Annotated in this window: 81 protein-coding genes and 3 pseudogenes (1 of these 84 only partly in view); 23 read left to right on the top strand and 61 right to left on the bottom strand. The window is 51.0% G+C overall.

Annotated elements, in window-relative coordinates; genetic code table 11:
* Both B9T62_RS06460 and B9T62_RS06455 read right to left on the bottom strand, forming a co-directional pair.
* Positions 1 to 430: the 5' portion of a hypothetical protein gene (locus B9T62_RS06460; protein ID WP_087914516.1), read on the bottom strand. Its footprint begins 620 nt before the window's first position; only the first 430 of its 1,050 coding nucleotides appear in the window; its start codon is at positions 428 to 430; the stop codon falls past the left edge of the window.
* On the bottom strand, positions 427 to 2,265 hold the full coding sequence (locus B9T62_RS06455; protein ID WP_087914515.1) for an HSP90 family protein: 1,839 nt from the start codon (positions 2,263 to 2,265) through the stop codon (positions 427 to 429). Before B9T62_RS06455 ends, B9T62_RS06460 begins: the two co-directional genes overlap by 4 nt.
* Before the next feature lie 271 nt (positions 2,266 to 2,536).
* Here B9T62_RS06455 and B9T62_RS06450 point away from each other — a divergent pair, with 271 nt between their 5' ends.
* A complete protein-coding gene (locus B9T62_RS06450) occupies positions 2,537 to 4,102 on the top strand; it encodes a serine hydrolase domain-containing protein (RefSeq protein WP_245864365.1) in 1,566 nt (521 codons plus the stop codon).
* A 529-nt stretch (positions 4,103 to 4,631) separates the two neighbouring features.
* On the opposite strand, the gene B9T62_RS06445 is transcribed toward B9T62_RS06450, so the two are convergent.
* A complete protein-coding gene (locus B9T62_RS06445) occupies positions 4,632 to 8,228 on the bottom strand; it encodes a M14 family metallopeptidase (RefSeq protein WP_087914514.1) in 3,597 nt (1,198 codons plus the stop codon).
* Between the two features lie 449 nt (positions 8,229 to 8,677).
* Between B9T62_RS06445 and B9T62_RS06440 the strand changes: the two genes are divergently transcribed.
* Positions 8,678 to 10,609, top strand: coding sequence for an LTA synthase family protein (locus tag B9T62_RS06440; RefSeq protein ID WP_087914513.1), 1,932 nt, complete (start codon positions 8,678 to 8,680; stop codon positions 10,607 to 10,609).
* Positions 10,610 to 11,045: 436 nt separating this feature from the next.
* On the opposite strand, the gene lspA is transcribed toward B9T62_RS06440, so the two are convergent.
* Entirely contained in the window at positions 11,046 to 11,531 is a 486-nt protein-coding gene (lspA, locus tag B9T62_RS06435; protein ID WP_087914512.1) for a signal peptidase II, read from the bottom strand.
* A gap of 172 nt (positions 11,532 to 11,703) precedes the next feature.
* On the opposite strand from lspA, the pseudogene B9T62_RS41680 reads away from it, so the two are divergent.
* Positions 11,704 to 11,838, top strand: a pseudogene (locus B9T62_RS41680) (IS1380 family transposase); the annotation flags it as partial.
* A gap of 336 nt (positions 11,839 to 12,174) precedes the next feature.
* Here the strand turns inward: B9T62_RS41680 and B9T62_RS06425 are convergent.
* Positions 12,175 to 12,381: a hypothetical protein gene (locus B9T62_RS06425; protein ID WP_087914510.1), complete on the bottom strand. Its 207-nt coding sequence runs from the start codon at positions 12,379 to 12,381 to the stop codon at positions 12,175 to 12,177.
* Positions 12,382 to 12,394: 13 nt separating this feature from the next.
* Complete coding sequence (gene clpP, locus B9T62_RS06420; RefSeq protein ID WP_087914509.1) at positions 12,395 to 12,976, bottom strand: ATP-dependent Clp endopeptidase proteolytic subunit ClpP; 582 nt, start codon at positions 12,974 to 12,976, stop codon at positions 12,395 to 12,397.
* Between the two features lie 273 nt (positions 12,977 to 13,249).
* Here clpP and B9T62_RS06415 point away from each other — a divergent pair, with 273 nt between their 5' ends.
* Together B9T62_RS06415 and B9T62_RS06410 are read left to right on the top strand one after the other, a co-directional pair.
* On the top strand, positions 13,250 to 14,002 hold the full coding sequence (locus B9T62_RS06415) for an RNA polymerase sigma factor (protein WP_157685476.1): 753 nt from the start codon (positions 13,250 to 13,252) through the stop codon (positions 14,000 to 14,002).
* Between the two features lie 50 nt (positions 14,003 to 14,052).
* Positions 14,053 to 14,946 (top strand): NAD-dependent epimerase/dehydratase family protein, encoded by an 894-nt coding sequence (locus tag B9T62_RS06410; protein ID WP_087914507.1) that lies wholly within the window; start codon positions 14,053 to 14,055, stop codon positions 14,944 to 14,946.
* Here B9T62_RS06410 and B9T62_RS06405 read toward each other — a convergent pair.
* Positions 14,926 to 16,911, bottom strand: a complete 1,986-nt coding sequence (locus B9T62_RS06405) for a methyl-accepting chemotaxis protein (RefSeq protein WP_169834338.1) — start codon at positions 16,909 to 16,911, stop codon at positions 14,926 to 14,928. The two genes, B9T62_RS06410 and B9T62_RS06405, sit on opposite strands and share 21 nt — an antisense overlap.
* A gap of 822 nt (positions 16,912 to 17,733) precedes the next feature.
* Between B9T62_RS06405 and B9T62_RS06400 the strand changes: the two genes are divergently transcribed.
* Together B9T62_RS06400 and B9T62_RS06395 are read left to right on the top strand one after the other, a co-directional pair.
* On the top strand, positions 17,734 to 18,528 hold the full coding sequence (locus B9T62_RS06400) for a hypothetical protein (protein WP_157685475.1): 795 nt from the start codon (positions 17,734 to 17,736) through the stop codon (positions 18,526 to 18,528).
* A 16-nt stretch (positions 18,529 to 18,544) separates the two neighbouring features.
* Positions 18,545 to 19,024: a GNAT family N-acetyltransferase gene (locus B9T62_RS06395; RefSeq protein WP_087914504.1), complete on the top strand. Its 480-nt coding sequence runs from the start codon at positions 18,545 to 18,547 to the stop codon at positions 19,022 to 19,024.
* A gap of 989 nt (positions 19,025 to 20,013) precedes the next feature.
* Here B9T62_RS06395 and B9T62_RS06385 read toward each other — a convergent pair.
* From B9T62_RS06385 to B9T62_RS06370, 4 genes are all read right to left on the bottom strand, one after another.
* Entirely contained in the window at positions 20,014 to 20,880 is an 867-nt protein-coding gene (locus B9T62_RS06385; RefSeq protein ID WP_087914502.1) for an SDR family oxidoreductase, read from the bottom strand.
* Positions 20,877 to 21,386 (bottom strand): hypothetical protein, encoded by a 510-nt coding sequence (locus B9T62_RS06380; protein ID WP_211296417.1) that lies wholly within the window; start codon positions 21,384 to 21,386, stop codon positions 20,877 to 20,879. Before B9T62_RS06380 ends, B9T62_RS06385 begins: the two co-directional genes overlap by 4 nt.
* Positions 21,387 to 21,494: 108 nt before the next feature.
* Positions 21,495 to 22,061, bottom strand: a complete 567-nt coding sequence (locus B9T62_RS06375) for a MarR family winged helix-turn-helix transcriptional regulator (protein ID WP_087914501.1) — start codon at positions 22,059 to 22,061, stop codon at positions 21,495 to 21,497.
* A gap of 342 nt (positions 22,062 to 22,403) precedes the next feature.
* On the bottom strand, positions 22,404 to 26,645 hold the full coding sequence (locus B9T62_RS06370) for a choice-of-anchor I family protein (protein WP_281257696.1): 4,242 nt from the start codon (positions 26,643 to 26,645) through the stop codon (positions 22,404 to 22,406).
* A gap of 182 nt (positions 26,646 to 26,827) precedes the next feature.
* On the opposite strand from B9T62_RS06370, the gene B9T62_RS06365 reads away from it, so the two are divergent.
* Positions 26,828 to 27,814 carry a zinc dependent phospholipase C family protein gene (locus B9T62_RS06365; protein WP_087914499.1) on the top strand — a complete coding sequence of 329 codons (987 nt, stop codon included), beginning with the start codon at positions 26,828 to 26,830 and terminating at the stop codon, positions 27,812 to 27,814.
* 1,131 nt (positions 27,815 to 28,945) lie between these two features.
* Here the strand turns inward: B9T62_RS06365 and tnpB are convergent.
* A complete protein-coding gene (tnpB, locus tag B9T62_RS06355; RefSeq protein WP_087914497.1) occupies positions 28,946 to 30,049 on the bottom strand; it encodes an IS200/IS605 family element RNA-guided endonuclease TnpB in 1,104 nt (367 codons plus the stop codon).
* A 429-nt stretch (positions 30,050 to 30,478) separates the two neighbouring features.
* Here tnpB and B9T62_RS06350 point away from each other — a divergent pair, with 429 nt between their 5' ends.
* A complete protein-coding gene (locus tag B9T62_RS06350) occupies positions 30,479 to 31,636 on the top strand; it encodes a glycosyltransferase family 4 protein (RefSeq protein ID WP_087914496.1) in 1,158 nt (385 codons plus the stop codon).
* Between the two features lie 105 nt (positions 31,637 to 31,741).
* On the opposite strand, the gene licT is transcribed toward B9T62_RS06350, so the two are convergent.
* The 5 genes from licT to B9T62_RS06325 all read right to left on the bottom strand — a co-directional run bounded on the left by licT (position 31,742) and on the right by B9T62_RS06325 (position 37,808).
* Entirely contained in the window at positions 31,742 to 32,578 is an 837-nt protein-coding gene (gene licT / locus B9T62_RS06345; RefSeq protein WP_087914495.1) for a BglG family transcription antiterminator LicT, read from the bottom strand.
* 15 nt (positions 32,579 to 32,593) lie between these two features.
* On the bottom strand, positions 32,594 to 34,048 hold the full coding sequence (locus tag B9T62_RS06340) for a glycoside hydrolase family 1 protein (protein ID WP_087914494.1): 1,455 nt from the start codon (positions 34,046 to 34,048) through the stop codon (positions 32,594 to 32,596).
* Positions 34,049 to 34,090: 42 nt separating this feature from the next.
* Positions 34,091 to 35,992 carry a beta-glucoside-specific PTS transporter subunit IIABC gene (locus tag B9T62_RS06335; RefSeq protein WP_157685474.1) on the bottom strand — a complete coding sequence of 634 codons (1,902 nt, stop codon included), beginning with the start codon at positions 35,990 to 35,992 and terminating at the stop codon, positions 34,091 to 34,093.
* Between the two features lie 249 nt (positions 35,993 to 36,241).
* A complete protein-coding gene (locus tag B9T62_RS06330; protein WP_087914492.1) occupies positions 36,242 to 36,901 on the bottom strand; it encodes a serine/threonine-protein kinase in 660 nt (219 codons plus the stop codon).
* Positions 36,902 to 37,244: 343 nt separating this feature from the next.
* Positions 37,245 to 37,808: a GNAT family N-acetyltransferase gene (locus B9T62_RS06325; RefSeq protein ID WP_087914491.1), complete on the bottom strand. Its 564-nt coding sequence runs from the start codon at positions 37,806 to 37,808 to the stop codon at positions 37,245 to 37,247.
* Between the two features lie 51 nt (positions 37,809 to 37,859).
* Between B9T62_RS06325 and B9T62_RS06320 the strand changes: the two genes are divergently transcribed.
* Positions 37,860 to 38,543, top strand: coding sequence for a Crp/Fnr family transcriptional regulator (locus tag B9T62_RS06320; protein ID WP_087914490.1), 684 nt, complete (start codon positions 37,860 to 37,862; stop codon positions 38,541 to 38,543).
* Positions 38,544 to 38,728: 185 nt separating this feature from the next.
* Positions 38,729 to 39,583 carry a DNA alkylation repair protein gene (locus B9T62_RS06315; protein WP_245864364.1) on the top strand — a complete coding sequence of 285 codons (855 nt, stop codon included), beginning with the start codon at positions 38,729 to 38,731 and terminating at the stop codon, positions 39,581 to 39,583.
* Between the two features lie 757 nt (positions 39,584 to 40,340).
* Here the strand turns inward: B9T62_RS06315 and B9T62_RS06310 are convergent.
* The 6 genes and pseudogenes from B9T62_RS06310 to B9T62_RS06285 form a co-directional block, all read right to left on the bottom strand.
* A pseudogene (locus B9T62_RS06310) lies at positions 40,341 to 41,695 on the bottom strand (glycoside hydrolase family 28 protein).
* Positions 41,696 to 42,131: 436 nt separating this feature from the next.
* Positions 42,132 to 44,477: an ABC transporter permease gene (locus tag B9T62_RS06305; RefSeq protein WP_087914489.1), complete on the bottom strand. Its 2,346-nt coding sequence runs from the start codon at positions 44,475 to 44,477 to the stop codon at positions 42,132 to 42,134.
* 2 nt (positions 44,478 to 44,479) lie between these two features.
* A complete protein-coding gene (locus B9T62_RS06300) occupies positions 44,480 to 45,253 on the bottom strand; it encodes an ABC transporter ATP-binding protein (protein ID WP_087920151.1) in 774 nt (257 codons plus the stop codon).
* A 171-nt stretch (positions 45,254 to 45,424) separates the two neighbouring features.
* Positions 45,425 to 46,693: a HAMP domain-containing sensor histidine kinase gene (locus B9T62_RS06295; protein ID WP_087914488.1), complete on the bottom strand. Its 1,269-nt coding sequence runs from the start codon at positions 46,691 to 46,693 to the stop codon at positions 45,425 to 45,427.
* A gap of 3 nt (positions 46,694 to 46,696) precedes the next feature.
* Positions 46,697 to 47,386, bottom strand: coding sequence for a response regulator transcription factor (locus B9T62_RS06290; protein WP_087914487.1), 690 nt, complete (start codon positions 47,384 to 47,386; stop codon positions 46,697 to 46,699).
* 147 nt (positions 47,387 to 47,533) lie between these two features.
* Positions 47,534 to 47,728 (bottom strand): hypothetical protein, encoded by a 195-nt coding sequence (locus B9T62_RS06285; protein ID WP_087914486.1) that lies wholly within the window; start codon positions 47,726 to 47,728, stop codon positions 47,534 to 47,536.
* A gap of 176 nt (positions 47,729 to 47,904) precedes the next feature.
* Here B9T62_RS06285 and B9T62_RS06280 point away from each other — a divergent pair, with 176 nt between their 5' ends.
* Both B9T62_RS06280 and B9T62_RS06275 read left to right on the top strand, forming a co-directional pair.
* Positions 47,905 to 48,255, top strand: a complete 351-nt coding sequence (locus tag B9T62_RS06280; protein WP_342746157.1) for a PadR family transcriptional regulator — start codon at positions 47,905 to 47,907, stop codon at positions 48,253 to 48,255.
* Entirely contained in the window at positions 48,242 to 48,793 is a 552-nt protein-coding gene (locus B9T62_RS06275; protein ID WP_087914485.1) for a DUF2812 domain-containing protein, read from the top strand. The genes B9T62_RS06280 and B9T62_RS06275 overlap by 14 nt, the downstream gene beginning before the upstream one ends.
* Here the strand turns inward: B9T62_RS06275 and B9T62_RS06270 are convergent.
* The 8 genes from B9T62_RS06270 to B9T62_RS06235 form a co-directional block, all read right to left on the bottom strand.
* Complete coding sequence (locus tag B9T62_RS06270; protein ID WP_087914484.1) at positions 48,790 to 49,530, bottom strand: SDR family oxidoreductase; 741 nt, start codon at positions 49,528 to 49,530, stop codon at positions 48,790 to 48,792. The genes B9T62_RS06275 and B9T62_RS06270 overlap by 4 nt on opposite strands.
* A gap of 648 nt (positions 49,531 to 50,178) precedes the next feature.
* Positions 50,179 to 52,137 carry an ATP-dependent DNA helicase gene (locus tag B9T62_RS06265; RefSeq protein WP_245864363.1) on the bottom strand — a complete coding sequence of 653 codons (1,959 nt, stop codon included), beginning with the start codon at positions 52,135 to 52,137 and terminating at the stop codon, positions 50,179 to 50,181.
* Positions 52,138 to 52,520: 383 nt separating this feature from the next.
* Positions 52,521 to 53,744, bottom strand: coding sequence for an MFS transporter (locus B9T62_RS06260; protein ID WP_157685473.1), 1,224 nt, complete (start codon positions 53,742 to 53,744; stop codon positions 52,521 to 52,523).
* Between the two features lie 138 nt (positions 53,745 to 53,882).
* The gene (locus tag B9T62_RS06255; RefSeq protein WP_281257694.1) at positions 53,883 to 54,983 is read right to left on the bottom strand and encodes a glycoside hydrolase family 88/105 protein; all 1,101 of its coding nucleotides are present in this window, start codon (positions 54,981 to 54,983) and stop codon (positions 53,883 to 53,885) included.
* 50 nt (positions 54,984 to 55,033) lie between these two features.
* Positions 55,034 to 55,909 (bottom strand): carbohydrate ABC transporter permease, encoded by an 876-nt coding sequence (locus B9T62_RS06250; protein ID WP_087914480.1) that lies wholly within the window; start codon positions 55,907 to 55,909, stop codon positions 55,034 to 55,036.
* Positions 55,910 to 55,931: 22 nt separating this feature from the next.
* Positions 55,932 to 56,900 (bottom strand): ABC transporter permease, encoded by a 969-nt coding sequence (locus tag B9T62_RS06245; protein ID WP_087914479.1) that lies wholly within the window; start codon positions 56,898 to 56,900, stop codon positions 55,932 to 55,934.
* Between the two features lie 132 nt (positions 56,901 to 57,032).
* Positions 57,033 to 58,592, bottom strand: a complete 1,560-nt coding sequence (locus tag B9T62_RS06240) for an extracellular solute-binding protein (protein ID WP_087914478.1) — start codon at positions 58,590 to 58,592, stop codon at positions 57,033 to 57,035.
* 475 nt (positions 58,593 to 59,067) lie between these two features.
* Positions 59,068 to 60,588: an extracellular solute-binding protein gene (locus tag B9T62_RS06235; protein ID WP_245864362.1), complete on the bottom strand. Its 1,521-nt coding sequence runs from the start codon at positions 60,586 to 60,588 to the stop codon at positions 59,068 to 59,070.
* 171 nt (positions 60,589 to 60,759) lie between these two features.
* On the opposite strand from B9T62_RS06235, the gene B9T62_RS06230 reads away from it, so the two are divergent.
* Positions 60,760 to 63,111, top strand: a complete 2,352-nt coding sequence (locus B9T62_RS06230; RefSeq protein ID WP_087914476.1) for an AraC family transcriptional regulator — start codon at positions 60,760 to 60,762, stop codon at positions 63,109 to 63,111.
* A 520-nt stretch (positions 63,112 to 63,631) separates the two neighbouring features.
* On the opposite strand, the gene B9T62_RS06225 is transcribed toward B9T62_RS06230, so the two are convergent.
* From B9T62_RS06225 to B9T62_RS06210, 4 genes are all read right to left on the bottom strand, one after another.
* Positions 63,632 to 66,970, bottom strand: a complete 3,339-nt coding sequence (locus B9T62_RS06225; RefSeq protein ID WP_087914475.1) for a GH36-type glycosyl hydrolase domain-containing protein — start codon at positions 66,968 to 66,970, stop codon at positions 63,632 to 63,634.
* A 40-nt stretch (positions 66,971 to 67,010) separates the two neighbouring features.
* A complete protein-coding gene (gene bglX, locus B9T62_RS06220; protein ID WP_087920149.1) occupies positions 67,011 to 69,140 on the bottom strand; it encodes a beta-glucosidase BglX in 2,130 nt (709 codons plus the stop codon).
* 67 nt (positions 69,141 to 69,207) lie between these two features.
* Positions 69,208 to 70,080 carry a carbohydrate ABC transporter permease gene (locus tag B9T62_RS06215; RefSeq protein ID WP_087914474.1) on the bottom strand — a complete coding sequence of 291 codons (873 nt, stop codon included), beginning with the start codon at positions 70,078 to 70,080 and terminating at the stop codon, positions 69,208 to 69,210.
* A gap of 16 nt (positions 70,081 to 70,096) precedes the next feature.
* Positions 70,097 to 71,047: an ABC transporter permease gene (locus B9T62_RS06210; RefSeq protein WP_087914473.1), complete on the bottom strand. Its 951-nt coding sequence runs from the start codon at positions 71,045 to 71,047 to the stop codon at positions 70,097 to 70,099.
* 141 nt (positions 71,048 to 71,188) lie between these two features.
* Here B9T62_RS06210 and B9T62_RS06205 point away from each other — a divergent pair, with 141 nt between their 5' ends.
* The 3 genes from B9T62_RS06205 to B9T62_RS06195 all read left to right on the top strand — a co-directional run bounded on the left by B9T62_RS06205 (position 71,189) and on the right by B9T62_RS06195 (position 76,409).
* Positions 71,189 to 73,000 (top strand): sensor histidine kinase, encoded by a 1,812-nt coding sequence (locus B9T62_RS06205; protein ID WP_245864361.1) that lies wholly within the window; start codon positions 71,189 to 71,191, stop codon positions 72,998 to 73,000.
* 4 nt (positions 73,001 to 73,004) lie between these two features.
* Complete coding sequence (locus B9T62_RS06200; RefSeq protein WP_087914472.1) at positions 73,005 to 74,633, top strand: response regulator; 1,629 nt, start codon at positions 73,005 to 73,007, stop codon at positions 74,631 to 74,633.
* Between the two features lie 87 nt (positions 74,634 to 74,720).
* Positions 74,721 to 76,409 (top strand): type 2 periplasmic-binding domain-containing protein, encoded by a 1,689-nt coding sequence (locus B9T62_RS06195; RefSeq protein ID WP_087914471.1) that lies wholly within the window; start codon positions 74,721 to 74,723, stop codon positions 76,407 to 76,409.
* Between the two features lie 584 nt (positions 76,410 to 76,993).
* Here the strand turns inward: B9T62_RS06195 and B9T62_RS06190 are convergent.
* On the bottom strand, positions 76,994 to 78,832 hold the full coding sequence (locus tag B9T62_RS06190; RefSeq protein WP_087914470.1) for a UbiD family decarboxylase: 1,839 nt from the start codon (positions 78,830 to 78,832) through the stop codon (positions 76,994 to 76,996).
* A gap of 291 nt (positions 78,833 to 79,123) precedes the next feature.
* Between B9T62_RS06190 and B9T62_RS06185 the strand changes: the two genes are divergently transcribed.
* Both B9T62_RS06185 and B9T62_RS06180 read left to right on the top strand, forming a co-directional pair.
* A complete protein-coding gene (locus tag B9T62_RS06185) occupies positions 79,124 to 79,954 on the top strand; it encodes a YihY/virulence factor BrkB family protein (RefSeq protein ID WP_087914469.1) in 831 nt (276 codons plus the stop codon).
* A gap of 84 nt (positions 79,955 to 80,038) precedes the next feature.
* Positions 80,039 to 80,974 (top strand): aldo/keto reductase, encoded by a 936-nt coding sequence (locus tag B9T62_RS06180; RefSeq protein ID WP_087914468.1) that lies wholly within the window; start codon positions 80,039 to 80,041, stop codon positions 80,972 to 80,974.
* A 1,398-nt stretch (positions 80,975 to 82,372) separates the two neighbouring features.
* Here B9T62_RS06180 and B9T62_RS06175 read toward each other — a convergent pair.
* From B9T62_RS06175 to B9T62_RS06125, 9 genes are all read right to left on the bottom strand, one after another.
* A complete protein-coding gene (locus B9T62_RS06175) occupies positions 82,373 to 83,794 on the bottom strand; it encodes an FAD/NAD(P)-binding protein (RefSeq protein ID WP_087914467.1) in 1,422 nt (473 codons plus the stop codon).
* 264 nt (positions 83,795 to 84,058) lie between these two features.
* Positions 84,059 to 84,430 (bottom strand): hypothetical protein, encoded by a 372-nt coding sequence (locus tag B9T62_RS06170; RefSeq protein ID WP_087914466.1) that lies wholly within the window; start codon positions 84,428 to 84,430, stop codon positions 84,059 to 84,061.
* A gap of 168 nt (positions 84,431 to 84,598) precedes the next feature.
* Positions 84,599 to 86,011 (bottom strand): glucuronate isomerase, encoded by a 1,413-nt coding sequence (gene uxaC / locus B9T62_RS06165; protein WP_087920147.1) that lies wholly within the window; start codon positions 86,009 to 86,011, stop codon positions 84,599 to 84,601.
* Positions 86,011 to 86,871: an SDR family oxidoreductase gene (locus B9T62_RS06160; RefSeq protein ID WP_087914465.1), complete on the bottom strand. Its 861-nt coding sequence runs from the start codon at positions 86,869 to 86,871 to the stop codon at positions 86,011 to 86,013. The genes uxaC and B9T62_RS06160 overlap by 1 nt, the downstream gene beginning before the upstream one ends.
* Positions 86,872 to 86,888: 17 nt before the next feature.
* Entirely contained in the window at positions 86,889 to 87,941 is a 1,053-nt protein-coding gene (uxuA, locus tag B9T62_RS06155) for a mannonate dehydratase (RefSeq protein ID WP_087914464.1), read from the bottom strand.
* 146 nt (positions 87,942 to 88,087) lie between these two features.
* On the bottom strand, positions 88,088 to 88,801 hold the full coding sequence (locus tag B9T62_RS06150; protein WP_087914463.1) for a GntR family transcriptional regulator: 714 nt from the start codon (positions 88,799 to 88,801) through the stop codon (positions 88,088 to 88,090).
* A 1,133-nt stretch (positions 88,802 to 89,934) separates the two neighbouring features.
* Positions 89,935 to 90,375 (bottom strand): hypothetical protein, encoded by a 441-nt coding sequence (locus tag B9T62_RS39895; protein ID WP_169834337.1) that lies wholly within the window; start codon positions 90,373 to 90,375, stop codon positions 89,935 to 89,937.
* An 861-nt stretch (positions 90,376 to 91,236) separates the two neighbouring features.
* Positions 91,237 to 91,674 (bottom strand): hypothetical protein, encoded by a 438-nt coding sequence (locus tag B9T62_RS06135; RefSeq protein ID WP_087914460.1) that lies wholly within the window; start codon positions 91,672 to 91,674, stop codon positions 91,237 to 91,239.
* A 532-nt stretch (positions 91,675 to 92,206) separates the two neighbouring features.
* Entirely contained in the window at positions 92,207 to 92,665 is a 459-nt protein-coding gene (locus B9T62_RS06125) for a hypothetical protein (RefSeq protein WP_157685471.1), read from the bottom strand.
* A 441-nt stretch (positions 92,666 to 93,106) separates the two neighbouring features.
* Between B9T62_RS06125 and B9T62_RS41675 the strand changes: the two are divergent.
* A pseudogene (locus B9T62_RS41675) lies at positions 93,107 to 93,387 on the top strand (alpha-amylase family glycosyl hydrolase); the annotation flags it as partial.
* Between the two features lie 660 nt (positions 93,388 to 94,047).
* Here B9T62_RS41675 and B9T62_RS06115 read toward each other — a convergent pair.
* The 7 genes from B9T62_RS06115 to B9T62_RS38740 all read right to left on the bottom strand — a co-directional run bounded on the left by B9T62_RS06115 (position 94,048) and on the right by B9T62_RS38740 (position 102,078).
* Positions 94,048 to 95,361 (bottom strand): amidase, encoded by a 1,314-nt coding sequence (locus B9T62_RS06115; protein ID WP_087914457.1) that lies wholly within the window; start codon positions 95,359 to 95,361, stop codon positions 94,048 to 94,050.
* Positions 95,362 to 95,920: 559 nt separating this feature from the next.
* Entirely contained in the window at positions 95,921 to 97,699 is a 1,779-nt protein-coding gene (gene dhaK / locus B9T62_RS06110; protein ID WP_087914456.1) for a dihydroxyacetone kinase subunit DhaK, read from the bottom strand.
* On the bottom strand, positions 97,700 to 98,839 hold the full coding sequence (locus tag B9T62_RS06105; RefSeq protein WP_087914455.1) for a glycerol dehydrogenase: 1,140 nt from the start codon (positions 98,837 to 98,839) through the stop codon (positions 97,700 to 97,702). It abuts the gene before it with no gap.
* Between the two features lie 271 nt (positions 98,840 to 99,110).
* On the bottom strand, positions 99,111 to 99,497 hold the full coding sequence (locus B9T62_RS06100) for a VOC family protein (protein ID WP_087914454.1): 387 nt from the start codon (positions 99,495 to 99,497) through the stop codon (positions 99,111 to 99,113).
* 6 nt (positions 99,498 to 99,503) lie between these two features.
* A complete protein-coding gene (locus tag B9T62_RS06095) occupies positions 99,504 to 100,181 on the bottom strand; it encodes a hypothetical protein (RefSeq protein WP_087914453.1) in 678 nt (225 codons plus the stop codon).
* Between the two features lie 45 nt (positions 100,182 to 100,226).
* Positions 100,227 to 101,138, bottom strand: coding sequence for a GNAT family N-acetyltransferase (locus tag B9T62_RS06090; protein WP_087914452.1), 912 nt, complete (start codon positions 101,136 to 101,138; stop codon positions 100,227 to 100,229).
* 766 nt (positions 101,139 to 101,904) lie between these two features.
* Complete coding sequence (locus B9T62_RS38740; protein WP_157685469.1) at positions 101,905 to 102,078, bottom strand: hypothetical protein; 174 nt, start codon at positions 102,076 to 102,078, stop codon at positions 101,905 to 101,907.
* A 153-nt stretch (positions 102,079 to 102,231) separates the two neighbouring features.
* On the opposite strand from B9T62_RS38740, the gene B9T62_RS06080 reads away from it, so the two are divergent.
* A complete protein-coding gene (locus B9T62_RS06080; RefSeq protein WP_087914450.1) occupies positions 102,232 to 103,320 on the top strand; it encodes a low temperature requirement protein A in 1,089 nt (362 codons plus the stop codon).
* A gap of 79 nt (positions 103,321 to 103,399) precedes the next feature.
* Here the strand turns inward: B9T62_RS06080 and B9T62_RS06075 are convergent, their stop codons facing one another.
* The 6 genes from B9T62_RS06075 to B9T62_RS06055 are packed head-to-tail and all read right to left on the bottom strand — an operon-like array spanning position 103,400 to position 110,340.
* Positions 103,400 to 104,830, bottom strand: coding sequence for an alpha-L-fucosidase (locus tag B9T62_RS06075; RefSeq protein WP_087914449.1), 1,431 nt, complete (start codon positions 104,828 to 104,830; stop codon positions 103,400 to 103,402).
* Between the two features lie 28 nt (positions 104,831 to 104,858).
* Positions 104,859 to 105,014 (bottom strand): DUF6903 family protein, encoded by a 156-nt coding sequence (locus B9T62_RS39890; protein ID WP_169834294.1) that lies wholly within the window; start codon positions 105,012 to 105,014, stop codon positions 104,859 to 104,861.
* A 21-nt stretch (positions 105,015 to 105,035) separates the two neighbouring features.
* Positions 105,036 to 107,198 (bottom strand): 1,3-beta-galactosyl-N-acetylhexosamine phosphorylase, encoded by a 2,163-nt coding sequence (gnpA, locus tag B9T62_RS06070; RefSeq protein ID WP_087914448.1) that lies wholly within the window; start codon positions 107,196 to 107,198, stop codon positions 105,036 to 105,038.
* Between the two features lie 12 nt (positions 107,199 to 107,210).
* Positions 107,211 to 108,074, bottom strand: a complete 864-nt coding sequence (locus B9T62_RS06065; RefSeq protein WP_087914447.1) for a carbohydrate ABC transporter permease — start codon at positions 108,072 to 108,074, stop codon at positions 107,211 to 107,213.
* A gap of 21 nt (positions 108,075 to 108,095) precedes the next feature.
* Positions 108,096 to 108,986 (bottom strand): carbohydrate ABC transporter permease, encoded by an 891-nt coding sequence (locus B9T62_RS06060; protein ID WP_087914446.1) that lies wholly within the window; start codon positions 108,984 to 108,986, stop codon positions 108,096 to 108,098.
* 28 nt (positions 108,987 to 109,014) lie between these two features.
* Positions 109,015 to 110,340 (bottom strand): carbohydrate ABC transporter substrate-binding protein, encoded by a 1,326-nt coding sequence (locus B9T62_RS06055; RefSeq protein ID WP_087914445.1) that lies wholly within the window; start codon positions 110,338 to 110,340, stop codon positions 109,015 to 109,017.
* Positions 110,341 to 110,538: 198 nt separating this feature from the next.
* On the opposite strand from B9T62_RS06055, the gene B9T62_RS06050 reads away from it, so the two are divergent.
* The gene (locus B9T62_RS06050) at positions 110,539 to 111,402 is read left to right on the top strand and encodes an AraC family transcriptional regulator (RefSeq protein WP_087914444.1); all 864 of its coding nucleotides are present in this window, start codon (positions 110,539 to 110,541) and stop codon (positions 111,400 to 111,402) included.
* A 51-nt stretch (positions 111,403 to 111,453) separates the two neighbouring features.
* Here the strand turns inward: B9T62_RS06050 and B9T62_RS06045 are convergent, their stop codons facing one another.
* From B9T62_RS06045 to B9T62_RS06035, 3 genes are all read right to left on the bottom strand, one after another.
* The gene (locus B9T62_RS06045; protein WP_087914443.1) at positions 111,454 to 112,347 is read right to left on the bottom strand and encodes an AraC family transcriptional regulator; all 894 of its coding nucleotides are present in this window, start codon (positions 112,345 to 112,347) and stop codon (positions 111,454 to 111,456) included.
* A gap of 303 nt (positions 112,348 to 112,650) precedes the next feature.
* Entirely contained in the window at positions 112,651 to 113,538 is an 888-nt protein-coding gene (locus B9T62_RS06040; RefSeq protein WP_087914442.1) for a DUF1963 domain-containing protein, read from the bottom strand.
* A gap of 199 nt (positions 113,539 to 113,737) precedes the next feature.
* Complete coding sequence (locus B9T62_RS06035) at positions 113,738 to 114,298, bottom strand: NAD(P)H oxidoreductase (protein WP_087914441.1); 561 nt, start codon at positions 114,296 to 114,298, stop codon at positions 113,738 to 113,740.
* Between the two features lie 138 nt (positions 114,299 to 114,436).
* Here B9T62_RS06035 and B9T62_RS06030 point away from each other — a divergent pair, with 138 nt between their 5' ends.
* Entirely contained in the window at positions 114,437 to 114,841 is a 405-nt protein-coding gene (locus B9T62_RS06030) for a winged helix-turn-helix transcriptional regulator (RefSeq protein ID WP_087914440.1), read from the top strand.
* The last annotated feature ends 502 nt before the right edge of the window (positions 114,842 to 115,343 follow it).

The following is a 115,343-nucleotide window of genomic DNA, read 5'->3' as shown; positions in this document are numbered from 1 at the left end:
ATTCCTCCAATTCCCCGTACTGGCCATGCACCAAGCTTTTATAATAGTAATAAGTGCGCTCGTTATAGCCAAACTCCAGATACCGTTTCTTGAGATCCTCCAGCAGATTATCGATCTGCTCCCTAGGCACCTCCGGGAAACAGGCCACTTTATCCGCAATCCACTTGTAGGACCACAGCAGCGTGAAATCATCGAAGCGCTCCGGCTCCTTGTCAAACTGCCCCAGCTGCCAGGAGAAGGCCACAATCACCTTCATCGGATATCCGTTAAAAATTCCCGATTCAACAATCTCGGACCGCGCCTCATAACCGGCATCGATGTCACCTAGACTATCCGCTGCACGAACCGCCTCCTCCAGCACAGCCAGCTTGGCCCGTCCCTCCGGCAGCTCATAGGCCCGCTCCATCAACTCTTCATAATCCACACTCATTGTTCTGATCCTCCGCTCTGATTATTATTGCTAAGACCCCAGTCAATAAAACGCACAATACTCTGATTCATCAGCCCCAGCTCCTGCCGGCTCATCGGGTAATGGCCCATCATCAGCGCGTTGACATAGAGCATCTCTACTGCCTGCTGCAGCATCGCTTGATTGCCTGCATTGAACACACGCGAAACCAGCGGATTATCCAGATTAAAATACAGTGTGGAATACGCCGCATTCCTATAGGTGGTACCCAGACTGCCTAAGACGGAACCGAGCACATCCGTGCTTACCTCTTTGGCCGCCTCCAGGGAACGGAAATCTGCGGATTCCTTGGAAAGCGTATAGAGTGCCGGCAGCTCCTCAGGTCTGAAATGCTTCAGCTGCACCTGGCAGCGGAAACGCTGCAGGGCTGCATCTGCGATCGCAGTCGCTTCATAATATTGTCTACGCTCCTCCGGGGAGAGGTCCGTGAAGGACAGCGAAACATCCTCCGGCAGCAGCCGTTCTGTATCAGCGTCTGTGACCACCTGTGGAAGCAGGGCCAGCAGCTCGGCATCATAGATGTAGCCCCCGTTCACAACCAGCAGGGACTGCGCCGCTGCCACATGAGTAATCTGGCGGTATTCGTCCAGCGTGAGCGTATAATAGATTTTTTGGCCTTCACGCAGCAGTTCTCCCAGCTCTTTCTGCCCATATGTGCTCTCAAAAGGCAGCCAACGGTGAATAATACCCAGGAAATGCGTATCCTCGGCTGCCAGCGCCTTCATCGAAAGGGCATGCTGTCCAATAATCAGCTTCAGCCGGTCGGGATCATATTCAGCCATACGCATCAGCTCGCTGCGGATAGCATCACCAAGCTCCGTGCGGACCTCCTCCAGCCGTTCATTCTCATAGAAATGCTCACGCGAAGCCGTGGGCTGCAGTTCATCCGTCCAGACCAGGCATTTCACGAAAAAAGCCCAATCCGGCAAAATATTCTCCGCCTTCTCCGAGACCAGCATGTGCTTCAGATAGACGCGATGCGTTTTTTTGGCGTTCAGATTGACGGCCTGCGGTAGAATGTAGGCGATCCCTCCGGTCCGCCCGGAAGCGGTGGTCAGCGGGATGTAATCACGAAACTTCTCGCCCAGCAGTTGCTCTCCCCATTGCAGCACCTCTGCACGTTCTCCCCTGGCCAGCTCCGGATGAGCTATCCAGATCGGCTGTGCGGGATTGATCAGCGTGTCGGCAAGCTCCGTCTGCAGTCGTATAGGGTAAGGCAGCAGCGCTCCATAATAATACAGCCATTTCTTCAGATTCTCTGCTTCAAAATAGGGCTCGGACCCCGGCTTGCAGCGCAAAAAGACCTTGGTGCCCGGCGAGAGTGAAATATCCAGTTTCCTGATGCTGTATGTACCGTCCGGCTTGCCCCTCCACTCTAAGGAAGGTCCTCCTGACGCCGATTGGGTCAGCATAACAATCTCATCGCTGACCATGAAACAAGAGAGCAGCCCGATGCCAAAGCGGCCGATAAATGAGGTCTCACGGGTCAGAAAGTCCTGCCCGCCGCCCTTGGAGGATTGCCCGATCATCGCCAGGAATTGATGGACCTCCTCTTCCTGGAGCCCCACCCCATTGTCCTCAATGATTAAGGTGATATGGTCTTCGGAGCCTGTCAGCTCAGCGGTTATCCGCCCTTCGAACTGAGAGTCCAGCGCTTTGCGGGCCGTTATAGCGTCTACTGCATTCTGCATCAGCTCGCGCAAATAGACTTTGGGATTGCTGTACAAATGGTTGGAGAGAATGTTGATCATTCCACTTAGATTAACCTGAAATCGATAATTATCCTGTGTATTCATCCCAAATCTCCGTTTCTTCAGTATGATTTGGGTAACTAGGCAGGTTTGCCTGTTAACCCACTATATATATAACCCGATTTGCCACATTCTTCCTCTCCAACCGCAAATTTTATCACAACCATTCTCAGCTTCGCTCCAACCTTACAGTGCTTTAAGGAAAATGTAAGACAACTTAAAGCTTCAGGTAAGGCAATTCGATAGGCCGGAGGTCCGCTTTGCTCTATGCTGGGATCACGTAAACAAGATACCTGCATAGAAGGAGTCAAGTACAATGAATAAGTTGAACCAAAAGGGTGTTATCTTCAGCAAAACCTGGTGCAGGATGATAGCCGGGAGCCTGGTTGCGTGTATGCTGCTGGCGGGAAATGGAGCATCGGCGGCAGGCGGGGGACCAACTGCGGGAGCTGAGGACAGACAAGCCAGTGACTTCAAACAGCTGCTGGACCGCAAAGTACCGGAATGGCAGGATACCTATGGTGTGCCGGGTGTTGCCATCGGCATTATCGACGACGGGGAGATTGCGTACACGCTTAACTACGGGTATGCCGATTCCAAGAATAAGCAGGCACTTGACGAGACCACCCGTTTCCAGGCAGGTTCCATCTCCAAAAGCCTGACCGCCTGGGGAATCCTCCAGCTGTCTGCCAAAGGACTGGTATCGCTCGATGAGCCTGTGCAGACCTACCTGAGCCGTTTCAAGCTGCCCGACTCGGGCTTTGACCTGAACGGCGTTACCCTGCGGCGGCTGCTCAGCCACACCGCAGGTCTGCCTGCCCATAAGGGTTATTTGGGCACTTCGCCAGGCAGCCCGCTGACTACACTGGAGGCATCCTTGTCAGGCGAGGGCTGGTCCAATGAGCCGCTGCAGGTGACGGCAGAGCCGGGCACAGCCGCTGCTTACTCCGGCGCAGGGTATACCCTGCTTCAACTGGTCATTGAAGAGGTAACTGACACCTCCTTTGCCGACTATATGGACAATGAGGTGCTTCAGCCGCTGGGGATGGGCCTCAGCACCTTCCATCAAGACCCGCAGGCTCCGGGAATGTCGAAGGCTTACGGCTATTTCGGCCAGGAGCTGCCGCTGTTCCAGTTCACCGAACAGGCTGCGGCTGGCTTGACCACTACAGCCACAGATCTAATGAAGCTGATGCTGGCCAGCATGGACAGCAAGCAGGATACGTTCAAAGGCAAAGGGGTTATCCCGCCTGCCCTAGTGGAGAAGATGCAGCAGCCGGTGCTTGCGGAGAACGGGCTGGGCGTATTCGCCAGAGGCCTCTCCGACGGGCGCACGCTGATCTACCATCCCGGAGACAACCGGGGCTGGCATGCGCTCTATGCCTTCATCCAAGGCAGCCGCGATGGAATGGTGGTTCTGACCAACAGCGAGAACGGCATCGATCTGCGGCAGGACCTCTATCATGCCTGGATCGAGTACCAGACCAGTGAAATGCCAGAGAGTACTCAGGCCCTGCTGGCAGGAAGACACACCAACGCTTTGCTGGCCTGGGGCATTGGCGGTCTGCTTGCCGTGTACGTACTGTTCTTTGCCTTCAGGGTCGCCAGAGGACGTCGCGTCTTCATCACAGCCCAGACCCGGCGTCGTTATGCCTTGCTCGGCTTCAGGCTGGTGCTGCTCACCGTAATTGGCATGGCGCTGTTCTGCGCCTCTTACCTGTGGAGCGTTCTTGGCCTGCAGTCTGGCCTGAAGTACAGCGTGCTGCTGCTGTTCGCCTGGATTGCCGTGCTGCTGGTTACGGGCTTCTTCCCGCGGGCAGCGAAGCCGCGCAGAGGGGAGCCGGCAGCGGAAGATGCCGGCTCCGGTGTAAACTCACTATAAGTAGAAGCTGCAGCACTGATATCACCTGAACTGGAGAAACCTATAGTTTCTTCTATAGAACATGAACTTAAGAATATACATCAGGAGTTGGCAGAAAGTCTTACAATAGGCTTTCTGCCGATTTCGCCAGCTTAGGTACCAGCGAATTAGGTGACAGCGAGGATTTAGAAGGTTACCTCGAACCTTTGGAATAATTAGATGCGAAACTGCAACTAATTTCAGCTGAAACTCCTGTCAGGAGGCGAATAAGTGCAAATCTGCAACTAATTTCGAGCAAATCAAGCCTACTACGCTCAAACGCAGGAATTAAGTGCCTTTTTGCAACTATTTCCTCCAAAATAGAAATAATCGGCTAATTAGATGCATATTCGCAACTAAATTGGTGGATGCATTTAAGCCCTTCCAGAGGAGCGGAGTCTTTGATGCTCTTATCATATGGAGGCGTAAGTAGTAACCTATCTTCACGCAAAAATGCCCCGCGGCCGTTCCCTGCCCGGGGCATTCTCGCTAATCCTTTGAAGCATAGCTTCTAGTATTTAAGATTAAGCAGCTTGCTGATAATTACCGCCGCTTGGGCACGGTTGGCAATGCCTTTAGGTCCGAAGGTGTCCACAGTCATCCCTGTGATGACACCTTCCTGGGCCAGCAGCGCTACCGCTTCCTTGCCGTAGGAAGCGATGCTGCCCTTATCCTTGAAGCCAGCCAGCGCCTTATCTGCATCCGCTACCGATTTGCCGCTGAACTTCTTCAGCGCATTGGCAGCGATAATCGCCATCTCTTCACGGGTAATCGCCCGCGCCGGCTCAAATCTACCGCCGCCTACTCCATTGATCAGGCCGTTGCTTACTCCTGAAGCAATGTAGCTGTAGGCCCAATTCGAAGCCTTCACATCGGAGAAAGCCGCTGCCGCATTCTCATCCAGCAGTCCATAAGCACGCACGATCATCGTGATGAACTCGGCACGTGTGACTTCCTTAAGCGGTGCGAAGCTGTTCTCGCTCACACCGTTCAGGATACCTTTGCTGCTCAGCTCCTTAATGGCAGCAGCTGCCCATGATACCCGGCCCAGATCATTGAAGCTGACCGGTGCCGTGGATGGCGCAGGGGTTGCTGTTGGTGCAGGCGTGGCTTCAGTTGCAGGTGTAGCCGTAGCCGTTGGTGCAGGTGTCGCTGTTGGTGTTGTAGGTACCGATGGATATTGTGAACCTGAAGTCGGCTCTGGCATAAGCACGCCAGCGTCCATGCCATCCGCTTCAGTCGCAGCCGGTGCAGCCGCATAAATCGCATTCGCCAGCAGTCTGAACTGGTTCTGCGGATGATATTTGTTAAGCAGATCATTGGCGAACAGCGTTACATGAACCTGATCTGTCTGATAGTTCAGTGCCAGCACCTGATCCTTGGCCGCGCTGCTGTTCGGCCACCAGCCTGCCTTGAAGAAATCATCGCCTGTTCCGTATTTGGCCAGAATTTCTGCGCCTTCAGGAACAGCGGTGATATAAGCTGCCGAAACGGTGTAGAGGTATTCCGACTCATCATACGGAGCTGTAATCAGGCTGTCCTGTGAGAGAGCCGCCTTGAACAGTCCCTCATGGGCATCCGTTTTGCCAGCAGAGTTGACCGGATTGGCGAAGTCCAGCCCAGGCAGCAGCTTCAGTCCCTTGACCGTGTTCAGCATCGTTCTGCCATAGCCGATAAACGGCTTGCCGGAAGCAATCAGGCCTGTGCCTGTATTCACCAGCACATCTGCCGTGGCCGGGTCTGAAGTCTGCACCTTGAAGCCCAGATCAGCCACGATAAAGGACGCTGCTCCGGTGATGCCGACTGTAGGAGTCTTCAGCAGCTTGCCAGTTCTATCGCCGCCGTAGAAAGGCACCACATCCAGCAAATATTTAGAGGCTACGGTCAGCAGATTTGATCTGGAAACCAGGAAGCTGCCTTTTTCATATCCATATCCGTCATTCGAGAGCAGGGTTACCGCTTTTTTGGCTGCAACCAGTTCATTAACGGCCTTGATCGCATCGTTGTTGCTGTTACGAATAACATAATTCTGCGAGAAGGCGTAGTTATCCAGGTTCGTAACTGGAACGGTTACGCTGGTTACAGGTGTTGTAACCCCTGAGAAGGCACCGGCCTTACGGCTGATATAACGGTCGAACCCGCGCATATCTGCGAAGTTCTGTACGGTATCAGAATACATTTCTTCGAAATCAGAGACGTTCAGGCCATCGTAGAGCACCAGATTTGCGTATCCGCGTTTGGCCTGATGCATGTTGACGATATAGGTTCCGGCCGGGTAGGTAACGGAATCCACAACAACCGGAGTCGTGGTCTGCTCTACCTTCACTCCGTTGCGGAGCAGGTATTGAACCATTGTATAGGTTTCCAGTTGGTTCTTCTGCAGATCCTTGGATACCGGAAGCACATAATATTCAGGGAAGAAATTAGTCTGTCCCTCGCGCGGACGTCCGATCTCTTCATTCTTGCCATTGATCAGATACTTGTCTACCGGTGCGCCAATATCTGTATTGTTGAGCCCGCGTTCGAACACTTCCAGCTGGTTCAGGAACAGCTTCTCTTTGTTGTCGATCACGTAACTGGTAGCTCCCAGCGTTGCATAATAGAAGGCGTCCAGTGAATCTTCATTCAACTCAGGAACTTCAAGTGTATGGCCCAGTGCACCCTGATGCATCGCATATACCGCGGTATAGGCCGGTGAAGCATCGTCCCAGCCCGTAGCATAAGTTCCGGAAGGAGAGACATAGTTCGGATCTGCTTTTAACTTCTCACTTTCCAGATAAGGGATATGATAGGAATCATATTTGGTATTGGCGATTCCCGCTTGTCCCATGGCCGTTGCCTGCTCCAACATACTGTCAAGCATCAGATCATATTCAACGTTGGGATCATGCGGCGGTGTGCACGGCTCAATCAGGAAGCCATTTACGAACCCGTGCATATCCAGGAAGGACAACGGTGTCCATTTGGCAATTTGGGCAGTTACAGCCTGCGTCTCAGGCTGGGTCTGATAGGAATTATCACGGTTCGGATCAAGCAGCGTCGAGGTAGCGCGTGTGTTCAGCGCACGTCCGTCCGGGTTCTCTACATAATCCAGCAGGAAAATAACATTATCCAGCGCCGCATCAATATCCAGGTCTAAGGTAATTGGATTCTTATCCTTGTCTACCGTGTCATAGCTGACCACCTTCTGGGTCATCAGGGTGTCCAGAAATTTAACGATCACATCCACGCCATTCGCTTCATCAGCATGAATGTTGTTCAGCCAGATCGGCACTTTATAGTCCTTCAATTCTCCGCTGATAATCTTCTCCTGCAATGCTGCCGGATCATTCATCATCAGCGGCATGGTTTCATTCAGGTATTGATCCACTGAAGCCTTGTCTTTGGCTACGATCGAGAAATGGATCGCACGGCCTTGTTTGGACGTTCCGATCTGCTGATATTCCACATACCGGCCATATTTATTGTTGCTGTCAGCCGTAATGCGGTCAATAGCCGGCTTAATCTCATCATACGTATGGTAGGTATCGTATGGGTTCAGCTTAACCTGCTGCTTAGCAACCACATCGCCAGCTGGCAGGGAGCCAACCAGGTCGTAAGTACCCACCCGTTTCACATATTCCGCACGGATGCCGCTTAGCGACAGGTTGGGACCGTACAGCAGATCGAAGGTGACCTGGGCTTTGTAGGTTGATCCGGTAACTGTCTCAACTTTCACGGTCACAAAAGGATCACCGCTGTAATTTCTGGCGCTGGTGTTCCATTTCTTCCACTCGGCCAGCGGTTTGGTCTCTTCGCTATTACGGCCGAATGTCCACTGCAGCTGTTCCGGCGACGCGCCTTCCGGCAGGTCGAACGTCAGCTCCATGGTTCTGGCATCGGTCATGGAAGCCTGGTAGACCTGGGCTGATACGGAAGCTTCAGGTGCTTCCTGGGCTGCCGAGGTTACAGCAGCGGATGTACTCTCAGGAGCGGTATCTACTGCGGCGGGTGCAACAATGGCCTGCGGCTCAGTTGTAGCTGTCGTGTCTGCGGCATAAGCTGCCGGAATAATCCCCGACATAACCAGGGTGAATGCAATAAATAAGGATAATAATTTCTTCGACATTATGTACCTCCCGTAGTTTAAATGGTCTGGCTGACAATCACAGCAGGAGTCCTCCAATCTCCTGCATCCCCCCAGTGTGCCACCTTGAATGTGCGGCAAACGGACGCATTATTATGCGGTTTATGTTTTTTTTATTCATATAAATTAATATAATATAGTATTTATCTCTATTACGGAAGTTAAAAATTTGAATTCATAGATTTGTTTTAAAGGAAGCGTTAACAACCCTTATGTTCTAAGCTGCACTTTTTTTCACAAAGAGCTGTATAGGAGCAATTCCTGCACTAAAACTTCATTTAGCTTCCTGTAAGGCGCATTCCATGCGCCCCCTGCCTTTTGACACCTAAGTACGCCAGGAGCATAATAAACGTCGGTATATGGGGAGTATTTGTTAAATTTTTGAATTATTATCTGGAATTCAGCACTTTCCCATGAAGGAGATGTGAAGTATGAAGCAAGAAGTAGATCCAAATCGAATAATAAAGGATACAGTGAAATATAAACCTGCTTATATTCTAAGATACCGTCCGATTCTCTTATTCAGTCTGATTCTGCTGATCAAAAGCGCGGTCGCATGGTTTGTCGTATTCAGTAATGGGCCCTCCTGGAGCATGCTGCTGACGGAAATCCCCTTTTTTCTGATCGTGTTCGGCCTGATTGAATGGATGTCCAGCAAACGCAAGATTCTGTATTATATGATAGCTAATCTGTTAATTACGCTTGTCTACTTCTCTGTGCTGATGTATTACAAGTATTACGGGGTGATTGCCACCTATCATGCACTGGAGCAGGCGGACAAGGTCACGAAGGTGGGAGAAAGCACCTATTCCCTGCTTGATCCCTATTATTTGTTCATTTTTGTCGATATTATCGTATTTATGTGCTTTATGTTCCGTCCCAAATATATTGCGATCTGGAAGACACGGGGGATGCGGCGCATGAACCCCAAGGTTCTCTTCGGTCTGCTCAGCGTATCGCTGGCGCTTTGCCTGTTCAATGTCTGGCCCAACCATGCCAGCATGAATGAGAACACGAAGGCGGAGAGTATGGGGCTGCTCAGCTATGAGGTCTATACGATTTTTGCCGATACTACCGAAGAAGAAGAATTAATAGATTCCAGTGAGATTACCCAGAAGGCGGTCAATGAGCTAAAAGGGATCACCGAGCCGTCGCAGCCGCTGCACTGGGCCGCCGACAAGGGCCGCAACCTGATTGTGGTCCAGATGGAATCGTTCCAGAATTTCCTGCTCGGTCTGAAGATCGAGGGGCAGGAGGTTACCCCGAATCTCAACCGGCTGGCACAGAGCGAATTCTATTTCAATAATTTCTACAGCAATGCCGGACAAGGAACGACCTCGGATGCCGAGTTCGTGGTGAATACCTCAACGTATGTCCCGCATCATGAGGCGGCAACTTCATCTGAATATATGGATAAGAATCTGCCCAGTCTGCCGAAGCTGCTGCAGAACAACGGCTATCAGACGGTGACGTTCCACACCAACAGTGTAGATTTCTGGAACCGCAAGGTTCTGTATCAGGCGATCGGATTCGAGAAGTATTATGACCAGGCCTTCTACGGGGAGGATGATCATATCGCCTTTGGTTCCTCGGATGAGGTGCTGTACGCCAAAACGGTTCCCGAGCTGGCTCGTCTGGATGCAGCCGCTGAGCCTTTTTATGCAATGATTCTGTCGATGAGCGCCCATCATCCCTATAAGCTTCCCGAGTCGAAGACACCAATCAAGCTGCCGGAGCGTTATGACGACACCTTGGTCGGTGACTATATCAAGGCCCAGAGTTATGCTGATTACGCCATGGGCCAGTTCCTGGACGGGCTGAGAACCAGCGGATTGTGGGACAACAGCGTCATTGTCTTCTATGGCGACCATCAAGGATTGCCGCTCTATTCGCTGGGCGATGACGAAATTGAGCTGATGCATGAGATCATGGGCCGGGAATATGGCTATACTGATATGTTCAATGTACCGTTCATTGTGCACAGTCCCGGCGCAGGCCAACGGGCCGAGCTTAGCCAGACCGGAGGGCAGGTCGATATTCTGCCGACGGCAGCCAACCTGCTGGGGGTATCGCTCCAGGATCAGCTGCATTTCGGCGAGGACCTGTTCAATCAGACCCACAACCTGCTGCCGGTGATCCACTTCCTGCCGACCGGCTCCTTCATTAATGATTCCAGCCTGTTCCTGACAGGTGAAGGCTATAGTGACGGCACCCATTATAATCTGCTGGACAATAGCGAAACCTCCGGCGGCTCCACCGAAGCTGAGTTCACCGCCATGCAGCGGCTGCTGAGCTTGTCGAACAGCTATCTGCTGCAGCTGCCGGACCGGGTGGCGACCGAAGACGCTGCGGTGAAGGAATAAGCCGTGCTGTACGGTAATAAATGTGCTAAGAATTAAGAACCTTAATCCGTGAAATGAAATACCTGAAAGGTTAGAAAAATAGACTCCGGTGAAGTAAAATAAAGAAAAAGTCACAGTCCTTGGTTTCCGACGTTCCGGCGTATTTATATGAGTTTGTCGGGCTAAAAAATGAAGAACATAAGTTTGAAATGAGCTTGCTGCCCCAAACAAACGAACCCGCCTCCTTGAACAGGAGAACGGGTTCGTTTGCGGTTCAGTTGTGAATATTGAGTCCGGAGGTAACCGCATTGACATATCCGCTGCGGATAACGACTTCTTGCGTGTCGCCATGGGTCATGCCCATGCCGCCGCCAACAACGATAATGCTCTTTTTTTATTCCCACAGCACATCAGCCTGTTTTATAGCTCCTCAGTGATTTAAAGAGGAACTGGGATCTTATCTTTTAAAAGCTAAGCGCTTCAATGGTTCCTTCAACAAGTACACCACAACCAGCAGTCCCCCGGCGTTGATCGCCAGATCCGCCAGATTCAGAATCCCGCCCCGGCTGCCGAATACGAGAAAATCGGTCACCTGATGGTAAATGACACGGTCAATAGCGTTGCCAACAGCCCCGCCGACCAGAAATCCGCTGGCTGCTTCCAGCAAAGGTCCGCGCAGTTCTCCCTTGCGTCTGTAATAGAACACAGCAGCGACAAAGGCCACGGCAACTATGGCGAAATACTGGCCGTAGCCCTGAAAAGAGCTGAACGCTGCGCCGCTGTTCTCGTAATACGTAAACTGCAGGTGCCCGCTCCACACAGGAATGGTTTCCCCCAGCTCCATGTTGGAGCGTACCCCCCATTTGGCAGCCTGATCCGCAAGAACGACCAATATGGATAACAGATAAAAAAACGTAATGGCCACCCCCTCTGCATTCGTCATAATTTGCAATGTTGTTGCTTTTCCATCTCCAGCTTATCACAGGAAGACCCTGGATTCATGTTTGCCCCTTTCAGAACCTCCCGGCTTAAGAGGCGCAGGTTTCATGTTACAGCTGAAAGGATATGGGGTTCAGGTCACCCTCCCTGATGGAAAACCGTCGTCCTGGCTGCCGCTGCTCGTACGCATGGATGCCGGCAATGATGCGCTGGAGATTTCGAATGTGTGCCTGAACGAACATGTGGATTTTATCGTCAAGCGCAATCTACGCCGGGAGTCGCTGGAGGAATGGCTGATAATCGCCAGACAAGGGTTTTCTACTTTGAACACTCCAACCTATAGAGAGAAGGCGGGAGGCCTAGGTAGTAACCTAAGAATAAAATAAGGGTGTCCCAAAAGCCATGAAATGGCTGCTTGGGACACCCTTATTGTTTTGAACAAGATCGATGTAGGCTATAGGTGTGAACGCTCCGCGAATAGGTCGTTGTTCCAATCGTTAGGCACCGCTGCAGCTTTTCCACAACCAGTCCGTCCTCCCGCTGGTTAAGCAGAAAAAGGTTACTACATCGTTACTACCTAGGCCCAGCGAGGAATTCCTCTCATTTCACCATTCGGCGCTCCTCAGAACAATTCAAACCAATATTACCTATTGGCCGAAACCGACACGGTTGCGCTCACGCGGCTTCGTATCCAACGTCACATCTCTTATGGAGGTGATGGGGATGTACAGCTCCTGGTACTCAGTCTGGTATTTCACATACCGTTCATCCGCTTCTGCAAGCACACCTCCGGTAGCCAACGTGCCATCCAGAAAAGCAACTGTTACTTCCTTGCCCACCAAGCTGTTCAACATTAGCAAGCCCTCCTTAAAGTTTGGTTATGATCTTGTCGATGATCCCGTATTCCAATGCTTCCTGCGCAGACATGAAATAATCCCGGTCCATATCGTTCGCCACCTTCTCCACTGGCTGGCCTGTACGCTCTGCGGTTATCTGCACCACCTTCTCTCTCACCTGCAGAATGCGGCGGGCGGAAATGGCAATATCGCTGGCCTGTCCCTGGGCTCCCCCATGCGGCTGATGGATCATGATCTCACTGTTCGGCAGCGCGCAGCGGAAGCCTTTGGCACCCGCCAGCAGCAGCAGCGAACCGAAAGAGGCGGCGAATCCGGTGCAGATCGTATTTACCCTTGGCGTGATTACCTGCATCGTATCATAAATGCCAAACCCGGCGGAAGTCGAGCCACCCGGACTGTTAATGTACATCTGGATATCCTTCTCTGGATCATCCGCCGCCAGAAACAGCAGCTGGGCGATAATGCTGTTCGCCAGCTGGTCATCGATCGCCGCTCCCACAAACACAATCCGGTCCTTCAGCAGCCTGGAATAAATATCATAGGAACGTTCCCCTTGGGCAGTCTGCTCAATAACATATGGCACAATACTCATTACCTGATCCCTCCTGGTAGTGACTCATTTATTCTTCGCTCTGTAAACGGTCCTGTGCATACAAAAGATACGCCTGCCGCGCATTTAACCAAATGTGCCGCCTGGCGTATCTTATTGAAGGTTCTATTCGTTTACATAGATAAAGCAAATTCCGGATCAGGCTATACCCGCATGGGTCAGACCGGGTTTGCTTCCCATAGTTATTCGCGATATCTTTAAATGAGTTGGCAGTCCACATATGCGAGTGATCACACCGTAAAGGAGAAATGCAGCATGCTTGTTCATGATCAACAGCACACCGGAGAGAGCAAGGAACACCTCATTCACAACCTGCAAAATAGCTTAAACCGCTATTGCCTATCCCTGACCGGCTCACGCTGGGATGCGGAGGATCTGGCCCAGGATACCTGGATTAAGGTGCTGCCGGTTCTACTGGCCGATGGCCAGGCTGTTCCCGAAGCACTGCTGCTGCGGATTGCCAGAAACACCTGGATTGATATCGTCCGCCGCAGATCGGTGTATTCCCGGCTGCTGGCGGAGCAATCCGCCAAACAGAGTATTGCCTGTGAATCTGGCCGCTTCGAGACCGAAAGAGTTCTCCATGCGCTGATCCGGCACCTGTCTCCACTGCAGCGGGCAGTACTGCTGCTGCGTGATGTGCTGGGCTATTCCGCAGCGGAAACATCCCGGCTGCTAGACACAAGTGAAGGAGCGGCCAAGGCCGCACTGCACAGGGCGCGGCTAGCGCTGCCCCCTGTGCGCGAGGAGCTGGCTGCCGAAGGTCCGCCCCTCCCGGACGGGGCGGTATTCGCCGCCAACCTGAGGGCAATGGCCCTCGCCTATGAGCAAGGGGAGCTTGAAATTCTGCTGCAGCTGATCCAGCAGCCTGAAGTTCAGCCACAGCACACTGACCAGCAAGATGAAGCAGAAACGGTTGACGCAGTAGGCCATTTTGCTCCAATGCAGACGCAGGGAATGTACAGCAGCCAGAGCGGTCATGCACCGGTCATGCGGATGGCGGCGTAACCGAAGCAGCAAGCGGAACCAAGAATCATTCTGAGAAGGCGGCGATACGATTGAGGAACATATTGATATTGGGCGGTACAAGGTTTTTCGGCAAACGATTGGTTGAACAGTTGCTGCTGGATGGAAACAGCAAGGTAACCATCGTCACCAGAGGGATGACCCAAGATGACTTCGGTGACCAGGTCACACGGATTGCTGCCGACCGGACGGATACGCAGGCGCTTGCTGCAAGCCTTGAAGGGCTTAGTTGGGATGTGGTGTATGACAACATCTGTTATTCTCCCGATGAAGCTAAGGCGGCCTGCCGGATCTTCGCCGGCCGTACGAAACGTTATATCCTGACCTCAAGCTTGTCCGTATATGACCCGGCTCCTGCGGCACTGAGCGAAGCTGATTCCGACTCTGCCGCTTATCCGCTGCGCTATGGCGGGAAAGACGACTACACCTACCAGGAAGCCAAGCGGCTGGCGGAAGCGGTATTGCTGCAGGAGGCCGATTTCCCGGTCGCAGCGGTCCGCTTCCCGATTGTGCTGGGTACCGATGACTATACCCGCAGGCTGCATTTCCATCTGGAGCATATCCGCGAAGGCCAGCCGCTCGGCGTGCCGAATCCGCAGGCGCGGATCTCCTTCATCCGTTCCGACGAAGCCGCCGATTTCTTGTTCTGGCTGGGCTTCTCAGGGCTGACCGGGCCGGTCAATGCCTGTTCAGACGGCTCGCTGGCTATCCAGGAGCTGATCTCGATCATAGAAGAGAAACTTGGAACTACAGCCGTGGTTCAGCCGGAGACGGCGCAGGAGCACCAGTCTCCTTTTGGCATCCCAGACTCCTTGACGATGGACACCACGAAAGCCCGCAGCGCAGGCTATTCGTTCCTGCCGCTTGCCGAATGGTTTCCGGCCTTGGTTGCAGAATTAGCTGCTTCATTTACTGGCAAAAACTAACTCCTTCACCTCACGCGGGCTTTCGATGTCTACCTTGTGTTGCACAGATGCAGTTTCAGCCTTGAGCGGCGAGACTGCTTCTGTTTGTGTTTGTGCCAGTATTTGCTTATCCCTGCCCATATCCGTATCGATGGCAGTGGTCTGGGTGGCGGGGGGATGGGAATCCACTTCCGGAGCTGCCTCTTCCCCAGCTGTCAGAGCTTGAACAGGCACCAGCTCTGCTGCCAGAGCCTCCGCATCAACCGCGGCTTCACTCTCCAGCGTCTGCTCCGCGTCAACTGCGGCTGGCGTATCTTCATTGATTTTGAACACATTAATCTCCTGGAACAGCTTCTGGGATATCGTATGAATCTCTACCGCCTGGCGCGCAATATCGCGGATGGCATGATCCTGCTGCACACTGGAAGCATTCACCTCCTGCACACCCGCCGCCGTCTCCTCGGCAATCGAAGCCACCGAATGCACTGACACGGCCAGCCGCTCGTTCATCGCCTGCGTCCGATCCACCTTGTCGCTGATCCGGCTGATCTGTCCGCTGATCTCCCCAATGGAGTGATCTATCTTCTCGAAGGAAACCAGCGTCTCCGCCACTTTAGAATCCTGCTCCTCCAGACTGCTGCGGGTCTCCAGCATCGACTGCTGGAATTCCGCCATTCCCGCTTGAAGCTCGTTGATAATCACGCTGATATGTACCGAGGATTCCTTGCTCTGCACAGACAGCTGCCGCACTTCATCCGCAATTACGGCAAACCCTTTGCCATAAGAACCCGCCCGCGCTGCTTCAATCGCCGCATTCAGCGATAACACATTGGTCTGTGTGGAGATTTCAGTAATGGTCTTGGTGATCCGGGAAATATCCTTCGACTGTACAGCCAGCTTATTGAGCGCAGCGTATATTCTGTTCACAGATTCTCGCGAATGCGCCGAAACCTCGCGCAGGGCGATTACGGCGGCTGCTCCCTTGCGGCTGTTAAGCTGGGCTGTGGTGCTGGTCTCCAGCATCTCTGTAGTAGACTCGGTAATCTCCTTCACCGCTGTGCCCAGCCCCTGAAGCAGAACCGCACTCTGCTCCGACTCCCCGGCCTGCTGTCCTGCACCGGCTGAAATTTCCTGGATCGTGCTGACAATATCCTGATTCGTATGGGCCGTAATGGCCGAGGATTGCTGAAAAGAATGCGAATACGCGGCCAGCGACGATGCCACCGTCTGGGTCTGCTGCAACATCGCCCGCACACGCTCCACCATGTGGTCGAAATGATGGCTTAACCTGCCCAGCTCATCGTTATACGGGGAATGGATCCGCTGCCGCAAATCGCCCTCCGATATTCTGCGCAAGGCTATTTGCAGGCGGTTGATCGGCTGCAGGAAGGAGCGGATCAATAGCCAGCCTATAACAGCCGTGAACAGGAATACGAGTGCGGCGGCATACACACCAATAGAAGCGGTATCATCCAGTAGAGCAAAGGAATGGGTCTGGGCCTGCTCGGCATTGACAGCCGCTGCCGCATATAACTGTTCGTTCGTTTCCAGTATCGTTGCATTCAGCGCAAGTGCTTGTGTATGCAGCTCGTCAACCTGCTCAAGCACCGTCATGGGGTCCAGCGATTCATCGCTCATCGTTTGCACTAAGGCATCGAAATGCTCCGTGTACTCTTCAATCTGGCTATGTAAAAACTGCAAAATCTTCGCTTCCGGCGCACCTTCCGCAAAAGTGACCAGATTCAGCTCCTGGAGCAGTATGGCTTGCTTGTCCTTAAAAGGTTCGGCGAATTCCAGATCGCTGGACGCTGCCAGCGAGGTTTCTAATCCGCCCAGCTCCTGCAGCAGCTGAGTGACTTTGGCGACGGTAATTCTTTTCTCCATCTCGGCCTTCTGTGTCTCCATCGAACGTTCCACCTGGCTGACCTTCTGGCCCTGATACAGCGCGACCCCCAGGAAAAACAGCGCAATTGCCGAAAAGCTCAAAATCAGCTTCCACTTCATAGATAAATGTAAGGAACCAAACTTCAACGGTATCATCCTCCAGGGCTAAGCTTCTGATTGCAATAGGTACTTTATACTATATACCGATTGTAGAAGCCGGATATTAAATGCCCCGCACGGTTTTGTATGAGAAACGTAAACGTTCTTGGAACAAAGTGTGACTACCGCTACTATCGCTCCCACAGTTCCGAAATTCCCCTCTGTTCTCTCAGTAACACGTTAGGGGATTATGTGAAAATATTGCTGTCAGATTGCGGCCTATACTCTGTTGGCTTAACTTAGGAATGATTTAGTTACTATAAGGATGTACTTAAGAATGAAGGCCTGAGTTGGCAGCGCCTGCTATGTAAGGCTTCCCGGCAACTCCGAATGTTACATTCTTAAGTTCACGTTCTATACTTAGGTTCCCGCGAGGATTTAGAAGGTTGCTGTGGAACGTTTGGAGCAATTAGTTGCAGATCTGGTTACTACATAGGTCCCCTAGAACGTACGGAGTAAATAGATGCGAAACTGCAACTAAATTCAGCTGAAACTCCTATCACGAGGCGAATAAGTGCAAAGCTGCAACTAATCTCGAGTAAATCGGGTCTGTAACGCTCAAACGCTCAAATTAGATGCGTTTGAGCATCTATTTCTTCCAAAACGGAAAAAATCGGCTAATTAGATGCAGTTTCGCAACTAAATCGGTGGACTGGGCTTACGAAACTAACATGAAGCTGAGTCTTCGATGGTCGCATCCTACCGAGGTCTAAGTAGTAATAGATTTACCTTTATTTCGTCTCTCGAGGTCATTTCATAGTTGAAATGACCTCATTAGTGGTCGTAGTCTGGATCTATGGCGGGCATCGGATGAAAGCCGCTGCCCGCCGGATTCTGCATACCCTGCAGGAGGCCGGGATTGAAGTGATCGGCGCTTCTTCTGTACGCTGCTGGGACGATAGCGGCGAACAGAATTACCCGGTGATCCATAACCGGGTCCATAATATTGCAGACTGGATCGAGCTGGCCCGCTCAGAGCAGCTGGATGGCATCATCCACACCAACTGGGGCTGCCCCTTCTCGCTTGGCAGTCCGCACGGCTTGTTCGAGACCTCACGATATCCGGCTTATTTCCCCGCAGACCTGAGCTGGAATTTCCAGGCCGCGGCCGATACTTATCTGGAGCGGTTTCTGCATCAATTCCATGGAGTAAGCCTAGCGGAGATGGAGCATGCGGAATGGGCCGATTACACAATCACCGATTATTATCAGCTGATTCCGCAGCTGTTGCCGCTGATTACGCGGAACCTGCCTACGGCCGAGCTGATCGATGCCATGATCCGGTTCGAGCTGCCGGCGGCCCGGCGTTCGCCGCTGCCCACCTTGCTGTTTCGCGGGGCTTGGTCGCCGGACAGCGAGGAAGTGATTACTTTTTTGAAGGAAAAGTATAGAATGGGCTATAGCGACCTGCTCGCCGCCAAGCAGAATATGCGCCGGGTGCTGGCACAACTGCTGCCGCAAGAGATGGCGGAGCTGTTCATTCTCTCGCGGTTCTACCGCCCGGAATTATACGAGAAGCAACTGCAGCTGCTCATTGCAGATCTTCAGATCATTGAATAGAAAGCGGGGATAGACTATGCCTGACATGCTCGTCAAGCTGTACAATCTGCCGGACTCCCAGGAGCTGCTGCTGAAGCTGCGCTCGCAGGGAATCCAGATCAAACGTGCGATGACCGCAGACAAACACCGGGTCGTTGATTTTGTTGCCAGTCATTTCTCGGCCAATTGGCGCAATGAATGTGAAGCCGCCTTCGCCCACCTCCCGGTTCATTGCTTTGTGGCCGTGAAGGACAAACAGATCATCGGGTTTGCCTGCCATGATGTGCTGGTGAAGAATTTCTTCGGACCGACCGGGGTTCTGGAGGGTCACCGCGGCAGCGGGATCGGCAAGGCGCTGCTGCTAGCCTGCATGCATGCGATGCATGAGAACGGTTACGCCTACGCCGTCATCGGCTGGGCTGAAGAAGCGATCCCCTTCTATCAGAGAACCCTCGGAGCTACGATCATCGAAGATTCTTTTCCCGGTGCTTACCGGGATATGATTGCATTTGATTAACGGGCTGGTGTAACCAGGCGCAACAACGTGCTGGAACAACCGGCTGGAATAACCGGACATACCAAGCAGCTAATCCCTGATTATTGGGGGTTGGCTGTTTGCTGATAATTAAGACTGCTGACTGAACTGCTGATGCATCGAACGTTGCCGGCTGTTGAGCTCATTGCTGCCTCCGTTGGAAGCTTGTATTACTGTAGCTGCTGCTCTCCGGTAGAAGGCTCATTCAGCTTGGAGTCGTCTTATTTAGTTGCGAAAGTGCATCTAATTTACGGTTTTTTTCCGTTTTGGAGGTAATAGATGCAAAAAGGCACTTAATTTCGTCTTTTGAGCGTCCCATTCCAGATTTACTCGAAATTAGTTGCAGAATCGCACTTAAACGCCTGCTGAGTCACGATTCGGCGGATTTTAGTTGCAGTTTCGCATCTAATTGCTCCAAACGTTCCAGAATAACCTTTTAACTCCTAGCTGGATCTTATAAGTAACTAGTCTTGCACTTGAAATTGTGGCTGGACGGGTGCTTAGAGGAGTTGGTTCGTTGGTTCGTTGGTTGGTTTAAGGAAGGCCATACGGTGACACGGGTCAGCTAGTCGGGACGGAGGATCATACGATGAAGCGGGGAGTTAGTCGGCGGGAGGCATATGATGGTGCGGGGGAGTTGGTTGGCGGAGGGCATACGGCTTGCGGGAAGCTTGTCATGACGATGGATCATACGGGACGCCGGGAGTTAGTTATTGCCTGCGCGTCATCCAAGCGCGCGCTGCTGGGCTATGCCCCGCACCTTCGCGCGGGGCATAGCCCCAACTATCCAAGGATAATAAAGTATTATATTGACCCCAACAATAGAAAGAGCGGCAGCCATGGACTAGAAAATACAGTCCTAGACTGCCGCCTATTATTTAACTATACTGTCCCGTTAGCTCAATGACTTGTCTGAGATCGGAACAAAATGCTGCCAACGACACAAATTTCAAAATAGGTGGACTCCGCCTCTACCTGAAATTTTCTACACACTCATGCAGAAAGGCGTCTAACGTGCGTGGCTCTCTGCCGAGCAAGCGCTTCACAGTGTCATTTGGACTTTCTAGCACCACCGTAGACATGGTTTGAATTTCCACAACGTGGTTCGCGAGCCAAGGAGGCATATGCCCGTTCTCCATAAGATTGCGGAGTAGTACTTGGGGTTCCATGTTGATGTAGCTTATCGGCCGATTAAGCAGGGCGGATAGTTGACTCGCGATCTGGGGATAACTGAAAATCTCCGAACCAGTAAGCGTATATATTTGGCCAGATACCTCGCGGTTGGTCAGAACTTCTGCGGCAACATCTGCGATATCGCGACAGTCAATGAAGTTACACGGTGAATCGCCCATGGAGCCGAAGAAAACATTTTGGGTTGTGATCGTTGGTGCAAGGCGCATTAAGTTTTGCATGAACGCATAAGGGCGCAACACGGTGTGGGTGAGACCCGATTCCCTCAGCGTTTTCTCGATTTCTTGATGCCAGCCAGCCACTGCCACTGGAGAACTCTGCTCAAAGGCAGGGCTGGATATTTTTACGATGTGTTTGATTCCAGATTCAGCGGCAATCTGAATGATTGAAGTTTCCAATTCGATTTGTCTTGGACTGTTGGACATGGCAAGGAAGAGCTGGATAGCACCTGCAAACGCGCGGCGCAGCGATTCGGGGTCGGAAGCATCCGCCAATGCGACCTCGATAGTCGATCGGCCTTTTTCTCCGATCTGATCACGCAACTTCTCTAGCCCTCTGCTCAGCGCCCTGACGGGTAAGCCAAGATCAACCAAACGTTCCAAAAGCGCACTGCCTATCGTACCTGTTGCTCCCATAATAACTATCATTTTTTTCTTCTCCTTTTGGATGAAAAATTAGTTGTGACGGCAAGACGCCACCGCCATGTCACTATCGTGCTTGCTATGAATCCAGACAACGGGAAATCGATCCAGACACGACCGACCCAGGCCAAGTGATTGCTCGGAATCATAATTTCTAGTAAACCAGATGTCACCCATGCGGCGTATAGGCCAAACGAGGAACCGGCCAATGCGAACACCCCTACCACAACCAAGTGAGGTGCACCGATGATCCATCGTATATGGCCCACTCGGCTGCGCAACAATAGGCCAATCATCAAGGCCATCAAGGCCGATGCACCGCCGATTGTGGTCAATGCCCCTATTTGAAGCCCCCTATCGGCAGTAACCAACCCTCCGATACCTGCCATGATGGCAGGAGCAGCATAGGCCATTACAACTTCACGCCATAGTACAAAAGTCTTTTTCTTGGAACCAGCAGCCTTGATGCCGTAAACATCATCTGTCTGATTCGGGTATTTCATCTGGTTCATTTAGTTGCTCCCTTCTTCTTTGAAATAGTTCAACGATTGCTTTCAGTGAGATATAATTAGGAACCTAACTATATAAGAGTAAAAATAGGCTAGCATCACTAGCCCATTCTACTCATTACTGATGTTTCCCTTTGGTTTCGAGCCTAGTTCGCCCGTAAGTGCTGAGATGCCTTGTGTAACTCGGCCTAGCAAGTCGAGAAATACGCTGCGCTCATCGATATTGAGTAAGCCCACCATTGCTTCCAGCCGAGTGAAATGCTCAGGAGCCATTTCACGGAGCTTCTTCGCTCCTTCTTCCGTCAAAATGACCGATCTCTGACGGCCATCGTCTGAGCTTGATCGCCGAGATACTAGGCCATCTCGTTCAAGAATGTCGATAAGACCAGTCACTGTAGCACGTGTAACACCTAGATGCTCCGCTAATTGCGAAGGCAACTCTTCTCCTTCGTTATCTTCAAGATCTGCCAATAAACGATATCGCCCTGTTGATAAACCGAATCTAGAGAAATGAATCTCCGAGGCATGTCCAAGCTTGGCTCCCGCTGCCATTAGCCTAGACGCGACGAGTATAGCCTGTGCGTCTATGTCTAGGTTATAGCGATCAATCTGACGCTTGGATTGTACAAGCGAGGGAATAGCGTCAATGTCATTTATTATTTTATTATTGTTGTTCATATATATAGTATGGAACCTAATTACTTTTGTGTCAACACATTGTTATAACACATCAACACCCCGCCTTTCTTCATATCTGGAACTGTATTCCTCCTCGGTCACTGCAAAAGGCTCGATCTCTCTTTTATTCCAAATCGAGTTAGAGCTGTTTGATCCTCATCAACCGAAGATTATACCTAATATAATGGAGTTATATAGTTGTATTTGGTTATGTTATCCTGCCTGTTAGCTCAATGACGAATCATCAGTCTAAGACTTTATTTTCTTTTAACCCAAACAAGCCCCCCCTGCCATTCGCAGAGGGGGGCTTGTTGGTTCGCTGGCTTGATGCGCAGCGGGCCGTTACCGGCCCAGCTTCAGCAATTTAGCCAGCAGATGGGCCGTTTCTTCGCGCGAAGCAGAGTCCTGCGGCGCGAAGTTTAGGGCAGCGGCACCCGGAGCGGGTCTGCCGCTGAGGATGCCTGCCTGCTGCAGCGTGCCCGCAGCAGCGGCGGCATAAGGGCTGATGGACTGTTGATCCGCGAACCCAGCGGCTGCGCCGCCGGCCGGAAGGCTCCAGTCCATCCACACCACGAAGCGAACCAGCAGCACAGCCAGCTGCTCGCGGGTAATCTCGGCTGACGGGTCGAAGCGTCCCTCGCCGACGCCGTTCACAATGCCGCTGGCGGAAGCCCACGCCACTGCATCAGCGTAATAAGCCTCTGTCGGCACATCGCCGAATGAGCCGGTTGTTCCGGCCTCCGCAGCCTGTCCTGCCAGCTGCGCCAGCAGCAGGGCGGCATCAGCACGGGTCAGCTTGGCTTTGCCGCTAAATCGGTCCTCGCCGATTCCGTGGATCACTTCCCGCGCCGCCAGGTATTTAATCGAATCCCTGGCAAAGCTTGCGGAAATATCGCTGAACGCTGCGGGATTGTAGCCTACGGCATACGTCGTGCCAAGCTGTGCCGTGAGGCTCAAGGTTCCGTCCATGCTGTCATAGCTGCTGCCTGGGATTACGGCAAGTTCTCCCGCTTCCGTCAAGCGATAGCCAACGACTGCCAGCGGATCTTCAGCGGACGTTGCTGGATAGGCGAGGCTTAGCTGCGCAGTGCCTGAGCCGAGGCTGGACAGCGTGCGGCTTCCTGCCTGCAGCCCCACTTCAAGGATAGGACGGTTGCCAATCTTCGCCTGGGCTGCTGCCTGGCCTACAGGAGTCAGCTTGCTCCAGTCTGTGCCGCCATCACCCGCCGTGAAGGTCAGCGTAACCATCTCCCCGTTCGCCGCTGCGTTAACCGCAGAGATCGCACTGCGGTCCAGAGACAAGCTGCCGCTACCCGTCTCTACAATTAGGGCTGTCGTTCCGCTGCTGGCGATAGCTTGAACAGCCGCTGCAGGCAGGCTCAGCTTCATTCCCGCTCCTCCCACCGAAGCCGCCGAGCGTAGAACCAGTTCTCCGCCACCAGCAGGAGCTGCCTTAAGGGCGGCTTCCACCTGCTCCAGCGTAGCGGCTGCCAGCAGAGTACCAGCTGTATCGGCAGCGGGTTCAAGCTCAACAATCACCTGGCTGCCGTTATTGATGATCCCTGGAGCAGACGCAGGGGTTCCTGGTGCAGGGGTTGCTGAAGGCACCGGAGCTGATGGTGCCGGAATCCACGGCACAGGATTTCCCTGATCCGGTGTTGGCGTTCCTGGTGCTGGTGTTCCCGGTGTTGGCGTTCCTGGTGCTGGTGTTCCCGGTGTTGGCGTTCCCGGTGTTGGCGTTCCTGGTGCTGGCGTTCCCGGTACTGGGATCACCGGATCAGCGGCGGCAACCGCGACTGCCGCTTCAGCAGTGCCGTATCCATCTGCGGTGGCCGCAGTGATCACCGCAGTTCCCTTCGCAAGCGGAGTTACTCTTCCGCTGGTGCTTACAGCGGCCACAGCCGGATTGGAGGAGGTCCAGCTAACCGCGGAATCTCCGCCAGCTGGCGGAACCACGGTTGCCTGAAGAGTTACCGCTTCTCCTCCGGCCTTAAGCGAGACCGCTGTTTGGTCCAGCGAGACCTTCGCCACATTCAGCTGGTAGACCGCAACCGTGCCGCCAACTTCATTGGCTACCAATACAAGCGGCAAGCCGCTGGGGCTGGCTGCTGCCGGAATAAACTCAATGCCCTCCGGCCCGGTATCGGTCGCGAGGTTATTTTTGGGCGTAAATTCACGGGTATTGATATAGCTCAGGAAGCTCGCCTGTGCCGGATCAGTCACATCATAGGTCATGAGACCGCCGATCCGCTCCAGGCCGATGAACGCAAGCGCCTTCTGCCCCACCTTGCCCACCTTGACGTATTCAGGCTCCGGTCCTTTTTTCTGGCTGCGGCTGTCCAGTGTGGTGTTGGTATTGCTGGCATTGAAAAAATCAGGCAGACGTTCACCCGTGATCCGCTCGAAATCGCTGCCGCTGTCATACACCTGCTTCATCGTACCCGCCTCCCAGATGGAGAAGGAACGCGCCCCGTATAAATACAGGCTCTCATTGTCCAGCCCGGACATCACTTCCACATTGTCATACAGCTTGCTGCCATTCAGGAATTGTGCAGCAGGTGAAGCGGGGTTCAGCAGCCCCTTCATGTCCCCGATCTTGCTGGCATTCTCCATGCTGTCCCATTCGGTAGCATCGCCTTCGTTTGCCGTGAACAGATAGGTTGTGCCTCCAGTGGTGTACTGGTCGATTCCATCAGGCATGTAGAGACCACGGAAAGGAACATTCTCCAGCTTGATCTGGCCGTCGTTGAGCAGGTCGAGAGCATTGCCTGCCAGGCTGAAACCCTTCGTTCCGAGACCCTTGACCGAAACTGCAGCCCCGCCTGCAATGTCAATCGTCGCAATCGCATTGTTCTCCTGCAGAGAGACGTACGCTGTCTTCTGGTCGTCCGACAGGGTAATGAACTCCGGCTCCAGATCACGCACAGCGTCAGCCTTGGAACCCTTGCCTGTAATCAGCTTCGTCTCGGGGTCTACCGCACCGCGGATATACACCGAATCGTCAATAATCTCCGGCTGGTCAAATTTCACAGACGTCACCTTGCCGCTCAGTGTATCTATAATAGTCACACTGCCCTCCGGGTCACCGGCCAGAGTACGCGGCTCTGCTTCGTCAGCCGTCAGGATATAACGGCCATCCGCCGTATATTTGACCATGTCGGGCTGCACTCCTGTGGGGTACTCGGCCAGCAGCTTGCCTTCATAGTCCAGCACAAGCACTTTGCCCGGTTTCATGGCATCTTCCTCCTGCACCGCGATCGCAATCCGTCCGGTGGCCGTGTTAATGTCCAGACTGGTCAGGTCCCCGTAGGTGAATCCCGCTGTCTCTGACAGCTGCTCTACGTTGATGCTGGTTTCCTTCTCAGGCTGAGTCCCATCCTTCAGGTTGACAATATCCACCGTAGCCGGCTGGGAAGCACCATTCACCAGATAGAATCTGCCATTGTCCGGGTTGTAGCGGACGATCTCTGCCACCCCGCCGTCTTCACTGGTTGTACCTACCGCGTACCCGCCAATCTTGGTGATGCTGAGCCTGTCCGCCGTTAACGGTTCATTTACCTTCAGCGAATAATCAGCCTGAGCCTTTACACTCGGTTTGGAAGCATCGTATACGGAGACGCTGACTGTTGCCGTTCCCATGGCAGCTGGGGTTCCGCTGATCTGGCCAGATTGACTGTCTATGGCTAGACCCTCCGGCAGACCAGTCGCCTCGAAGCTGTAAGGCTTCAGTCCGCCGTATACGGCCAGCGTCACAGCATAAGGTGCACCCGCGCTCGCCTCTGGCAAGCTGGATGTGGAAATCCCCAGCTCCGGCACTGTCAAGCTCCATTGTCCGTCAGCACTGCTATGGGGCTTCAGCCTGCTGAACTCTGCAGCGTTAAGCGAATCGAAGCTGATCTGCTTTGTGTCATTTTTATTATGGTCCGTATCGGCGAAGCTGTCGCGGCGGACGGATTTCTGCTTGGAGGTGCCTGCCGTTTTGCCGGTCGGATAGTCGCCTTCATAGCCGTCAATGGTCAGCCCTTCATCATTGCCGGCCGTGCCGATCATGTCCACGTAATCCGCGGTTTTGTCGAGGAATGGGTTAGCCGCCTGCAGCAGTTCCGTACCCTTGAGCAGGACAACCTTCATGCCTTTATGATAAAAAATCTGCTCCGGCCAGCTCTGGTCACCCCAGCCACGGATATCGATCTGATATTCCGGATTGCTTTTACCGTCTATAATGAGGTAAGAGGACTGTGCCTTAATGGTACCGCTGAGGTCCAGCTTGCTCCACTGCCCTTTCATCGTCGGATCGGAATATTGCAGGGCCCAGCCGTTTAATTGAATATCGGAGTCCGTTGGGTTATATAGCTCGATGTAGCCTGAGGAGAAGTAGCCGCCCGTGGTCTTGGCATCGCCACCGCCATAAATTTGGTTAATAATTACGTGGGGAACCTTCACATCATAATTGCCCTCGGCTGTATATGGAGCACCGGCTGGGGCAGCATTGGCTGCAACGGATGAACCGGCTGCGAGCGTGGTGCCAAGCAGCATTTCAGCGGCTAGCAGAATAGAGATCATAGTTTTTCCTGTTGGGTTCAAGTCGTTGTCACTCCTATTGATCGTTTTAATCATTTTAGAAGCATAGTATTCTCAATAGACTCGACTTAAGTTAAAGATATGTAAATTCAAAACATTACATTTCTCTGCAGCGAATTTAAAATCTCTATAACAAGTCACCCTCATAGTTAAACTATAGATCATCAATGAAAGGAGTGTTCTAATTGCCTAACATCTGGATGCACCTGGAGTACGGCAAGCAGCTGGCCGCAGAGTTTGCAGACCGTCTGCCTTTCCTGAGCGGGCTTAAACAATACGGAAATCTGTACCGCTTCGGCTGCCAAGGACCTGATTCCCTCTACTACCACAGCTTTCTGCCCTGGCGAAAAGAGCGCAGCGCTGCCCGGCTGGGCGATCTGATGCACAGCCACAGCTGCGGGCCTGTATTGGTTGAGTTCTGGCAGCGCGCCTCAGCACTCCCGCCTGCGGAATCGGTACAGACTCAGCTGTATTTCCTGGGTTATCTGACCCATCATCTGCTGGACCGCAATCTGCATCCCTACATCAACTGGAAGGCAGGCTACAAGCAGCGGGATCACGGTCGGTTCGAGCTTGCCCTGGACACGGTTTTTATGAACAAGGTTCGCGGGCTGGACACCTGGCGGCTGGCCGCCTGGAAGCAAATCGACATCGGCAGCAGCGGATTGCCCGAGCCGATCCAGACCATTCTGCAGGACACGGCTGCCACCTGGTATCCCGAAGCGATGAAATATCTTCCCGCAGAGATCTGGGAGGAATCTTATCTGGATATGGTGCTGGCCCATAAATGCCTCTATGATCCGCATGGCTGGAAAAAGGCGTTGCTAAGGAAGAAGGCACGCAGTTATTTTTACCAGAAGCTCACCGAGGATGAGCAGCAACTGGATTATCTGAATGGTCATCATACCGAGTGGAGACATTCGGCGCTCTATTCGGAAGCGCGGACGGACAGCGTGGCTGAGCTGTGGGAGCAGGCCATGGCCGAAGGCCGCACGGTGCTGCAAGCGCTGGCCGATTGGCTGTTCAGTCCTTCTGCCGCCGAAGCAAATTCCCGGCTGGAAGCCTTCAAGCTGGTGCTGGGTGATCGTTCCTATGACACAGGCAAAGAATGCAGCAGCAATCTTCAGAATCAGTATTCAGAACCGATCTGGGAACAGCATGTCAGCAGCTAAGGATACGGTTGTGACATATTAGAGGGATTTCTTACCGCTAGTTGCTCTCAGAATAGGGATTCAAGGTAGCTACTCCTTAGAATCTAACAGCTATATCAGAAGCCAAGGAGTCTAAGCAGCAACACATACCTCACCAAACAAGCCCCTCTTCCGCTATAGGAAGAGAGGCTTGTTCTCACATTTCTTTACCGCTTAGGCTCCAGCTAGGATTTAGAGTGTTGCCCTGGAACCTTCAGTGGAATTAGATGCGAAACTGCAACTAATTTCAGCCGAAACGTCCATTATCAGGATAATAAGTGCATATCTGGTTACTACTTAGGTCCCCTAGCCCTCTTCGCTCGTAACCCTCGCTTCGATTTCAGACGGTTGCGGACTCAGGAGCCTCTATTTGCTGTACATAGGCCGTTTTGCAGGATTAACGGACCCAGGAGCCTCTATATCACAGAAAACCCTCGCTTTTGAGCCTGTTTTGACGACTTAGGGGCTATACGGTCCGTAAGACTTCAAAAGATCGCAGATAGGAGGAAATAGGGGCTATACGGTCCGCTAAAATGCAGGTTACCTAGTTCAAGGGCTTGGAGTGTCGCAGGGTCCTAAGTAGTAACCATATCTGCATCTAAATTCAAGTAAAGCAAGCTTATTACGCTCAAAATCCTAAATTAGGTGCGTTTTCGCACTTATTTCCTCCAACACAGGAAAAAACGGCTAAATAGATGCAGTTTCGCAACTAATTCGGAAGTGTTCTTATCATACGGAGTCCTAAGTAGGGACCACATTTCCGGCTATATAAGATGAACTTAAGAATGGAACAGTAGAGTTGCCAGAAATTCTGATGCATAGGGGGCTTCCTGCCGCAACGGAGCTGTGAAAGATCGGCAGAACCGCTGCCAACACCGTTGTCGCATACGCCGAATTTGCCCAATCATACATGATCCAGGCCCGCACCGCAGATTTTTCTCTCATCAGCTTGTCCCTTTCCCCATCTTATTTCTTCATCTCCCGTTTCACCAGCAAACGTTTGAACCTCTCATGGCTAAAGCCACGAGATTCTTGGGTAGTCCATTCTACCGAACAGAATTGGTAATATATACCACCAAGCTATCCCTGTCGTTCCGACAGTTCGTGTAATCGCTACACGGTAAGCAGTCTTTTTCCTTCAGATAGAATATTCAGGCTGGCATTGAAATCTCGATCATGATGAGTTCCACAGTTCGTACACGTCCATTGTCGTAGCTTCAGATCCTTTACGTCTTTGTTTTTGGTTCCACAACACGAACACAACTGCGAAGAGGCAAAGGTTTTGCCTACAGTAACCACCCTGCGTCCGTACCACTTCGCTTTATATTCAAGTAGGGTTCGGAAGTGATACCAAGAGACTTCGCTAATCGCTTTCGCCAGCTTATGGTTTTTCATCAGATTCGAGACTTGCAAATCTTCAATCGCAATCAGGTCGTGGTTTTTGACAATGTGCGTTGAAATCTTGTGCAAGTAATCGGTTCTGGCATTGACTATACGTTCGTGGATTCGAGCCACTTGGATTCGCTGCTGATTCCAGTTCGATGACCCCTTCACCCGTCTGGATAAGATCCGCTCTTCCCGAATGAGTTTTTGCTCCATCTTCCGTAGAAACTTGGGATTCGCAAACACTTCACCATTCGATAGAATCGCGAAATCCTTTAACCCAAGATCAATTCCGACTTCTTGGTTGGTTTTGGGCAAGGCATGCACTTCGGTTTCCACTACCAACGAGACAAAGTATGTACCGGAAGGATTGCGCCGGATGGTAGCGGATTGGATGCGACCTTCGACTTCTCTGGACTTTGCGAAACGTACACGTCCAAGTTTGGGTAACTTCATCTGATTTCCGTCCACCGCAATGTTTCCGCTCGTGTGTTTCGTTGTATACGCCTGAACCTTGTTTTTTTTGGACTTGAAACAGGGGGCATCGTTTTGTCTCTTGAAAAATCGAGTGAAGGCATCCGCAAGGTTCTTCACAGACGATTGGATCGCAATGCTATCGACTTCTTTTAACCAAGGGAGTTCCTTCTTCAAATTCGGCAGTTCCGAAGAACAGGAATCATACGATAATCCTTTATCGGTTGCTTGGAAGCTATCGTTCCACTTGGCTAAGAAGTGATTAAACACAAACCGACAGCATCCCATGGTTTTAGCGATGAGGACTTCTTGTGCTGGGCTGGGATAGAGACGGAATTGGTAGGCTTTATTTACCAACATGGTTTCACCTCACTTTCTGGTGTTGAATGGTTAGATGAACATAATCACAATCACTTTCAATTCTGAAGTTGTGACCTCAAATACAGGATATCATAGGTTGAATCATTCGAGTGATTATCTCTAAATAACAGTGTTTTGATTGTTTTCAAGAAACACCTGTCGGACAAGGCGTATCTAAAGATACGCCTTGTCCGAAGCAATTCATCTCACGACTAAAGTCACGAGTGTTCTCGGCTAATTCATAAATTATAGGCAAATAAGATTAGGCCGGTGTATCTTAGATGTTAGCGCAATATAAAAAACAATAGAAAATCTGACAGCATGCCCTTCCTCCGCCCAAAAACAACCCCTATCTTTAACCTGCGGTTAACCCCCCTGAAATAGTGGCCTGCTAAGATCAGGGCGACAAGAATAGAGGGAGGGATACCCATGCGTCTAGCCTTATTTACGGATACTTTTCTTCCGCAAACCAACGGTGTGGCCCTGACACTCAGCCGGTTAACCGGGCATCTGAACCGCAGAGGGATAGAGCATCTGCTCTTCACCCCCAAGTCTGCCCCCGAAGACAGCTACCCCGATCCCGTCCGCCCCCTGGCCAGCATCCCTTTTATCATGTATCCCGAGTGCAGGCTGGCCCTGCCCAGCATGTCTGTCATCCGCCGCCAGCTGGACGCCTTCAAGCCCGATCTTCTGCACATGGCTACACCGTTCAATATCGGACTCTGTGGCCTCCGCTATGCGCACAGGCACAATCTGCCCCATGTCGTTTCCTACCATACCCACTTCGACCGATATCTTGACTATTACCGGATGCGCAGAATCGTCCCGTTGTACTGGAAATATATGAAATGGTTTCACCGTTCCTGTGATGCCACCTTTGCACCCTCGCAGGAAACGATCGGCGCTCTGCAGGAGCAGGGCTTCGAGCGGGTGAAGCTGTGGTCCAGAGGTGTGGACTGCCGGCTGTTCTCCCCCGCGAGGCGCAGTGCTGAAGTCCGTGAACGCTATGGCATCACTGCCCCCCTTCTGCTGCTCTATGTAGGCCGGGTTGCCCCGGAAAAAGACATCTCCACCCTCGCCGCAGCCATGCGGCAGCTGCCGGAATCTCTGCAGTCCCAGGTGCATTGGCTGATCGTCGGAGACGGCCCACTGCTGCCGGAGCTGCGGACCGAAGCCCCGCCCAATGTCACCTTCGCGGGCTACAAGCATGGGGAAGAGCTGGCGCAGCTGTACGCCTCAGCCGATCTGTTCGTGTTCCCCTCCAGCACGGAAACCTTCGGCAATGTGGTGCTGGAGGCGATGGCCTCGGGGCTGCCGGTCATTGCAGCCAATGCCGGCGGCGTCCGTGATCTGGTCGTGCCGGGACAATCCGGCAGCCTGTTTGAGCCGCGCAATCCGCAGGCGCTGGTTGAAGAAATCTGCATGTTAAGCAGCCAGCCCGAGCGGCTGACTGCGCTGGGCGCCGAGAGCCGGCGGCTGGCGCTTGGACGGTCATGGGAGCAGGTGTTTGACCGGCTGATCGGGGATTATTCAGCCATTCTAGATACCAGGCAGCGCGGTGGAAGCACACAGATTTTCAGCGCATAAGCAGATCTTCCGCCTAGCACCAGCACACAGCAAAGAGAGCCATCTGTCGGACCGGCAGGCCCAGGAATGGCTCTCTTTTGAATACATGTGTAAGGACATACAACATTAACCCCGGTTAATCACCCGGTTAATGTGAATCGTCAGATAGATCAGCTCACTGTTGGATATCTCGCGCTCGAACGTTTTTTGAACATAATTCTTGATCCTCATCGCACATTCGAACTCCTTCTGGTACATCGTCCGCACCTGGTCATACAGGAATCCATCATCCGCTTCGGTATCGACCTTCTCAATCAGGCGCTGTGAGAAATATTGCAAATGCGTTACAAAACGGGAATAATTCAGCGAATCATGGTCCAGCGTCACTCCGAAATGATAAGACACGATGTTGAGGATATCCTTGATCACAGTCGTTATGAACGTGCTTTGGGACAGGTCATCCGTATACTGCTGGGCATTCACCAGATGGAAGGCGATATTGCCAGCCTCTTCTTCGGGAAATAGAATATTCAGCTCATCAAACATGACGCCCAGCCCGTACAAGCCCACCTTGAACTCTTTGGGATAGAATTTCTTCACTTCCCAGAACAGCCGGTTCTGCACTGTGATATTATCCTTATGTCGCTGCACCGCGAAATAAATATGGTCGGTCAAAGCCACGTAGATATGCTCATTCAATTTGGTGGTAATATTCTGCTTGGCGTAATCAATGATTTTGCGTGAAATTTCGAAGTAGACATCGGGAACGTCACGGGAGAGCCGGATAACGGCATCCGAGGCCTTCTCATCCTCCAGCACATAGACTCGTTCGAACTCATCCCGGCTGAGCACATAGCCCATCTCATAATTGCAGCCGATGCCTTTGCCCATAATTACAACCTCGTGATCGTTATCATCCTTCGCCACCACGACGCTGTTATTCAGTTTTTTTATGATCCGCATTTGCCTTCACCCTCTTTAAGTCAGATCCTCACCATTGGATTCAATTACTTGCTTGTACCAGCCAAAAGATTTCTTCCGGCGCCGTTCCAGCGTTCCCGACCCATCATCATGCTTATCCACATAGATCATCCCGTAACGCTTCGCCATTTCCCCTGTGGACACACTGACCAGGTCAATGCAGCCCCACGGTGTATATCCGATCAGATCCACCCCGTCTTTGATGGATTCCTTCATGGCCTTGATATGCTCGCGGAAATATTCAATCCGATAATCATCCTGAATCGAGCCGTCTGCTTCAATCTTATCCACTGCGCCCAGGCCGTTCTCGACGATCATCATCGGAATCTGGTAGCGGTGGTAGATATTGTTCAGCGCCCAGCGCAAGCCCTGCGCATCAATCTGCCAGCCCCAGTCACTGGTCTTCAGATATGGATTCTTAATCCCTCTGGACATATTGCCTGATGTCGTCTCCATGGACGGGTCTTTGCTCAGAGTAAAAGGAGTATAATAGCTGAACGTATAATAATCAACACAGCCCTGCTTCAGAAGTGCTTCATCTTCTTCTGTAACGTCAAGGGTAATCTTGTGATCATGAAAATATCTTAACGCCTGTCCTGAATATTCCCCGCGAATCTGCACGTCCGAGCACAGCAGGTTGTTGATCAGATCCTCCTCCTGCGCCAGCATCACATCATCCGGATTGCAGGTGTACGGATAAGGCGTATGATACGTAATCATACAGCCAATATGGAAGTCAGGATTAATCTTGCGCCCTGAAATTACCGTCTTGGCACTGGCGACCAGCTGATAATGCATCGCCTGAAGCCGTTCCTGCTTGCTGTCCGCTTCCAGATTAAAGAATAAATCGCTGTCTTCCGATAGCATGCCCCCGGCGATATACGTTCCATACGGCTTGAGCAGGCAATTCAACTCATTGAAGGTAATCCAGTATTTCACGGAATCCTTATATCGGTTGAACAAGACCTCGGAATATTTCACGAACAGATCAATCAGTTTACGCGAACCCCAGCCGTTATATTTCTCGCTTAAAGCGAAGGGAAGTTCGTAGTGCGACAGTGTCACCAGCGGTTCGATGCCATATTTGCGCAATTCGCCGATCACATTGTCATAGAACTTGAGACCTTCCTCATTCGGCTCGGTTTCCTCCCCTGTAGGGAATATCCGGGACCAGGAGATAGAGAGCCGGAAGATCTTGAAGCCCATCTCGGCGAATAAGGCGATATCCTCCTTGTACCTGTGATAGAAATCAATGGCCTCATGGCTCGGGTAATATACCCCTTCCTCCAGTGTTCTCGTTACTCTGCGTCTGGAGTTACGGCTGCCCGCGGTAACCATGTCTCCGCTCCCGAGCCCCTTGCCGTCCTGATCATAGCCGCCTTCAATCTGGATGGCGGAGGTAGCTCCGCCCCATAAGAAATCCTGCGGGAATCCTTCTCTGACTGTCTTCATTGTAATTAACACTCCTTCCGAATATAGAAACGTTGAATACGTTTAGAGTACCGATATGAGCTCATCGCCTTGGCAGACCCCTGTCTTCTCATTGCCGATTACGTCGAGATATTCAGAGGTATTGGTAATAATGATCGGGGTAATAATCTCGAACCCGTCGTTCTTGATGCCCTCCAGATCAAATTCAATCAACAGATCTCCCACATTTACTTCCTGGCCTACAGCTACCAGATTCTCAAAGTGTTTGCCCTTCAGTTTCACCGTATCCAGTCCGATATGAATCAGCACTTCAATGCCTTCGTCAGAGGTGATGGAGATCGCATGCTTGCTCTTGGTTAGCGTGGTGACGGTCCCTTTTACCGGGGATACCACGGTACCATCGGTTGGAATGACGGCAATGCCTTTACCCATAAATTCCTCGGAGAATACCTTGTCATTCACCTGGGACAGATGAACCGATTGCCCGTTCAACGGGCTGTATACCGGCGTTTGCGTCTTTTCTCTGATTACGGCAGGGGCTGGAGGCGTGTCCGTTACTACCGTTTCGCTAACTGCTCCGGCTGCTTGCACCACAGGCACGTTCTCCTTAAGGCCAAGTACAAGTGTCATGACGAACGAAACCACGAGGGCAATCGTTGCCGTAATAATTGCGTTCATGAAATTGTTCGGATATTCCTCGCTGACAAAAGTCGGCAGCTTGAGAATGGACGGTGTAACCAGAGCGAAGATCTTCAGCTGTGTAATCCCGGCGTAGACCCCGGACAGTCCGCCTCCGATAATAGTCGCAACGAGCACTCTTTTGAGTTTAAAAGCAACCCCAAAGATCGCAGGCTCAGTAATTCCGGCCAGCAGCGACGTAGTCCCTGCCGACAACGCGATCTGGCGCATGTTGCTGTCTTTGGTGCGTATCGCTACAGCCAGACAAGCACCGGTCAGAGAGAAGATTGCTGACAGAGAGCTCACCAGCATTAAGCCGTCATAGCCATAAGTAGAGATGGAGGTAATGATCGCCGGTGTGAACGCCCAGTGCATCCCGGTCATAACGATCAGCGGTTTAAAGGCAGCGAGAAGAGCCAGTGACAGCCAGCCTACCCTATCCTGCAGGAAGTAGATTCCCGCAGCAAGTCCATTCCCCATATGGTAGCCTAGTGGACCAATGACAATCAATGCCAGCGGTGCGGTAATGATAATAACAAGCAATGGCTTGAAGAAGATTTTGATCACCGACGGAGATACCTTATCGGCAAAACGTTCAATGTAGGACATAATCCAGACGGTAATTATAATAGGAAGTACAGTGGAACTATAGTTGATCAAGGTCACCGGAAGCCCGAACAGGGCCGAAGGCTCCTTGGCTGCTACCAGTTCTCCGAATTTCGGATGAAGCATGATTCCGGCAATCGACACCGCGAGGTACGGATTGACTTTGAACTTGCTTGCCGATGAGAATGCCAACAGGAATGGCAGGAAATAGAAGACCGTATCGGCGAAGAAGCTGATGTAATAATGCGTCGGATCAGTAGTTTCCAGAATACCGGCCATCACCAGCAGGGTTAGAATGACCTTCAGAATACCAGCACCGGCCAAGGCCGGTACGATCGGGGCCATCGTCGACGACAACACGTTGATCATCTGCAGGAAAACATTCATTTTCTTCTTCTCATTGCCGGTCGTATGGGCCACGCTATCATTGGGATTTGTCGGAAGCTGCTTGGCAACCTCCTGGAATACCAGCGGCACATCGTTGCCGATGATAACCTGATACTGGCCCCCGTTATCGGTGGCTCCCATGACGCCCTGGAGCTGCTTCAATTCTGCTTCATTAACCTTGCTGTTGTCATTAAGCGTGAAGCGCAGGCGGGTCATACAGTGGATCACACTGCCCACATTGTCTTTGCCGCCGACATTCTTGATAATTTCGGAAGCAAGCTTGGTTCTGTCCATATTCATTTCCTCCAAGTCTGATCGGCCAATCCTATGCCCGATGATTGTTGTAAGAAACAAAAAAAGATCCAACCGGAAAAATATCCACATTAATAACTAATGTACATATTTCTCCAAATCAGATCCTGCCTGCTTGACCAGTAACACGTCTTGAATTGGATATTCAATTGTTCTTCTGTCTAGAACGATAACATGTAAGGGGATTCATTGTCAACAAAATCCGGCGAAATCTGCGCCGGTGTTTCCTCTCTAGGACTTTCGTCTCCGCCATAACCGATATCCCCTGCGGACTCCTTCGAGCACAAAGCGGGGAACTGGGAACACCCAGCGGGAGGCAATCGGCCGGTACAGCCGCTCATAAGCCTGCTTGAAATCCTCCCACATCCCGCAATCCTCCGTCTTCAGGAAATCCGATACATCGACAATCAGACCATGCCCATTCTGCAGCATCACATTTTTGGCATGCACGTCATGAGGGGAGAGGCCACACGTACGCGCATAGGCGAGCGCTTGGTCAATGTCAGCAATAGCCTGAACGGGAATCGGGATTCCGCGCTGGATACAGTCGTAGAAGGTTGTCCCTTGCAGACGCTTCAGCAGCAGATAACCCGCTCCGGCCGCATAACATTCAGAGAAGGAGGGATGCTGTCCCAGCCTGCGGTATACCTCACCCTCCTCTTCTATACCCGGCCTGCCTGGAGCGTACACCTTTACGGCATATTCCATATATTCCGGGTGCCCCAATACGGCTGCATAGTTCCCTGTACCCAGCTTATTCCAGGGCTGCGGCAATCGCAGAATCTCCACCGGCTCATGGGGATCCATACTTCGGATAGATACCCCGGTTAACAAATCGCTGTTCACCAGCTCCAGCAGCTGGTTCAGCCTATCCTCGCGCTGCGGCTCCATAGCTAGGTGCTCCATTCTCGTAAGCTAGTATTTCTACAGTTTACGATATTTCAGCTCCATTGCAAATCGTGTGAAATCCATTGCAATCTTACTGCTTGCTGCTTGCAGCAAGAGCAGCCAGAATGTCGTCGCAGAGCTTCATCGTGCCGACATTGTCACGGCCGCTTACGCTTATTGTAACAGGGTATCCAGTGAATAACCTCCCGGATCACCAGCAATCCTGTATCCATCATTCAGAGTATCTCCTTCCACTGCCATCCATACTTTAAGATAGTGCAGGAAAAGCATGAAAAAAAGGACAGCTGTCCTTTTGGCAGTCCTATAGCTGTCCTCTTCTATTCTATTAGGGCTGTAGCTCTAATTGGCTGCTTGGCACCCACTCTGACGCCAGCATCCCATAGGCGAACGTATCATGCCAGATCGGCGCACCGCTTGAATCCGTTTTGAAGAAGACCGTTTGCAGCGCATGCCCCTCTTGGCGTAAGGAGAGCCGCTCCAGCAGCTTCCAGGATGAAGTATTATCCGGGTTACAACGCGCAATCACTCTGCGGATCTGCAGCTCTCCGAAACCATAGGCCAAGAGTGCCCGGCAGGCTTCCGTGGCATAGCCTTGTCCCTGAAATTCCGTATTGAACACATATCCTAATTCCCATGTTCCAAACCTCTCCGGCTGCTGCTGCTGGAAGTACAGGTTGCCGATCAGCGTTCCCTCTTCCTTCAGGCAGACGGCCCAGAAAGCGGAATCCGTTGCCCGTCTTTCCGCTTCAGTCTGGCTCTGCTCCCGTGTGAACACCCCGTAAGGCTCGTATTTCACCACCGTCTCCTGGGACAAGTAGCGGTATAGATCCTCACCATCCTCCGCTCTGAATCTGCGCAGAATTAAACGTTCGGTTGTTAGTTTTGCCATATTATCGCTTCCTTACTGTATGATGTAATTTAATATACTCCAGGAGGAACCATGAACAATATACAATATCTCTCTCAATTTCAGTTGATGAACAGCTTATCCCCGGAAGACCTGCTGGAGATGGACCAGCTCACTTCCATTACTGTCTTCCCGAAGAACAGCTTGATCCAGACGCCGCAGACCTTCAGAGAAGGCTTTTATTTTGTCAAAAAAGGCAAACTTCGGCTCTACAAGCTGAGTGCCGAAGGCAAACAATTCACGCTTGATATCCTGGGTGAAGGCAATGTATTCGGCGAACTGAACGGCCTCTCCTTCGGTACCCGCGATCTGTTTATCGAAACCATCGGGGAATGTGATATCTGTCTGCTGGATCAGGAGCGGGCTGCCGATTTCCTGCTCCACCATCCCCGGTTTATGCTGAGCCTGATGGAGGTGCTGGGCCGCCGGATTGCCGAGCTGACCTCTCTGGCCCATCAGCTTGCTCTTGGCGATCTGCATCACAGGATACTGCATGTTCTGCTAAGACTGGCCGGTCTGTTTGGGAGCGGGGAGCAGGATGGCTATGTGACGATTGGACTGCCGCTGACCCATCAGCAGGTGGCGCATCTGGCAGGCGCCTCACGTGAAGCGGTAAGTGGAGCGCTGCAGGAGCTGGCCCGGCAAGGCTTGATCCGAACCGGCTTCAAGTCTGTGGCGGTGAACCGTGATGCCTTGCATAACGAGGCCTGGAATTAGTGGAGTTGTAATCGGGATTACAGCTTAAGTCACCTATTCCACGGTATGCTTCAGGCTATAGAACGTGAACTTAAACATGTTATATTAGGAGTTGTCCGATAGCCCTATGCACCAGGCATTCTGACAACTCCACCGCTTCATTCTTAAGTTCATCTTAATAGCATGGAATTTAGGAGGTTGAAGATATGGAACCCATTCAGGCAGAGATTCCGGTTGCCGCATGGATACAAGAGCGCAAAGGCGCTCGCAAGGTCAGCGAGATCCCGCCAGAGGTATTGAACCTGCTGAATAGCGGCCAGATCCAGAGCGTCAATCTGACGGAGTGGCTGGCTGTGGATCATCAGCTGCTGTTCCAGCATGTAGTTCAGTCGCTGGACTTGGAAGTGGAGTGCCAAGATATGCTTAGCAGGTGGAACCAGCATCCTACAGAGACGCGGATCATGAAGCTGATTCCAGCTTTTGCCGCCGATTGGCTGCAGTTCCTCAACAAGCTAACTATCGAGCGCCGTGAAGAGGTATTCCAGTCACTGGCTACGCATCCGTCCGACAGTGTCCGCTGCTGGGCGGCCTATATCATTGGGCTGGACCCGCAGCTGGAACTGGCGGATCGGCTGAGCGGTATCCGCGCGTTCGCCGCCGATGCCCATTTCGGGGTGCGCGAGATTTCCTGGATGGCGGTTAGAGAGGCGATCATCCTCCAGTTACCACAGGCACTGGCACTGCTGGACACCTGGGTCCAGAACCCCGATGCCAATATCCGCCGTTTTGCGATAGAAGCGACCCGCCCTCAGGGAGTGTGGGCCAAGCATATCACTGCACTTAAGAACGAGCCGGCGCTAGGCCTGCACCTGCTGGAAGCTGTCCGCTCCGATCCGGCCAAATATGTGCAGGACTCTGTGGGCAACTGGCTGAACGATGCCGCCAAATCGCACACGGATTGGGTGCAGTCCGTCTGCGACCGCTGGCGCAAACAATCCGCCACCAAGGAAACGTCGAGGATTGTCACGAAAGCGTTACGTACCATTAACAAGCAGAAATAGGATGCATTCAGGGTCGGTCACTATCTAGGGATGATGCTTAGAGCGTTCGAAGCAACCTCGGACGTTGAGAACATCGAAAACTCAGTTCCGTGATAGTTTCATAAGTCCAATCCGCCGATTAGTTGCGAAAGTGCATTTAATTTACGAATTTTTCCTTCATTGAACAAAACAGATGCAAAAAGGCATCTAATTTGGCCTTCTGAGCGAAATAAGCTTGATTTACTCAAAATTAGTTGCACAATCGCACTTATTCATCCGTTGGTTGGTGATCCAGCGGAATTTAGTTGCAGTTTTACATCTATTTGCTCCGAACATTCCAGGCAACATTCTAAATTCACGCTGGACCTAAGTAGTAACCAGATTCGCATCTAATTGCTCCGAACGTTATAGAGCACCATCTAAATCCTCTCTGGGATCTAAGAAGTAACCATTCTCGCGACTACATGCGCCGAATGATGTTTCAAGCCAAAACTCTAAAATTCTAAATATCTCAGATTACGGAAATCAGATTACCCTAGGTTTAACTCGTTGTACCTAATTCGCTATACTTTGAATAGCAATTTAGAAATTCCTGCGAAAATACATCTTTTTCTGGAGTCATGGGTTGTGAGCAGCTAATTCCTGCAAACTTACATCTTTTTAGCTTAAATATCGTCTGTGGAACAAATAAAGAGGGAAATACCTGCACTTTTGCAGGCACTCCCTCTTGTAGGCTCTATCTAGCAATAATTCCTGTATATTTGCAGGTTTAGTTAGTTCACGGCGTTACTGGCGAGACTTCGCTGACTACCCGTTTCACCAATTGCTCCGGTTTCACTGTGTTCCGTGAATGACAGTGAATGACCTCAACATTGTCGCTGTTCTCAATATAAAAGGTCGGGCCTTCATGATTCTCCACCGTGACCTGATGGAACAGCACATCCCTTACATTGGACAGATAGAAGCCGCGGTTGTTCATATTCTCCATACCTGTCATCATATCCGGGTGGCCGGGAACCGCATTCTTGGCCATGGAGATGTCAATGTTGGTAAACGTTACCTCCGACACATACTGCTCAGCCAGTCCATACATAAATCCAGCCGCAGCATGAACATTACGTGCCGTAATATTGGCGAAATGAATCCGCCGGAAGCAAGGCGTCTCTGCCGTGATCGGATAGGGATTCTTATCCCAGACATATTTCTCTTTGCCCCGCGGTCCGCAGAAATAATACAGGTTCATCGTGAACGGACACAGCACATCCTCCATGACAATATTGCTGATGCGAATGTCCTCCACAATCCCGCCGCGACCACGCCGGGATTTCATGCGGATGCCGCGGTCCGTTTGCTTGAACACACAGTTGCTGATCGTTACATTGCGGATATCGCCGCTCATCTCACTGCCCAGCACCACCGCTCCATGTCCGTGGACCATGGTGCAGTTAGTAATCGTAATGTTCTCGCAAGGCACACGTTCTGCGGTATCCTCTGTGCCTGCCTTGATGGCGATACAGTCATCGCCTACATCGATGTTGCAGTTGCTGATCCGTACATTAGAGCAGGATTCGGGATTGATGCCATCCGTATTCGGGGAATCCGCCGGATTGAGAATAGAGAGATTATCAATGGTAACATTGGTACAGCCGACCGGATTCACCGTCCAGCTTGGGGAGTTCGTCAGATTCAGATCCTTCAGCGTCACTCTCTGGCAGCCGTTGAAACCGATCAGCGTCGGGCGTGGATATTCGAGCTGTTCGCTGTGATTGCGTTGTTTATCCCACCAAGGGGCGCCGTTCCCTTCTAGCGTGCCGTTCCCTGTAACCGATACGTTGCTCAGGTTCTCACCGTAAATACAAGGGCTGTGTACCTGCTGCTTCACACCCTCCCAGCGGTTCTCCACCGGAGGGTAATGTGCCGGATCTGTACTGAAGGACAGCACTGCTCCAGGACTTAGATGAAGCTCGATATTGCTTCTTAGCGTAATCGCTCCGGTCTGGTAGGTTCCTGCCGGCACAAGCACCGTCCCCCGCCCGCCTCGCTGGCCGCCGCTATCGCTAGGGCAATGGCTTCGGTCGCCAGTGCCTCACTGTTCTTCTGTGCTCCATAATCAATAATGTTATACATCTGCATTCGCTCCTCTTCTTCAAACACTTATAAATTTATGTAGGCCTCTACATCCGCTCATTCTTGTTAATTATAGCGCTTCCATATAAATGCTGACAATATAATTTTCACGTGTGCATAATTGTTTGTGCTTATTCTATAGATAATATGTCAATAAAATGACATCGTTAACATTCCTGTAGAACCAAGTAGAAACGGCTTCACTGTCCCTTTAGGAACGGTAACCGTTTCTGCGAGAAATAGAAGGATAAAGGATATTGTGAAACATATACTTTCTTATATTTGTAGAAAGCGGCTGCCTCAAGGGCAGCCGCTTCCATCTTCCATCTATAGAACGTGAACTTAAGAATGTTAAATCCGGAGTTGCCGGGGTAGCCCTATGCACCAGGCTTTCTGACAACTCCACCTCAGCATTCTTAAGTTCATCTTATAAAACATTAAGTTACTCCACCAGCATCTCATACACGCTGATCTTGCGGATACGCCGGGCCACCAGCATGGAGACGGCATAGGCCGTAGCCAGGATGGCCAGACAGAGCAGCAGTACCTGCGGCAGGCTAACGGCCAGTTCGGCATTGTAGATACCTAAGCCGGACAGCAGCTTCACGAACAGAAAGTCGGAGTAGAAATACCCTACGGCGCTGCCCGCCAGCACACCCACAGCTATGACAGGCAGCAGACTGAAGGTGATCTGCGACATCAGATTAAAGGTTGTATAACCAAGCCCCTTCAGAATGCCGAACTCACGCTTGCGCTTCAGAATGAGGCTTTTGATGACAAGATACAGAATCAGGCTGACTACAAGGATCGTAAGTACTGTGATCACGCCTGCCATCGAGGAGATTGCCGTGGTGAAGCTGCCGAGCGTGCTCTGCATCGCCTCTTCGATGTTCACAATGTTCCACATGCCGGGATATTGCTCTTCCAGTTGCTCGCTGAACCGGGCAGCATCCACTCCCTGATCCAGATACACATTGATTATCTTGGATTTGAAGTCAGGCTGCAGTCTTAGCATCCCTTCTGTCGTCATGGTGGCGACTTTGCCTTCCTGTGTAATCTGCTGGCTAAGCCCGGTCACCAGATATTGTGCGCTCGCCGCTCCCAGTACAATCGTCACCTCATCCCCAAGCTGCTTGCCCTCCAGCTTGGCTACTTTGGCTGAGAGAGCAATCTCATTGTCATATTTGGGCTGACGGCCCTTAAATACGGTCTCCGTCTCCATTCTACTGAAGTCATCGGTCACCTGTAACACGAATCTGCTATCGCCGATGGAGGCGGAATGGGTATCCAGCGGGGTGATCTTGGACACTCCCTGCATCGCTGCAACTTCAGCGAACAACTTCTCCTGCTGTGTACTATCCTTCAGCACCATCAGCAGACTGCTGTGCTCAATCCCTACCAGCTTCAGAATGGCAGTGGTGTCTGAAGTAAAGTTGAAATTAAGGATGGAGCAGAAGAGGCTGGAGAAGGTGAGGCCTGCCACTATGATTACAATCATCACGTTCTGCTTCAACTGCCGGGTCAGGGCTTTGAGCCCCAGCGCCAGCTGCAGGCGAAGCCGTGTGCCTTCCAGCGGGTACGGGTTACGCTTGAAGCTGTGCGTGTTCATTCCGCTCTGCAGCGCGGCGATTGGAGTAATCGTCCGGGCCCGTTTACTGGAGAGGAAGGTGACCAGCAGCACCAGCAGCGTCACGCTGGCAACACTGATCAAGACGCTAAGCATATCGAAGGAAGTGGGCCATAACAGACCGATGAAGGCGGAGATCTGATTGCCCACCAGCGGCATCGCTATATACGCTAGCGCAATGCCCGGCAGTGCCGCGGCAATGGCAATCACAGCAAACTGCAGCAGCAAGGAGCCGCTGATTTGTGCGGAGGTGTAGCCATTCGCTTTTAGCACCCCAATATTCACAAGATGGTCTTCAATATGGCTGAGAATCTGAAACCGGATAACAATCAGGGAGATCCCTACCATAATCAGAGCGAACGCGATCAGAATGGCTGCCAGAATACTTACCAGCATCCGGTTCCCCTCCACACCTCCATCCACCAGCATGATCGAAAAAGCGTCTGTAGTTCCCGAAGCAAACAGCCGGTCGCCCAGCTTCTCGTCCAGCTTATCTGGCTTCACATCCTCCTTGAAGTTAACGGACAAAAGGCTGTAATCTGCAGTCGTTCCACTACTGGCTTGCAGCTCGCTATAGGCCTCACCGCTGACAAACACCTTTAGCGCACCGTTGCTGAAGGTGCCAAGCAAGGCATCCTCTACAAAACCTCCAACCAGATAGGTGAAATTACTGCCGCCATAGGTGAACGAGAATTCCTCTCCAAGCTTAAGCCCCGTACTGACATGCAGCATGTAAGGAAGATAAATCAGCTGCTCACTCTTGTTGGTAACTTGTTCCGTAGTATGCATGGGAGCCATGTTCCGCTCTTGGTCCGCATTTAACATGAGCAGGTTGGCAGTAGTTGTACTCTCACCGGACTTAAATTTAGCATCGCTGAGGAGCAGCACGGATTCATTCTCCCAGGTTAACGTAGCCGGCGCTTGACTCACAAGTGCTTCATATTCAGGCAGATGTTCATTACTTTTGAAATAGGCAATCATGTCAGGTGTTCGCAGCTCCTCCAGCTTCTCCTGCTGGAACGTGTCCAGCTTCAAGAAGATAGACGCACCGATGTTCAGCAGCAGCACAGCCAGCAGAATCATCAGGAACAAGGTGGCTGCCGTGCTTTTGCGCCTGCGGATATTGGCCAGGGCCAGCTTCACGATTACACTTGTCTTCATCCCTACCACCCCAGCTCTGTCAGAAAAGCCTGCAGCTGATCCTGCCGCTCCGGCCCGCTGTCCTCATGGAACGGAGACAGCTGCAGCTCACCGACAATCACACCGTCGCGCAGATAGAGGATGCGGTTGCCGCGCAGCGCCGTCTTGAGATCATGCGTCACCATAACGATACTCTGGCCGCTGCGGTTCACCTCGGTCAATACCCCTAGCACGCTTGCGCCCGAAGCGCTGTTCAGCGCACCGGTTGGCTCATCGGCGAACACCACCTTTGGCTCGTTGATCAGCGCGCGGATAATTCCGGCCCGCTGCGCTTCTCCGCCGGAGATTTGCGCCGGGAACTTGCCCCAGGTCCCTTCGCCCAGTCCTACCCGGGTCAGCAGCTCCTTGGCTTTGGCAACAGCCTTCCTGCGGTCACGCTGTACCAAATAAGCACTGGACAGTACATTGTCCAGCACACTCATCGTATCCAGCAGATGAATCTGCTGGAAGACGAACCCGCAGTGCTTGCGCCGGAAGACGGCCAGCTGGTCATTGCTCATCCGGGTAATGTCCTTGCCTTCGAACAGGATCTCGCCCAGGGTAGGCTTCTCCATCCCGGATAGCGCATAGAGCAGCGTGGATTTGCCTGAACCCGAGCTGCCCATAATAATCGTGAAATCCCCCTTGTGCACAGCCACATCCAGATTCTTCAGCACATGCTGCTGGACGCCTCCATGTGAGAAGGTCTTGCCCAGCTTGCGCGTCTGCACCAGCACCTCTTCATTATTTCTGCTCATCACATACACTCCATTTATGATCATGCTCATTGTTTCCTTGCCGCGAGCAATAACGTACCGCTCAAGCAATAACGTACCGGCAGAAAAAATGGCTGCAGCTTGATTCCCGACTGCAGCCTCATCGTACCGTAAAGGTTCTTAACATGTCTTTGCGCATTCCTTAACCAATTCTTAAATCGTTCCAGCGAGCGGAATCAGCAGCTTCACGGTGAAGCCATCTTCCCGGTTGGCACAAACAATCTCTCCTTGCATCTTACGCATCAGATAGCGTGAAATGTAGAGACCCAGCCCCGTGCCATTGTGGCTGGCCGCGCCGCTGCCACGGTAGAACTTGTTGAAGAGCAGCGCAAGCTCCCCGGTGGGCACTCCGGGTCCATAGTCCATAATCTCGACCTCCAGCTCTTCCTCCCGGATGGCACAGTTAATCCGTATCCTGCTTCCGGCATATTTATAGGCATTGTTGATCACATTGTCGATCACCTGCTGCAGCCGCAGCGGGTCCGTGCTGATCAGACAGGCAGGAACAGATCCCGCCGTGATTTTGTCATAATAGTTGGCATTCTCAATCAGCTCAGCCAGCAGCCGGCTGTCATGGTCGGCGACATTCACCTGCAGCTCATTCAACTCCTCCAGCGTGGCATGGAACATATCCGTCACCAGCCGGTCAATCTGGTCTGCCTTGGCATACAACGTCTGTAATTGCCGGCCGGTCTTGTCATCCCGGGGATGAAGCAGCATCAGCTCCGTGATGGCCTTGATGGAGGAGACCGGTGTCTTAATATCATGACTGAGGCTGGCGACCAGCTCCTTTTTGCTTTTGTTGGCCAGATACTCACTATGCCGCGCCGCCGCCAGCTCCTCACGCATCATATCAAAGCTCTCGCTGAACGCCCCGAACAGATGATTGCGGTCCATCTCCAGCGGGAAATCCAGCTCTCCTCTGGCGATATGTCTGGCGAACTGCTGCAGCTTGCCAAACGGCCGGAACACCGAATGATTCAGATACAGAAGATATCCGATGCCCAGCAGAAGCAGCAGCAGCATGGCACCCGCCGTTATATAATATAAAGTCTTTCTGAACCGGTCCGCTGCACTCTCATAATCATTGTTGATAATTACCTTACCCGCCGTGATACCGTCTACAGTGACATCAATCATCGTATCCCGGCGGTTGATGGCCTCGTTAAGGGTCGTGGACACGCCTTCAGCCGATTGATACAGCAGTCTGCCGTGATCATCCACAACGGCAAATTCATAGGGGCTCAGCTTATATACGCCGTCGTCCAGCGTTCCCCAGTTCATTGCGGTAAGCTTAACAATCTCGTTGATCGCAGCCCGGTCGGTCTGCACATCCACAGGCAGACTGGACTGCACCAGCCACAGGGCGAGTTGGGCGGCCAGAACTGTGACGATCAGGACAGTCAGCAGCCTCTTCAGCATGTCCTATTCCCCCTCGAACGCATAGCCGATACCCCAGACGGTGCAGATCAATTGAGGTTCCTTCGGGCTTACCTCGATCTTCTCGCGCAGATGTCTGATATGTACATTCAAGGTCCCGTCTCCGGCAAAAATATCCCCCCATACCCCGCTGAACAGCTCCTCCTTGGGAATCACCCGGTTCTTATGCTGTACCAGATAATGAAGCAGCTTGTATTCCATCGTCTTCAGCTTCAGCGGCTCTCCGTTCAGCGTAGCTCTACGCAGCTTGGTATCAATCTGTACCGGTCCGGCTTGAAGCAAGCCGCCGTCTTCTTCCGGGATGGGTTCATTGCTCCAGCGCTTCAGCACCGCCTTGACCTTGGCCAGCAGTACCCGCAGCGTATACGGCTTATGGATATAATCATCTCCGCCGATATCCAGCGCGATCAGCACATCGTCCTCACTGGAGCGTGCACTGATGAACAGAATGGGGATACTGGTAGTCAGGCGCAGCTCCTTGCACAGCTGGAAGCCAGACGTACCGCCCAGGTTAATATCCAGCAGCAGCAGGGATACCTCATGCTCACGCAAGAATTCCCGGCAGGCTTCAGCGCTTGTCACGAAGGCGGTATGTACATCGAACAGATTGAAATATTCGCAGGTGGTCTCGGCAAGCTCCATCTCATCATCCACAATCAGGCAGTCAAATTTCATCCTCTACTCTCCTGTCAGTTCATGCTTGCTCCACACTCTATGCCAAAATTATAATATGATCCCTGGTTTATGTATATGGAACGCCATTTAAACAGAAGCAGCAGGCCACCGCATATGCGGAAGCCTGCTGCTTCTGTAATTCCGGGTTTATAGAATATCTCTGTTAAATTCCGGTGTGGTTCCAGGCTGAATCTCCGGCGTCTTCTCCGGGGGATTCACTTCCGGCTGGATGTCAGGTTTAACCTCCGGCGGTATATCCAGCGGCTTCGGTTCCGGAATCGGGTCCGGGATCACCTCTGGCACAGGGACTGGAGGCACCTCAGGCGGCAAATCTTTGTTCATAACAGCACACCTCCTCTTTCTTATCTTTAACCGCTCACCGCAAAAGTAATCAGCAATCGTCCGTGCCAGTTAAATATTGACAATCGATAAACAATTGATTATTATATCACTAATGGTTATATCAATAATGGATATATCCATTACAGACCTATCACTGCTAACGGAGGTGACACCTATTGTCCCGCAAGAATTCACTGCAGATGGACCAGCTTACCGACTCTGCTTATTACATTTTGTTGGCCCTGCTGACCCCAAGACACGGCTATGCCATCATGAAGTATATTGAAGAGCTCACAGATGACGAGATTAAGATCGGACCGGCTACCTTGTATACACTAATCAAAAAAATGCAGGAAAGCAGCTTGATTCTGCTGGATGAGGATGGGGAGGAGCGTCGGAAGACCTACAGTATTACGGAGAAGGGCCGTACCCTGATCGCTGACGAAATCGAACGGAGATTACGAATGTCGCGGCATGGCAATCTTGCCTTGCTGAACGCTGAGGGGGATACAGATGAAGTCCAATAAAACTACACGCTACAAGCCTTCTGTCGGGCTGGCTTTTGGAGAGCAGCTCGAGATGAACAAGCTGAGCCAGCTGTCAGAGCAGGGCTGGTTCTTGGAGCGGTTCGCCCTATTTGGTTACAGACTGCGCAGGGCACCCGCACATAAGCTGATCTATTGCCTGGATATGAGGAGGCTGGAAGCAGGTGAACGCGAGGATTATCTGGAGATATTTGCAGCAGGCCAGTGGCAGCATGTGTGCTCAGGCGGAGAATTCCATATCTTCGCGGCAGAGCCGGGCACGGCTCCCATCTACACAGACACCGCCACTCTGCTGGACAAATACACGCAGATCTTCCGCACCAGTAAGCTCCTTGCCTTCAGCCTGCTGGCGATGACACTTGCCGCCGCATTGCTGTTCTGCCTGTCCGCAGTGGTATGGGACAATGCGACCGTCCGCCATACGGCATGGGTAGCACTATCCATTCTGATCATACCGCTGGTGCCTTCACTCATGGTATACACGGCATATCGTCTGCGCATCCGCAGACTTAAAGCTTAGATAAACCCGCCGTTGACCCGCAGGGTCTGGCCGGTTACCCATTGCGCCTGGGCGCTGACAAGAAACTCAATGACATTGGCAATGTCTTCTGGTTCTCCGAGGCGTCCAAACGCATTCATCTGCTTAATGCCTTCAATCTGCTGCTCCGATTTCCCTACGGTGAACAGCTCGGTATTGACCGGTCCCGGGGCAATGGCATTGATCGTAATCTGCTTGGAGCCAAATTCCTTCGCCAGCTGGCGGGTGAACTGCTCTACCGCTCCCTTGGTTCCTGCGTACACGCTGTAGGCAGGGAACATCTGGCCTGTCACCGAGGTGGAGAAGTTGATGATCCTTCCGTGGTTCTCCATTACCTTGAACGCTTGCTGGCAGGCGAAGAAGGTACCCTTCACATTCACGGCGAACTGTTTGTCGAAATCGGCTTCTGTCACCTCGGCAATCGGTTTCGTGATCATCAGCCCGGCGTTATTAATCAGAATATCGACTTGGCCGAAGGCGGCAACCGTCTCGGCAAACAACCGTTCCACATCCTCCAGTTTGCTGAGATCCGCCTGAATGGCCGTCGCCGATCCCCCCTTGGAGCGTATGCCCTCTACCACCTCTGCCGCCTTCTCTGGACTGCTGGAATAATTAATGACCACAGCTGCTCCCAATCCGGCCAATTGCTCCGCAACCGCACGTCCAATCCCTCTCGAAGAGCCGGTGATAATAGCGACCTTCCCGCTTAATGCTTGCATGTATATTCCTTCTTTCATCACAGGGTAACTGCTTGTTGGTAGTAGCATATCACACGGAATTACAAATGACAATATTATATTTTTGTCATTTATTTTTATTGTATCTGCTTTTTCCGTTACTCCTTAGGTCTCTGGCCTTCCCTAAGGAGATTTACACCAACCAAGTAGAAATACATGAGTGGTTATAGGGAATAACTACCACTAAAACTGGGCTAATGGCTGATAATTATGGCATATAGGGAACCTTTTCTCAGCATAACTTCTTGAGCGCAGAATAAAAAGGCTGTCCCGGCAGCCATTGTATGGCATGTGGGACAGCCTCTTATGATAACGGATATGCTAACGGACACCAGCGCCGCTATTTGACCAAAAACTGCCTATTTCTTAGGTTAACGGACCCCAGTGCTCTTATATGAGCTAGAACCGTTGGTTTATCACTCATTTGTCGGGAGGGCACTGGAGTCCGCTACCACTGCAAAAGTGGTGATATCTTCACCAATAGCGGCCATACAGTCCGTATCGATAAGCGTAACGTAGAACTCCATAACCCGCATTCCAGTTGCGCTCAGGCAATATCGGGCTCAGACACAAGACGGCTGTAACATTCGTCCATTCGTCCATTCGTCCATTCATCCATTCGCAGCATAACTACTTATGGGACAACTTCTCCAGCTTCTGTAGCTCCGTCCCCTTCGGCATCACCGAAGCAATGTAGTCAAGCACCGGATGCTGGCCTTCCTCTTCAGCCAGCACGCTCACTATGCCCTGGTCGCTGCTAGTACGGATCAGCCGGCCCATGCCCTGCTTCAGCCGCAGCAGCATATAGGGCAGATCCACATCCTCAAACGGAGCGGCAGTTTCGGCACGTTTGGCCATGAATACCGGGTCCAGCGGAGGGTACGGCAAGGACCAGACGATCACATTGGAGAGCGAAGGACCGGGAATATCCAGCCCTTCCCATAAGGTCACGGCACAGAGCACACTGTGCTCGTCGCCCTGAAAGGCGGAGATCAGATGGCTGATCTCCTGATCCCCTTCGAACAGGAACGTATAGCTGCCTGACTCCGGCGCAAGGCTGGACATCTCCTTGAACAATTCCAGCTCCTCACGGGTGCGGAACAGCAGCAATGCCCGGCCTTCGGTGCGGCGGATCAGGCTCATGGCGATTTCGAATTTCTCCGAGAAATCCCCGGTAAGCTGTTCAGGTACATAGACCTGCATCTGGCTGCCGTAATCATAAGGCGAATCAACGGAGAATGACAGATAATCCTCTACACCAAGGCCGGCCTGCAGGTATTCAAACGACTTGTCCACAGACAACGTTGCTGAGGAGAACACAATCGGCTTATGCTGGCTGAACATGCTGGCGAGCACCTGCTTGACATCACGTGGCATTACATTCAGCGTCAGTCCGTCCATGTCTTCCGTAGCCCAGCAGATCAGCGCTCCCGAATCCTCGAACAGCTTCAGGGCGACCTCCATCATCTCCAGCCTTTCTTCCACAATCCGCAGCTGATACTCATCTAGTGTGTACAGCTCGCTTTCAAACACCAGCTGCTCCTCGATAGCTGCAATCACGGTGCGCAGACGGTGCACCTCACGCAGGAGCGGCGCGTCCAGCTCAATGCTCATCCGGTCTGAACCGGGAATAGCGCGGCACTGACGGCGGATGCTTTCAAACATTTGCTCGCTCTGCATAATGACCTCATCAATCAGCACAGCCAGAGTTTCACGGATATCGTTCTGCAGCAGGCGCGAGATTAGCTCCTCGAAGATCACATGTTTAATCTTATAGCCCAGTGCCTTCATGGCGGCGGATTCCAGCAGATGGCCTTCATCAAACACAACGGCGGAATGCTCCGGCAGCAGCGGAATCTGACCTTCCCGTTTGCGGGCTTCATAGGTCCAGATATGCTCCATGTAATAATCATGGGAGCATATAATCAGATCGCCAGCCTTGCGGTAATATTCCCGGGAGAGCGTCTGTCCGCAGCGGTGGCGCAGATCACAGGTGAAGCAGTCCTGAAAGGCATCCCAATTGATCTGGTTCCACTGCTCATCGTTCAGATCCTTATAGTTCTTGCGGTCCCCGTAAGCATGAAACTGCTGCAGCGGCGCATGGGAGTAGACGAAATCCGGCAGCGTCTCATACAGCACCTCCAGCGGCAGACTGTCATTATCATGATTGCGAGCCTGGTCCAGCTTCTTGAGACATAGATAATGGTCCGGCGACTTCGCCAATCTGGCATCAATCTCCATCCCCAGATGACGGGCCAGCTTGGCGATATCGCCTTCCGGCTTCACCAGCTGCTCAATCAGCGACTCATCCGCACAGGCGATTACCGCCGGCTTGCCGGTATACCGCGCATAACAGATGCTGTAGAGCAGGTACACCAACGTTTTGCCCGTACCTACCCCGGCTTCGGCAAAAATCGTCTTCTTGTCCGCAAACGCCCGTTCCAGCTGATACGCCATATAGATCTGCTCATCTCGAACCTCGAACCCTGCCTCGGGAAGAATCTCATAAAATACATCGCCCACCCATTCTCCAACTTGCTCGATGAAAGGTCTGGTGCGGTCATACGTAAAAGGATAAGGATTCGCCAACAAGTTTACCTCCATTATTAGAATCAGACATGTCAATGTCTGAAGGATATCAATTAAGCGGAAAAACTCTATTATCTCATAGGATAGAAATTAACACAAGAAGAACCGGCTTCGCCGTCCTATGAAAGAGGCGGCATCCGTTTCTGTGAGAAATTAATATCTCAAAAAAAATAACCTGCCCACGCTTAAATCGGAGGCAGGTCCTGCAAAGGATACAAACTTGAGTTTAGTTCTGTCTGAATGAGTGGATCTGCTGCAGCAATTGCTCCACTTCCGCGCCCGGAAACGCGGTCTACAGCTTTATACCATCGTCAGGACCCATCATTTCATATAAAGGAATAACTGTGCTCCTGTCAACTCTTCAAAAAGAGAAAAATAGCCATTCACATGGCTTTTGGAGTCCCCTTATCTTTTGAAGCCGCCGCCGTTTCCCGATGATGACCAAATACCAGCAGATAAATAACGATTATTGAAATCAGCAGCAACAGAATACCACCGAAGTAAAAAGAGGCATTGACTCCCATGTTCTGCGAGAACATGCCAAAAACCATAGGGCTAAGCAATTGTCCTACCCGATTCACGGTCTGACTGATGCCGATCGTAATCGAACGTTCCTCAGGATCAGCGCTGTCCGCCACTACACTATTGCTAAGAGGGATCGCAATCCCCATAGCCAAACCTATAACGATCGAATTAACCAGCTGAAGCACGAAGCTTGTGCACACGGGAATAAGCGCAATAGAAGCAGCAAGTACGACTGAACAGGACACTAAGGCTCCGGAACGACCCCGGGCGATTTTGATGACTGGCTCCAGAATGGATCTGCTGAATATTGCGGCTAAGGATCGTGCAGCCATAATAATTCCAATGGAAGTTAAGGTGTATCCCACCGTTTGCAAGTACACGGGTAGGAACAGAAATCTAGCTCCATGAGCAAAAAGCACTCCACTGCCTACCAGCATGCCAATCGTTATCCGCCAATTCAGAATTCTGCGTAGCTCGTTGAAGCTGAATTTAGCTCGGGTCTGCGTAGTCTTTCGGCCATTTACCAGATCGGTCAGGTAGAAAGAAAAGAACGACAGACCTGCTAAGGTAACCGTCAGTATCAGCCAGATCATACTGTAGCTGCCATAGTCCACCAGGAGCCCACCCAGAATGGGACCGATCAACGCACCGACCGAAGCATACACCATAAACCAGCTATAATTCTTATCCAGCTCGTTGCTATGCTTGCTGCTTATATTTGCGATATGAGTCTGAAGACCAACGGCAAAAAAAATCTCAGCCACTTTCATAACGGATAACATCAGCAGCAGCTGCACAATGGATGGAAACATAAACAGCAGGAAACAGGAAGCGGCACTGACCAGACTGGCAGAAAATAAAGGCAGCCGCAATCCCCATCTCCTGATCGCAAAGCCTGCCGGAATCGCGGCCAATAGCGGGGCCAGACTGGCCAAGGTCATAATGATGCCAACGGAATTATAGTCCCCTCCCCACTCGGTGATCAGAATCGATACAAAGGAAGGATACATATTGGTACACATAAAAAATATCGCAACCATACTCAGCACAATGGCCAGTTCTTTGTTCTGAACACGTTTCATCTTTTCTCTTCCTTTACGATGTAAAATGATCATGACAATCCGAATATCCCGGCACCTGTAACTGGATACCGGGATATTCTGCATACTAAATCTGAGCTATACGTCTGAACATCAAGCCTGCGCAGACAAGTTATGGCATTATCTGCCTTTGATCAGAGACTCCATCTCCACACAGGCCATGACCAGAGCACCTACACCATGCAAATCATTGCTGACCGTTGGCCGGGTTACATAATTCTCGTAATCCCCTGCCGAGGTGCCGATACAGATATCCGGCAGAATCAGCCGGTCCTGCTCATCCCACTGCAGCACCTGTATCAGTCCCTTATAGCCTTTGCGGGCTGCCTCAGCTGCGTCCTCGCCTACAATCCCCTGCTTCACAGCTCTGGCAATGGTGTAGACGAACAGGCAGGACCCTGAGGTCTCCAGCCAGTTGTCAGGCTGGTCACCCTTGTCGACAACCTGATACCATAGGCCGCTCTCCTGATCCTGATAGCGGATCAGGGCATGCACGAAGTCGTGCAGCTCCTTGGCAAGCTCTGCCCGTCCCGGATCTTCGGCAGGCAGCAGATCCATGAACTGGGCGACCGCCAGGCCGTACCAGCCCAAGGAACGGGACCAGAACTCCGGAGAGCAGCCGGTCTGCGGATTCGCCCAAGGCATCCGGCGGCTCTCATCCCACGCGTGATACAGCAAGCCGCTTGCTTCATCCTTCATATGCTTGCGCATTAATTTCTCCTGATGCAGAACCGTTCCGCGCAAGCCCGCTTCTCCATAGAAATTGGCATACTTCAGAGAGAACACACCAGCCATATACAATCCGTCCAGCCACATTTGGTTCGGATATTTATCCTTGTGCCAATAGCCGCCTTCCGTGGTTTTATTCAGCGTAAGCAGCAGGTTCCTCAGCTTCTCGGCAGCAATTCTGTACTTCAGCTTGCCTGTCCGTTCATGAAGATTGAACAGCAGCAGCCCGGCCTGAACGGCATCCAGCTCGTCTCGGGCAAAATACAGATTGCCTTGCTCATCCACCAGATCATCCACGTATTGCTGGATATAATCCAGGTAACGGTCCTCACGGACTTTTTCCCACAGCAGCTCCATGCCGCACAGGAATACGCCTTGATGATAGTGCCAGCGATGGGCTGGAGGCAGTTCTCCTGCCTCGTAAACGTCCATGAGTGAATCGCAGGCCTTCTTAGCCCACTCTATTGGTGTTGCTGGTAAGCTGACGATCATCTCCACGCCCTCCATCATTTGAATATTTTGTCTATACGTTCGCTAAACGGTTAGCCCTTCATGGATCCCAGCATCGCGCCTTTGGCGAAATGCTTCTGCAGGAACGGGTACACCATGAGAATAGGAATGGTTGCTACAACGATAACCGCCATTTTGATGGTCTGATCCGGCGGAGGTACGGCAGCATCCAGGGTTGAACTGTGGTCCATCCCGCTGGCAAGCACTACGATCTGTCTCAGCAGGACCTGAATCGGCCATTTCGCACTGTTATCTAGATACAGAATCGCACTCATGTACGTATTCCAGTAGGTTACTGCGTAGAACAAGGAAATCGTTGCAATCGCAGGCATGGACAACGGAAGCACAATTTTGAACAGGATGCCGAAATCGTTACACCCGTCAATTTTGGCCGACTCCTCCAGACCCTCCGGAATATTCTGAAAGAAGTTCTTCAGGATAATCAGGTTAAACGCACTGATGGCCGACGGCAGAATAAGTGCCGCATAGGAATCGATCAGCCCCAGCTCCTTCACTACGAGGAAGGTTGGAATCATTCCGCCGTGAAACAGCATGGTGAACACTACCATAAAGTTGACTACATTGCGTCCGTCCAGATCGCGTCTGGAAAGACCGTAAGCCATCAGGGAGGTGATCAGCATACTAAACAGAGTTCCGATTAACGTTACTCCGATCGATACGCCCATCGCCTTGAAGATCGTATTAGTTGAGAAAATAAACTTGTACGCTTCCAGACTCCATACCTTCGGAATCAGCACAAACTTGTTGGCTGCAATTTCAGCACTGGTTGTGAAAGAGCCTGCCACTACGTGAACAAAGGGCAACACTGTGATTAATGCAATAAGCGCCAATAATGTAAAGTTAATAATTGAAAAGATTCTGCCGCCAATCGTGCGATCTTCTACCATTTTGATTCCTCCCGCAACAATCTCAATATACGCCTTCTTCGCCCATTTTCTTGGAGACCTTATTCACCGACACTACCATGATCAGCCCGACAATGGACTTAAAGAAGCCAATGGCTGTACTGTAACTGAACTGACCTTGTCTCAAACCAGCGGTATACACATACGTATCGATAATTTCCGCAACTTCCCGGTTCATGGAGTTAAGCAGCAAGTAGACATGTTCAAATCCAAGATCGAGCACGGAACCGATTTTCAGAATAAACAGTGTGATAATAACGCCTCTGATGGCCGGCAGCGTAATATGCCAGACTTGTCTGAGCCTTCCGGCTCCGTCCATCCGTGCGGCTTCATACAATCCCGGGTCAATGGCCGCAATGGAAGCCAGATAGATAATCGTTCCCCAGCCCGCTTCTCTCCAGATGACCTGCAGGATATACATGGGCCTGAACCAGCCTGGAGCCAGCAGGAAATTGATCTTCTCGAATCCAAAGTAAGCCAGCAATTCATTGATAATCCCGCCATCCATCGTTACCATAACGAACGAAATGGAAACGACGATAACCCATGACATAAAGTGAGGCAGATAGAACAGGGTCTGGAATAACCGCTTGAATAAGTTGCCGCGCATTTCATTCAGCATTAGAGCCAGAATAATCGGAATTGGGAAATAGATCAGAATATTCATCCCGAACAATATGAGGGTGTTCATCAAGATGTTGAGGAAATCCGGTTCCGTGAACAGTCTGCTGAAATGCTTCATTCCCACCCAGTCACTGCCCGTTATTCCCTGGTAGGGCTTGTAGTCCTGGAAGGCGATAATCATTCCGTACATCGGAATGTATTTGAATACGAGGAAATACAGCACTCCCGGTATAAGCATTACATAGAGCAATTTGTTTCTCCACAGCCGCTTTTTGAGCTCACTGCTGGTTTTATAAACCCGGGGCTCCAAATCAGGCGATGAACCGGGCTGTGCGGTGGCTTCCTGCATGTTACTCTTCCTTTCTGCTTCATAATTCGGGCAATCGGTCACTGCTACGATAGATATGGAATTGAAAAGGCTGCCAGTCTGCAAGCAACCTTTCCAGCTCCGGTTTACTGCCTGTACTTCAGGGTCAATATCTTATTTCTTGTAAACTGCGTTGTATTCTTCGATAATCTGAGCGCCGCCGCGGGATTTCCAAGTCTCAACTTCCTTGTCGAATCCGGCTTTGTCGATCTGGCCGTAGATATATTTGTAGGTAGCATCTGTAATGATCTGCTGCAGCTCAACACCTTTTTCGGTGTAAGTCGTGGAATCCAGCGCTGCAGTAGGGTCAGGAACCCCAACCTTAACATTCTCCAGCACCAGTTCTTCCGCATGAATGCGGCCTGGAAGCACGTTCAAGCTCAAATACATCCCATTGGTTTCAGCTTCGCCGATGACACTGTCCTTGTATCCTTTTACTTCGCGTTCGATTAGCTCTTTGTCGTCGGTAGGTTTAGCCTTGCCGTCCTCAACGGTGTAGTGGGTACCTTCAATTCCCCAGTACATCAGGTTCGCTACTTCAGGCGTCATCATCTTGTCAAAGAAGGTCAGAATCTTCTTCAGCTCGGCTTCATCCTTGACCGATGTTTTGGGGAACAGCACGACATTGTTGTAGCCCGGAATCATCCATTGGGCAAACTTGCCGTCCTTATCGGCGACCATACTGTGCGTATCCAGCACGGCATCTGGGAAGTTCTTGATCAGGTCTTTGTTGAGCGTATCAATATCCTGCATCGATCCGCCGATATACAGGCCAGCCTTGCCGCTGGTGAACATATTGACGGCATCCGTCTTACTGGTGGCTGCAAAGTCCTGGTTCATGTATCCGCCTTCACGAATCTTCTTAAAGAAGTCCATCGTATCGGTATATTGCTGGAAGGTGAACTCAGGTGCCAGCTTGCCGTCTACTTCGCCCCATGTGTTTGGTGTGCCAAACCAGGAGGAGACGGTTTTGAATGCGCCATAGGTCAACTCGTTGCGGTCTACGATACCTGTAGTATCCTTTTTGCCATTGCCGTCAGGGTCCTGCTCTGTGAAGGCTTTGGCCATGGCTAACAGCTCATCCGTGTTGGCGGGTGGTTGAAGGCCCAATTTATCTGCCCAGTCCTTGCGGTAGATAATACCCTGGCGTGCCAGCGGTCTGCCGATATACAGCGAATACAGCTTGCCATCCACCTTGGTATTGTTGAGAATTTCAGGCTTCAGCTTGTTCAGGTTCGGGAATTCGCTCAGCAGCGGTCCGATTTCCCAGAACTGGCCGTCCTTGATCGCTTCCTTCATCTGGATAAAGGTGGTCTGATTCTTCAAGTACGTAACCTGTGGCAGTGAGCCGGTGGCGAAGGAAGAATTCAGCTTCTCTTCATACGTATCTGCCGGGAAGAATTGATAAGTCAGCTTCGTGTTCGTTAGCTTCTCTACTTCAGCCTTGATCGTATCCGGCGGTGTTTCTGTTGTATTTAATGGAAGCATGATCTTGATTTCTGTCGGTTTCTCAGATGGCGCCTCTGTCTCTGCCGCTTTCGTTGTATTCTCCCCTGTTGCTGGTGCTGTGGTTGGATCAGCTGCTGCCTCGTTGTTACTGTTACCGCATCCGGATAACATTGCACTGAAGGTTAACAGTGCGGTCAACAACATAGTAAAGGATTTCTTTTTCATTCCCTTTTGACCTCCATTTAACGAGTATTGGTTACGAGTTCCACATTACAGCCTGGCTAGGGTTACGAAAACAATCATTTGCCCATAAACGGGCGCTGCTGCAAGGATCTGATCTAATGATTATGGTGAATCCCCCGGCCATATTGCAGTTACTACTTAGGCCCTCGTATGATATGGACATCGAAGACTCAGCTACTAATGGTTTCAAAAGTAAGATCTGGCGATTTAGTTGCGAATCTACATCTAATTTACGGTTTTTTTTCGATTTGGAGTAAATAGATGCAAATATGCAACTAAATTCAACGTTTGAGCGTTTCTGTCCAGTTTTACTTGAAATTAGTTGCAGTTTCGCACTTAATTTCTCTGAAAGCTCCAGGGCAACAGCCCATATCCTTCCTGGGACCTAAATAGTACCGTATTGCATACAAAAGCCCGCTGCGTTGAATCCGCAGCGGGCTTCCTAGATGCTGAATTTCTAATTGAGGGCTTTGGCCGCCTCATTGTATTCCTGGATCATCTGGCTGCCTCCGTTATGCTTCCAGCGCTTGACTTCCTGCTGGAATCCGGTTTCGGTCAGATTGCCAAGAATGTAGTTGTAGGTGGCATCTACTATAATTACAGACAGCTCCACATTCTTCTCATCATAGGTCTGTGAGCTTAAATGAACCGTCGGATCATCGACCAGAAACTGCTCATTGTCCTTGCTGAGCTGGTCCGCCAGGGCGGTAAGCTGCTCTTTCTGCGAAACCTCCAGAATATTGGTGTTGCTGACACTGGCGATCATCAGTGAATACAGTGGGCTTACTTCATCCACACGCAGCCGGGAGGTGCCTTCCGGAAGAATCACCTTGCCGTCCTCCAGGCTGTAATGCCGTCCCTCAAACCCGTACATCATCAGATTGGATACATCCTTGTCCAGAGAGCGGTCGAAGAAGCTTAACACCTGCAGCAGCTCCTGTTCGGTGACAATTGCTTTTTTGGAGAACAGATATAAGCCGAAATAGTTGGGAATGGACCACACTTTATAGCCCTGTGGGCCTTCGATACGGTTGATCAAGGCCAGCTCGGCCTGTGGATTCACCATCTTCGCTTCAATGGAGAGCCGCTGCACATCTGTCATGCTTCCAATAAATACGCCAGCGGTGCCGCGGATGAACTTGTCCCGCTGTACCTCTTTGCTGGTAAGGGCAAAGTCCTGATTGATAATCTTCTCATCATACAGCTTCTTCATGAAGTTCATCGTATCCATATATTCGGGAGTCACGAATTCAGGAATAAATTGCCCATTCTCCTGTTTCCAGTTATTCGGTGTGCCGAAATAGGAGCTGAGTGTCTTGAACACGCCATATACCAGATCATTGCGATCCACTAGCCCGAACGTATCCTGCTTGCCGTTTCCGTCGGGGTCATTGTAAGTGAACTGGCGCATGACTTCATATAACTCATCCAAGGTTTGCGGCGGTGCAAGCTTGAGATGGCTCAGCCAATCCTTGCGGATGATAATGCCTTGTCTGGAAGAAGGGCGCTCAGTGTAGAGACCATAGACCTTACCTTCTACAGCAGCCTGATTCAGAATCGAAGGACTCAGCTTCCCCAGATTGGGAAACTGCTGCAGATAAGGCCCAATTTCCCAGAAGGCGTCGGACTTGATCGCATTCTTAACCAGATTATAGTCCGTAAATTTCACAAAGGTCACCTTGGGCAAGGAATTTGTAGTTAATCCCGTATTCATCTTATCAGTGTAGACGCCTTCAGGAACCCAGCGGATATCCAGCTTCACCCCGCTCAGCCGCTCCATTTCGGCGATGATATCCTTGGAGGGCTGCTGGGGAAAGTGCAGCGGAGCGAGAATTGAAATCGTAGGCGTTGTGACACCTCCCGGACCCTGCAGCACCTCATCCCCCTTGCTGCTGCAAGCGCTTAACAGAATAAGAATAACAATCATACCTGTACTGCAGCATCGGTATAGCCATCTACCTTTTGATTTTGAAGACATTTCTGCTTCCCCCTAATACAAATTAATACCATCCCTTGAAGATATTGCAATCCGAAGTCATAATTAGAGAAGATGATTATCCTTAGGCGAGATGATTATTGTGATTATTGCCTGCATTGCATACAATTAGATTAGTTGACTACTTCTGCATACGTAAAGGTGTTGAATCCTGTGAGATCATTAAGCTTTCTAACCAAACTAACCTTATTCGCCTTTGTCATCAGCACATTGCCTGTGCTGTTCATCGGCTCCTTCTCTTATCTCACATCTTCCCGCGAAATTCAAAAAAATGTTAACAAAAGCAAAATGGAGCTCATTTTACAAATTAACTCAAATGTAGAACATAAGCTGACTACTGTCAATCAAACTTTAAACCAAGTCGTGAGCTCAACGGTATTAAAAAAAGCACTGGACAACCCGCTTGATGTAAACGATTTCATTCTCTATAACGATTTAAGAAACGAAATCCGCAATATGCAGTCCTTCGACACCAAGCTGGAGGATGTGATTCTGCTCAATCAGCGGCAGAACTGGATGGTCAAGAACTCCGGCCTCTACAGGCTGGATCAATACAAGGATTATAAGCAGCTGACCGATCTGATGAATAACTCTGAAGACAGCTCTTGGGTGCTGAGCCCTTCCTCCTGGTTCTACAGCGAGGAGAGTCTCAGTGTCACCGGATGCGATTACACCATTAGCCTGATCAAGAAGCTGCCCACCTCCAAGCTGCAGAAATACGGGCTCGCGATGGCCAATATTCCGGCCTGCAGTCTGCAGGACTTCATTAATTCCGATGTAGAACCGCTGGACAGCATTATGGTGCTCGATGAGCACCAGACGATTCTGCTGCACCCGGACCGTTCGCTGATCGGCAAGTCTGTCAAGCAGAGCGGATTCCTGGACACAGCAGTTATCTCTGATCCGGCCAACCTTTCCGGGCAATTTACAACGGCGATGAGCGGCAAGGATTATTCGGTTTCCTATTTGCGCTCCCAGCTTAACGGCTGGGTCTATCTGTCCGTGACTTCCATTGACAGTCTGACGAAAGAATCGGACAAAATCGGCACCTATACCATCTATGTGTGCACCTTGATGCTGCTGCTGTCCATTCTCTTGGCCTGGCTGGGCTCACGACGGATGTATACCCCTATCGAAAGGCTGCTTAACCAGATGGGCCAGCGCAAGGCCGACGTCCGCTCCAGACATACCAATGAGTTTCAGATTATCGGCGAGCAGGTGCACCATCTGTTTCAGTCCAAAACACAGCTGGAGAACGAGGTCCGCCAGCATATCCAGCAGCTGCAATCCTTTTTCCTGATCAAGGCCTATCACGGCAGCATCAAGAAACGCGAGCTAATGGAGGAGCTGGAGCAATTCGGTTATGGCACCCAGCTGGAGGAATGGAAGAACATGGCGGTCCTTACGCTGTCGATTGATTTCTCCGAGGATTCCCCTTATGAGAAAAAAGATCTGAACCTGTTGCTCTTCGCCGCCCACAATATCATTGAGGAGCTGGTTTGCCCGGACCAGCGGCTGGCACCGGTCATTATGGACCATGCGATTGTCACCTTGATCGGCAGCACAGACGGCAACACGGAGTCTTTTCATAAGACATTGTATTCCTTGACGGAGCGGCTGCAGCAGCAGATCAATACTTACTTGAAGCTGCAGGTCAGCATTGGCCTCAGCCTGCCGTTCAACTCCTTCCACAAGCTGTCGATAGCCTACAGCGAAGGTGTGGAAGCCTTGAAGCACCGTATCAAGCTGGGCAAGGGCGTCATCATTCAGTACGAGAACATCAACTCCGGGAAGCATTACCTGAACCTGAACTATCCGGTACATAAGGAGAACGATCTGATGGATGCCATTAAGCTTGCCGAAGCCGACAAGGCCAAGGAACTGGTCCATCAGCTGTTCAAATCGATCTTCGCGCTGGAGCTGTCCCCGCAGGAATATCAGATCCCGCTCACCCGGCTGCTGAACAACACGCTGGTTATGATGCAGGAATCGGGTATCAGCCTCAGCCAGATCTATCATGCCAACGGCTCGCTGTTCGAGGAGCTGCTGGACCTGCATACTGTAGCCGAGATTGAGGACTGGTTCTGGAGCGTAGTCATCTATCCGATGATCAAGATCTTCAACAGCCGCCAGAATGCGCAATACCATAATATATCCGAGAAAATCATCGATTTGGTGCAGCACGGCTATGATACTGATCTTACGCTTGAGGAATGTGCTTCCCGCCTTCATTACAATGCGAACTATATCAGCAGTGTCTTCCGCAAGGAGACGCAATATTATTTCAGCGAATATCTCACCATGTACCGGTTCAAGATGGCCAAGAAATGGCTGGAGGAAACCGATATGCCGATCAAGGACATCGCAGCCAAGCTGAGATACAACAACTCGCAGAATTTCATCCGCTCCTTCCGCAAGCAGGAAGGCATGACGCCCGGCCAATACCGGGAGAACAGCTCCAGCTCTGGTTCCAGTCCGAGATCAGGTCCGCCGATGGAACTGTGAATATAACTACACAGACTCAGCTCCATCACTAGGGGGCCGAACAATTAGTTGTGAAACTGGTTACTGCTTAGGCCTTCGCAGGATATGAGCCGCAAAGACTTAGCTGCTGGATTGCCACATCAGAGCACCCACCGATTTAAGTGCAAATACGCATCTAATTCGCTGATTTTTTCCGTTTTGGAGCAAATAAGTGCGAAAGCGCATCTAATTTCGGATTTGGAGCGCTCAAGAAGCGGTTTACTCGAGATTAGTTGCAGATTTGCACTTATTTGCCCGTTAACATGAGTTTCAGCTGAAATTAGATGCAGTTTCGCATCTAATTTCTCTAAAAGTTCTAGTGTAGCCTTGTACATCCTTATCGGGAGCTAAGTAGCAACCGAAACTGCATCTTTTTACTTCACACATTTCAGGCAACATACCATTCCTCCCATCAAACTCAACATTTATAACAAAAAAAGATGGAGCAGATTCAATCTGCTCCATCTTTCATCATAGGTGCTTGCTAATAATCCATCTTAGATTAGAGAAAAATTTCAACCTTAGTAATGCCTGCAGCTGTTGCGGCACCATCGAAGGATTCACGGGTAATCCGCAAGCCGCCGGTGCGGTAGCGGTTATCCGTGAACTCCGCTTCCACAGCCTGGCCGTTGACTACGATCCGTGACTCACCACTATTCAAGTGGTAGACGAACTGTACAGGAGAACCTGCATACTCGAAGTCGAACTGCAGCCCGTCCAGCGACTCCGGCAACACCGGATCAATGATCAGGGAGCCTGCTTCCTGACGGATGCCCAAGGCGTTCGAGATCAGCTGGTTCATGTAGATCCCCGGACCGCTGGAGTAAATTTTCCAGCCGCCCTTAACCGCTACATCACCGGTGCGCAGCTCGCTGAAGCGTTCCTGCGCTTCGTAACGGGTGTTGAACTTGCCGTCGGAGCTGCTGAAGTAGGCATTGCTCTGGCGCAGCTCGGCATTTGGCACCACATCGCGGATGCCAATCGGGTTGATGCGGGCCAGACCGCTCCATACTTCATCTTCCTTGCCCAGCTTGGCCATCGCTTCCACGTAGCGGATATGAGCATGCACATATTGCAGCCCGATCTCGCGTCCGAAGTTCGCTGCCTGCTCGGCGCGTTTGAAGTGCTTGCTTACGCCGCCGGCATAGTGGGCCGGACGGTTCATCAGGCGCACACCATCCGGGCAGAACAGCTGCTCGCGGATGATCTTGTAATGCGACGCGGCCTGCTCCGGTGTCAGCAGCTCACTGATCATGCTGCGTGTCATCGGCAGCAGCCGGTAATGGATGCCGGTTACCGTATCACTCGGGTGAACCATCAGATTCACTTGTTCCGGATTCTCCATATAGAGGAAGCCCGGAATGACTTCAGTCTGCAGCATATACTGGTTAAAGTCGTTGCGGATGCCATCAGCCAGACTGTGCAGCTCGGCAGCAGAATCCGCGTTCACGGCTTCCATAACTTCCGAGAATTGCTTGAAGGCCTGGTAGCTGAGCGCCACCGTCCAGGAACTGACCATATATTGCTTCAGCAAGGCATTCGCCGGCTGGAGCGTATCGTCCCAATCCCCGTCACCATAAGAAGACAGGTGGGTACCGTGCAGGAAATTGTCTTTGATATAGCCGATTTCTTTGTAAGCATGATCAAGCACGCTGGCGGTTTCCGCAGTGAAGTCAAAGCCGTGTTTGCTTGTATACGGAATCTGTTCTTCCAGGATGCTGTAATCCTGAGTTACCTTCAGATAATCCCCCAGCACTTTAAGCGGCCAGACAATAATATCACCATGGCTCTCTTCCTGCTGGATCTTGGTATATTTATCGAACATAAACCACTGTGGCCAGCTGCCATCCTCCACAAATTGATGGGTGAAGATGGTCAACAAGGTGGCGCGTACCTGCTCATACTGCTGCGTAGCCATGAAGTATTCCACAGGGCCCTGGCAGACATCCCGGGTACCCCAGGCCGCACCGCCATATTGCTCCAGACCATGCGGCACCGAATAATGCACCAGCATATTATGGGTATACCACCAGGCCAGACCGTTCACTTTGAACAGCTCTGCCTCATTCCCCTTCGTAGCTGACAGACGGAAACCGTTCATCACCTTGCCCAAGAAGCTGCGGTACAACTCCTTCTCGGCGGCAAAATCAGTCTCAGCAAGCGGCAGGTCGCCGCCATGCAGCAGTCCCTGTACCGTGAGCGTCCAATCCTTACTGGCTGTCAGCTCCATGACCAGCAGCGAAGCTTCTCCCGGCTCTGCACCGCTGACGAGCTTAGACTCATCACCAATCGTCATGCTGCTGCCGGACAGATGTATCCGGTATTCCAGATCAGGATAGACATCGGCGCTGAGTGCAGCCCTATCTGCCTGCAGCGAGACATATCCGTTCTCTTCCTTAAGCTGATAAGGATGCTCATATTCATTAACCGTCATGGTCACCTGATTGGTAATCAGGAACTTATAGGCTCTGCCCTGCTCCGAACGGACATTCAGGCGTACTTCCGGTGAATTCACTGTTGTATAGTTAGTGATGATCAGCAGATCATCAGCCGTTTTATAGAACCAGCGCACATAGTTGAAGCCCATTTCGAACACGGAAGGCATGGTCAGCAGACGGTAGATTCCATCCAGCTCCACATAGATCCGCTGGCCTGAGGTCTTGGGAACATTCAGCGCGTTTCTGGCATTGGTGGTCATTTTGTTGAAGTTGGTATTACCCACCACAACCTGGGAATTGAAGATCCCGTACATATAGGAGGTGGTCGTAATTACAGGCTTCTTCAGGCTGACATTGTCGCCGCTCATCAGAATATGGCCGTGAGGACGTTCAGTCCGCAGCTCTTTCTCCTTCAGCACGACATGTTCATAGGTATCCGTGAAGAAAGCAAGCAGCGTACCGTCTTCCACTTCCTCCTGACGACGTTCAGGGAAGAAGCGGTGCAATTCCTCTTCTGTCAGGTCCTGCACCTGCAGTGGCGTACCAAACGATGGCAGCACAGCTACCGGCTTCAGGGACTTACTCTCTCCAAAGGCCATGTCCAGCAGCGATTGACGGGCTTCGGCAACATCCGCAGCGAATTCCAGTTCGGTAATCGCAGCGGAATGATCCGGCTTGAAGCAGCCGTAGAATACGAACTGGGCCTCTCCATCCAGTTGAACACGCTCAGACTGCAGAGCTGTATAGGCGAATTCATATTGGTATACCTCATTCGCCAAGGCAGCCTGGCCGAGCGCTTGCGCCTGATTGGTTTCTTTATAGGACAACCCGAAGAACTGGAAGCCATCGGTTGAATATCCGGTGGTGCGGGTTAGCGAACCCTGCTGAACATAAGGGAAGACGCCGGCTTGCGGCTGATTCTGACGGGAGCAGACCACGAAGCCTTGAGCCTCATCCTCAAATACCGTGTGATCGATATATTGGGAGAGATAAGCTTCATTGCTGCGGACAGCTGCCGGATCGGCAATCCCGATGTCCTGTGCATAGATCAGATCAACGAGTTTGCCGTTTCCTGTAAGCTTAACATCCCAGAACCAGACACCCTGCTGCGTTGGTGTGAAGAGCACTTCATACTGCACACCTGCAGCTTCACCAGCATACACCAGGCGGTTGCCCTGCTGGCTAACCCGACTGCCCGACTTCACACCCAGCAATGGGAATGCCTGAATTCCCTTGTCCCCATGCAGCCTCAGGTAGATATTATTGAGTGAACCGTCCACTGTATTGCCAAGCCATTGATTAATCATCGTAGATCCGGATTTAGCCTCAAACAAATCTCCGCCCGGCAAAAATGTAAACGTCAGACTGCCAGCAGTCAACGTAAGCAAATGGTTATTTTTCATTCCAGTAATTCCTCCACTTCTACTCTCTCTATATGTCTGCTTATTTCTGCAGACGGAATCTTTTCTCTTCTGCATCGCGACTGTTCGCGCCCACAAATACAGCGAATTCTCCGGCATCACTTGTGAAGCTCAGGTCCGAATGATGGTAACGAAGCTGCTCCTCGGTAACGATGAAGCTGACCTGCTTCGACTCTCCAGGCTGCAGCAGAACCTTGGAATATCCCTTCAGTTCTTTCACTGGACGGACTACTTCGCCTGTAATATCACGAATATAGAGCTGAACCACTTCTTCCCCGGCCAGCACGCCTTTATTCGTGAGTGTTACCTTGACCTCCAGCGCGGACTGCGGATTCATTTCCTCCGAAGACAACGTCATCTGGCTATACTCAAATTCTGTATAACTAAGGCCGAAGCCAAATGGATATAAGGGCTCATTCGGAATATCCAGATACTGTGAAGCATAACGGTTCTCCGGCTCGGAGGCTTTCTTCGGACGTCCGGTGTTGAAATGATTATAATAGACCGGAATCTGTCCTACTGCCTGCGGGAACGACATAGACAGACGTCCGGACGGATTCACGGCACCAAAAATAATATCCGCAATCGCCAGTGCACCCTCACTGCCCGGGAACCAGGCTTCCAGCAGCGCATCGACCTGATCATAAACACCGTGCAGATCCAGCGGGCGTCCGTTGAACAGGATGGTTACCATCGGCTTGTCCAAGGTGCGCAGGTGGGCAATCAGCTGAAGCTGTGCTTTAGGCAGGGTAATATCCGCCCGGCTGCCGCCTTCTCCGCTCATCGGTGAGCTTTCACCCAGTGCAAGTACAATCACATCGGCCTGTGCTGCGGTCCGCAGTGCTTCTTCAAGCTGCCCTGTCGTTACCGTATCTATGCCGGAGCCTTGAGCGACCAGCAGATTGGACGCTTCAATCTTGCCTTTGAATGCCTCTTCAAGGGTAGCAATGTTTCCCTCGGCGCCGTTCCAGGCCCAAGGACCAAGAATATCGGTACTCTGGGCAAAAGGTCCGATCAGTGCAAGCTTGCGATCCGCCTCAAGTGGCAGAATGCCGGAGTTCTTCAGCAGAACTGCAGATTTGGAAGCCAGCTTGCGTGCTGCCGCTCTGTGCTCGTCGCAATAGACGACCTCACGCTCCGCTTCAGGATCTGCTCCGCGCAGCGGGTTCTCGAACAGGCCAAGCTTGTTCTTCAGCGTCAGGATTCTGAGCACCGCCTCGTCGATCAATGCTTCGTCCACCTGGCCGCTGCGGACCAGCTCCGGCAGAAATTTAGGATAACAGGAGGTCATCATCTCAATATCAACACCCGCGTTCACCGCCAGTAGAGCAGCTGCCTTCTCATCTTCGGCCACTCCGTGGGCAATCAGCTCAATCACTGCGCCCCAATCCGAGATCAACACGCCATCGAAGCCCCATTCCTCGCGAAGCACCCCGCGCATCAGCGGTTTGTTCCCGGTAGCCGGAGAACCGTGGACGGTATTGAACGAAGTCATAACCATCTCACAGCCCTCTTCCAGTGCAGCCTTATAGGCCGGGAAATAATATTCGCGCAGTTGACGCTCCGAGAGATCAACCGTGTTGTATTCCCGTCCGCCTTCACCCGCACCATAGGCGGCGAAGTGTTTCACACAGGCAGCGACACGGCTGAAATCATTCGTCAGATCCTCCCCCTGGAAACCGCGCACAAATGCGCGGGCAAACAGGCTGTTCAGATACGAATCTTCTCCGGTCGATTCCATCACACGGCCCCAGCGCGGATCACGCACCAGGTCCACCATTGGAGCAAATGTCACATGCAATCCCGACACAGCCGATTCCTTAGCCGCAATCGCTGCACTCTGTTCCGCCAGCTCCTGATCCCAGGAGCTGCCGATAGCCAGCGGTACCGGAAAGATCGTCTTGTAGCCGTGGATAATATCCGCCATGAAAATCAACGGAATGCCCAGGCGGTCATTCTTCATATGGTTTTCCTGAACCTGGATGATCTTGGCCGCACCGCCAAGACCTAGTGCGGTCCCAGCCTGTGCTACCGTTTCTTCTGTAATTCCGAGTGACTCCATCGGACCGGTAATCTGGCTGTCTTCCCCAGATCCGATGAAATAGGAGGCTACGAGCTGCAGCATTTGTGCTACTTTTTCCTCCAGAGTCATCTTCTGTAGCAATTCAGTCAATTGTATATTTTCCAAGATGTCGTCATCCTTTGTCTAAGTTTGATAGTTATTCTTTGACTGCGCCAACCACGATGCCTGTAACGAAGAAACGCTGCAGGAACGGGTAGACCAGCAGGATCGGCAAGGCGCTGATGAAGATCTGCGAGGCCCGGATCGTACGCTGGGACAGATTCGCCACAGCTGACGGATCAAGCTTCGACATGTCCGCCTGAACGATAATTGTCTGCATGAACGTAGCCAGAGGCAGCTTCTCAGCATCTCTGATATAGATAATTCCGTCAAAATACGCATTCCAGTGTCCCACCATCATAAACAGGGAGACTGTAGCGATAACCGGCAGGGAGACCGGCAGATAAATACTGATGAAGGTGCGGAAGTGACCCGCTCCGTCGATGAAGGCCGCTTCCTCCAGATCCCTCGGAACGCCACGGAAGAAGTTCAGCAGCAGAATGATATTGAATACAGCCACAAGTCCCGGAAGAATCAGTGCCAGCAGGTTGTTCATCAGGCCGAGCTTCAGAATCAGGATATATCCCGGAATCAGTCCGCCGCTGAACAGCATGGTCACTACGAAATACCACAGATAGATGTTCCGTGCCCGGAAGACCCGGGTCTCCTTGGACAGGGCATAGGCGGCAATCGTATTGACGACCAGGGCAAGTCCAGTTCCTAGCACGGTACGCTGTACGGATACCCATAGGGAATTGAGGAAGTTGACGTTGTTGAACGTCTTGGCATAAGCCTCCAACGTGAAGCCGATCGGCCAGAAGGTAACCAGACCGGCATTCGCCGGAGCAGTAGAACTGAGCGACACCATCAACAGATGGTATAGCGGCAATAAGCACAGAATCGATACTAGGGTCAGAATCACATTGTTGAATACACTGAAAATCCGGTACGAAGTTGTTTTATGATACATCGCGTTGTCCCCCTTTCTAGAAAATTCTGTAGCCGGCAAAACGGTATGCCAGACGATATGAAATTACGATCAAGATCAAGCTGATGAAGGATTTGAACAGATTGACTGCGGTAGCGAAGCTGAACTGGCCGCTAAGCAGGCCTTCTCTGTATACAAACGTATCAATAATATCCCCCTGCTGGTAAATCAGCGGGCTGTAGAGGTTAAAGATTTGGTCAAAGTTGGCGTTAAGCACGTTGCCGAGTGCCAGTGTGGCAATAACAATCGCAATCGGAATCAGAGACGGTATGGTAATATAAAGTGTCTGTTTCCAGCGGCCTGCGCCGTCTACCTCAGCTGCTTCATAGAGGGCCGGGTTAATGCCGGACAATGCCGCCAGGAAGATAATCATATTGAAACCAAATTCCTTCCACACATCACTGAAAATAACGGTGAAGCGGAACCAGCCGCCATCCCCCAGGAAGAAGATGGGCTTAATGCCAAACACACTGGTGAGGAACTGATTCATCAGACCGGTCTGGGCCAGGATATCAATCAAGATACCCGACAGGGTAACCCATGACAGAAAGTGAGGCAGATACACGAGTGTTTGGATCGTTCTTTTCAGCGCCATCTTGCGGACCTCATTGAGTAGAAGCGCGAAGAAGAACGGAATGACCAGGTTCATCACCATTTTGGAAATGGCGAAAAACAGGGTGTTATAGGTAATCTGCAGGAAATATTCATTCTCCCACATGTAGCGGAAATGCTTCAGCCCGACCCATGGAGAATCGAAAAACCCCAATGCCGGCTTATAGTCCTGAAATGCCATCAGAACGCCTGACATGGGGATATAAGCAAAAATAAACACCATAATTGCTGCAGGCAGCACCATAAAATGAAGTATCCACGGCTGTTTGTAGCTTTTTTTGTTTTTAACCCGTTTGGGTTTTACAGGATTACCCTGCTGTACCGTATTAGCTCCCATAGCTCTCTCCCGTTCAAAAAATATTTTGTGTGGAATCACAATCTCTGTTATAAATAGTATCAAGCATTTCTGAGTTTTGACTATATAACATTGTTAGGCTCAGATAGGGTTTTATTAGGGTGCCAGCTGGAGGAGTCCAATATGTATATTAAGAAAAGCATGGCTTTCATTAGAGGAACCGGTCCAAGACGGTTAAGTTTGTTCGCCAAAATGAACAGTCTGATCATCATCTTATTTATTCCGATCATTATTTTATATTCGTACTCCAATGACGTAACCTTTGATGTAGTTAGTGAAGAATTGCAGGTATCCAACACCAGGCAGCTGAACTTCCTGGCCGGACAGATTGATTCACGGATCAGCCAGATGATGGATTTCAGTGTGATTTTCTCCAAAGACCCCAATGTCCGCAAGTTTAATGGACTTAATATCTGGGAAGACCGCTATGGCCGGATGCAGACCCGTTATGTGCTGCAGGAGAAGATGATGCTGCAAGCGGGCTTCGAGGATATGTGGCCGGCAAGATATGCCGTCTATTCCCAGCAGAACAAGGACGTTATCGCCAACTACGATGATATAAACGGGTTTGATAATGAATACTTGAAGAGAAACCTGACCGGACAATGGAACTATGGAGACGGAAGACCTGCTGCCCCTGGTGCAATGCAGGCTTTTTACTGGTTTTATACAGATTCTCTCAATCAGTCCGGCGGATTGACGGGAAGCAGTCTGGTCATAGAGGCTAGCTTCAGCTATGAGAATATCCAGAACATGCTGGATTCCTACAAAGCGGGGGGCAAGGGCAACCCTTTTCTCTATCATAAAGGCGAGCTTCCTATTCTTAGCCGGACCGCAGACAAGGAGCTGTCGAATGATCTAATTCAGTATCTTGATCAACATTCACCGGAGAGCAGAACCCAGCAGGTGGTGAAGCTTGATGGCGAGAGCTATCTGGTCAGCTCGGTGAAGTCCGAATATCTGGACTGGCATCTGATTGATGTGGTTCCACTGGACCAGATTCTCGACCCCATCTCCTTCAGCCGCAATCTGTTCTACTTATCCATGTTCCTGCTGCTGCTGGTAGGCATATCAGCCTCCGTGCTGCTCTACAGAAATGTGCAGCGTCCGATCAAGAAGCTGATTAACGGGCTGCGGCGCGTGCAGCACGGAGATTATTCTGTGCGGCTGTATGCGAAGGACAACAATGAATTCTCCTTTCTGTTCCATCGATTTAACGATATGTCCCGGCAAATCCAGGATTTGATTGAAAATGTATTTAATGAGAAAATCCGTGCCCGCGAAGCCACGCTGAAGCAGCTGCAGGCCCAGATTAATCCCCATTTCCTCTATAACTGCCTGGGGTATATTATTAATATGGCACAGATGAAGGAAGAGGAAGCCGTGGTATCTATGGCCTATAACCTGAGTGCCTATTACCGTTATACGACCCGAATGGAGAAAGAAACGGCTACCGTTGAGGAAGAACTCAAGCTGCTGGTCAACTATCTTGATATCCAGAAGCTGCGCAACGCCCGAATTGAATATCAGATTGATATTTCCAGGGAAATGATGGGTTATTCCATCCCGCGCCTGATGCTGCAGCCGATTGTAGAGAATTCGGTGATTCATGGTGTAGGCAAATCCTACAGTTCGGGAGAAATCAGGATCAGCGGTGAAATTGACGGGAACATGTGCAGAATCTACATTGACGATGACGGCCCTGGGCTGACTCCAGAGCTGGAAGCCGCCTTGAATCTGAAGATGCAGGGTCCCCTGCAGGAAGAAATGGGCTGCGGGCTGTGGAATACGAACCAGCGGATTATTCACCAATTTGGCAGCAACTCTGCCCTGTTGTTTAAGCAATCACCCTTGGGTGGCTTCCGGACAGAAGTGGTCTGGGAGATCCCTCCAGAAGAGCTTCCGGCTAAACTTTTGAAACCACAAGGAGAATGACAGCATGCAAATGATTATAGTTGACGATGAAGCGCATTGGGTGGACAACCTGGCCACAACCAAACCCTGGCACACCCTCGGCATTGAAGTAGTGCACAGAGCCTATTCTGCCAGAGAAGCGCTGGAGATTATCGAAACGAACCCGGTTGATATTGTAATTTCCGATATCCAGATGCCCGAAATGAACGGGCTTGAATTAATAGAACGCATCAGAGAGCATAATAAAAAGATCCGCTGCATCATCCTCTCCGGCCACTCGGAATTTGAATTCGCCAAGCGGGCCGTTCAGAACAAAGCGGTTGATTATCTGCTTAAGCCGCCAACCGATGCCGAGCTGATGGAGGCTGTCGGAACGGCCATCGACCAGTTGAACAATGAATGGGAGCTGGTCAGCTCCCTGGAGCATACGCGGTTTACGCTGCGGGAGAATCTGCCGCTCCTCCGCGGCCAGCTGTTGCTCGACGCCCTTCAGGGACACCACCTCTCTCCGGAAGAATGGGAACGCAAGCTCGGGAATTATGAGCTGCCATTCCATGAAGGCGAGTCTGCCCTTATGCTGGTCAGACTGGAGGAGGAATTCGGTCAATACCGCAATAACGGCCAACCGCTGATCGAATATGCGATTATCAATATGGCTGAAGAGATTATGGGCGAATTCATGGAGGTCTGGGGTGTTAAGGAGGAGCATGGCTACCTTGTATTCCTGCTGCAGCTGAAGGATGGTGCTGTAAGCAGCAGCAAGGAAACGATTCTGGAGAAGCTGTCGCTGCAGCTGCAGAGCAAGGTGAAGCAGTTCCTCAAAGGCAGCCTCTCCATCGTAGTGACAGAATGGTTCAGCTTCCCGCAGCAGCTACCTGAGCAGTTCCGTCAGGCTACTGCCTATTTCCGGCAGATTGTCGGAGATGAACGCGAATTCGTGATGAGGGTCAGTCCGCAAGAGCCGGCCTCAGCGCAGCGGCCGCTGGATGCACTCTACCTGCCCCCTTCCCTGATCCATCTGCTGGAGGCGGGACATTGGGAGGCAGCCGAAGCGAAGCTGATTGCCGTCTGCGCCGAGCTGGACGAGCAGTGGCCTGATTCCTGGGAGCACTGTATGGAGGCAGGATTTCTGATCTCGGCCTCCTTCACGAACCTGGCCCACCGCAATAGCCATACCCTGGCCAAGCTGCTGGGAAACGATATCGAGCCGCTGCTCAGCGGAGACGCCTTCTCTACCATCGCCAAGCTTCGTAAGTGGTCGCTTGACGTGCTGGCCAAGCTGAAAGAAGGCACTTCCAACGAAATCAAGGATATGCGCTCTCTATATGTAAGACAGATTCAGGAGTTCACGGACAAGAATCTGCATCTGGACGTCTCTCTGCGTGTGCTGGCGGATCATGTGAAGCTGCATCCCACCCACCTGTCCAAGATTTACAAGATTGAGACCGGTGAAGGCATCAGCGATTATATCGCCCGACTGCGGATGGACCGCGCCTGCCATAAGCTGAAGACCAGCGACAAAAAGGTCTATGAAATCGCGCTCGAAATCGGCTATATGGACCCTGCTTATTTCATCAAAGTGTTCAAAAGACAATTCGGGGTTACCCCTCAGGAATACAGGGAAGGAAACAAAGAGCATGATAGAGTCCTATGAAAACTAACAAAATCCTATAGATGCCTTCCCCCAAAAATTGATAAAGTTACAGATGTAAAGAACATACACCGTAGGGGGAATAGAAGAATGACCAAATTCAAAAAATTAGGATCGCTGCTCGTCGTTCTATCGTTGGTTACGCTTACAGCATGCGGCGGGAATAATGGCAACAACGCAGCGAACGGCAACAATGCCGCAGGTTCCTCGGAAGCTGACGCCGCTTTTGCAGCGGGTAAATACGATCCGCCAATCGAATTCAGCTCTGTGCTGATGCCGATAAAAAAATATGTTCAAGGCGACACCAAGGAAAACAACGTCCATGACCGCTGGATGCTGGAGACGCTGGGAATGAAACACAAGGATACCTGGTATCCGGCTAGTGACGACCAGTACAGACAGAAGCTTCAGCTGGCTATCGCTTCCGGCGAGAAACTGCCTGACTTCGTATCCGTGCCATCCAATGCCGTGCTCACGAACCAGCTGATTGATTCCGGCCAGTTCATCGCTATTGACGACATGTTCGAGAAATATGCCAGCCCTATTCTGAAGGAACATGCGGCCGCTCATCCTGAGCTGTGGTATCCCTTCACCAAAGACGGCAAGAAATACAATATGCCAATCATGGAATATACGGACAATGACGATACCCTGCTCTGGCTCCGTGAAGACTGGATGGAGAAGCTGAATCTGGAAGCTCCTAAGACCATCGCTGATCTTGAGAACATCATGGATAAATTCAAGAACCAGAACCCGGATGGTCTGGCTGCCAAAGACGTATACCCGCTGGCCATCTCACTGAAGAACAAAACCAATACCTGGATGGGTCAGCTTGACTGGCTGTTCGGTGCTTACGGCACCGTTCAAGAGCAGTGGAATAAGGATGCCGACGGCAACCTGGAATACGGCTCTGTCAACCCGGGTGCGAAACAAGCCTTGGCTAAGCTGAGCGAATGGATGGACAAAGGTTATATCCATGCCGACTCCGCGCTGTGGGATGAAGGAAAGGCCGCTGAGAGCTGGACCAAAGGCGCTGCAGGAGTTCTGCCCGGCGCCAACTGGGTACCGGATTGGCCGGCTCCCGACCTGCTGAAGACCGTTCCTGGTTCCAAGTACAAAGCTTATCCGGTTCCTGCCGGTCCGGACGGACTGATCGGAACCAAATGGCAGAACACTGGCGTCAACGCAAGTATCATGATCAACAAGGATGCCAAACATCCAGAAGCGATTTTCCTGTATTACAACTATCTGTTGGAGAATCTGGCCAACCCGGCTGCCGGCAGCGAATATGAATATGGCTTCGCCAAAGGCTATGACTGGGATATCATTGACGGTCAGCCAACCAGTAACAAAGACAAGATCAAAGAATTCTCCAACGAGTTTCCTTTCTTGACCGGTCCTCCGCGTATTCCGGATCTGTTCATGAAATCTTTGGTTAAGCTTGCTGACGGCGAGAAACCGGAAACCCCTTATGAGAAACAGATGGCTGAGTTCCGCAAACCGGAAAACTGGGCTGCTGGTAAAGTTGTTATGTCTCAAATTGATATCCGCAAACAGAACTACTTTACTGGTGCAGCTACACCAACCATGGTCTCCAAATGGAACCTGCTGAATCAATCCGAGCTGGAAACTTTCAACAAGATCATTTACGGCAATTTGCCGGTTGATGCTTTTGATGAATTCGTAACCAACTGGAAAGCCAACGGCGGCGACCAGATCACTAAAGAAGTGAACGAATGGTACAAATCCGTATCGGCTGAAGCTACTGCTGCAAAATAAGATTGGATTATCGCAGAACGGGTACCACCTCTTTGAGAGGTGGTACCCGTTTTTGCGATAATCCAGGAATATTAATGGCGTATAGCTTATAATTCTGTTACTACTTAGGACCCAATAGGATAGGCATCAAAGTCTGATCGCCACATCAGTCCAATCCACCGAATTAGTTGCGAATCTGGTTACTACTTAGGACTCCATAAGATAGGAGCATCCAAGATGTGATTTCTTGAGCACCACCTTAGTCCAGCCACCGATTTAAGTGCGAATACGCATCTAATTCACCGATTTTTTCTGTTTTGGAGCAAATAAGTGCGAATACGCATCTAATCTCGAGTTTTGAGCGTGAAACAAACGTTTTCCTCCAAAATAGTTGCAGATTCGCACTTATTTGCCCATAACATGAGTTTCAGCTGAAATTAGATGCACTTTCGCATCTAATTTCTCTGAAAACACTTTGGGGAGCATTCTACATCCTCAGAGGGACCTAAGTAGTAACATACTTCTTATATTTATATATAAAGAGGGTGTCCCGGAGCCATGTAATTGGCTCTGGGAACACCCTCTTTGTATGCTGTCCTACTGTGTTAAGACAAACGCATTCTGCTTAAGCTACCGCCTTCGGTAAACAGCCGCTTGATGTTCTGCTCGACCGCCGGATCAGGGATCAGCGGCGGTGCCTGATGGGGCTTGCTCCGGGCATCAATAATTACGTTGTCACAGGCCCAGTGTTTATTCTCATACCCGCTGTTCACCCCATAGATATCGTGGGAAGGGTTGCTCCGTGTAAAGGTAGCCCACAGAAAATTATCCAGATGGGCGCTGATGAATTCACTGTCATCACAGAGAATCAGCATCGGGCAGGAATCAAGCGGCCCCTGCTCTTCAATCAAGGCCTTAAGTGCAGCCAGCTCCTGCTGCGCTTCAGCATAGCTGCTGAACTTCGGTCCCTGCAGAGCCACTATGCCCGGCATCACCAGCTTCACCTGGTATTCTTCCGGCAATCTCAGCAGACTATGCGGCACCTCGCGGCACAGCTCGCGTTTCTTCTCGCCTACTGCCGCAAGGATCACCTTGCTGCCGCTGTTCAGGCCCGTACCGGAGTAATCCAGCGTATCGATTGTTGTATGGGTATGGAAATGCAGATCCCGGCGCAGATTGATCCGCTCCAGGATATAGCCGAAGAAGGCCGCGATATCATGGATGTCCAGCGGCTGCCCCTCTTCCGCGGTAATGAAGAGGAACTTGGCCAGACTCAGCTGTCCCGTTCCCAGGATGCGGCTCGCAATCGTCAGAATCTCCGCCGGCTGCTTCAACTGCTGATAAGGTGTGTACCGTTCGCTGCCGATCGCCAGCAGCAACGGGTGCACGCCCGCGGCATCGACAGCGTGAACCTCCTTCACGCCGGGAATTTCCTGCTTGACCGCGCCTCCGGTCAGCTCATGAATCAATGCACCGAACGCTGTATCCTCCTGCGGCGGCCGCCCTACGACAGTAAACGGGAAGATAGCACGCTCCTTCGCGTACACTTTATGCACCCGCATCACGGGGAACGGATGCGTTAAGCTGTAATAGCCCAGATGATCGCCGAACGGTCCTTCCGGCTTCGTCTCGCCGGGATAAATCTCTCCTGTGATCACGAAGTCGGCGTCATTGCTGATGCAGAAGCCGTCTACGTAGCTGTAGCTGAAGTGGCGGCCGGACAGCAGGCCTGCAAAGGTAAGCTCGCTCATGCCCTCTGGCAGCGGCATAATCGCCGACAGCGTATGCGCAGGGGGACCACCGATGAAGCAACTGACCTTAAGCGGCTGGCCCAGCTTGTTGGCCGCAGCCTGATGCACGCCGATGCCGCGATGGATCTGGTAATGAATGCCGACCTCCTTGTTCAGCTCATATTCATTGCCGTTCAGCTGCACGCGGTACATCCCGAGGTTGGAATTCATAATGCCCGGCTTGCCGGGGTCCTCCGAATATACCTGGGGCAGAGTGACAAATGCGCCGCCATCCTCCGGCCAATGCTTGACCAGCGGCAGGTCGGAGATTTGGATCTCGCGGAAGCCTGCGGGCAGGCTGCCCCGCTTCTTGAGTGGCAATGCTTTGCGGGCGGACAGTCCGGTGCCAACGTATTTAAAAGGCTGCCTAAGCGTCTTCATCGGATCATTGCGCAGCGCAATGACGTTCTGGGTTGATTTCCACGTATCACGGAAAATAAATTTGCTCCGCTCCAGTGTTCCAAACAGATTCGATACGGCACGGTAGCTGGATCCCTTGACCTTTTCAAATAATAATGCCGGACCGCCAGCCTCATATACCTTCATATGAATGGCGGCCATCTCCAGATGCGGGTCCACCTCTTCAGTAATGCGGACCAGATGCCCATTTTTCTCCAAATCGATTATACATTCTTCTAAATTGCGGTAATTCATCTCATGGCTCCATTTCTAAGCAGCGTGACATTCCTGCCTGTTGTCCAACCTCAGAATCTAATCTCACCTCACCAGTATAATATAAAATGACAATGACCGAAAACCTTGAAACCGTAAGGTCTAAGTCTGTCCCGCCCGGAATACTAATGTTCTGAACCACCGCAGCTCTACCCACCCGCTCATGGGCATTATAGATTCACTAGTTGCTGTGGTACCATGGATACAGGTTAAAACAATAGACAGATACATAATTTCATAAGTTACAGCACAATACCGGCAAAGGAGGGACAAATGAAGATGATCCGCATCCACCCCCGCATAGAAATGTTCAGGCAGCTGCTGCGCAAAATTAAAAATGACGATGTCCAAGGAATCAGCGCACAGCTAACCTTTTATCTGATCCTCTCCCTGTTCCCGTTCCTGATCTTTATTATGACGCTGGTAGGCTATGCCAACATTACAATGAGCGACAACATAAAATACCTTGAGGAGATCATGCCTGCCGAAGCGGTAGCGATTATCGAGGAAATTGTGCAGGAGGTTTCGGAGGGACGGAGCCAGGCGCTGCTCTCTTTCGGGATGCTGGCTACGCTGTGGACGGCCTCACGTGGGATTAACGCGGTAATCAAAGGATTGAACCGGGCCTATGGGATTGAGGAGAACCGGGTGTTCTGGCGGCTCCGCGGCTTGTCCTTGCTCGCCACCCTGGCTGTAGGTCTGGTGATCCTGTTCAGCACGCTGCTGCTGGTCTTCGGAAGCTGGCTGAAGAAGCAGGTGTTCCTGCTGACCGATCTGCCGTATATTTTCTATCAGCTGTGGAATCTGCTGCAGTATGCCGTTCCGCTGCTGGTGATGTTTATCGTCTTCACACTGTTGTACTGGATAGCGCCCAACCGCAGAATTCCCTATAAAACTGTTCTTCCCGGTGCTGCTTTCACTACCGTAAGCTGGATCACGGCTTCCGTGCTGTTCTCTATCTATGTCAGCCAGTTCAGTGATTTCACCAAAACCTATGGCAGTCTTGGCGGCGTCACCGTGCTGCTGCTGTGGCTCTATATCAGCTCGATCATTGTGCTGGTAGGCGGAGAAATCAATGCGACATTGGCTGAACAGAAGGCTTGATCTCTTAAGCCGGTTGGAATAAACGTCATTTTCCGATACAATAAGTAAGTATAATTCAAACGTAGAGGAGCTGAAGCAGGAATTATGACTAACCTGACGAAATTGGGGTCTACAGATTTACATGTCCTTCCGATCGGATTAGGGGCAAACGCAGTTGGAGGACATAATCTGTTCACGGGGCTGAATGATGAAACCGGCAGAGAGATCGTCCGCACCGCACTGGGGAGCGGCATTAACTTCCTGGACACAGCTTTTATTTATGGACCGGAGCGGTCGGAGCAATTGATTGGCGAGGTGCTGAAGGAACGAGGCGGCCGGGACCGGATTGTGCTGGCGACCAAGGGTGCCCACAAGCTGACCGCAGACGGTGTGGAGCTGGACAACTCTCCCGCCTTTCTCAGAGCTTCTGTCGAAGGCAGCCTGAAGCGGCTGCAGACGGATTATATCGACTTATATTATATCCATTTTCCAGATGAACACACGCCGAAGGATGAAGCGGTCGGTGAGCTGAAGAAGCTGAAGGATGAAGGCAAAATCCGGGCCATCGGTGTCTCCAACTTCTCGATCGAGCAGCTGAAGGAAGCAAACCGTGATGGTCATGTCGATGTGCTTCAGTCGCATTACAACCTGCTTCACCGGGACGCGGAGCTGGATCTGCTGCCATATACGCAGGAGCATGGCCTTTCCTTCGTGCCTTATTTCCCGTTAGCTTCCGGGCTGCTTGGCGGCAAATACAAACCGGAGGATACCTTCGACGATATCCGCAAGAATGATCCGCTTTTCCAGGGCGAGAGCTTCGCCCGCAGTCTGGCCAAGGTGGAGCGAATCCGCCCCATAGCTGAGTCCAAAGGCGTAGAAATCGCCCATCTGGTGCTGGCGTGGTATCTGAGTGTACCTTCCATTGATGCGCTGATCCCGGGCGCCAAGCGGCCGGAGCAGGTAATCTCGAATCTGCAGACGCTGAAGGTTCAGCTGACACCGGGTGAAATTAGCGAGATTGATGCGATTTTCCGCGACTAGTCGCAGTCGGTGTTGAGGATAAACAGGTTAACTCAACACGTGAACAAATGCCTCCCAGTTATGGCTAGTCGCCATGCTGTGGAGGCATTCTCCGTTTCATAGCTTGTATGCCGTGGCCGCTGCCTATGGGCTGTTGCCGGGGGCGTGCGGGGAAGAGTCCGGGTGCGGACGCGCCTCAGCACTGGCAGACCCGCTCGCCGCGCTGAAATTATGGGATTTATCCTTTACTTTTTGTCGCATCCGGCCTTACGCGCCGAATTCATGGGATTTCTCCCTTATTTTTCGTCGTATCCGGCCCCACACACCGAATTTATGGGATATCTCCCTTATTTTTCGTCGTATCCGGCCCCACACACCGAATTTATGGGATATCTCCCTTATTTTTCGTCGTATCCGGCCTTACGCGCCGAATTTATGGGATATCTCCCTTATTTTACCCCTCGAACACTTGCCACAGTCTGCTACTACACCCACCTGACCTCTGAAAGGCCTTTTTGCCTCTCACTCCACCTTATCCCGCTCCAGCACACATTTCAAAGGCCATTTTGCCTCTTATTCCACCTTATCCCGCTCCACCACACATTTCAAAGGCCTTTTTGCCTCTCACTCCACCTTATCCCGCTCCATCACACACTTCAAAGGCCTTTTTGCCTCTCATTCCACCTTATCCCGCCTCAGCGCAGATTTCAAAGGCCTTTTTGCCTCTCACTCCACCTTATCCCGCTCCACCACACATTTCAAAGGCCTTTTTGCCTCTTATTCCACCTTATCCCGCTCCAGCACACCTTTCAAAGGCCTTTTTGCCTCTCACTCCACCATATCCCGCTCCATCACACATTTCAAAGGCCTTTTTGCCTCTTATTCCACCTTATCCCGCTCCAGCACACCTTTCAAAGGCCTTTTTGCCTCTCACTCCACCTTATCCCGCTCCATCACACCTTTCAAAGGCCTTTTTGCCTCTTATTCCACCATATTCTGCTCCAGCACACATTTCAAAGGCCTTTTTGCCTCTCATTCCACCTTATCCCGCTCTGGCACACATTTCAAACTTTCAGTTCAATAATATGTTACTCAAATGAGGGGTGAGAAGCAGTGATAGGCGATAGTGTGTAATAGGCGACAGTGTGTAATAAGCGACGTTGTATCTAAAATGGGACTTGGACGCACCTAGCAGTAACTATATCCTTGGGTAATCTTACTAATTCAGAGATATTTCCAGCTCATCCATCCTTTTCACGCTTCCCCATCTTACGGTCCAGACGCGGACTACGATCCAAATGTTACCTTAACCTCATACAGCAGCCGCACATTCGGGAATCTCGGAATTTCCCATCTTCCATGTGCCACATCCTACTCCAGATGCAAGGAAACTTTGAGCAGCGGCCCGGCCCGCTCCGCTCATGCCTTGCCCCGCCACTCTCCCACAAATTCCGGTTCATTATAGTTAAGGAAATTAGCCATGATTGCTTCACGGTCGTCGAGGAACAGCTGATCCGCGATCGCCGAGACCAGCTTAGGCACCGCGTTGCGGGTGCCCGAGATCGCCGAAGCCGACAATCCGCAGCTCGCCAGCGCAGAGTAGTTAAACACGAACAGCCCATGCAGCAGCGGCTTGCCCGCTTCATCCCGGCTGATCATTGCGAAGCCGGGGCTGAGATACGGATGCGCGTCCAGCAGCGCATTCGCTGTCTCCGCCGGAGCCTGATAGCAGTCGCTCCAGCGGGCGATGTGGCCCTCGACCAGCTGCAGCTCCGGGCGCAGGCGGGTCTCGTTCAGCAGCCCCGTGCTGACGATCAGGAAGTCAAAGGTGAATTCGCCATGAGGCGTAGTCACCTTAGCCCCCTCCCCGGCTGCTTCCACACTCAGCCACGGAGAACCAAGGTGCAGCCGGAACCCATCCCAAGCAGCCGCACGTTCAAACGTATCATTCGTCGGCGGCTGATTGAATTTGAAGAAATGTGAGATCGCCGTGTACTTGTCGGCATCCGAGAGCACATGGAAACGCTCGATCATCCCGGACAGTTCCATCTGGCGGATCGGGTTGACGCTGGGCAGCTGCTGGCGGCGGACGAATACATGCGCCTCAGCCACTCCCTCCGCCAGCGCATAATTCGCATTGTCAAAAGCGGATGCTCCGCCCCCCAGCACCGCCACCCGCTTCCCCTTCAGCGCGGCAAAATCAATCGGCTGCGAAGTATGGGCATACAGCCGCTGCGGCAAATTCTCGGCAATCATCGGCGGCACATACCACTCCCCGCCGCCTTGAATCCCTGTAGCCAGCACGACCTTGCGCGCTAGCAGCTTCCCGGACGGCGGCGCACCGGCTCCTTCAATTACCAGCCGGTGCACGCCCTCTGCACCCGGCTCAATCCGCTTCAGCTTCACCTCATTCATGACCGGAAGGCCAAGAATATGCCGATACCAGCGCAGATAATTCATCCAGGCCCCGCGTGGGATTTTGTCCAGCACCTCCCAGCCCTGCGGCCCTACCTGTGCTTCCCACCAGGCGCGGAACGTCAGTGAAGGGATTCCAAGGTCAATGGAAGTCAGATGCTTCGGCGTGCGCAGCGTCACCATCCGGGCATAGGTCTCCCACGGACCCTCCAGCCCCTCCGGGTTCTCGTCGATCACCAGAATATTCGAGATCCGCTCACGCAGCAGACCGAAGGCAGCGCCCAAGCCGCTTTGCCCTCCGCCAACAATGACCACATCATACACATGACCCTCCGCATGCGCCACAGGCCGGACCCAATCCGCTCCGCCAAAAGCCAAATAAGCTAAATCTTGTTTCACTCGCTGGTTCAGCAGTTCCAGGCTCATCGTCCTCATACCCTTCCGTAGCATCTTATTAGGAGGTATTATATCGCGGCAGCTTCGCCGTTTCAAAGATAATGTTAGGTTAATTGTCATCTCAGCCAAAATCCATCCGATTTATTGTTCATCATCACTAAGATATCAGCGATATCAGTCAAAAACACTCCAGAACCTTCCCCGAGGGCAAAGGTTTGAAGTGTTTTTAGTTTCAGCGTATTTGTAAAAAACCGTTCTTTAGTTTTTACCGGATTGTCTTTCATAAAAGAAATATCAGAGGCAAAGGTATTTCCACCCGATTGCAGGAAGATACACCCACTGACAATTTGTTGGTAGCGGTGTCGGTGCAGGCGTGGGTATGGGCGTCGGGGAAGGCGTGGGGCCCGTACCCGTAGGCATAGTCACATAAGGTCCTGCAGCCATGGATATCATGGCTATATCGATAACCCCTGTAGAGTTATCCGGGTAATATACTTTTGCAGAATTAGCTGCAGTATCCACACTATCAACATAGGCAACCACTTTCTCATTACCTATAGTGAATATTCCCCATTTTCCTATGAACGGTTTTAAATCATTAATATGCAATAAAATAGGGGGGATACGTCCTTGAGTGTAATATGGATATCCTTGATAAGAGTACATCTTCAACCTCCATAATATGTTTTATGAGATATATTATGTACATCTGCCTATTTAGACATAGGCAATAGCCTACTTGATTGCTTTTATTTTCACATAGCAAAATCAGCTGCCTCCTCATCCAAAGGGGCAGCTGTTTCGTTGTGCGAATCTATGCCGCTTCACATCACATCAGACCCGCTGATCCAGTCCGAAGTAATTGTTGGCGTTGTTGAAGCAAATATCCTCCACGATCCGTCCCAGGAATGGGATATCCTTGGGTACCTCTCCGCTCTCGGCCCACCCGCCGAGCAGATTGCAGAGGATCCGCCGGAAATACTCATGGCGTGTATAGGACAGGAAGGAGCGTGAATCCGTCAGCATGCCGACGAAGCAGCCCAGTTGCCCGAGGCTGGACAAGGAGGTCAGTTGCTTCAGCATGCCATCCTTCTGGTCGTTGTACCACCAGCCGGAGCCGAATTGAACCTTGGCGCGTACCCCGCTCTGCTGAAAAGAACCGGCCATCGTCGCCAGCACATCATTGTGCACAGCGTTCAGGTTGTATAGGATCGTCTTCGGCAGCTGGTTGCTCACGTCTAGCGCATCCAACAGCCGGTACAGATTGTCGGCATAATTGCCGTCTCCAATCGTATCGTAGCCGCTGTCCGCTCCAAGCTCGCGGAACATCCGCGAGTTCGGGTTGCGGATGGCCCCGATATGCAGCTGCATGGCCCAGCCCAGCTCGGCATATTTGCGGCCCATCGCCAGGAACAGGGCAGTGATATATTGGTCACATTCCAGTCCGCTCAGGCTTGCCCCTTCCAGCCGTTTGGTGAAGATCGCTTCCAGCTCGGATAGGGAAGCCTCAGCATAGGGCAGGGTCGAGAACCCGTGATCCGAGATCATGCAGCCTGCCTGGTGGAAATAGTCCATCCGCTCCAGCATAGCCTGCTTCATCAAGGCATAGGAATCAATCGCATAGCCTGCGGCATTCTCCAGCAAGGTCAAATATTCTCCGAAGGCAGGTGCCCCGATCTGGAGCGCTTTATCCGGCCGGAAGGTGGGCGTCACTTTTGTTGTGAAGGTCTGCTGCTCTGCCAGCTGCTTGTGGTAACGCAGATCGTCTACCGGATCGTCGGTGGTGCAGATCCATTTCACATTGGAACGGGTAATTAGCTCCTGGACGGTGAAATCCGGCTGGGCGATCACCTCATTGCAGCGCTTATAAATCTCTTCCCAATTATCTGAGGTCAGCAGGTCTTCCACCCCGAAATAGGCTTTCAGCTCAAGTGCCGACCAGTGTAACAGCGGATTGCCCAGTGTGTAAGGCAGTACCTCACTCCACTTCTTGAACTTCTCTTCAGCGGAGGCGTCTCCGGTGATGTATCGCTCCTCTACCCCATACATTCTCATCGCACGCCACTTGTAATGGTCCCCGCTCAGCCACAGCTCACTGATATTGCTGAAGCGGTGGTTCTCGGCAATTGCCTTGGGGTCCAGATGGCAGTGATAGTCAATGATGGGCTGCGCCTCGGCATAATCATGGTACAGCTTCCTGGCCGTCTCGTTCTGCAGCAGAAAATCCTCATGTATGAATGTAGTCATCATACACCCGAATAGGCCGAGAAGGCGCCGTCCACCGGAATAATGACACCATTAACGAAGCTGGAGGCGTCCTCGCTGACCAGGTATAGCAGCGTGCCGACCAGTTCCTTCGCTTCGCCAAAGCGGTCCATCGGCGTATTGCGCAGAATCTTCTCGGAGCGTTCGGTGAAGCTGCCGTCCGGATTCTTGAGCAGCTTCTCATTCTGCGCCGTCACGAAGAAGCCCGGGGCAATCGCATTGACGCGGATGCCCACCTTCGACATATGCACCGCCAGCCATTGGGTGAAATTGCTCACTGCCGCTTTGGCGCCGCTGTATGCCGGTATTTTGGTCAACGGCGTGTAGGCGTTCATCGAGGATATATTAATGATCGTAGCGCCCTTGCGGTTAATCATATCAGAGGCGAATTCCTGTGAAGGCAGCAGTGTGCCGAGAAAATTAAGGTTGAACACAAACTGGACGCCCTCTGCATCGAGATCGAAGAAGGTGATGGTATCCTCCAGCTTCTCCTTCAGGTCATCGGCAAACAGATATTCCTTGGTTGTGGTGCCCAGCGGATGATTGCCTCCCGCCCCGTTGATCAGAATATCGCAGAGGCCCAGTTCTGCAGCAATCCGTTCATGGGCAAGCTTCAGACTGGCCTTGTCCAGCACATCGGCCTGCACGCCAAGGGCGATGCCGCCGGCCTGCTTAACCTCATGCGCCTTCGCTTCAGCAGTATCCAGGTTGCGGTCAAGGATCGCCACCTTCGCTCCGCAGGCTGCCAGCGCATCGACGAATTGCGAGCACAGCACACCCGCGCCACCGGTTACAACGGCTACTTTGCCGCTTAGATCAATTGTAAAAGGTAAGGTTGTCATAGCAAATGCTGCCTCCTCTATGCTTGTGAAGATTTACGAATGGCTTCGCTTAAGCCATTAATATAAACGGCACCCAGTGCACGGTCATACAAACCGTAGCCCGCTCTGCCCGTCTCGCCCCAAATCATCCGGCCATGGTCGGAACGGAAAGGTCCGTCGAAGCCGTAGTCCAGATAAGCTTTTACAATCTCGTAGAAATCCAGAGAACCCCACTCGGACAGGTGGCCGGATTCCCAGAACGATTTCTCTCCGGTAATCTTCACATTGCGCAGATGTGCGAAATGCACCCGGTCCTTCACTCCGCCGAAATAGTTGACCATGTCCACGAAATCGTTATTCGGATCACAGCCCAGCGAGCCGGAGCACAGAGTCAGACCGTGGTAAGGAGAATCGTATAAGTTCAGGAAACGCTCCAGATTGTTTTTATTCGTGATAATCCGCGGTAAGCCAAAAATAGACCAAGGTGGATCATCCGGGTGGATCGCCATCTTCACCTTGCTCTCCACCGCAACCGGCAGGATGCCTGCGATGAAGTAACCGAGATGCTCCCACAGCTTCTCTTCATCTACCTGCTCGTATTGCTCCAGCACCTGGCCCAGACCGCCTTCCCCGTAGGAGGTGTCCCAGCCCGGCAAGGATAATTCGCCCAGCTTGGGGTCCATCTTCTCGACGATGCTCTGCTCATAGATCAACGTAGTCGATCCGTCCGGCAGTTCAAAATTAAGGTCGGAGCGCGTCCAGTCAAACACAGGCATAAAGTTATAGCAGATTACCGGAATTCCCGCCTGCCCCAGATTGCGGATCGTCTGATTGTAATTGGCGATATAACGGTCACGGGTGGGCAGCCCCAGCTTAATGTCCTCATGTACGGGAACGCTCTCAATAACGGAGATCTTCAGTCCAACGCTTTCAACACGTTCCTTCAGCGCGGTAATCTTCTCCATCGGCCAGACTTCGCCTACCGGCACATCATAGATTGCCGTAACAATACCCTTCATCCCCGGAATCTGGGCAATATACTCCAGCTTCACCGGATCTTCTTCGCCATACCAGCGGAATGTCATTTCCATTTGTCATGGACCTCCTTGGATTTGTTCTTCGTCAACACATTCGTTAAAATGTTGCTTCTTCGCATCTGACTTGCATACTAGTATGCTAGCATAAGCAAAAAGAATGCGCAACACAAAATGAAGACCCTTTCAGCGCATTCCTTGCCTTACGCCAATCCGATGGGCGAGCCAACATCGAAATAAGCCGCATATCTGCTTCCAGGCTGATACAGCTGCTCCCAATCCTTCATCGGCTCAATAATATGCTGCCTCACTGCCGGTTCGACCTGCTCTGTCAGATGCAGCTCGATGATGCGCAGCATCTCGCGGTGCTGGGAGACCGCTTCGCCGAAGTTGTGCTCCATCTCGGAGAGCAGCCGCATCCGGTTGTAATGGGTGCTTAGCCGTGTAATGGCTGTCCAGACATTCTCTCTGCGGTTGCCGCGGAAGATCAGCTGATGGAATTCCGTGTCCAGCTGGTGGAAATCCAGCTCTCTGCCCTGCTGCTCCAGCAGCAGCTCCTGCTGGGCAACATTTCTTCTCAGCTCCGGCAGGACCTCCGCCGGGAAAGAGCGGGACGAGCGGAGCAGAATTTCCTGCTCCAGCGTAAGCCGCATGAACGCAGCCTCTTCAATGAGCTGACCAGTGATTTTGGAGACATAGGTTCCAACTTGGGGGATCACATCAATCAGATGTTCTTCCTTCAGCTTCGCGATTACCTCCCGGACAGGAGTTCTCGAAATCTGCAGTGCTTCAGCCAAGTCAATCTCGCTGATTACCTGCCCTGGCGCCAGGGTAAGCGACATAATATTCTGCTTAATCACACGGTAGGAGTAATCCTTGCTGTTCTCACCGGGCTGCTTGGGGGATACCTTCATCATATGTACTGCACTCCTTCAGGTTCTGTTCACAATCATGAGTAAGCTTATCGTTACTACTTAGGACCCTGCGACACCCCAAGCACTTGAACTATAGGTAACCCCTTTTCTAGCGGACCGTATAATATTTTGAAGTCTTACGGACCGTATAGCCCCTAAGACGTCAAAACAGGCTCTAAACCGAGGGTTTTCTGTAATATAGAGGCTCCTGGGTCCGTTAATCCTGCAAACCTGCCTATTTACAGCAAATAGGGGCTCCTGAGTCCGCAACCGTCTGAAATCGAAGCGAGGGTTACGGGCGACACCCTTCCCTGACTATTCTTTAGTGCGGGGTGTTGAATCAGAGGCTGGGCGAGTAACACATAGGGAAAGGAGGACCTAAGCAGTAACTGCTTATCCAACTAATATAGGTCATTCCTAAGGGTTCAGCAACTCCGGCGGAAGTGGGAGCAATCTGCAGCTTACCTTTTATCGTTCCCAGGCAAACTAAAAAAGCGAGATCACCGTGGTTGCCGTGACATCGCTTTCAGACTTAATTACGTATGAGAGCTATTGGTCTAAAGAAATGGTCAGCGGAATGAAGACATCGTCTTCGGCAGCAGCTTCACTACCTGTTTAATTTCAGTACATTAAGATACATAATACTCTGGAAACTCAAAAAAGATCATACTGTAGTCGTGTCCATATTTTCGGTTACTTTTATAAAGCTGAGCAGTAAAAAACTAGGGATTGTGCTTGTAATAAACCAACCTATTTGGTATTTGCGCACTCGTTTCCTTACGCACAACATACAATTAAAAAATAATAATAGTAGCGGCAAAATGTAGGTCTTACATAATTCATTCAGAAGACTTTTTCCCCATCCTTCTATCTTCATCTCAAAAAAGTAGATTAACGTACTATGTAATAGAATAACGATAGAAACATAAAGAATGGATTTGAGTATTATGAAATTCCTCATTTAATCCCTCCTTGGGTGCTATTCCTGAACATGCATATGTTTTATGCTATTCAATATGATATCGCTTTCGGGAAATGCCAAAAAACAATGCAAGCAATAAATATCCACTAGGTTTCTTGCAGCCGCTTTAGTGAATCCTCATACCTGATCTAGTATATAACCTCCCTATTTTTAGTTATTCATTCTCTTTTACACCAAGATCTTCACACTCCATATTGGGATAGCAGAAAGTAACTCCATTCTCGAAATTCATACTTATATCAACAGAATTCTCTTTTGATTTATCATAAAATAATAAATTCACGTTTTTGAATTTTTTGCTTCTGGCTACATCCAAAAAGTACCCGACTTCATTTTTAGTGATTGCACCCTCTGTATTTTTCACTAGCACTACAACGTACTTTGTTTTTAACTCCTTTACTCTTCTCTCACTTGCTTTAGTATCAATTAGGTATGATGGAATAGGTTGATTGTTAATTTCAGTTTGGATATTGTTTAGAAATTTTTCATTACTTTCTATGCTAACTTTATGGAAATAATCTTTTACATCATATATCCATCCTAATCGAGGTGTAGATACAAAGAAAACTATAGAAACGATAAAACATATAAACATTAGGTTCTGCTTATTCTTTTTGATTGAGAATATTATAAAAAGAACGTAGAAAAACACTACAATGGATAAGATAACGATGGGAATTACAGCAGTTTCATATTGTGACTCAATATAACCTTTCTGTTTAGTATAATGTAGCGCGATGTTCAAAACTGATATCCAAATTTCTACTCCTGCAAAGGCACTAAATACGAGGAATACTATGCTAAATAGAATAACCAGAATATATCCCCTCCTTACGATTTTCCACATATTTTAGGTTGATGATAGTTCTGCAACACCTTCCTTTGAAATTCAATATAACTTCTGTTTACATCAATAAATTTGTAACTATGAGACTCAACAAAAGTATCCACGAACCAAATATCCCTTTTTATGTTATCATCGGAAACTTTAAGAATTAAATGAATAGTAATTCCATTTTTGAAAACGAAATTTGTAAACGAAATCATGTGAAATGTTTGCTGCAAAGTACTGCACCATCATTCAACCGAGGTTAGTCTAAGCAACTTTTAACAACAACCCACCCCACGGTTTGCCTCTCCCGCCTTAAGATATATTCCGATTGTAAGACATCATCTTTATAAATGTTAATAAGTACTGGGTGAGCTTTATCATTGAAGCTATAATTGATGTATATCTTCTCTCCAAATTTCACAACAGCATTATCTGGATAGACTGATGTGCTCAATATTCCGATTGAAGACTGTTCGGATTGATTGTTGCTGTACACCGACTCCTTAACTGAACTAGCATATGTATAATTTTAAAAACTTCCAGTTGAACTAAATAAAGAAACGAAAATTGTAATAATTATACTGATCGAAAAAAAACTTTTCATAGTAAAAATCCCTCTCTATACTATCGAACGATAACTTCTTTTCTTATTTTTATGAGATAATATAAAGTCAAAATAAATTGGATTACTAAAATGCTCCCAGGAAGCAGAATGAGCATTTCCGCGTAATATTTCGGAAAAAATTCAATAGAAACAACAACCCCATACTCACTATCTCCAACACCTTGTATTGCTTTGAAAAATAACAGGAGTAACGAGCTTGGGATCGTAGTTACCAAAAACCAGGTGACATGATACTTTATCCTCCGAGTCCTTATAAACATTAAAGAATTAATAAAACACAAGAATAGCGGTAGAAAGTACACCTTACCTAATTCTTTTATTAATTCTTTCTCCCAGCCTTTTATTCTTATATCAAGAAAATAGATTAAGATTAGATGTAATCCAACAACCAGTAAAACATAAAGTATGGCCAGAAGTATATTCCTTATCGCTTTCACTTTTCATCTCCTCCTACTAGATTTAGTTTATTAACCAGTATAATAATGTCCTTTTGAATCTCTTAGACATTACGAAACAACCAATAATTTTCAATGATTTTTTTCCTTCCTTAACTTAAAAATTAAAACTAATAAAAATATATTTTGTATTATAAAGTAAAAAATAGGAAAAAAGTAAACTAATTCAACATAATAATTTGGGAATGTAACACCAATCATGTTTTCTGCATTGTTACTTTTCACTAAATCCAAGTTCACTTTAATAGAAAATAGAATGAATAGACTTGGGATCGTACTTGTTATAATCCAAGCTTTCAGATATTTGAGAAATCTTTTTCTTAAGCAAAGGAAACAATTAAAACTTAACAATAAAAGCGGCAAAATGTAGGTCATACGTAATTCGATTAACATGCTTTTTCCCCATTCTTCTACCCACATTTTAAGAAAGTAGATTAAAACAACATGTAATAGAATAATAGAAGAAATATAAAGCATAGATTTGATGAATATTAACTTTCTCATTAGAACCCCCTTATATAGAATTGGAAAAGATTATTTTGTTAGCTTCATAATCCACATCGAAACCAATAAAGATTAATTGAATTACCAAGTAAGTTAAAGGAAACAAAAACATAAGCTCAATCTGACCTTTATCAAAGTTAAAGTTAAAGTAACTTGTATCAACTATGCCAGGCACATTAGCCTTATTTCCTTGTATATCTTTTAAATAAAAAAGAATAAAAGTACTTGGAAAAAGACTAATTATTAACCAAAACAGGTTGTATTTAACCTTCTTAGCCTTTAAAGACATCATACAAGTTATATACATGAGAATTATTGGAATACAATAAATTAGAATAATTAGCTTTATCTCCTCTCCCTCCCAGTTACTTATCTTAATATTTAAAAAATTAATGATAAGCATATGTAGAATAACTACACCTATAACTTGACCTATTCCCTTTATTCTAAAAATCGATTTTTCTCTCAATTTATTCCCCTCTCTCAATTCTGTTAGCTTCTACAAATTTGAACTGTGAGAATTACTAGAAGTATTTACGCAACGCACAACCCTCTTCGATATAACCATCGGTAAATTTAAGGATTAAATGAATATTAATCCCATTTTCAGAAACGGTATGATGTGAAATATTTGAGGCAAAGCATTCTACCATTACTTTCCCGGAGTTAGTCTATGGCCCTCGTGAATAGCAGTTTAAGGGCGAACCGTGAGGAGCGATGTAAATATCAAAAAGTATTCCTTCCTCCTCCCGGGTTCAGGGTATTAAGAAATGCTAACCGCGTGATGTGCCAGATACAGCTTGTGGTTATACAACTTACACCCGGGAGAGTGACTGAAGTGGAATTCAATCAAATGGCTCTGAAGGCAGCACAATCGGAAGCTGATATTAAGCTTGACTCTCTTTACCATATTGCCCACGGAGAACAGTCCAAGTATGGGGATTGGTTTCATATCCATAGCTTCCGGTTCAGGCCAGTGGAGAGAATCCCAATTATGATACATTTGGATTTGTCGCCGGGATGCCTAAGCTGAACACGGCCAACCCGGAAGCCAGACAATATCTGCTGGATGTTGCGGCCTACTGGCTCTCGGAAGTGAAGATTGACGGCTGGCGGCTGGATGTGACGAATGAGGTGGACCTTTGCTTCTGGCGCGGCTTCCGCAAGACGGTCAAGGCTATGAATCCGGAGGTTTAAGATGAGATGCGTGCGTGATGTACAGTGAATTACAGTTAGGTGAGGTAATGTGCGGTTAGACACTGCTGTGGAGTACGGTGTGGCTGTGAATCGCGAGACGGGCATATTGCTGCATCAGCTTATGTGGTGTCCCAGAGGAAGTGCCCGTCTGTTTGTTGATAGGTATTCATCGAGGCAACATGTAAACATAGTCGGCCCAGGCCCTAACTGCATTTCATACAACTATATTTGCTTTTTAGGCGTGTGGGGGAGATGTAACTGTATTTCATACAGCTATATTTCCCCGTTTAGCCGTTCAGCGGTGTTTTGGCGGAATATAGCTGCACAGAATACAGTTAAAGTCAGTTTGGAGCGATATTTACTTGAAATAGATGTATGAAATACAGTTACCAGCAGCAAAGAGTTATATATGATGAACTTTAGAATGGAATAGTCGGGTTACCAGCAAACCTTAATGCACAGGACCTTCTGACAATTCCGTTTGTAACCCTCTTTAGTTCACATTCTATAGTTACTCTTAGTTCTATAGTTACTCTTAACCAGTGTGACTTCTTTTGGCTGCACTTTGCGTTATTTTCTGAGGCTGGAGTTACAATTGAGCTTGGCCCTGCCCGTCATGCAAGTGCCGCAGCCCAGATGATCTGCACATCCGCTTCAGACAGACATTTCCTGCAGCAGCACAGCGATCTGCCTTGACCAGGCCAGCAGCAATTCATCTTGGCCGTAGCCTCCAATACATTGAAAGCCAAGCGGCAAACCGTTAATGGATGCTGCCGGAATACTGAGCGTCGGACAACCTGCTAAGGTCCAGACCGCCGTCATTCCCGGCCAGCCCGTCCGTTCTCCGAACTTGGGCGCGGTTCCGCCCTGGGCGGGTGAAACCCAGAGGTCCACTCCCATCTGGTTCATCGTATCCTGCAGACCCTGCCGCAAGCAGGTCTGCTCCTGGCGATATTGCTCCAGCTCGCTGTCACTTATGAGCCTGCCTCTGAGAATGGCCTCTTTTACCGGAGTCCTGTAGTCATCCCGATAGCGCTCGAACCAATCGGCATGCACCCGCGCCATCTCGCCTTCAACCAGCCGCAGCATGGTATCCCCCGCCAGCCAAGCATCCTCCCAAGGCATATCCACCTGCCGGATGGCATACCCCTGCTGCTTAAGACCTGCAATCTGCTGCTCAAAAACAAGCCTCACCTCATCGCTCATAAACTCCATGTAAATGCCGCTTGGAATGCCAAGCACAGGCCTGCGGTTCGGCTGAACCAGCGTCGTCCAATCAGGGATAAGCTGAGCTGCCGCATATTCCATCCCAGGGATATCCTGAGTAAACAATCCGGCCGTATCAAACGACGGCGACAGCCGGATCACTCCATCGAGCGGAATCCGGCCATAACTGGGCTTGTACCCCACCACACCACAAAAGGAAGCCGGTGCGGTAACCGATCGCAAAGTCTGCGTACCTACAGCCAGTGGACAAAGACCGGCAGCCACCGCTGCAGCAGACCCTGCGCTTGACCCTCCCGGCGTATGATCCCGGTGATACGGATTGCGGGTCGGCATGGGTCCGGCATAAGCAAATTCTTCGGTTACTGTTTTGCCGGCAATGACCGCGCCTAATTCCCGCAGACGTTTCACCAAGGAACCTTCAGGCCCAGCTAAACCCTCGGACGGTAGAAGGGAACCTGCTCTCGTGGGTAAACCCTGCACATGCATCAGATCCTTGATGCCGACAGGAATACCATAGAGAGCTGGTTTCGGCTCAAAGTTGGCATACTTGCCTAGTAGCCGTCTCGTTTCCTGCTCTATTCGCTGACGGGCATCCGTCTCAGCAACAAATGCACAAATGTCAGGTTCAAGCCGCTCCATCCGTTGCCAATATTCGGTGTAGAATTGCTGAAGCCGGTTGGAAGACTCAGCCCCATCAAGGGCTTGCCGGGTTTCGGTTAAAGAGGATCGGGTGAGCAGCAAATGATCATCTCCATCATAGTAGTGAAATCATCCATTTGATTTCCTCTACCACATACGATAAGCGCTGGGTGTAAGGTTTCAAGTTTCTGGAAGCTGCTACCCTCTAGCCTACCGAAAATTAAGAAGAAACGGCTTCGCCGTCCTCTGCAAGAGGCGGCATCCGTTTCTGCGAAAAATAGAAGGATAATTTATAGAGTGGAACATATAAATTCTTATATTTTCAAAAAAAAAACGGCATCTCTGCCGTTTCGGTGGCTGGTTAGGTTGTACTTACATCATGCTTTAGGCCAACTTAGCTTATTGCGGACTCAGGTGCCTCTATTTGCTTGAAATCCGGCCCTTTAGCTTGCTTAGCGGACTCAGATGCCCCTATTCGCCAGAATTGGCTTCGATCGGAATCATTCTGGCGGCAGAGGGAGAGCTATGCAGTCCGCTAAACCGCCAAAATCGTGAAAATCGCCCAATATAGAAGCTATACGGTCCGCAACTATAGGCTGCGAGTAGAACGGTGCTGGGTGCGCGCAATCCGCGCTTTCCACACCCTGCTCCCGCCAAGTCCCTACTCCGCACCCTTCATATGCTCGGCAAGCTGCGTGAAAATCACGCCCAGCGCGTAAGCGCCCGCATCCGGGTAGCCCAGGCTGCGCTCACCGACTGCGCCGGCGCGGCCCATGCGGGCTACGATCGTTTCGGTTTGCTTCGCGCCTTCCACCGCTGCCGCTGCGCCTCTGGCCAGCGCGGTGTGGAAATCCACGCCCTCCTGCGCGCTTTGCTCCCAGGCATCCGCACAAGGTGCAAGCGCATCAATCAGCGTCTTGTCGCCGACAACGGCCCCCCGGCCGAAGGAGCGTTCCCCGGTGGATTGAATACCCTGCACGGCAGCCTGCAGCATCACGGCGAAATCGGCCTGGCTAAGCTCCGTCTTATCCCCCACCGCCTTGGCCGCTGAACGGAACGCCGAGCCCCAGATCGGCCCGGAAGCCCCGCCGCAGTACTCCATAATAACCAGTGAGCAGGCATCCAGGAAGCTGCCGATATCGGTCTTGCCCTCCTCCAGAATATGCGGCAATTCACGCTTCAGCTGCCGGAAGCCCTTGGCTATACTCATGCCGAAATCACCGTCACCAGCCTGGGAATCCAGCTCGCAGAAAGGAACCTCATTCTCGATAACAATCTCACTCATCTTGTCGATCAGGTAGACCATATTATCCAGTGAGAAACGGTTGCCTTGAATGACGGCATAAGCTTCCGGCGTCTGAACTGCATGCGAAACCGGAGCATCCGTTGCCTTGGCTTCATCAATGACCTCAACAAACTCCGCACTCTCGGCTGCCCCTGCAGCAACCTTGAACGCCGGGGTATCGCTCTCCTGATACAACAGTCCCTTCAGCTCTTCATCCAGCTTCAATACAGTCAGGGATGCCCCGGCCATATCAATGCTGGTCATATAATTGCCGACAAAGGTTCTGCACAGCTTAATCCCCGGCCGCTTCGCCAGCTCGCGGTTAACGGAGTTGTTCAGCAGGTATAGCTCCTGCAGCGGCGTTCCGCCGAAGCCGTTGACCATCAGGGCGATTTCGGACGGCTGGCCGTCCACAATGCCGAGGTCAGCCAGCAGCGCCTCTACCATCCGCTGGGCCAGCGTATCGGCAGAGACCAGCTTCTCCCGCCGGATGCCCGGCTCTCCGTGAATACCGACACCATACTCCAGCTCATCTGCTGGGAGTTCAAAGGTTGGTGTCCCCTTGGCCGGGACGGTAGAGGAGGTTAAGGCAAAGCCGATGCTGCGGACGTTGGCCGCCGCCTGTTCCGCCGCAGCTTTTACTTCCTGCAGACTGCGCCCCTGCTCTGCGGCCGCGCCGGCGATTTTATGCACGAACACCGTTCCGGCCACACCGCGGCGTCCCACTGTATACAAGCTGTCCTTCACCGAAATGTCGTCATCCACCCGCACATACTCCACCTGGATTCCGTCTTCCTGCGCCAGATAAGCCGCATTCTTGAAGTTCATCATATCGCCGCTGTAATTCTTGATAATCATCAAGGTGCCCTTGGAGCTTGCGGTGGCCTTAAGCGCCTGATACACCTGAATCTGGGAAGGAGAGGCAAAAATATCTCCGCACACCGCCGCGTCCAGCATGCCTTTGCCGATATAACCCGCATGTGCCGGCTCATGCCCGCTGCCGCCGCCGCTGATCAGGCTGACCTTATCCGCGTTAAGCTCCCGCTTCATGATCACTTTATATTTCTGCAGAAAGGTCAGCTCGGGATGCGCCTGCACCATGCCATTGCACATTTCAAGCACGATGTTCTCAGGAGAGTTAATGATTTTCTTCATTTATTCAGCCTCCCTTAGCTTCTTATACGCTTGGCCGATGCGGTCCGCCGCCGCAATGGCTGCTGCCACTCCGTTTACGGTCACCGGGAATGGCATTGCATGGATCGATTCCTCCGGAATGCAGGCTTTTTCGGCGACCTCCAGCAGCTCAGCCTGGGTAATATGCTTCACGCCGATGTCTGCCAGACAGACAGGCAAACCTACCTCCAGACAGAAATCCAGCACCTGATACAGCTCTTGAGCAGGCGCGTTCTCCAGGACCAGCTGCGCAAGGGTGCCGAAGGCTACCTTTTCCCCGTGATAATAGTGATGAGTACCTTCCAGGATCGTCAGCCCGTCATGAATCGCATGCGCTGCGCCTAGTCCCGCACTTTCGAAGCCAAGACCTGAGAGCAGGATATTGGTCTCCACGATATTCTCGAGCGCTTGGGTAACACTATTGCAATCGCTGGCGATTTTGGCCTGGGGACCGTCTTTCAAGAGCATTTCATAACATAGCGTGGCGAGCGCAAGCGCGGCATGGGTACCTACGGCAGGCGGGCAAAACCCTTCCCTGGAGCCTGTCGGCAGGCTCGCATTCACTCTGGAATAAGACCGGGACGTCGCTCTCGCTTCATAATAAGTCGATAGAGCATCGCCCATTCCCGCTACCAGGAATCGTGTAGGCGCATTGGCAATCACCGTAGTATCTACCAGAACCACAGATGGACTCTGCTTGAAATAGGCATAATCGTCAAAAGCACCCTCCGGCGTATACAGCACCGCAGAATGGCTGGTTGGCGCATCGGTAGCCGCAATCGTCGGACAGATAATCAGCGCTTCTCCTTCGGCTACACATTTGGCCGCATCAATTGCTTTACCTCCGCCCAGACCAATCGTGCAGGTACAGCCCTTATCCTTGGCAATGGCCTGCAGTCTTGCCACCTCCTGGCGTGAGCATTCTCCTTTAAAATCGCTCTCCACAAACGAGATGCCGAATTTCGCCGCCGTAGCATCCAGCTTGCCGCGCACACGCTTCACATCATCCTGGTGAGCGATCAGCAGAGCCGATTCCCCAAAGGATTTCACAAAATACCCCAAATTGAGCAGTTCGTCTTCCCCTTGCACATATTTGCTTGGACTGATGAACGCTTTTCTCATAAGTTGCATAGCCTCCTATTTATAATACTTATAAATTTAGCTATTACTTATTAAACTATACAGGAGAATTTGAGACCAGCACACGTTCGCGGTACAGCAATCTTCTTCTGGCGGCAGCTCGGCATTCTGATGATAATGGCCAAAGAACCATTGCTTATACTGCAGACGGTCTTCAATGGCCTGAAAATAAGTGGGTGCCGTGAAGATCACCTGTAATATAGATCATCTGTCACCCTCCTGAGCGAATGGAAATAATCAACATGCTATGAGCTTAACCGTTCTGTTTGATGCCGAAGCAGATCCAGCGGCCGTCTATATCCTCGATCACAAAGTCCTTATTGTTATAGTCCGTATTCATCAGTGGGCGCACGATCTTCACCCCGGCTGCGGCCAATTCCTGCTCCAGCTGCTCCTGATCTCTTGTAATAAAATAAGCATCATATCCATACCCGTACAATTCCCGGTTGGGAATCACCCTCTGCCCCCGGGAGCAGGTTAATATAATCTCCGTATCATCACGGTATAAGCAAATAAGAGGCTCCTGAGCATCCAAATAAGGTACAGCTCTGAAACCCAGATACTGAACGTAGTATGCGGCTGTCTGTTCAATATCAAGCGTAGGGAATATGCTGTGAGACTGTAATAGCCTGGTAACCAATGTTCTTCACTCCTTCTCTTCCTCCAGGCTGCTTCGTTGCCCGTCCTTCTCCTGCAGGCTAAACAAGGTTTCCACAGGTTTGAAATACAAATGGCCGTCCGGCCAGGGCTGGAAATGCAGGTCCATCCGTGACTGACTCCAGTCTTCAGGTGTGCCCGAGGTAGCCAGCTTTCCTGTGACGACAGGCTCTTCCACAACCGCCGGGAACTCCTGATAGCCGAACAGCAGGTTCTCGTGCAGCCCGATGATCTCGTATTTCGGCCCGTAGAAAGCCTGCTCCTCCTGAAGCTGATAGTGATAATAAATGTAGCTGGCGACCATCTCCGGCTTCAGGTGCGCTACCCTGCCGACCTGCCGCTCTACAGGCTGCTTGCGCCGCCAATGCTCTGCATCCTGCGGGGCATTGAAATGGAACACATCGATCAGCGGAACCCACTTGCGCGGCTCGGCGATTCCCGGCCAATCCTCCAGCATCTCCGACACGCAAGGAAGCAGCGCTTCCGGAGTCAGCGCCGCTTCCTTGCATTCATAATAGAGGAACACATTGCGGTTCCACTTGTAGGCGGCGGCAGTCATCAATTGACCTGCACCGATCAACCTTACCGCTTCTCCGCCGGTCCGCAGGTATGCCGTACCTGCCTCCCCTTCATCCCTCAGCTGTGCTCTTGCCATGATTCTGATCATGCTCTTCTGCACCTCCCGTTATCCGGTGCGCTCCCTTACTGAGGTTCAGCGCTCCTCTTGATTATAACGGATGGTGGACTCCCATACCTTAAGTTCTACAGCTTGTACGAATCCGATCCGTTCATAGAAAGGCTGCATAGGGCCGACATATGCTTTCAGCATGCCCATGGCCCGCAGCCGGTTCAGGCATTCATAGATGATGGCTTTAGCCAGACCCTGCTTTCTATAGCCCTTGTGGGTACCCACCGGTTCCAATACCCCAAGCTTATTGTCCTCATCCAAGAACACATTACAGAAGGAAACGACCTCTCCTTGCCCGTTCACCACGGCCAAATCCAGCTCGGGGTGGTAGCTGGGCGCTTCACGAATGCCGCCAAAATGCTCAAGCATCAGCTCGGCCCGCTCCGTATCCGGGTAATCGAACGCCATGATATGTCCCATCGCCTTGTCCCTGTCGCTGACTTCCTCTCCGCTGCGGAGCTGATAGCCCGCCGGAAGCCGAACCGGGAACTCGCGGCTCAGCTCGATGCAGCCTGTACTGTCCCGCTCATTCAGCAGCTGATAGCCGCGGCTTGCCGCCAGCTCCTCGAGCTGAACCATTCCGGCAGGAATCGCCACCTTGCAGCGGTCACCGGAATTCTGAAAGCTCTTTTTCTCCATAAAAGCAAATATTTCACGCAGCAGCTCAGCCGGCGGCTCCTCGGAATCCAGCAGAAAATAATAATCGCCATCCCGGCCTGCCACGGCGGCCAGTTCTCCGTGCTCATCCTCCCATAGCCCGATATTCTGTTCCCAGCCCGGCAGCCAGCCTGCCCGTTTGTTCATAAAAAACACCTCAAACTCAAAACGGCCAATCAGCCAGTTGCTCGGCCGCTTCAGCTTGGCATATGAGCTGGAGAGAAAATTGCGGACCTTGATCATATCCTCCGGGTTATAGTCTCTGTAATGTGTTTTCATTTTGGGTTCTCCTCCTGTACACTCTGTATTACCTTCATTATAGGAACATAAGGAGGGGGAGAATATGGCTAGTTCTGCTATAAAAAATCTATACCAAGATTCGATACCAAGATTCGATCCCACCCAAACCCTCCCTTCCAAGGGAGGGCCTCAAAGGGCTGCACCCTCTGGACTCCCGCAAGTTTGGCGAATGAGTCTGACGGTACGGTGTTTAGGGAGCTGGGGAGGGTGGAACGCTTATCCCTTCGGGACCGCTTGGACGCCGCAGGGGCTGGCCCGCTATCCCTGACGGGATGCACGCCGGGGTTAAGGTCACAGGCGGGCTGTTCCTGCGGAATGCGCAAGACCTTAACTTTATATAATCCTTATGTTAGTATTTAGGCCTCCGTATGATAAGGGCATCAAACCCTCAGCCTCTTGATAGCTTCATAAGAAGAGAGTCCGCCAATTTAGTTGCGAAAACGCATCTAATTAGCCTATTTTTTCCTTTTTGGAGGAAATAAGTGCAAATAAGCATCTAATTTGAAGTTTTGAGCTTTAAAGAAGCGATTTTCTCGAAAATAGTTGCAGATTCGCACTTATTTGTTCCCTGACAGGAGTTTCGGTGGAATTTAGTTGCAGTTTCGCACTTAATTACTCTGAAGGTTGCAGAGCAACACGCTAAATCGCGGGGACGGTCGGTAGTAACTACATTATCCACAACTAAAGTAAATCATAATCTCTACACAATAAGAGAATCCTCAGCAGAGGAGCTGTCGGGGATTGATTATGTTCTTGAATAGACGATCTTTCTGATGCTGTCCATAGATAAGCCGTATTGATCTATCAGCTGTTTCATATCCACGCCGTTGCGGAAATTGCAGCGGATCTCTTCATTGCAAAGCATGTAATATCCCGCTGTGCCTGATCGTTCTCCCCGGACAAATGTAGCTAATTCCATCCCGCCCTTTTTAGAGCATTCTTCAGAAGAGAACTATTCTGAGAACATATTGTAGTGGCATGATCTATAGATTAAAGTATAAATAAAAGCTGTTATCACAGAATATTCACATTTTGATGACAGAAAAGGATGATGGAGAGGAGCTCAGGCAAAATGAAGCATAAAAAGGTTACCTGGCTTGAGTTGTTCTATGATCTGTTATTTGTGGCCGCAGTGTCCAAAGCCACGCATGTTCTGCTGCATGTTGAGCATGGTGTGATTACCGCCGAGCATCTGGCGAAGTTTATGCTGATCTTCATCCCGATCTGGTGGGCATGGGTTGGGCAGAGCGTATACAACAACCGTTTCGGCGAGGACAGCAATAAACAGCGAATTTTTATGATTTTGCAATTGTTTTTTGTGCTGATAATGACTGCCAGTCTGAACACGGATTTCAACGCCTATTATCTGTCTTTTCTAATTGGATATATCGGCTTAAGGACGCTTACGATTGTACAGTATCTGCTTACTGCACGTGTTCATACCGGTCACAAAAGAGAAACCGCGCAGTTCTTCGGCACCTACTTCTGGATCGGGATTGTGATTTCCTGCTGCTCGCTGTTCTTCGATTCCTGGATCAGATATTTCGTTCTCTACGCCGGGATTGCTGTAGATGTCCTGGTCCCGCTGATCGGCCGCCGCAAATTAGTGATTACACCCATCCATACCGCTCATTTGCTGGAACGCTTTGGGCTGTTCACTCTGATTCTGCTGGGCGAATCCGTCATCAGCATGCTCGCGGTACTGCAGTCCGAAGCCTTCACGGCATCAACGGTCGGGTTCGCGGTCATGGCCTTCATCTGCGTAATTTCCATCTGGTGGCAATATTTCGAGAAGCTGGAGCATCATATGGATGAGACCACGGAGACGGCTGGACAGACACTGATGTACGGACATTTGTTTATATACTTCTCGCTGAGCATGATCGCCGCCGCCTTGCAGCTGATGTTTGTCGGGCAAATGGATTACCTGTTCCTGGTGTGCTTCACCTTCGGCTCTGTGCTGATCTATTTCCTTGCCGTAAGCTTTGTCTTTAATCGCTACAGCTTCAGTCACCGCAGAACCGACTATAAGGTTATCCTTGGTCTCGGCGTTATGCTCTGCGTCTTGTTCGGCATTGATCTGCTCATTACGGTGCCGGTGCATCTGCTGCTGGCGGAAATTATGTTGTTCTTCGTAGTGTTTGCCAAGTCAACGATTTGATTGCAGCAATAGGGTCATAAGCAGCGTACAACACAACCCTCTCTCCGCAGCGCGAAGAGAGAGGGTTCTGTGCTGCGTATTAAGCATCATTCTGGATGTTAAGGATTCTAATCTGTGCGAGCGTAGGGAACTCGCGGAACTCTTTGAATACAAGCTTCAGATGTGTGGATGAGGTCTGCGGAACACGGATGATTTTTTTGTAGCCGATCACGGTCCCTTCTGCAAGCTTCTGCCACCCGCCGGGGTCGGCCGACCATATTTCAAAGGCCTCCACCCGTTGTCCCAGCAGAATATGCTCCTGCAGAATAATCGTGTTCCATTCTATCTGTTCCGAGAAAGCCAGCTCGACCCATGGCTCCAGGTCCTCCTGCACCGGCTTCCAGCAGGCCTCGGAATGCTCACCGGCAAGCCATTTGACAGCATAGGCATTATATTCAGAGCTGGATACGGTAAATGCGGCTTGCTGAGCCAGATTCGCCTCGCCCAGAGCGGCAATCCGCTTGCCAAGCCTCCGCAGGACCTCCCGGTCTGGTTCAGCAATGATTCCGTCCTTATCCGGCGGAATGTTGAGCAGAAAGGTCGTATTGCCTCCCACCGCATTCAGATAGATCTCGAACAGTTCACGGTCGCTTCTCACCTGACTGTCCTCTTCTTCATGGTAGAACCAGCCCGGCCGGATCGACGTATTCACCTCAGCAGGGTACCAGACCCACTCCCCGTCATAGCCCGCGATGGCGCTGCGGCTACCCAGATCCTCGTCCATGGAATTGAACGAACGGGAGAACTCCCCGTCGTCCGCGTGCTGCGATTTCTCGGCGATTTTCTCGGCGTCCTGGACGATTCGCGGCACCACACTCCATTCTTCCTTCCTCGTATGGCCTGCTTCATTGCCGACCCAGCGGATATCCGGGCCGCAGACACTGATCACACATTGCGGCTGAAGACGGCGGACCGTCTCATAATACCGGTCCCAATCATAATATTGCTTCTTGCCGCTGGGTCCTTCCCCATTGGCGCCATCGAGCCAGACGCAGCCGATCTCGCCGTAATTCGTGAGCAGCTCAGTCAGCTGCTGCACATAGAAATCATCGTAGGCCTTGCCTTCTCCATAGGAAGATTCCGTGCGGTCCCACGGCGACAGATACACGCCGAATTTCAGACCCTGCTCCCGGCACGCCTCGGCAACCTCTTTCACCAGATCACCACTACCGTTTCTCCACGGCGTATTCGCCACGGTATGCTCCGTATAGCGGCTCGGCCAGAGGCAGAATCCGTCATGATGCTTGCAGGTCAGGATCACAGCCTTCATCCCTGCTTCCTGCAGCAGCTTCACCCATTCTGCAGCATCCAGCTGCCGGGGATTGAACAGCGACAGCTCCTCATGTCCAAGCCCCCACTCCCGTCCGGTCATCGTTGTTATGCCAAAGTGGATGAACCCGTAGAACTCCAGTTTTTGCCAGCCATATTGTCTACGTGACGGCCTGATGTTGGCGATATCCTTCATATTCATCTGCTGCGGTAATCCTTTCTGGTCATTTCTATTGGTATTTGCGGTTATAGTCATAGAGTAAGCCCAGCAGCCCTATAAGACCAACGAACATCAGTCCCAAAGAGCCATAGCCGACCTCACGGTGTCCAAACACAACCAGGCCCACACAGCTCAACATCATGATGATCCGCAATCCGACTCTCATCTGCGTCATCCTCCCGTTTCTTTAGTGGATTGGCTTCCACTGAATCTCGCTTGCGCCAAGCTCTACGACAGATGAATTTCCGTCTCCGTCATACACTACCGTACGCTGCGGAGAATTCGTGTTGTTGACTACTGCATACACTCCCTGCTGCGGATAGGCATGAACCTCACAGTTCAGATTGGCTGCATACCAGCGTTCCAGCTTCTGCTCCCGGCCTGCGGCATAATACAGGCTTCTCATCAGGAGCCGCGTGTTCTCCGGCGAATACGGCAATCCAGCGATATAAACCGCACGGCCTGCTCCTGCCTGATTGGCGGACAGATGGATCTCGCCTTCTGAATACTCCAGTATATCTACCTCGCCGTGCAGCGCGTAGACACTTCTCATACTCTCCCCGAAGGCATAGCCGCTCTGATCGGCAGTAATGAAGTGCTGCTCTGTTACGGTGTGGAAGTACTTATCCGTGGATACGCTGAAGCCCAGCTCCTTATCCACTCCGAAGCAATCGGCCAGCTGAAAATATCTCCCCTGATGCGGCACCGCAGCCGGTTCGCCTACCCCGATCAATCCGCCGCCGCCATACACCCATTCCCGCAGCAGCTCTACCAGCTTGGCGTTCTTCCACACCTCTCCGCCGGAGAACGCAGTATGGGCATCCCCAGCATTGATGATGACATCCAGGGAAGGATCAATTCCGTTCGCCAGCACATCGTCAAAAGAGATAAATTGCACGTCAACATTCATACCGCTGAGCGATTCGAGTATTCCGTAATAAGAATAGGCCTGCTTGGAATACAAGCTGTGCGCCACCGTAAACGCCTGCCAGGTCCGCAGCGCTCCCCAGCAGTTCAGCACGGCCACCTTCAGGCCGGAATAAGGCTTGCTTGATTGAATATGCTCATGAATCTCCCTGAACTCATCCGTAATTTTCTCCACATAATCAATGAACCTCGGGAACTTGTAAGCAAGACTCAGGTAGCCGCCATAGCCCATGCGGTCAATCGGTTTGCGCAGAATGGCCCGCCGTGCCGACAGCCAGTTGCCGTTGGCTTCGATCACAGGATCATTGCCTTCATGGAAGACATCCGGGAAAAAGTAAGGCAGAAAACGCCCCTCCGTATATTTCACATGCGGGATATCCGAGATCATGCGCAGGGTGGTGCCGTCGCCCACACTGCCAACCACCGCGTCCAGCCCAATGCTCTCGAAGTAAGGGCCGTAAGGCTCGGTGCCAATCCATTGGTCGCCCAGGAACATGATCGCTTCCTTCCGGTGTGCATGCACCAGGTCCACCAGTTTCTTCGTCTCCGCTGATACAAACCGGGAAACGAAATCAACATATTCCAGATAGCGGATGGTAGGAATCCGGAATGAAGAGTTGTAATAGCCTTGGTCTACGAAATCCTCTGCAGTCAAGGCGTAGCCCTTCTCCTGGCGGAAATCCTCCAGCATCGCTACCGAGACGCTTGCCCCGTAGCCAAACCAGTCCACAAATTTCTCTTTGCCCAGCTGGTTGAAGACAAGGCTGAACTGATAGAACAGCGTGGTGAACCGGACGACATCCACCTCAGGGTTCTGCTCCAGCCACTGCTTCATAGTCTTGTATATAAAAGCATTCGAATGCGGCTGCTTCACATCAAACGGTATTTCATGCGGCTTGTCGCCCCAATCGTTGGTGATGTGGTTATACATTTGCACCGGGTCCCACTGGATATAGGCGAGGAAGGATACGGTATATTCATGCCAGGGCACCGTCCCCCGGATCATCACCTTATGCTCATCTTCAGCAATATCCCAATCGGATGCCGGCACAAGGTCTCCGCTGGTCCGGTCGGTTACCTGCCAGTAGTGCTTCGGATCATGGATGTAATCCGGCTCCAGCTGGTCGCGGTAGTAAGGTTTCAGGAACTCAATTTCGAGCGTTTCCTGTCTTGCCAGGCAGAAGTCGGACAGCAGAAAGATCTGCGGGCATTCCTCCATATGCTGCTCGATGAATTCGTTGTGGCCTCTTGAAGGGAAATAAGCGGTATAGATTCTGGCATCCAGCGATTTCACCGCCTCATCCAGCTTCGTCCCGTCACTGTCGCGGATCGCATCCGCACCCCAGCGCTCCATCATTTCCTTGGTTTCTGCTACGAACCCTTCTTCACTTGGCAGGGTTACTCTTCCTTTATGCAATGCCATGTTGATCCTCCTCTATTCTCTTGTGCCGCCTGCCGTCATCCCTTCCACCAGTCTACGCTGCACCAGAATGTAGAGAATCAGGGCGGGAACCATGACAATGACCAGTCCGGCATACAGACGCCCATAGTTGGCAGCAGCTTTCTGGGCGGTCATCAGGTTCAGCAGCCCGACGGGCAGCGTCTTATGGGGTCCGGGCAGCAGGGTCAGGGCAATAATATAATCGTTCCAGAAGGCCAGGAAGTTGAACAGAATCACCGTTACAATACTGGGTCTGGCCATTGGGATCATAATCCTGACCATGGTTGTGAAATGGGAGCAGCCGTCAATAGCGGCCGCCTCCTCAAAGACCTCCGGGATCGTCTGGAAATAACCGGACAGCAAATAGATCGTAAACGGAATCGTCGTCGCCGCATACACTAATGCCAGCACAGCCAGATTGTCGATGAACAGCCCATTCGGAAACCAATTGCCGAGCAGTTTGTCTCCGTCCAGCAGCATCAGGAAGATGGGAACGACGATATAATTGACATTGATGAACAGGCCGCCCATAAACAGCAGGTTCAGAATCTTCCGTCCTTTGAATTTATAACGTGCCAGCACATAGGCCGCCGGCACAGCAACCGCAAGCAGAATCACCAGCGCAAGCAGTGTCGCGAACAGCGAGTTCAGCAGGTACGACCCCATGCTGGCTTCCGTGAAGGCCTCGATGTAGTTCTGTATGAACACCCCGGCGGGTATCGACCACGGGTTCCCGTAGAACTCCGATTTCTCCTTGACCGATGCCAGCAGAACCCACAGCATCGGCACCACAATGGAGAGGGCAAGCAGGCTAAGAATTACATAGATGAACACTTTGTATAATTTATTCGATATCATAGGGTCTCCGGTTGCTCCTCTCTAATATTGCAGTGTCTCCCGTTTCGTAATTCTGCTGACGGCCAGGGACAGACCGAAGGAGAACAGGAATACAATAGAACCGATCGCCATCCCGTAGCCATAGGAGGAGTTCGTATAGGCCTGTTTGTACATATAGTTCAAGAACACTTCGGTGGAGCCGTCAGGTCCGCCGCCGGTCATCGCTTTGATGAGCGTGAAGCTTAAGTTAATCGAGCTGATAATGAAGAAAGTCAGCGTATTCCGCAGGTTCTGCCAGATCAGCGGCAGGGTAATGGAGAAGAACTGCCGCACCTTGCCGGTTCCTTCCAGCGCCGAGGCTTCATAGAAGCTCTCGGGGATGCTGGACATGCTGGCCATATACATCACCATATAATAGCCGACCGATTGCCAGATCATAGCGGCGGCTACACTATAGATTACGATCCGCTGGTCGCCCAGCCACATATTCTGCAGGAAATCCAGCCGCAGCATACCCAGGAATCCGTTCAGCAGCCCGTCCTTGGCATCATAAATGGCCGAGAAGATCGCCGCGATAATAACGACGGACAAGATGTTAGGGATATAGAAGACCACCCGGTACAGATCCTTGCCCTTCACCTGCTCACGGGACATGATCGCGGCGAACAGCAGCGCCAGCGACATGGTAATGATCGTAACCACCACAAGCAGCAGCACGGTATTCTGGAATGACTTGATAAACACCATATCCTCGAAGAGGATTCTGAAATTGTCGAAGCCTACGAATTCCTTGCTTGCAGAGAAGCCGCTCCATTTATACACAGACATCCGAAATACATTGATTGTCGGGATAATCATAAAGATAGCAAACAGGATAAATGCCGGAGCGACACATAAGAATATAAATTTGCTTCTGCCCTTCTTCTGATTCACCTTCCCACCTGCTTCCTGCCGGGTCCAATTACTCTTTGGCGGCTCTCATTTTCTCGCTGGCCTGGTTCAGGTCTTTCTGCCAATCTTCAGCCGTTTTTTGCTTGGAGATAATACTGTTTGCCGTATCAAATAATACCGCTTTAATATTCACGCCCTCTACTGGTTTGGTGCTGACGAATCCGCCAACAAGCGCTTTCACCTGCGGAGCGTCATAGACACTGTAGAAGGATTGATTCTCGCCGGTCAACTGCTCGGCGATTCCCTTAATCGGCTGAACCGCGTTCGACTTGGCGAAGATAGCTGCGGCCTTGTCGGAATAGAGGAACGCGACAAACTCCTTGGCGAGCTCTTTATTCTTGCTCTCTGAAGGCACCCATACCGATTCCATGGAAGTAACAATGTATCTGTCGTCGCCTTCGTTCAGCGTCGGAATCGGCATCAGGCCCCAGGCGAAACCTTCTGCCTTAGGCGCATCGCCCATCTCTCCGGCGATCCAGGTGCCATTAGGCATAAACAGCGTTGTATTGTCCAGAATGCTCTGCTGATTCTTGGTGAAATCCTGTTCATTGGCATAAGCAACTGTGGTATCCGAGGAATAGCTCAGCAGCTTCGTCGTAATCTCCAGTACCTGTGTGGCTTCTGCGCTCTGCCAGATGTCCTGCTCATAATTCATCACTTTATCGTAGAACTCCTGACCGCCGACATCAGCCAGAAGAGCGAAGAAGAAGGAGTCCAGGTAACCCGCTGTAGGATAGGTGAACAGGGCGATTCCTTCCTGCTTGGCCGTCTCTCCGAGCGCAAACATCTCATCCCAGGTAGTCGGCACCTCCCAGCCCTTTTGCTCAAACAGTCCCTTGTTGTAGACAAGTCCTGTCGGGGAATAGAACATCGGCATCAGATAGGTGCTCTCATTGCCATACGGGTTGGTACCCAATGTGCCGATCAATCCATCCACCAGCTTGTCCTGAACCGTCACCTCTTCGCCCGGCACCTTCGCCGCCAGCACTCCGGTAAGATCCTCAAGCCCTTTATCCTTAATCAGTGTTTCGGTAAGTCCTGAGCTGCGGCCCTGTCCAAGCACCACAACATCCGGATATTTCCCTGCCTTCATATTGGGGGTAATTTCATCTTCAATGCTTTTGCTGATGGTCAGTTCGACCTTTACATCCTGCTGCTTCTCGAATTCGGCAATTACTTCGCTGTATATCTCCTTGCCGTAACCGCCTTCAAGAGCAGCCATTTTCAAAACAGGTTTTCCGTCTTCAGTGGTTGAGGATGCTCCATTAGAGCCACAAGCGGATACTGTAAGCATCATAGCGGTTAAAACAGCTGCGCCAATCCTTTTATTCAACATTTGAACGCCTCCCATGTTTTATATATTTCAATTATAAAGACCATAATTGCTTATATATATGAGTTTATTGCTATGTTTTTTATAGATATTGCTATTCATTTAAATATTAATAACAATCCGTGTTATCATTTGATTAGTGACATATTAGAGTGATACATTTTTAGCGTATACAATATTTAACAGGAAAGGATTCTTACTATGAACGGCACCCAACCCTTATCTGAGATTGACCTGGCAACGGGTTTGAACATCGAACTGATCTATATCAACAAATCGGACACAGACAGCAACAACTGGATTGGGCTGAAGCATACACATCATTTCGCCGAGCTGTTCTATGTAACCAGCGGAACCGGTGAGTTCCTGGTCAAGGATGAGAAGCTGCCGCTTCAGAAGAATGATGTCATTATTGTGAATCCGAACATTGAGCATACGGAGATATCCGACTTCCATGATCCACTGGAATATTTTGTTATTGGCATTAACGGGATTTCGTTTGTATCAGAGGATGAGCTCTTGGCCTATGTCACAATCAAAGACCCGGATCGCAGCATTCTGCTGTATTTGTACAAAGCATTCGAGGAGTATTCAGCCAAGCAAGAGGCATATACGGAGTTATGCAAATATCTGATCCGCATCATTCTGATCCTGATCGTGCGCAAGAAGCATATTGCCATTAATCTGGCGATGTCAGAGAAGGTTCAGAAGGAAGCGGCATTGGTCAAAAATTTCATCGATGTGCATTTCAAAAGCAATATTACGCTGGAATCACTCGCCGAAGAAGCACATATCAACAAATATTACCTCTCTCATATTTTCAAAAAAACCTATGGCGTGTCGCCGGTCAAATATCTGACTCACGTCCGGGTGGAAACAGCGAAATTTCTGCTCGAATCCACCAATTACTCGATTCTGGAAATCTCCGAGATCATCGGCTTCAAATCACAGTCGTATTTCTCGCAGACCTTCAAACGGGAATGCAATCGCTCCCCGCTCGACTACCGCAAGGAGAACCGCCTGCATACCCGTAATCCGCTGATTGAAGGGGATAGCAGGGGATAATTATGTTACGGAAAAGCAAAAAAAACGGCATTTCTGCCGTTTTTTCAAATGCTAGCTTATAGGTTCAACTCTTATCCACAGCTCGCAGTGACAATGCGCACCTTCTCCGTAATACAACTCCAGCTCATAGCCATCGATTTTGCGGTAGGACGCGGTAGGCAGCCATTCGCTGTAGAGACGTTTGTTCAACTCCTGAATGACCGAGCTGGTCTCTTCCTGGGTGTGCTCCTTAGTCTGAAACACTGCCCAAGTAGCTGCAGGAACATCCAGCAAGGTATACCCGTCAGACTGACACTCCTGGTTAACGAAGTTGAACAGCATATACCGGCAAGTGTTGTCCGGGTCACTCTTGGAGTTCCATGAGATACCGTGGACCGGACTGCGGACATGCTCTTTCTCCGGGTCCGCATGTGCGGAACGCGACAGCGCCTCCAGTCGTCCATCCCGCATACACTCCAGCCAGAACTGCGGGATCGCCGCGAACTGTTCTTCTTGCTCCACCGTAAACTTACGGTCAATTCCATACACGCTGAACAAGCTTTTGTTAATGATACGATAATCCATAGCCACTGCTCCCCTAATCGAAATTTGAAAGGAGAGACGAGGATAAGCCTTCAGACTGACCCCTTCCCCGCGCGCTGAGGTTGGAGTAACACCATGGAGCACATGAAAAGCCCGCGCGAACGCTTCAGGCGAATCATAGCCATATTTCAAGGCGATATCGATAATCTTAGTTTGGCTGTGTTGAATATCGAAAGCCGCCAGCGTCAGTCTGCGCCGCCGGATATATTCCGCCAGCGGGATATCCATCAGAATCGAGAACATTTTCTGAAAATAATATACCGAGCATAAGGCTAACTGTGCTGCTTCCCTGTTGTCGATCACACTGTCCAGTCGGCTCTCTATATAGTCTAGCGCACGGTTCATCCGTTGAAACCAGTCCATGCCCCGCCCTCCTTCCATCCTTATCTTAGGCTGTGCGATCTATGGCTGCCGTGCAATTCTTGCCTGCTCCTGCTAGGGCCGAGGGCGGCGGCGGTCAATACAGCCACAATACAAGTAGAAACGGCTTCACCGCCCTCTGAAAAGCGTATGCTTCCGAAGTAGCGATACTACGTATCGCTTTCAGGTATCCGTTTCTGCGAGAAATAAAAGGATCATGGATAGCGTGAAACATATAAATTTATATATTCAACAAAGAACCGGCACCCCTGCCGTTCCCTCCACGGTCAATTTGTCATGTAACCGTCAACTGGAATAGAGCGAGCAATAAGTCCGGTCCCAGCGTCCAGCGAGCAGATCCTCCTTGCGCACAAAAAACTGCAGCGTACCTGCATCCCACCAGCAAAAGCCCACATCATCGTCAGAATCAATCTCCAGCAGCAGCAATGTATCCTGAACCTCTTGCTTGGCCCGCTCCTCATCACCACCCAGATGGGCAGTAATCTGCTGCAGCGCTTCTGCCGGACGGTAGTTATAATTCTGGCCCGTCAGCAGCATCAGAGCAGCTTCAACTTCACAATCCCCATGCTGGGTTGCCGGATACCCGAACATAACGGCGATTGCTTCATCTGCTCCTCCGCGCATGGCTTCCCTCAGCTCCTCATAATCTTCGAAGTCATGCTGATCGTCCTCCACAGCTTCATAATCGACATAACCGTAATTGGGTGCCTCCAGGGTAGCCAGGGGTTCAATCTCATATCCACTGAACTTCTCCTCCAAGGCCGTAACTTCAGGCGGGATACAGCGATGGGCTTCCGGCAACTTGGACTCAGGCAGGAACAATACATGGTGCTCAATATTATAAGCCGGTTCATCCACTCCCACGAAAAAGTAAAGCATCCCGCCACCCTGCAATCCTGCAGACTCATCCATCTCAGACAGCTGCTTCAGATTAAGCTGGGCCAAAAATGTCATAGGAATGCCATCGGAAGTGATTGGCCATACCGTAGCTGGCAGAAGGTCCGGATCTCCCCCAATTCTCGAGCTGCAAGGAGTGCTGTAATCGGATGGGCCCTTTTTGGTCCAGCAAATACCCTGTCGTGTATGTTCCAGTACATACTGTGCGGCAAAGCTGAAATCATGCTCCTCGATCAGACGCTCCAGCTTGTTACGATTGTTTTCGTGCAGTGGCATAAGGCTCTGTCCTCCTTGATATTCGGATAATAATGGGTTTGTACGTTACCTTATAAGATATAGGAATCAAGTATTATTATACGCAATCAGGTATAGGTAGTCGAACCTGCCCACTACTCCATCACACAAAAAACCGGCATATCCACATCTTCATGTGAATCTGCCGATTGCTATGAGGGTATTCCAGCAAGCTGGCGAGTTAGTTATAAGACTGCCCTAATGCATAAGCCTGGTCCAGCAGACCTGCTATGTATTCTTCCGATGGGGAAAGCGTATCGTAGAGGAATTCCACCTGGGACTCCTTCACTCCCGCATAGCCGGCAATGGCAACATTGAGATAATGGGTAATCATCGGCTTATAGCCGTATTTGATCAGATGCTCCTCATCTCCGCCGGCGAGGCAGATCCAGAGCACTTTTTTGGACATCGACTCTTTCAGCAGACCCATGTTCCAGACCTTGTCCAGATACCCTTTTAACAGGGAAGGCACGCTGTACCACCATAATGGAAACACAAAAACCAGCGCGTCCGCAGCCACAATCCGATCCATTTCCTTGCGTATTTCGGGGGCATAAACTTTATCGGGGTTGGTCCAGTCCCGCTCATCTTCAACGCTGTATAAGGGGTTAAATCCGTCATGATCCAGATCCAGAATATCCACTTCGTGGTTGTTCTGCTGGAGGGCTTCCACGAAACGATTTTTGACGGCATGGGTCAGGGAAACTTCTCTGGGGTGTGTGACTACGAGCAAAACCTTCATTTACAAACAACCTTCTTTCTTCTCTATGTTATAGTGGAGAGGATTACAGGTCCTATTGTATGGGATGCTGCCGGAGCTGTGAAGTACGCACTTTGAGGTGCTGTGGTTCCTTAAATAACCTAACGGAGGACAAACCTTATGATGGATACGCCCAAAAAATATAAACTCGGACTCGAAGCGGCCCTGGATGTAATCCGCGGCAAATGGAAAGGCATCATCCTCTTCCATCTCTCTACGGGCAGAAAACGGACCCATGAGCTGCGTACACTGATTCCCGAGATTACCCAGAAAGTACTGACCCAGCAGCTGCGGGAGCTTGAACATGATCAGATTATCCACCGCATTCTTCACATCCAGAACCCCCCGAAGGTGGAGTACGAGGTCACGGCATATGGCTGGAAGCTGGCTGACCTGCTGATTAGTCTCTGCAACTGGGGTGAGCAGCATCTGGATAACCTCCATGGCGACAAAAGCAAGCTGCTGGAGGATTATCTGCTGCTTAGCGGCGGGCAGGAAATGCAGGTCCCGGGGAACGCGGAGTAAGGGCGGGGCTGGGGCGCTAGGCGGACCCGTGAGTAGTGCGGCTGGGCAAGCGAAGCGCCGCGGCGGGACACAGAAGCGGGAGGAGCGGCTGGGCGCAGGCACGGCCGCGGCGGCGAGGCGTAGGCACGCAAGTTGCGGACCGTATAGCCCTTATCCGGCCAAATCGGGGCACTTTTTGCTTCTTACGGACTCAGGAGCCTCTATTTGCTCCAAATGCCCTTGCAGATGCATCATTTGGGAACAATAGAGGCTATACAGTCCGCAAGAACTGCAGCAGCGACCAAAATAAGCAATTAGCGGCTATACAGTCCGCAGCGGACGGGATTTCGAACTATTTTCGCTGCAGCCACCCACTATTGTGCCTGACGAAGCGTGACTGAATAACGAAGCTGTGGATTTTTGCGAACGGGATTGTTGAACTCACACTTTCAAGCTATAATTACTTTAATGGTCATAAAGAATATGCCGCTTGATACAATTTCGTCCTTGACGTGTAAACGTC

The organism is Paenibacillus donghaensis, assembly GCF_002192415.1.
GTDB lineage: Bacteria > Bacillota > Bacilli > Paenibacillales > Paenibacillaceae > Paenibacillus_AQ > Paenibacillus_AQ donghaensis.
The sequence above is the reverse complement of the archived record's forward strand: the minus strand, read 5'-3'. Positions and strand labels throughout refer to the sequence as shown.

Coding starts and splice junctions, on each gene's coding strand:
- B9T62_RS06455 (WP_087914515.1), bottom strand. CDS start 2,265: ATGAATACACAGGATAATTATCGATTTCAGGTTAATCTAAGTGGAATG.
- B9T62_RS06450 (WP_245864365.1), top strand. CDS start 2,537: ATGAATAAGTTGAACCAAAAGGGTGTTATCTTCAGCAAAACCTGGTGC.
- B9T62_RS06445 (WP_087914514.1), bottom strand. CDS start 8,228: ATGTCGAAGAAATTATTATCCTTATTTATTGCATTCACCCTGGTTATG.
- B9T62_RS06440 (WP_087914513.1), top strand. CDS start 8,678: ATGAAGCAAGAAGTAGATCCAAATCGAATAATAAAGGATACAGTGAAA.
- lspA (WP_087914512.1), bottom strand. CDS start 11,531: ATGACGAATGCAGAGGGGGTGGCCATTACGTTTTTTTATCTGTTATCC.
- B9T62_RS06425 (WP_087914510.1), bottom strand. CDS start 12,381: ATGTTGAACAGCTTGGTGGGCAAGGAAGTAACAGTTGCTTTTCTGGAT.
- clpP (WP_087914509.1), bottom strand. CDS start 12,976: ATGAGTATTGTGCCATATGTTATTGAGCAGACTGCCCAAGGGGAACGT.
- B9T62_RS06415 (WP_157685476.1), top strand. CDS start 13,250: ATGCTTGTTCATGATCAACAGCACACCGGAGAGAGCAAGGAACACCTC.
- B9T62_RS06400 (WP_157685475.1), top strand. CDS start 17,734: ATGACCTCATTAGTGGTCGTAGTCTGGATCTATGGCGGGCATCGGATG.
- B9T62_RS06395 (WP_087914504.1), top strand. CDS start 18,545: ATGCCTGACATGCTCGTCAAGCTGTACAATCTGCCGGACTCCCAGGAG.
- B9T62_RS06385 (WP_087914502.1), bottom strand. CDS start 20,880: ATGATAGTTATTATGGGAGCAACAGGTACGATAGGCAGTGCGCTTTTG.
- B9T62_RS06380 (WP_211296417.1), bottom strand. CDS start 21,386: ATGAACCAGATGAAATACCCGAATCAGACAGATGATGTTTACGGCATC.
- B9T62_RS06375 (WP_087914501.1), bottom strand. CDS start 22,061: ATGAACAACAATAATAAAATAATAAATGACATTGACGCTATTCCCTCG.
- tnpB (WP_087914497.1), bottom strand. CDS start 30,049: ATGTTGGTAAATAAAGCCTACCAATTCCGTCTCTATCCCAGCCCAGCA.
- B9T62_RS06350 (WP_087914496.1), top strand. CDS start 30,479: ATGCGTCTAGCCTTATTTACGGATACTTTTCTTCCGCAAACCAACGGT.
- licT (WP_087914495.1), bottom strand. CDS start 32,578: ATGCGGATCATAAAAAAACTGAATAACAGCGTCGTGGTGGCGAAGGAT.
- B9T62_RS06340 (WP_087914494.1), bottom strand. CDS start 34,048: ATGAAGACAGTCAGAGAAGGATTCCCGCAGGATTTCTTATGGGGCGGA.
- B9T62_RS06335 (WP_157685474.1), bottom strand. CDS start 35,992: ATGGACAGAACCAAGCTTGCTTCCGAAATTATCAAGAATGTCGGCGGC.
- B9T62_RS06330 (WP_087914492.1), bottom strand. CDS start 36,901: ATGGAGCCGCAGCGCGAGGATAGGCTGAACCAGCTGCTGGAGCTGGTG.
- B9T62_RS06325 (WP_087914491.1), bottom strand. CDS start 37,808: ATGGCAAAACTAACAACCGAACGTTTAATTCTGCGCAGATTCAGAGCG.
- B9T62_RS06320 (WP_087914490.1), top strand. CDS start 37,860: ATGAACAATATACAATATCTCTCTCAATTTCAGTTGATGAACAGCTTA.
- B9T62_RS06315 (WP_245864364.1), top strand. CDS start 38,729: ATGGAACCCATTCAGGCAGAGATTCCGGTTGCCGCATGGATACAAGAG.
- B9T62_RS06305 (WP_087914489.1), bottom strand. CDS start 44,477: ATGAAGACAAGTGTAATCGTGAAGCTGGCCCTGGCCAATATCCGCAGG.
- B9T62_RS06300 (WP_087920151.1), bottom strand. CDS start 45,253: ATGAGCAGAAATAATGAAGAGGTGCTGGTGCAGACGCGCAAGCTGGGC.
- B9T62_RS06295 (WP_087914488.1), bottom strand. CDS start 46,693: ATGCTGAAGAGGCTGCTGACTGTCCTGATCGTCACAGTTCTGGCCGCC.
- B9T62_RS06290 (WP_087914487.1), bottom strand. CDS start 47,386: ATGAAATTTGACTGCCTGATTGTGGATGATGAGATGGAGCTTGCCGAG.
- B9T62_RS06285 (WP_087914486.1), bottom strand. CDS start 47,728: ATGAACAAAGATTTGCCGCCTGAGGTGCCTCCAGTCCCTGTGCCAGAG.
- B9T62_RS06275 (WP_087914485.1), top strand. CDS start 48,242: ATGAAGTCCAATAAAACTACACGCTACAAGCCTTCTGTCGGGCTGGCT.
- B9T62_RS06270 (WP_087914484.1), bottom strand. CDS start 49,530: ATGCAAGCATTAAGCGGGAAGGTCGCTATTATCACCGGCTCTTCGAGA.
- B9T62_RS06260 (WP_157685473.1), bottom strand. CDS start 53,744: ATGAAACGTGTTCAGAACAAAGAACTGGCCATTGTGCTGAGTATGGTT.
- B9T62_RS06255 (WP_281257694.1), bottom strand. CDS start 54,983: ATGATCGTCAGCTTACCAGCAACACCAATAGAGTGGGCTAAGAAGGCC.
- B9T62_RS06250 (WP_087914480.1), bottom strand. CDS start 55,909: ATGGTAGAAGATCGCACGATTGGCGGCAGAATCTTTTCAATTATTAAC.
- B9T62_RS06245 (WP_087914479.1), bottom strand. CDS start 56,900: ATGCAGGAAGCCACCGCACAGCCCGGTTCATCGCCTGATTTGGAGCCC.
- B9T62_RS06240 (WP_087914478.1), bottom strand. CDS start 58,592: ATGAAAAAGAAATCCTTTACTATGTTGTTGACCGCACTGTTAACCTTC.
- B9T62_RS06235 (WP_245864362.1), bottom strand. CDS start 60,588: ATGTCTTCAAAATCAAAAGGTAGATGGCTATACCGATGCTGCAGTACA.
- B9T62_RS06225 (WP_087914475.1), bottom strand. CDS start 66,970: ATGAAAAATAACCATTTGCTTACGTTGACTGCTGGCAGTCTGACGTTT.
- bglX (WP_087920149.1), bottom strand. CDS start 69,140: ATGACTCTGGAGGAAAAAGTAGCACAAATGCTGCAGCTCGTAGCCTCC.
- B9T62_RS06215 (WP_087914474.1), bottom strand. CDS start 70,080: ATGTATCATAAAACAACTTCGTACCGGATTTTCAGTGTATTCAACAAT.
- B9T62_RS06210 (WP_087914473.1), bottom strand. CDS start 71,047: ATGGGAGCTAATACGGTACAGCAGGGTAATCCTGTAAAACCCAAACGG.
- B9T62_RS06205 (WP_245864361.1), top strand. CDS start 71,189: ATGTATATTAAGAAAAGCATGGCTTTCATTAGAGGAACCGGTCCAAGA.
- B9T62_RS06200 (WP_087914472.1), top strand. CDS start 73,005: ATGCAAATGATTATAGTTGACGATGAAGCGCATTGGGTGGACAACCTG.
- B9T62_RS06195 (WP_087914471.1), top strand. CDS start 74,721: ATGACCAAATTCAAAAAATTAGGATCGCTGCTCGTCGTTCTATCGTTG.
- B9T62_RS06190 (WP_087914470.1), bottom strand. CDS start 78,832: ATGAATTACCGCAATTTAGAAGAATGTATAATCGATTTGGAGAAAAAT.
- B9T62_RS06185 (WP_087914469.1), top strand. CDS start 79,124: ATGAAGATGATCCGCATCCACCCCCGCATAGAAATGTTCAGGCAGCTG.
- B9T62_RS06180 (WP_087914468.1), top strand. CDS start 80,039: ATGACTAACCTGACGAAATTGGGGTCTACAGATTTACATGTCCTTCCG.
- B9T62_RS06175 (WP_087914467.1), bottom strand. CDS start 83,794: ATGAGCCTGGAACTGCTGAACCAGCGAGTGAAACAAGATTTAGCTTAT.
- B9T62_RS06170 (WP_087914466.1), bottom strand. CDS start 84,430: ATGTACTCTTATCAAGGATATCCATATTACACTCAAGGACGTATCCCC.
- uxaC (WP_087920147.1), bottom strand. CDS start 86,011: ATGACTACATTCATACATGAGGATTTTCTGCTGCAGAACGAGACGGCC.
- B9T62_RS06160 (WP_087914465.1), bottom strand. CDS start 86,871: ATGACAACCTTACCTTTTACAATTGATCTAAGCGGCAAAGTAGCCGTT.
- uxuA (WP_087914464.1), bottom strand. CDS start 87,941: ATGGAAATGACATTCCGCTGGTATGGCGAAGAAGATCCGGTGAAGCTG.
- B9T62_RS06150 (WP_087914463.1), bottom strand. CDS start 88,801: ATGATGAAGGTATCCCCCAAGCAGCCCGGTGAGAACAGCAAGGATTAC.
- B9T62_RS39895 (WP_169834337.1), bottom strand. CDS start 90,375: ATGTTTATATGTTTTATCGTTTCTATAGTTTTCTTTGTATCTACACCT.
- dhaK (WP_087914456.1), bottom strand. CDS start 97,699: ATGAAGAAAATCATTAACTCTCCTGAGAACATCGTGCTTGAAATGTGC.
- B9T62_RS06105 (WP_087914455.1), bottom strand. CDS start 98,839: ATGAGAAAAGCGTTCATCAGTCCAAGCAAATATGTGCAAGGGGAAGAC.
- B9T62_RS06095 (WP_087914453.1), bottom strand. CDS start 100,181: ATGATCAGAATCATGGCAAGAGCACAGCTGAGGGATGAAGGGGAGGCA.
- B9T62_RS06090 (WP_087914452.1), bottom strand. CDS start 101,138: ATGAAAACACATTACAGAGACTATAACCCGGAGGATATGATCAAGGTC.
- B9T62_RS38740 (WP_157685469.1), bottom strand. CDS start 102,078: ATGGAATTAGCTACATTTGTCCGGGGAGAACGATCAGGCACAGCGGGA.
- B9T62_RS06080 (WP_087914450.1), top strand. CDS start 102,232: ATGAAGCATAAAAAGGTTACCTGGCTTGAGTTGTTCTATGATCTGTTA.
- B9T62_RS06075 (WP_087914449.1), bottom strand. CDS start 104,830: ATGAATATGAAGGATATCGCCAACATCAGGCCGTCACGTAGACAATAT.
- B9T62_RS39890 (WP_169834294.1), bottom strand. CDS start 105,014: ATGAGAGTCGGATTGCGGATCATCATGATGTTGAGCTGTGTGGGCCTG.
- gnpA (WP_087914448.1), bottom strand. CDS start 107,198: ATGGCATTGCATAAAGGAAGAGTAACCCTGCCAAGTGAAGAAGGGTTC.
- B9T62_RS06065 (WP_087914447.1), bottom strand. CDS start 108,074: ATGATATCGAATAAATTATACAAAGTGTTCATCTATGTAATTCTTAGC.
- B9T62_RS06055 (WP_087914445.1), bottom strand. CDS start 110,340: ATGTTGAATAAAAGGATTGGCGCAGCTGTTTTAACCGCTATGATGCTT.
- B9T62_RS06050 (WP_087914444.1), top strand. CDS start 110,539: ATGAACGGCACCCAACCCTTATCTGAGATTGACCTGGCAACGGGTTTG.
- B9T62_RS06045 (WP_087914443.1), bottom strand. CDS start 112,347: ATGGACTGGTTTCAACGGATGAACCGTGCGCTAGACTATATAGAGAGC.
- B9T62_RS06040 (WP_087914442.1), bottom strand. CDS start 113,538: ATGCCACTGCACGAAAACAATCGTAACAAGCTGGAGCGTCTGATCGAG.
- B9T62_RS06035 (WP_087914441.1), bottom strand. CDS start 114,298: ATGAAGGTTTTGCTCGTAGTCACACACCCCAGAGAAGTTTCCCTGACC.
- B9T62_RS06030 (WP_087914440.1), top strand. CDS start 114,437: ATGATGGATACGCCCAAAAAATATAAACTCGGACTCGAAGCGGCCCTG.